Origin of the sequence: Tenacibaculum sp. 190524A05c (assembly GCF_964036595.1) — a bacterium.
Lineage (GTDB): Bacteria > Bacteroidota > Bacteroidia > Flavobacteriales > Flavobacteriaceae > Polaribacter > Polaribacter platacis.
Window position 1 is genome coordinate 2,376,887 of the sequence record NZ_OZ038523.1, and the last position, 115,343, is coordinate 2,492,229.

Here is a 115,343-nt window from a genome sequence, read left to right on the forward strand (position 1 = left end):
TATTCTTAAACGATTCTTTAAAGAGATATAGCGGATTAGGAAATAACTATAATGTTATGTCTATTTGTTACAAAAATTTGCAACAAATTGACTCTGCTTTTATTGCTGTTAATAAAGCCATTGAATATTTCGAATTAGATAACTACGAAGAAGGAAAACAGCAAGCTATTGCAAATAAAGCATCCTTACTTACTCGACAAAAAAACTTTAAAGAGGCTCTTGAAATCTATTTGAACTATTTGGAATATGTAAAAGGCATCAATAAAGAAAGATCAATTGTAAATACCAACACGAATATTGCAAACATATACTTAAAAACAGAGCAATATGATTTAGCATTAAAGTACGTAAACAATGGAATTGAATTGGCCATTTCTCAAGACTCAGAGAAATATCTTTATAAAGGATACCTCATACGGAGTAAAATTTATGAAGCTATGAATAAGCACGACTTAGCTTTTAATGACGTTCTTAAATATAATGCCATAAATCAAAGAATAAACAGTGCAAAAATAGCTAGAGAATTAAGAGAAATTGAGGTACTACATGAAGAAGAAAAGCAACGAATACGAGACAGTATAATTAGAATTGAAGAGAAGAAGAACCAAATCATAGCATCTAACAATAAAAAGCTTCGAAAACAACTCTACGGAAGTATCTTTTTAATTTTTACTTTACTTATAATCATTATCGTTTACTACGGATATCAAAAACAGTTAAAAACCAAAAAACAGCTATTAAAAGAAGAATTAAGCGATACAAATAGGCAAACGAACCAAAGTGTAAAAAGAAACAAAAAACTTCCTCAAAACGAATTGAAATCGCCAAATATCGAAGAAGAATATTCACTAGCTCAAATCATTGCTGAACTTAAAAAAGAATCTATTGAAGAAGATCGAATACAACTTCTAAAAAACAAAATAAAAACAATCAATAAAGACTTCCTCCAGAAACTAAAAAAGGAACATCCAAAACTTACTAAAACAGATATAGAAGTTTGCTCTTTTATAAAAATTGGATTGTCACGCAGAGAAATTTCAAATATTCGTAAAACAAGTTTAGAAGCAATAAAATCTACTCGTTTTAGATTGAAAAAGAAATTGGAATTAAGTAAAGATCAGAAGCTCGATGAATACATCCAAAGTATCTAAATAAACACTATCAAGATACTTTGAATTCATTCACATACTTTAAAAAGAAATATTAATTGTTTTTCCTTCTTTAGCATATTCTCTTTTGACGCCTTCCAGTAAATATTGGCGTTGAATAGTTTTCTTTTTATTTGCTAAGGTTTTTAAACAAGCAAAGTGAATAATATTTACAATGTTTGATCCTGTAATACTGAATTTCTTCGCCAATTCTTCAATACTTAATGACGGCTCTAACTCTATTCCTTTTGGTAAATTATTCTTCCATAACATTGTTCTTTCCTCATAACTTGGAGCTTCAAACTCTACGATATTATGAAAACGACGTGTAAATGCAGCGTCGATATTATTTTTGAAATTAGATGCTAAAATAATTAAGCCCGGATGCGCTTCTATACGTTGTAATAAATAAGAAACTTCTTGATTGGCATACTTATCATGTGCATCTCTAACATTGGTTCTTTTTCCAAAAATTGAATCGGCTTCATCGAAAAACAAAATCCAATCTTTATTAATCGATTTATCAAATAATTTTGATAGGTTTTTTTCGGTTTCTCCTATATATTTCGAGACTACCATAGACAAATCAACTCGATATACATCCTTTCCTGTATACTTACCCAATAAACTTGCAGTTAAAGTTTTTCCCGTTCCAGGAAGTCCACAAAATAAAACTCGATAACCAGGTTTTATTTTAGACTGCATTCCCCAGTCATTTAAAAGAGTTTCATTGTATTCTAGCCAATTTTCAATTTCTCTAACTTCAGTTAACGTTTTTGGATTTAAAACCAAATCTTCCCAATTTAGTTTTGTAGTTAATAAACTTGCTGGAAACTCTTGGCTCAACTGTGGTTTTAGTTCTTTACCAGTTAAAAATAAATGAACATATTCCTGATTCAAGATTATTTTTCCACTCATAAAAGGTTCACCATATGGAACTCTTTCAAGCTCTAAAATTGCTTTTTTAAACAATACACTACGGTGTAACATTCGATCTAAAACTTGAGTTCTTCCTATGGCTTCTTTACCCGCTAAAATGTATAAAAGTGTTTCACCTGTTGGTATTATTCCTCTATGGTTTTTTCCTTTTACACCTCCAAAACCCGGAAACTCTCCACCATTAGGAAAAAAATCAGTAATTATATCGGTAAAAAAATTAGGCAATATACTTGGTACTAATGCTATGAGTAAAACTAAAACCTCGTCATAGTCTAACTTGTGCTTTCTTACAAATTTTGAAAACTCTGAATTATCGCTTGCTATACTACTAAAAATAGGTAGTACAGGTTCTTCATTAGAAAATTCCTTTTTTAATCTGTAATCAATTACTTCTCTTAAGTAAGAGAATTTCTCATCAAAATGAGAAGCATTTGCTATTGTATATTCTTTTGCCTGTTTCATTCTCGTTATACTAAAGGTTCTATTGAGAAAACATCTATTTTAGATTTTAAAAGATTTCTCGTTCTTTTTAAAACAGCTACTCCGTTTCTTGAACCTGCAAGATTTGTGTTTCCTTCGATGGTTTCAATTACATCACCAGAAACAGAAGTAATAATTCCAGTGTGTGTCCAATCGTAAGGTGATTTTTGAATTAAGAAAATATCTCCTGGTTGTATCAAAGAAGAATCATTTCTCAATTTTGTGTATCGAGTTAAAATATTTTTATTCAAACCAGTTGTTCCTACTGTATCACAACTATATGTTAATGGCATTAAGGTTTTGAAGTTTTTTCCTTGTGCGCTTGCCGCCTGATCAATAATTGCTTGTACAAATCCCATACACCAATACCAAGGTGCACCATCCTTTCCATCCATATAAGCTCTTACCCAAGGTCCGCTATTCGCTTCTCCATTAATAATTAACTCGTAAGGATGATTTCTTAAATGATTCTCGGCAGTTTCTAAAACCAAATCTCTAAAATTCATAGAAGTAAGAGGCTTTTCGAAAGCATCTTTTAAATTTCCACAAAGCACATCAAAGGTCTCTTGTGTAACAATTCCGTTTTCGAATAATCCTTTCTCTCTTTGGAAATTTTTTACAGCTCTTTCAGTCGCAGGACCAAAATCACCATCTACGTCAGTAGCTGTTCCACTATTTGGATTTTGAATACTGTATAACGTTAACCAAGATTGGATTTTTCGAATGTCTTTTCTATTATTATGATCCCCATGTCTTTTTTGGGTATTTTTAATCATCAACTCTTTTTGATACCAGTCTTTTTTCATGTTTATAGTAGTTTTATTTGGTTTTTAAATTTAAAGAATAAACTTATAAAACAGTAAGTGAATTTATTGTTATTCTAAGGGTGAAATAACTGAAGAGATTGAAATTAAAATTTATAATTCTATATCAAAATCACTTAAATCTAAGTTAATATGCGGTAACATTTTAGGTAAAAATCGTTTCATTAACTCATAATATTCAGATTTTGTTTTGAACAAATAAATTAATTGCCAATAATGAAAGCCTTTGGCCTTGTAACATAAATTTAAATACTCCTCAATGTTTATTTTCATGTCATAAATTTCATTGGCATTTGTATGCACTAACCAAATATTATTTAATATCTCATTTCCTTCTTTTTTAACACATGCTGTTAAATCCCAGCAAATATCAAGAGGAAAAAAGTCATCTGGATTTTCTTCTCTATTAGATAATGTGTAATAATAACCTTGGTTTTTACAAAAATCGGCATTAAATATTTCCTCAGATTTTGTAATATTAATAAAACCACTTAAATACTCATTAACAACGCCCCAATCATATCCATTATCTAAATATTTTTCTTTTAACCATTTGTCTTCTTTGAATTGATTTACTGAGGATTCTTCTTCATCAACAATATTCCAAAGAATTGAAATATGAGAAATCTGATTATACATTTCACTTAAGCTATTAGGAAATAAAGTGTTCTTGAATAACTCTTTTAATTTTAGCTTTGATTTTCGAACAGACGATTTAGGAGTAGTTATCCTGATTGGACTATCGCCTAACTCTTCAAAAATTAACTTTTCATCAAATAAATCAAAAATATTTATCATAATTTCTAATATTTTATTGTTACTTCTTCAATTAAATCTCTTAGACTACTAAAAGCTGTATCAAATGCATTCTCATCAGAATAAAGCAATTTGACTGTTTTTCTAATATCGTTAGGATTTTTATATGTTATACTTTCTCTACCTTCTACTAGTTTGGTGAAAAACTGTCCTTGTAAACCACTGATATTATTATCTCTTGCCGCTTTTTTAAGAGCTGAAGCAGAAGATTCATTAAAATTTAACTCTTGAATTTCATCCGGTGGAGATTGAGTAAATGTTTTTTCTACTATTGTTTTTGAAGAATCAGGAGCTTGTGCTTCTAAATCATACTCTCCAACTTTCATATGCACCTGAGTAGGTATTTCCTCGAAATCTCCTTCATTTCCATAAGTTAGTGTAACATGATAGTAAATTACTTTACCTTCATCCCAAACTGCTTCTTTTCCTTTACTCTCAACTTGTTTTTCCATATCATCAAGATTCATTTTCCTTGTACCTGGGAATAAATTCCAACGTACTCCTGGCCCATGAAGTCGATGATTTAATAAATGAGCTCTTACCCAAGCTCCGCTAGATCTTAACGCAACTGGAATATCGGTCCATCCTAAAGGATCTTGTGTTGGAGTTGATCCTCTAGTGTTTCCTGGGATTTGTGATATAGGCTCAGCTGTTAATGTTTTTGCTTTACCATCTTCTAAAGTATGATCTACATGGGAAACAGGCATGTCAAAATCGTCAGGTAAAATTCCTACAACTACTAAATCAGCAGCAATATTAGTTAAGTTCGTTTGAATGTTGTCATATGCAGTTTTTACAGGAGTATTTCCATGCCCTTGTTGATAAGCATTATCAACTGCACTGCGATACTCTGATATATTAGATTCTAACAAACTTGTTTCAGATTTCAAACTTTGAATAGAAGTTTTCTTATCTTCAAAGTCAGGATCCAGAGCTCCATTTTCATCTATTTCTGCTTCTTTTTCTCTTATTAATGTAACTAAACTCTTTTTTTCACTATATACATTTTTCTCAACTCTTTGAATCGACCCTTCTAGCTTTAAGTTATGTCCTCCATCTACATTAACAGGAGCTGTCAATCCTATTATATTTTCTAACTCATTTTCAGCTCCTTCTTCAACTATATTTTCTCCATCTCCAGCTTCTAACTTAGAATTACCAGTTTCTGTATCTTGATTTCTATCGCCAAAACTTATAAAATAATCCCAAGTATTTTCTCCTTCTACTATTCTTGCCTCTAAAATAACATCGTGACTATTTTCAACACTGCTTAAAACATCTTCAGCCTGTCCTCTAGTTATTTTTCCTTCTTCATCTGCAGCTCTTCTAGAATTAGATTGTAATTCTTCTTTGGCAGTATCAATTAATCGTTGTTTTTCAGAAGCACTCATTAACGCAATCTCTAATAAATGTCTTCCATTATCTTGATCGGCATGTTGTACAAAAATGGCAACATGTTCTGCTTCTTCGTTTCTAGTTTCTATTTTTCGAATTCCATACCTACGTTTTACAGTACTAATTTTATCTTCTACATCTCCAATTGTTGGTTTTGGATTTGCATTTTCCATTTGAGATAAATCATCTAAAGCACGCATATATTTCTGCTCATCTGGAAGATTACTTAAATCTTCTTCTCTTCTTCCTGGAGGTAGTCCTTCTCCTTCTCCTGTAATCTCTGGATTTTCATTTTGATCTCCTGGAGCATTCTCTCCTTGCCATTCACCAGCTGGATTAGACTCACTATCTCCCATTGATCTTGGTGGTGGATCTGCCATTACATCTGCTGTAAACTTATCAGGATCAAACTCAACTGGTGAGAATGTTAACTCTGGTGGTTCTTCTCCTCCAACTAACCAATCTACATCTGCTCCAATTCCTAAACTATCTCCAATCGGATATTGAACTTCACCTAACGGGTACTCTTCTCTTCCATCAGGTGCTGGTGACCACCAAGGACTATCAAGTTCATAAAATAATGCTCCTGAAAGTTGCAAGAATAATTGCGCAGCAGCCTCAAAATGTCCTTTCAATCTTGATTCTCCAACTTTTCCACCTTCTGGAGCTTGCTCTTCTTTATATTCAAAAGTTGGCGTTGCTTCAGCATAAGCTCTCAACCCAGCAGCTGCGGTAACATTAACTCCCGCTTTAACGTCATGTCCAAGTAACGTAACTCCAACTCCTGCTTCTGCTTCTAATCCAAGAACGGCAAATGCATTAATTCCTAAAGTTCCCGTAATACTGAACTCCTGAAGCACATTCGGATCTGTAGAATATGTCCCTGTGAAACCAACGTTCTTAAGTACTAATGGTCCGAATCCTGCATTCGCAAACATTCCAATACTTGCAAATAAGAAAACTTGTCCAACTAGTGGAATACCATATCCCGCTCTAATTTCAACTTGGAAAATATCAACTTTCTTTCCTCGTTGTTCCATTAATTCTATTTCATCAGGAACAACAATTTCACCTACAATAGTAACATGACCTTCATTATCAATTCCAATTTTAGCTGTACCTTCTAACCAAGGTGTTATTGTAGCTTGTACTTCTCCCCAACCTGCTAATACTTGATTATTTTTTGTTTTTGGAACTGCTGCCTGATCTTGAGGTGGAGCTTCGGCTTCCTGTTCCATTGACTCAACTCCCAAAGCAGCATGCATCATTTGTGTAGAACGAGCAGCATCTGTAACTAAAAGTGTAATTTCTCCTGAGAATTTATCAGAATTCATACGACCCGTTCCTTGAATAGTAACTGCTCCATCATCATATTCAACAGTTAAAGATGCGCTTACGTTAGCAATATCAGCAGCAATTGTTGCTTGTCCACTTAACTTTCCATCTGCTCCACGAGATACATTAAATTCTCCTTCTGCTAAACCAGCAATATCTACAGTAGAATTCAATTCAAAAGTCATTGTTGAATCCGTAATTCCAAGACTTCCGCTAGCTTCAATATATCCATCTACATTAGCTGATAAATTATTAGCCCTAAAGTTTAATCCTCCATTTTCAAATCGATTTTCCAATCCTTCTGCAACTTCAATAGGACTTAATCCAAGGAAGCTCATTGCTTCTAAATTTTCATTAATTCCTTGTATAATTCCTAAAACATTAGGAACTACAGTTTCTCCTGTTCGAATACTTAAAAATCCAGTTGTACTTTGCTCTTCTCCAAAACTATTTAATACAAGAATTGGATGCACACCAGCCTCACGAAGCGGATTTAAAAACTCCATTCCTCGTACATCTAAATGATTATTTCTTCTGGAACTTGACAATTCAAACTTTTGTGTTTCTCCTTCAGCTGGTCGACCTAATTTTCTAATTTTTATGGTTCCTGAAAAACGTTCACCAATTTTAACTGCAACATCAAATTCTCTTGTTCTAGATTCTTGTTCTATATATGCTAACCAATCATCTGATAATTGTAATCCGTTTGTAATATCTTGTGGTTGAGTTGGTGGAACTAATGTTGTATTTTCTGCATCTCCTTCAGATTTTTGAACAGTATTTGATGGTGATGCTCCTTGTTGAACAGTATGGGTAAGTTCGTGTGCTAATAAGTGTTTTCCAGAGTCACTTTCTGGATCATACTTCCCTTCATTAAAGTAAATATCGTTTCCGTTAGTAAATGCTTGCGAACCTAATTCTTGATTCATTTGAACTGCATTATTATCGTTATGCACTCGAACGCCGCTAAAATCTGCTCCAAAGCCAGATTCCATTTCATTTTGAGTATCCTTAGGTAAAGCATTTCCTCCTCCTTTCGAACTATTCAAATCACTTTCTAAAGAAGAGTTATCATCTCCTCCTGACATTTGTACTTGTTGGATCCCATCTTCTTCCTGTTTTTGAATTTCATCATCTTCCTTCTGCTGTACATCTTCTTCTTGTTTTTGAACTGTTGACTCAGGTTTTAATTGAACGCCTGGAGAAATTTTATCGACTAAAGGTTTTTGTTGAATTTCAGAGTCATTTGATTCTTTCTTCTGAACTTCATCCTCATTCTTCTTTTGCACAGTAGGAGCTAAAAATGAACTTGGATTATCTTTTCTTCCAGCAACAATTTGATCGGCAGCTTTATCTGCTTCAACTTCATATTTATCACCAGGTTTCCCAACATTTAATTTTGGTTGAATAAATGAATTTACCGACGAATGATTCGTTGAATTAGGTTTTCTACTTTGTGATTTTGGTGCAAACATTAATTACTGCTTTTGAAGATTTAATTCTGCAGTAATTCCCGCATTAAAATCTTTAATTTTTCCTTCTATTTTTTCTCCATTACTGGTAATTTTACCTGTAAATTTCCCATTAGTACCAACGTAAGTTGTATAGGGAATACTAATACCGGACTGAGTAACCTTTCCTGATCCTGAAGCTGTGGTAATCCACTCTCCATAGACTAACGAATACTCTGTAAAACTTATAGTTCCCGAAGCTTCATGATTTATTTGATATCTCCCATTAGGATTATTAATATCTATCCATTTTCCGGTAAGATTATACTTTTTAACTACCTTTTTAAGCGTTTCAGGTTTAATATTGGTAATAACTTTAACCTCTTTCGTTTTCAAATCTTTAGGAATTTTGGTCTTATCTACCTTCACTTCCTTTTTTGGTTCTTCTTTTTTTTCATTTTTCGCACTGTCTTTATTACCGATAATACCAACATTGTACAGAATTGTAATAACACTACCAATTGCTGTTATTAACCCGGTAATAGCAATTATTGACGTTGAAAATTTTGTTTTTGTTGCATCTGGCATATCTCCTAAGTTTTACAGTTTTAAAAAATCATCGCGTGGCTTGGACATTTATACAGCAATAAGAATTACTGTTTCCAATCACGGCGATAAAAGTTCCTCCAATAGGAGGAATCATTGTCATCATACTTTGAAAACTAGCTGCATAATGGCCAAACATTACTACGGTAGTTCCAAAAGGGGCAATTGAATTATGAGATAAACTACAACCTGCTCCAGGTAAATAATAAAACTTTACAACTGTTCCATTTGGAGCATCAGTTGTACCCATAACTCGGAGTCTCGGAGTAATAACACCTCTTTTTGCTTTTCCGGTACAAGAATAAGTTGGATTTGCTTGTTTTTGTACTTGCTTTTGTACCATTCCTTTTTGTTGAATGGTATGCGTTAACTCATGAGCTAAAAGATGTTTTCCTTCTTTAGAATTTGGGTTGTATTTGCCTTCATTAAAATAAATATCATTACCGTGAGTGAAAGCTTGTGCGCCAATATCATCACTCATTTGTTGTGCCTCAGCATCATTATGAATATTTACTTTTGAAAAATCTGCTCCAAAACCAGACTCCATTTCTTTTTGAGTTTGACGATCTAATTTTTGACCTCCTGATCCACGTCTTAATCTATTTTCGATAGATGGTGCTCCGTTCGTTTTTCCTTTAGTTTCTTTTGCTTGAACCTCTTCCTCCTCTTTTTTTTGTGCTGCTTCTTCACCTTCACAAGCTTCACATTTAGCTTGAACTTCTTCCTCTTCCATCATTTGAACTTCCTCATCTTCTTTACTCTGAACCGCTTCTTCTTCCTCCATCATTTGAACTTCCTCATCCTCTTTACTCTGAACTGCTTCTTCCTCTTCCATCATCTGAACTTCTTCATCTTCTTTACTCTGAACCGCTTCTTCCTCTTCCATCTTTTGAACAGGTTGTTCCTCCTCTGCTCCTTCCATTTTTTGAATTAAAGGACTTACTTCTGAAACCAACGGTTTTTGTTGAACCTCTTCTTCCATTCCTTTACTTTGGACATTAGCATCAGTACCAGAATTATTTACAACCTGATCAGCCATTTTATCGGCCTCAACTTCATATTTATCGCCAGGTTTCCCCATTTTAAGTTTGGGTTGAATAAATGATTTGTTTTGATCTTTATTCTGGTTTCCTTGTTTATGTTTTTTATCTCTTATAAACATGATTTAGGCTGTTTTAGTTGATTTTGCTTCTGCTCTTTTCGATTTTGTAATGTCTTGAATCAGCCCTACAATTTGATGCCAACCATCTGTTCCACCTGCTATTACAACTGCAGTTAATACTGTATCTATAAATTTGAATACTATAGCTTGAATTGAGAAGGTTTCGGAAGGAACTTCCATGAATCTTTCTAAAATTCGAAATCCAGCAATTGCCAAAACAATACCAATGCTAAAGGAAGCCATTGTTGTTTTTTTAATATTTACTTCCTTGGTATCTGACTTCGATACAATGAAAATTTCGTTGAATCGTTCCGTTAATGCTAAAATAATTGGGAACGACATGAAAAGAGTACTCAGCTCAATGTCTTTAATAGGTTTTAAATTGATTAACTCTAGATCGATTTTAAAAAGTATTATTGCCGTAATTGCAATCGGTATTAAGTATGCTAGTTTAGTTTTCATGAGTAAAAGGTTGATTATTATTGATTACTCCAATCATTCTAATTACCAATCTGTAAATAGTAATGTTTTCATCCAAGGAAGTTTACATAAACTGTAATTCCATGGTAACTTGTCTAATAAAATATCTTGTGTTTTTCTTTCTATTGTAATGTGTGGATTGTCTTTCGTAAGATCCAGTTTACCTTGTCTTTGAATAAACTCATTTCGAATCAAATCTGAAGAGGAATTTTTTAATATTTCCCAGTTCTGAACTATGGATTGCAATAGGTTTTCAGCGTTTTCCTTGAGTTCATCAGATAGCGTAATATTTCTTTCAATGGTTTGATGAATTGGAACATTACATAGGAATTTTTCAAAAATCAAATTACTTTCAAGCTGCTTCTCTCTCTTCGTGGCTACATAATTTAATAAATGAACTGCTTCAGTAGGTTTGATGATTTCATTTTTGTCATTCAATAAATTACAAGAGGCAAAGAACTGTTTTAGAAAAGGGTGAATTAAAATCAATCCTGCATTTTTAATGATGTAAGATTTTGGTTTATTAAATCCTTTAAAAAGTTCTTTTATATTTTTCAAGTCTGATAGTTTTTGCTTTTGTAATTTGTCTTGTTCTTCACTTCTCTGTGATCTCTTTACTTCTCTATTATGCTCCTTTTGATACGATTCAAATTGTTTCTTTTTTTGAATTTCATCATCTAAGTTCACGTTCTCACTTTGATAAGAATTTTCGCCTTTCGTATTTTGTACTTCGGAGGTTTGATTACTATTGTTATTCCTATATCCGTCTTTATTCAATTGAACATTTTTTAAATGAGATTCATCGTTTATTTTATTGGGTTCTGACTTACTTGAAACTTCACTTGAAGAATTTCTTTCATCTATATCTAGATTCGTGTTTTCTTTGTTTGAAGTATGATCAACATTGGTAGTTGTTTTCGCTTCGTTAGAAACATCATGAACCGAGTTTTCTACAGATAAGAATTCTTGATATTCTTGATTTTCATCCTGACTATTTGATTCAACGTGATTTGCATTTCGAGCATTTTCTAGATCTAGCAAATGTTTCTCTTCTGAAAGTTTTCCATTGGCTTTACTAGTAAAATCTATTTGAGATTCTTTCGTTTGGATTATCTGATTTTCACCTAAACCTGAGTTAACTTGACCTTGTACATCATGAATTTCATTACTCAGTTTTTGATTCGTTTCATATGTTTCATTTTCATTATTCTCGATGAAACTATGAGATACTAAATCGTCTAATTGTCGTTTGATTTCAAACGATAAGCTATTTAAAACCTCTACTTTATTTGAAGTTATTTCGTGTAAGAACTCTTTCAATATTTTTACTGATGTTGTTTGGCTTTGATTCTCTTTTTCATGAATCATTTGTACAGCCAGTTCGAAGAAGATTGAATCATCTTTTCGTACAATAGCTTCTGAAAAACAATTCCATAATTCTTTCTTTATTTCAGGATTAGTCCCAAATACATTTGTTTTTGAAAGTTCCTGTTGCACCTCACTTAAGACTAAAGATGTATTTGAAATTCCTAGAAATAATAAATGTAATTCTTCATCAAAAAACTGATTAAACAAACGTACTTTTTGACTTGGTGTTTGAAGAACCTTTAAGAACCTAAAACTAAAGTTTGACGTTTCTGTTATTTCAAAAATGTCTCTCTTACTAAAACTGAAATTATTTGATGGATTATTCCACCAAGACAGTGTTCCACTTTCTAAAAATTCGAAAAATGTATCTGCTTTTGTTTTCTCTCTTGATGATTCAAAAACCTCAATATCGTGAACCTCTGGCTGACTCATTATTTCTTTTAATTGATCAGAAATTTTCTTTTTAAAATCTCTTTTAGCAATCTCAGAAGTCAATGAAAAATCTTTAGCGTTTACATCAATATCTAAACTTAGTTTGGGAATTCGTTTGATAATATCATCTGTAGAATTTGATTCAAAAAAGGATTCAAGTAAAGGAAATACTTCCTCTTTTAAAAACGTATCAATTGAATTTTTCAATTCGTTTGCTACCTTCTTAGTATTAGTATTAATGTCTACAACGACCTTATTAATAATATGTTCTTGAATCCTCATTTGAATCGTCCCCCAAATTTTAACGCACTGTATTTGATAGCGTTTTTACTAATTTATTTATAATGTAATCTCTAATTAAAGTAGAGTTGATTTCCGCAGCACATTTCTCTAAAAATGTTCTCAAGTTTTCTTCTGGATTGTCTGGAGATACTTTGACATCAATATTAATTTGCATCTCAGAAAATTCTCTCAAGTCTAATTCAATTGCATCTAAAACTCTTTGTATTTGTAACGCAATTACATTTTCTCCATCTCCTTTAATCTCTAAAGTTTTTGGGTCTTGGCAATGCAGAATTAAGATGTAAATCTTCACCTGTGCTCTGTAATATTTCTTTAAGATTTCGTTATCAGGATCCTGTTTAATTGCTTGTTCAGTATCTCCTAGTAATGCTAAGAATGGTTTTTCAAGTTCTCCGTTTTTACTTCCATTCGTGTAATTTGCTAGATCTTTTAAAACTCCTGCATATAGTTTCTTTGTAGGATTAACTATTTCTTCTAAAATATCTGGTCTATCACTAGCATCTTTATCTCCGAACAATTTTTGTTCTGCTTCCAAGGCATTTTTTACAACCTCTTCACATTTACTAATTACTGTATTTGAAACATCTATAGTTTGCGTAGTTGTATTGGTTCCACAGTGACTAATTACCGTTAATGAAATACGAATTGAATCTCCATCATAATTTGCCAAGTCAACAGGAATAGTTTCTTTAGTAGTTTGTGGCTCGCCTTCTTTTCCATTTATACTCCAAATGTATTCGTTACCAGTTTCAGAAGTATTTGTTAGGGTTAACTCTCTAGTTTCAATATTAAAAGTGTGTGAAAAACTTGCTTTTGATCTTTCCGTTACATTTATTGATGCTGTTACTGAAGTTCCAACTAATTCAACATCTACAGTTCCGGCTGTGGTTAAACCAGCATTAGCAGCTACAAATTCCCAAACACCTCTTTCTTCATTATAGGTAATTCCGTTTCCTTGTAAAATCATTCCTTCTATTTTAGGATCGATTCCTATAACATGAGGCGTTTTATCTTCCAAACAGAAAATTGCATCTGGTACTTCGATATTAAAATCTGGATAAGCAACTACTACATCAATAGTATCTTGAGAAGAACATCCATTTTGATCTTTAACTGTTACGGTTACTTTGAATGTATTAACCGAATCTGGTTCGATTACATATTTAGGAGTAAACATTTCTGTTTCCGATTTTTGACCTTCAGATTCCCAAGCGAAATCTAATAATCTTGAATCTGCTCCATCTGGTAATTTAATAGTGAAATCTCCTTGATAGAATAGTTTTTCATCTTCCCAAACAAAGCCACTTGCTTTTCCTTCTAATATTTCAATTTGTTTGACTTTATGAATAATAATGCTCGCATTTGTTGGTTGCCCATCTTCATCAAATCGAATTAATTCTTCATATGCTGTAAAATCTTCTGAAGTAATTACTAACTCATTACCTTCTATAGCAACTCCGGGAATTGGAATTCCATCTACAGTAATAGTTCCTCCAATATTGGTAAATTCAATTCTTGCAACTTTTTCTGTTTCTACATTTAAACAATATGATGGTTGAATTGCTAATTCAGAAGGTGTTTCCGTTTCAAAAACAATAGTTTGTATAGGAATAATTTTACTACACGGACCTAATGAAACTTCTAACGAAGGTGTTACGGCATTTAAATCGTTAACCGGTAACGTATAAGTGTGTACAAATTGATTGTCAACTGGAGTCCTTTCCTCTTTCACTCCATTTCCTAAGAAGTCAAAATTATAGGTTACTTGACTGATAAAATTTGCTGCAATAAAGCTATCGTTATCCCATTTTAAAGAGAATGTTACATCAGCCTCTAGCGAATCATCTTTATAAACAGGTGGACTCGCTACAATGCTTAACTTAATATCTGGATAAACGATAATCTGACAATCAGTTGGCTCATCGTTCATGGTAAAGTTTATGGTTTTACCAAGATAGTTCTCATCAATTTTGGTAACATCTAACTTTGTTTTATTATCTACAGGATCTACAAATATTCCTGATTCAAAATCTTCTGGAATATCTGATTTTACAATTCCATCAATTGGTAATTTATTAAATACTAAAGGTTCAATTGTTTTGCTACTATCTAAGCATACATAACTAACTGGCAAGCTTAAGAAAACTGGTTCTTTTGGAACAATAAAGTTTACAGGAGCACAATCTGAACAGCATAAATATGGTAAAGAGAAATCTGCAACAACTGTATTTCGTAATGTTTCGTTTTCTCTGATCACTTCGTTTTCATCAAAATACAATCTGTTGGTTGTTCCTAATACATTCGGATTGAAAATTTGGAAATAGAATTGATCTTTTGGAATCAATCGATCCTTAATGGTAATTCTCATTCCTACAGAACCATCTTTGTACATTAATGTTCCTTCGGCAGAAATTACATCTCCTAAACCTGCTCTAGTCCAAGTTCTATTTAAAAATGAAGTAAAATTAACTACAGTATCTCCAAGCGTTTTTCCAACTAAAACTACATCATCATCTAAAAACAATCGTTTTGTAAAATCTGGTGATTTTGCATCTACAAAAGAGAAACTAATTGAGGAACTTTTATCCCAAAGATTAATAACTCCACCGTTTTTAAAACTAAATAAACCTTCTCTTTCCAAAAATTCATTTTTAACAGGAAATGCATTATCTCTAATGGTATCAAAAATAGTATCATGAGGTTTTTCATCACTTGGTTGATTTCTGAAAATTACATCCAAAACAACATCGTTAAATGTGTTAGAATCTGTAGCATTCTCAGTAACATAAACCATTACAAAAGTTCCTCCTGGAATTACTCCGGCTTTATGTTCTAAACCAGGGTGTTGTTTTACAAATTCTGATAATTGGATTTTTTGTAAAATCTTTTCCTTTCTTTTTTCTATTTCTGCTAATAGGGTTTCTAGCTTTTTACCAGAACAACAAACAATCGATAATTGATTGATCATTAACCCTAATATTTGCTTTGTAGAAAGTTCTAAAGTAGTGCCGTTATATTTTGCTTGTAGCTTTTTAACTTGCTGACATAAATTATCAATAGTTAACTTATAACTTACTAAAATAGTATCGTTAATATCTCTAATATTTAATGGAACTTTAGTATCTAAAACATAAGCATGTACTAGAGTTTCTGTAATATCTGTTAGAATAAAATCTGACAATTCTGGTTCTTTTACCCAAGCCTCACTCTCTCTAATTGGAGCTATTTCTTTCTCCAATTCAACAATAATATCACTAGACGATCCTCCTTTATTTCTATCGAAAATGGTTTCAATAATTCCTCCTAAAGCATCTTCCTCTTTCGTTAAGTTTTCTTTTATGATATTTCCTTTGAAAGTTTCATAATAGGCATCTTGGTCTTGAAATAGAAAATCTCCTTTACCAACTACTTCATTTCCTGATGTTGGAAATTCTTTACCGACAATACCTGTTCTTGTAGAAGATTCAGCTCTTAATGATAATTCAGCATCAAAAACAGCAGCATCTGTTGCTGCTCCTTTTACATTTCTATATTTATCTGCTATTATGTTTACTTTCGGGTCAGTTGTTTTAAATGCTGAAAATGTTTTACTCACTTCAGAAAGAATACAGTTTTGTTCTGCCTTCCAAGCGTTCAGTAACATTTTTAAATCTTCAAACTGACACTCATAATCGTTAATATTAATGGTTTGAGTAGTTGCATTTATGGAAAGCGTTTTTATATCAAAACTTAATCCGTAATCTTTCTTTAATTTTTGAATTTTAGCTAAAGCCTCGCCATACATTTTTCCTTGATGACCTTCAATTCGATAAAAATCATTTTTATCGATGCTGTAATCTAAAGGTCTTTGAATTGGTAGTGATTTATCTAAATTATCTTTATGATAACTTAAATTTTCATCTGCTTTGTAATTCACAGTTTTATTATAGCTCCAATTATGTAATAACTCATTCGATACGTTATAATAAAAAGGAACTGCTTTATCACTTAATGTAGTATGAGCCATTGAAGGTGTGATTTCAATGTCATCTGTTTCTGTAGTTCCGATGTAACTATTAGCAATAGAAATTGCTCTTTCTAATAATAGTTTTGCTTTGGCCAGATTTTCATTTTCTGTACTTACAATTGGTGAATTGTAAAAACGATGTCTTAATTCTGGAAATTCAGTTTCAGTAATTTTTCCAAGCATTAAGTGTTTTGGAAACGCTCCAATATCTGGACAACAATTTACATTGATATGTAATAGCAGTTCTTTGATTTCATTGTATGTATCTACTAAATCTTTTAACGCATCATATCGATATTGAAAATCTAAAGGAACACTAAGAGCGCTAAAACTGAATAATGATTTTATTTTTGAAGTGATACTCGATAATCCGAATTTATTAAAGATTACCTCATATCCTAAAATTAAATCGGTAACAATAGATTCATCCTTAATTGCCGAATTATATAATCCTTTAAGCGATGTAAATGTTTCAGTATTATCTTCATTCAGTACAACTCTTCTAGAATCAACAACAGGAAGTGAATCGTTTATTTTATACCAATCGTGCTGAGTAAAAATATCATCCTTTGTAGCAATTGCTTCTAAATCTTCACAACTAATTAATAAAACACGTAGGTTATTGATTTGCTCTATACCTTGATTATCACAATTCAATTTATTACAAAGCGCATCTTCATTAGGATATTGTTCTAAATACAATATCACAGCCATTTTATTGATCTCGGGAAAATCTATTAACTCAGAAAACGTACTATCATTTTCTGGATATACTTCCCAAAGTTTATATTGTTCTTTTTGTGAGTTTAAAAACTTCGGGTATTTACCATCATTATCTTCAAATTTTTTAAAAAACTTAAACTTCTTAGACTTTAAATTTTTCTCAATTAAGTTATGAAACTGAACTAAATCTCCATCTGTAGTAACACCAACACCTTGACTAATTGTTAAACTTTCAATTGCTGTTTTATCGTTAACAAATTCTGGTGTAAGTTGAAATCCGCATGCTATTCCAATTCCGCTTAATCCAATTCTCGACAATCGATCTTGATCATCGAAATATTCGATAAACGCATTGAGTTGTTTTGCCGTTAATACCTGATTAGCATTAAACTTACTATATTCGGTTGTGATGTTTTTAAGCTTCGCTTCTAGTTTAGTTTCCATACCCTATTTGTTTTGGCTGTGTTATGAAACACTATGTTTTGTTGATTCTACTTAGTTGTTATCTGTGTTTTCTTCTTTATCTGCTTCTATAATTCCAATACTTGATTGCCCTAGAATTACTCTTCCGTCTAAGGCCTCATCCTCAGCATCGCAATCTGTTAATCGACCTACTGGATATACCGTATTTAATTCTCGCATTGCAATCATTAAATTTTCAAGTTCATCTTTAGGTTGTTCTTGTTCTAGCTTGGTTTTTTCGAATAAGTATTCTTTATATGCTTTTTCAAATCGGAATAAATCATTGTCTTCTGAAATTCCTTTTCTTGCTCCTACCCAACAAATTTTTGGTAGAATATGTGCTGGTAATTCTTCACGAATTACATCTTCCATGTATCTTCTAAAATCTGGATTTGAAAAACGATATGTGAATCCTGGTAATACAATACTTACTCTATATGAATACGGATCAATAGTCCCACAATCATCACAATTATCTGCACAGATTGTAAAGAATCCTTTATCAGTATCTGTATTTACATCAGGACGTAATAAGATGTGTTCTACTAAGAAAATGCCTTCTTCAGTAAACTCTTTTTTCATAAAACTGATGATTTCCAGAATTCCTTCTTTTAATTCAGCAGCGGTATCGTAGTATTTAAATTGTCTTGCAATTATGTAGTCTACGCTGGTTTCAGGTTCTTCTGGATTAATTACATTGAATGAATATCTAATTGCAGTTTCTGGATCTTCTGGTTCTGTTTCATGAACCGATAAAAATCCTATTTGTAAACCATCTATATCACTTCTTTCAAAGGCTTTCTCTACTTCTTTCTCTGAAGTTTGAACAATTTGTAAAGCGGCAAAATATAATTCCTCAATAGCTTTCGCTGTAGTTGGATAATCGTCTGTAGCGGATAAAATTATATTTCCTTCTGCATCTTTAACTCTCCAACGATATACAGTTTTTCCATCTGATTCTAAATCATAAACCTCAACATTAGAATCGGTAAGATGTCTTCTTTTTTCATTAGTAACTCCCATCAAACGGGCTATTCGTTTTTGAAAGCCAGATATATTTAAAGTGTTCCAAAGATTGTTTTTAGGTTGATTGTAATAATTAAATGCTAATCCTCTATGTGCGCTAATTACTTTATAGTCTTTTAAAAATGCTTCTTTATTTGCAAGAACAATTTCATCAGTTGCTGTTCCATAAAGTGCTTTCATTAAAAATGTATATTCTCCAAATCGTTCTGCAAATCGAGAAATCAAATGATCTAAAATGGAATTTCTTCTTTCAATATTATTATCAAACTGATGTAATAAAAGCTCCGTTAGTTCATCATCATTTGATTGTGGATATTCACTAACTAGATCTTCAAATCCTTTTATATCTTTTATCGCTTGTGTAAAAAATGAACGACTTTCTACTCCAGAAACAGAAAGTAACGTACTTACTTCGGACAAATGCTTGAAATACGTTGCTAATATTTGATCGAAAAATGTCAAATATCCTTTTAATTGTTTTGCCTTTGCTCTTCTTGAATTGGTAACATGAACAGATAATCCTTCTTGGCCAATTCCGTAAGCATCAGGAAAATCATTTTGAATTGTAGTATATTCTTGAGATTCTAAAACAATCCCTTTTGGTAAAGGTAATTTTAAGTCGTCTTTTGTTAATTGTTGTGCAATAATTACATCTTCTTTAAGCTGATTTTTATATTCTTCAACTCTGTCGTAATTCAAATTCAGAGGTAAAAATCCTTTAGTAAAGTTGAATGTGCTTTTATTGCATAACATAGGCTTTTTGTCTGCATCTATGCATACCACCCATTTGTTTTCTTGAGTTAATGTTTCATCGCAAAAGCCAACAGAAATATCTTTAATTAGTTTTACACCTTCAATATTCATGATAATTTTCATGACATCTGAAAGACGAACTTCTCTTCTTAATTCTGCATTTTTTAATTCAGCTACATCGATAAAACCATTATTTAATATTGGACCTTCAAAAATTTCATCTGTAGTATATCCTTTGTTTTGCATCTCTTCCAAAGAATAAAACTGTAATGTAGGTGATAAATAGTTTTCTATTTCAAATAAAATATTGGCGTATACCCATTCTTCATCAACTTCACTAAATACATCTATGTTTGCACAAATAGCAATAGGTTGATCTTCTACTTGTTTGATATCAATTAAATCTTCACATAAGTTTCGATTACTATGATAAGTACTTTTAATTTCCTTTATTACGTTACTTTGATTTGCCTCTTCGTCAAAATCTACCAATAATGAGTACAAACCTTTAAGCTTAAAATCTTTTTGAAATTCCTCTGGTATGTCATTAAACTTAGCGTAAGAAAGTAAACTGTTTTTACAATCTACAAATACTTGTTTCTCGTACTTTCTTAACCAACAATTCTTTACACCAGGTAAATCAATAAATAGTTTTCTATAGTCTAATTCGTTTACTGGTTTTGAAGGAAAAATCTCTGAAGCTTTGTAAAACTGTGTATGTAATGCACGTTTTGGATCTTTTGATGCTAATAAGTTTTCTAATGGAATATCTATTCGCATACCTAAATCAGTAATTGCATAACACAACATTTCTAAGATGGTAATTCCTGGATCGTGAGAATTAAAATCTGTCCATAATTTACCTCCTAATTGTTCTAAATAAGAAATTCCTTCTTTGCGTAAAAAATGAAAATCTAAATCGTTATTAGACGTTACATTTTTAGGAATAGTGATATGTTGATTTATAGTTGACATACGGGTTCAATAGTGGTTTTGGTTCCTTGACATGTAGTTAATACTGTACTTACTGAATGTTCTTTTGCAGAAACTAAAATGGATTTAGGATCGCTTGGAACAATTTGATACAAATCTGCATCTCCATTCATCGTTACATTTTGTAGATAGTCTACGTAAGGAAGTTTTTCTATATAATCTATCAATACACTTTTATGAAGCATTACTCCAAATGTTACTTCTTTGGTATCGTCAAATGCCCAAGGAGATAAGAATTTGGTAATATCAGTTTTCAACTGTTCTTTATAAAAACTCTCATCATATCCTTCATAGAATTTTGCTTCTAATCCTATGGTTACTTCTTCGTAATTTGGATTGATAATTTTGGCATTAACATGTAATGTATTTAGTGCATTAACATGATCTTGTATTTTATTAAGCAAAGCCATACTTACTCGTGGTTGATAAATATCAAATACGTTTTTATTCACAGTATCTGGAACAACAACAATTGTAACATGTCCGGCTGCAGTAAAGCTAGTCTCGGAAGTATGATTTAAACATTTTGCTTTATAAATTTCTGGGAACTCTTGTAGGATTATATTTTCGTAATCCCAAAGTGTAATTGTTCTATTTTTATGACGTAATCGTTCGCTAATTCTTCGGTAAAAGTTTTCATCAGTTTCTTCAGGACTTCCGCCAAATGCATTGTATGGTTGTGTTACCGATTTTACTTGAGGTATCCTGGTAACCATTTTTTTTATGGTTCCTGCAGGTAATCCGTCTTTTAAATAACTAGCTTCGTTATTATTATTTTCAAAACTAGCTAAAACTGCCTGCGCATGAATATCAATAGTTTGACAAACTGCATCAAACGACTTATTCATTTGAGCTTTTATCCAAACAAATCCTTCAGGCAACAATGTATTATCTGCCGTTGTTTCTCTAGGAATTGAAAATTTAATTATTCCAGATTTCAAGAAGTTATCTGTGTCATTTGAAACAATGCTATTCTCTAGACTTTTCCATTTGTTATTACATAATACGGACCAATGGATTTTTTCAGTTTCTTCAAAACTTGGTACTAAAGGATTTTCACTTCCTTCTAATACTTGAAATAAAAGAGAAACGTTTTGCTGATTAACAACATTTTCTAATCCGATATACAAATGTCCTCCTGTGCAATAACGTGGAACTAAAAATGTTTGAATTGTATCTTTATCGAATACATCAATTATATTTTTCTCTTCTTGTAAATATTTCTTGGTTGCATAGTTTTCTTCACTTTGTCCAAATGCATGTTCATGAAATAATTGAATTCTGTTCTCAGTAGTAAAAGCCTCAGACATTACCAACGATTCTTCTGCTACATAATTAACTGAAATACTATCGATAAGCGGAGTGTATGGATCATTCGGTAAATCCAGACTTTTACTTTGAGAACTTACGGACAGGGTGTATAATTTTGGAAATAGTTCGTGTAAAAAAGATTGCTCTAACGATAATTGTAAAGGTCCTGCTTTATTTATATCATAAGCATTTGCATCATTTTCTGTAGTAATTATTGTGCTATAAACTACCTCTTCTTTATCTCCATCTCCTATGGTTTCTCTTCCGAATAGATTAATAATTTCTCCCGCAGTTTCTTTCGAAACTCCTGCTGCGTGTAATAATCTTTTTTCTACTTTAAAATGTTCATATCCAGATACGATTAAGTTACTTTCAATAACAGATGCATCTTTATCTATTAATACTGCATAATCTTCAATTGAATTAAATTGTGAAGACTTTATGTAAGCCGAATACCAACTTTTAAAATCATCTGGTACATTTTTCCAATTTAAATTAACTGTAAACTCAGACCATTTTTTTGAAAAAGCTTCTTGGTAATTCACTAAAAAATTACTCCCTGTAATTGGTCGAGTTGTAAATGGATTGAAAGGTTTATTTGATTTTAATGTACCGTTATCATTCTCGATATCTACAGAACGAACACCTTCAACATTGGTATTTATTACAATTTCATTGAGTGTATTTTCAGCTAAAATTTTATAAAAATCATAACCTGAAGTGTCTGATAGATTAAACTCAAAACGAACTAGTGGATGAGTTGTGTTGTATTTGGTAAGTAAAAACTCTTGATTGTAATTTACTAAAGCATCAGCATCATAATCTAATTGAAATGTAAAACTGATGTTTTTTTTATTTGTATTTAAATTACCAACGCTTACTCCATCAATTAGAGTTAATTCTGGTTGAATCCATTTTTCTTTACCACTAGCATAAATAGAAACGGTTTCTAATAACTCATCGATTTTTAAAGTTTCGCTACTAAAGTTTTCATTAAAGTTGAAAGTTATAGTTACTATCCTTAATCCTTCCTTTAAAGACAACATTGGAGAAGCAACCGAAAAACCAAGATTTGCGTCTGGTAATTCATTTACATTTTTTGCGGTAGCTGGATAACCAAATGGATACCAAAATGGTTTATCTTCAACCAATGGTTCTTCTAATCCGTCTTTAGTTTTAGCATTTGCACTAGCCTTAATTTTTTTAAGATCTTCTGAATTGTTATTGTAAACTGTTTTTATTTGGCTAACAACAGTTTTGTTTGCGATTAACTCTTCTTCAGTTTTATAAACTAACGGATTTCCTAAGGAATCTTTTTTCGCATCTAATGCCGTATCTTCCTTAATTTGTTGATCTGAAACTTTCTTAGCTAGTTCAAAAATCACATGAGCTTGATCTGCAATTGGTTCTCTTTTATCTACTTGTAATATTTCTTTGTAATAAAAGTCTAAATGACGTTTAGTTAGTTGATTAAATCTTTGCTTAGATAATTCTAATAAGTTTAAAAAGCAGATGAATAAAGTTAAGTGTGGTGTTAATTCAGATTTTTTAGAAAATTCCTCTAAATTTTGTGCAACAGATTCTTTTAATTTATCATAGTCTCTAGTTCCTCTATACGGAATAGTATCTGTTGTAAATTGCTTAAAAAAGTTTCTCCAATCTCCAGAAGCTACTTCGTAATTACTTGTTGAGAAGTAGTTTATGTTTTGAGATAAGTTATAGGCAAATAAAATCCAATCTTCAATGGTAAAATCGTGTAATTCGAAATTCTCTGGATCTAAAGCCTGAATAAATCTTTGCTCTTGTCCGGTTCCGTTACGTTTTAATATGTTAGGTATGATTTTACTCATGATTCCTTTTAGTTTATATCTGTTCCTTCACCTTTATAAAAAGGGAAAACAACGTTTGTTCTACTATTTGTAGCTCTAATTCTAAAGTCTATTTTAATGATCAATTGTCCTTCTAATGGATCTGTTTCTGAGATATCTATTTTGATTACATCTATTCTTGGTTCGTGATAAAGAATTGCAGTTTCAATTAATTCTTTAGCGTATGTAATTAAAGTTCTATCTAACTTTTCAAAAAGTAGTTCCTCGAGATTACAACCGTAATTAGGTAGCATTACTCGTTCCCCCAATCGAGTATTCAATAATATCTCAAGGCTACTTTTTATATCTTCTTCTTCAGATATCATGACAACTTCATTCAAATCCTGAGAAAACTCAGGAGGAAATCCCCATCCAATTCCTAAAAAAGCTTTTTTATTTTCCATTTGTTATCCTATTAATACTGTGAATTCTCCTAACACAATTGTTCCTCCGTGAGCCATGCTATCTCCCATTCTAGCCGCGGGCATTCCTCCTATTAAAACAGTTCCTGATCCTGCTACAATACTATCTGGTGGTCCGGTACAAGTAGCCATATCACCAACTCTTGCTGCAGGCATTCCTCCAATTAAAACTGTAGGTTCACCGGCTGGTAAAATTGGTCCGCCAACATGCGGAACAACTCCTGTTACCATCGGACAAACATGCATGTCTCCTACTCTTGCTGCTGGATTTCCCATTTTATGTTTAGTTTTTTGACTTTAATTAATTTGAACTAATGATCCTTTTAATACGGCAATTGCACTTGTAGAAACTTCTGCTCCTGCACTACCTTCAGCTTTAAATTCAGCATTAGCTGCAATACTTACATTGGTTCCTTCAATGTTCACATCTCCAGATGCTTTAATGGCAATATCACCAGCACTTTCCATTGAAATTCCATCACTGTTAATGACTATCACATTGGAGTTATCATCTTCAATCGTAATTGCTCCTTCGTCTTCATCAAGAGAAATAATTTTTCCTGCTGGAGTTTCTATGGTGATAATCTTCTTATCATCATCGAATAACACTTTCATTTCACTTCGTGTGATAATTCCTTTTTCATGATTATCATCTGCGGCAGTTATCGGTGATGGTTTTGCACTACTGTGCAACATTCCTAATACAATAGCATCGTTTGGATCTTGATTGATAAAACCAACGATAACCTCATCGCCAATTTCTGGACGGAAATAAATCCCTCTATTTTCTCCTGCATCTGGTGATGAAACTCTACACCAAATTCCTTCTTCCTCATTATTGATAATCGGAATTTGAACTAGAATTCTATCTTCTCCATCAGGATCTTCTTCTAACTGAGAAACAATTCCTACTTGTAATCCTTGAATAGCTGGTAATAATCCTGAAGCTGGCTTAGATGAGATATCGAATGTTTCTGAAAACCACTCTGTAGATAAACCGAATTGTGCATTGGCAACCCAATTTCCATTTGTAATTACATGCTGAACACCAGTAACATAAATATTACCATTAAAGCGATCTCCAACACCTTCTAATTTTAAAACTGTATTAGGTTTTACTGATGGAATTCCTTGAAATTTAATTCTACCTCTAACTTTTGCTAATTGTTGAAACAACCATTTCGCATCTGCCCAATCTTGAAGTTCAGTATCTGTTACAACTCCTCCGTGACGTAACTCTAAACTTTCTAATCCAATTACATCGGTTAAATCTCCTGAGCTCAAATTTCCGTTTAAACTCACACTTGGATCTTTACCTTCAACTTCGATTAATTCTTGATCGGCATGATTCCATCCGTAGGCAGCAACTTTAGATACTTGATGGCGCGCATCAATTTCAGCATCGAAATCTAAAAGTGAACCTCCAAAGGTTACTGTTTCAATTTCTGATTGACTAATATCTGGTTTTGCGATAGTTATTGTTCCATCATCTACAAAACATAACTTCCCATTTGCTTGAGCTCTAGAAACTAAAAAATCCCAATCTGAAGCATTATATTGAACTAATTCTGGATGCGTGTGATTTGTACTTTCTACATCACTTGAAAGTCCATACTCTCCAATAATTTCTTCAAAAATGTCACTATCAGAACTTTCATAGAAATACTTACTTTTTCTTCCTATGGTCATTTTAACAGCTTCATCTTTACACTCAATAATTAATTGAGCTGAGTTTGCTCGAATTCTTAGGTTATGCTTAATTACAATTCCTTTGAATATTGTTTCTTCATCAGAATGATATCCTGCTGTAATTTCAATTTCCTTACCTGGAATTAGTAAATCCTCATTACTCAATTCAAAATCTCTTGCTGAAGGATCTCCATCAATCAAAATTATTTGCGCCGTAGGTATTTTATTGACTTCTTTCGAAACCGTAATATTTTTTACCTCGTACACTTTTGAAAGTTCTTCTCCTTCAATTAAGATTTTAAAAGTGATTAAATCTGCACTTTTAGAAGTTTGTATGACTCCAGTATTATTCATTTATGCAAACTTTTGTAATGGTGGAAAAAACAATTCCTGACCTGGTTTTAATTTTCTAAACTGTGTGATATTATTAGCTTTAGCTATCTCTAAATAGTACTTTGGATCTCCGTAAATTCGATGACACATTAATGGTAATGTTTCACCTGCTTTTACTTTTCTGTAATGTGTTAAATCTGGCGATTGATTATTCTCTCGAGCAACACGTAAATCATCATCTACGGTTCCTTTAATCTTTAGTTTCGCATTGGCTCTTAATGGAGTTCCATCAGGAGCGAAAAGTCTATACTCAATAGACAAATCAACTAAGGATCCTTTAAAAAGTAATGCTCCCCATTTTACCATTAAGTAATAAGGCTTGTGCTCTTCTCCGTTATAATCAAAAACGATTCTTTTGAAAGCTTCAATTTTATCGATTATTCCATCAGTATGATTAGCCTCGCCATCAATTACTCCAGAACTATCAAACAATAAATCAAGATCTAATTCCTGTGGAGCGATTTTCTTAAACTTTGGTTGCGTACCACTAGTACCTTGTCCTTGTTCCTCCTCATACTCTGGTTTATATGCAACCATGTATTTTTCAGGATTTACAAGTGTAGTAAACTCACCATCGGCAACTTCATCGTTAAACTTGTCGTCTTTGTAAGCTTTTATTACTAGTTTTTTTAATTCTCCTTGGCTCATTATCTCTCTTTTTGTCTCTCAAGAATATCCATTACTTCTTCTACGCAAGCAGCTATAATTTGTGCTTTATTACCACCATTTGAACCGCCTGTTCCTGGTTTTGATCCAGATTTTTCATCAACATTAATTTTGATATGTAGTTCTTTAATTGTTATTGGCATTTTATACGATGTTAAAGTACTGATAGGTTAATTCGATAGTTTCTATGACTAGTTTATTTTCCTCGGCATTAAAGTCTCCAACGCTCCATTTTATAGGATAGGCTTTAACTATATTCCAAGTTTGCAGTGCTTCATGATTTTCATCAAGTAACATTACATTGATATCTACAGGTTCTATTTCAAAATTTTCTAAGGCTTTTTTACACCATTTGATGACTTCAGAATCCATTAACATTCCTCGTTTTAAAACAAGATTTGGAAACTTTGAACGTACCGGAATTTTATGTTTGAACCTGTTTTCTCCACCCTCAGCAATTTCTTCAGTTTCAAGGTCTACTGTTAGACCTGAAACTGATTGAAATGAGATATCTTTATCTTTAGTTGATAGATTTTTAAAATCTACCTTAAAGTGAAAGCCTACTGGTGGATAATAAATTTCCATTAGCTAATCATTGTTAGTTTTTCGTGAACAAACTCTGCAGTTTCGATAGCGATTTCATTACCGTCTGCTTTTAAATCTGTTGGTGTAACCTTAGTGATGTATGCATTTTGGCATTTCCATGTTACTGCTGGATCTCCATTTTCATCTAACAAGCTAATTGTAAGATCTCCTCTAAACTGCTCACCTCCTTCTTGGAAATACACTGTTTTTGCCCACTGATCATAAAACTGTTTGCTTTTATCAACAAAAGTTCCTCTTTTCATGGTAACGTTTGGATATTCAAACATTCCTGGTTGTTTAGACTTGTGGTATTCACTATCTGCTCCTCCACGATACTCAATCATTTTATTCTCAAAGGTTAACCCAGAGACTTCTGTACAGTTAAACTTTGTATCTCCAAAAGTTACTTCGAAAGAAAACTTTGGAAGTGGATATAATTGTGCCATGATTTCTTTTTTTTATGTTTTTAAATTTGACTTGACTTAATTAATTATGCTTCTTGCATTTTGTGAGAAAACTTAAGAATGATAAATTCTGCAGGACGAACTACAGCCATTCCTATTTCAATAATCATATTTCCTTCAAGAATATCTTGAGCAGTCATTGTTTCTCCTAATCCTACGCTCACATAAAATGCCTTATCTGGTGTTGGACCTGCTAAAGCTCCCACTCTCCATTGTTGCGTTAAGAAATTATCGATCATAGCTTTTACACGAACCCAAGTATTTTTATCATTTGGTTCAAAAACAAATTGTTCTGTAGCTTTTTTGATAGACTCTTCAGCCATATTGAAGAAACGTCTTACAGAAACATATCTCCATTCGTTATCATTTCCTGCTAAAGTTCTTGCTCCCCAAACTAGGTTTCCTTTACCAACAAATGTTCTAATTGCATTTATAGATTTACCCGCAACTGCATCAACATTTAAGTCTCTTTGTTCATCACTTGAAATTTGTAATGATGGTTCTAATACGTAATTTGTACCAACATTCGCTGGGGCTTTCCATACTCCTCTATCAGAATCTACTCTTGCATAAATTCCAGCCATTGTACTACTTGGTGGTAATTCAACTGGTAATGCTCCGATTTCAGTTTTGATTTCGTTATAAACTTGACTGTAGATATTTTCGATGCTCTTTAACGTTCTTCCGTTTAATTCTCCGTTATTTACATCTGTGCTGTCCCCTGCTTTTACATTTGAAATTAATGTATCTAATTCACCTTCCGCATCAGTAAATACATCTGTAGATGCATGAACGTAAACTTTATTTAATTCTGTAGAAATAGCATTTACTTGAGTTTCTAATTTAGCTTTTGAATTTGCCTTAGAAATATTATCTAAAGCCAATTGTAAAGCCTCGCTAACTTCATTTACTTTATCTGTTCCGACAAAAAAGTTATTAATTGTTGTAACTTGACCAGTGATATCTGTATAGATAGGATCTGCATCACCTACTTCATCTTTAACTGAATTTGCTGCTGCATTACCCGAATCTTCAATTAAACCAGCCATCGAAGTCAAATTGTTCAACGAGCCAATAACTTTCTCAACAGTTGTAGATAATTCAGATACTCTTGTTTTTAAGGTTGCATAAGTTTCTCCTGTAAAATCTGCTGCATCCAAATCATCTGTGATTTTTTTCTTAGCTACACCGATGTATCCTAAATCTGCATCAGAAGTATCTCTTAATAAATCATTTTCTGCAGCGAAATCTACCTTATATGCCTCTAATTGTGCAGTAGCCTCTGCAATCGCAGATGGTAAATCTGTTGTATGCGTAATTTCTATTGACTCCTCATCGTAACGGTAATCTAAGATTGTTTTTAAATGTGGATAGTAAACTGCACCATATTTTAAATAATCCTTTTCTAAGTTCAGTCTGTTTCTTGCAGCTAAAGCGTCTGCAACAGAATCTGTAGATGTGTGTGTATCGATAATTGCAAAACGATCTTGCATTTCGTTACACTGGATTAAAGCATTGTTGTATAATGTGTAAAAATCTACTTCGCTTAATTTTTTTGCATCTGGAAATACAATCAAAGTTGGTTCGTCTTCTTTTCTTAATTTATCTAAACCATCATTTAAATCATCAAAAGAAATAGAGTTTTCATTTCCTAAATCATTTACATAAGTATCTACGGATACGATATAACATGGTCCACCACCATTAGCAAAATACATTTGCATTGCATAATACATTAAATATGGCTTTGGACTAGTTGGTGCTTCTACTTTTAGTGTACGATCTTGCTCTCCATCAACATGAGTATCTGTAACTGTAACAGTTATTCCTGTTTCTTTTCTTGCAAAACCAAAATACGTTTCATACTCCAGTAAAGAAGAAATACGTGTTGGCTTGTTTGCTAAATCGCCATCAATCTTCTTCTTTGCTTTTTCTGTATACCCAATAAATGCAGGTATCGCTGTTTCTACTTGAGCCACCGATGGTGGAAATTTTACGATTTCCTCAACGTAAACTCCTGGTGTTTTGTAAGCTGACATAATTATTAATTTTAGTTTTTAAATGAATATTTCTGAATAGTAATCTTGCTCTTCTTTAGTGATACTATCTATGGTTGGATTTGGGAAAAAAAGTGTGCCTTGAGGTTGTGGAGTTACGTCCGTTTTTTCAATTTCTACTTTCCCATTTTTTGTAAGAGGATGTTCTTGGTTAGTAACCATTATTTGATTTTCAGACTTTTGTCTATACCTCCAGAATGTTTTCTTGTTTTCTATATAAATCTGAAAATCAATAAGGTTCTTAAGTAGACATTGCTTTTCTAAATCAAAGTTCCCCGTTTGAATATCTTCCGTGTCTACCTGTTCTGTTAAATTGGTTGCATTGTCTCCTGCTACTTTTACTTGGATAACTCCAATTACCCCACTATTTTTTAATTGTTGAACAGAAGTGTTTAAGTAATCAAAAATCTCTGTTTCACTTTCAGTTAAGGTTGTATTGTTTGTTACTTTATCTTCTATATCTTCAATTAAAGATTCTTCAATACTTGAAATCGTTACTAGTTTCGGAGTATTAGTATCAAATTCTTGATCCTTTTCTAAATTGTAAACTAGTTTTCTTGATTCTCTTTCTGTTATTAAAAAATCTTCCCACTTTTCAATGGCTCCGTCGGCATCAAAAATGTTAGTTACTGAAGAAGTGATATTCGATAAATAGTAAAGCTGATTGTTCTTCTTTTCCGTGATATCTGTATAATTCAAGAAGAATCTATCTTTTGCTTTAATGAAAAAAGTAAAGACTATATCATTTGATAATTCGACTAGTGGATTATAACGAGTCACAACATCATTTCCTTCCTCTGAATTCACACTTAATGTGCTTGTTAAAACTCGAATTCCTTTGCTATGATTTCTAATTAAAACCCTATGATTTTTAGCTATACTTCTTGTTCTTTTATTTGGAATTACTTCAATAAAATCAAAAAGATTATATGATCGCAATGCATCTTCTTTTTCGTCATCAGACAGCTCATCATTTGCATTATCTGCATGATATTTTTTATCTCCCTGATCTAGAAAATACGCATGTAATAAGTCGATATTAAAAAGTGGCTTATAGATCATCTTCTGACTAATTATTGATTAATGAATTTCTATTCAATTCTGAAATCACAGAACCTTCTTTAGTAATAGCATCTCTTTCTATTTCTAGTAAAGTGATTTTGTATAAGACAGACGGTTTTTGTTTTCCTCCTAAGGTTCCCCATATAAAATTGAGTTCTTCAAAAGTTGGAGTATAGAGTTCAGTGATAAACTTGAAACTTTTTATATTTTCTATTCCATCAACATTTTCATAATTAGAGTTCGCTTGGGTAAATACTTTTTTACCTTGAAAAAACTCAATGATTTTAGTCAAGCTTTTTAAAGACTCGGTATACGATGATTTGTTAAGACTGAATAGAATAAATAGGTTTAAGTAAACCTTTGGATTTTTGTACGAAACTGTATTACCACTTACATAATCGTTTCGCACATTTTTCAACGCAAATTCTTCTTGTAAATTGATAAGAGATAATGCGATATCTGGAAAATTCCCTGGTGAATTCCCTTCGGAATCTTCGTCAGCAATATTGGCTAACGCAACAGCATTTTCATCGAGATAGTCATTTAACTCTTCTGAAATGATTTGTAGTATTTCATAAATCATTAGTAGTGGTAATTTTATTTGGTTGGTTTGATTGACACTCCAAAGCTACCATCACTCTTAGCAATTTTTCCCAATTAAAAAACTGTTTTAATTATGTTCTTTTCCTATAATTTAATTAGGGTTTTTTCACATAAAAAAGGGGAAAATCACCCTGCTAAAATTGTATTGGAAAATGTAAATTTTTGCACCGCTCTCTTGTCTGCAAATAATAGTAGTTCAATAGTTTTTTTTACCGACCTTTGCCGCTAAATTTCTAAACTTCATTAGCAATGAATACAAGAGTATTAGCTTTAGCAGCAGTATCTATTGTAACAATTATATACGGTGTTACTTTCACAGTAGCAAAAGAGGTAATGCCGCACTACGTAAAACCATTTGGATTTATTTTCATTAGAGTTTCAGCAGCAATGTTAGTTTTTTGGATCGCGAGCTTATTTATAAAAAACGATAAGATTGAAAAGAGTGATTATAAAACAATTGCAATGGCGGCTTTCTTTGGTATTGCATTTAATATGCTTACATTTTTTAAAGGATTAAATTACACCACTCCAATTAATGCCTCTGTAATGATGGTGACTTCGCCAATTTTGGTGCTTATTTTTTCTAGTATTTTAATGAAAGAAAGGCCTACATTAATTAAAATAATTGGAGTAATAATTGGACTTATTGGTGCAGTTGTACTTATTGTTTACAGCGGAAAATCAGGAGCAAATGCTAAAAATATGATGTTAGGTAACTTTTTAGTTTTTGTAAATGCGGCCTCTTATGGTATGTATTTAGTTGTGGCTAAAAAGATTGTAGCAAAATATAAACCTATAACCTTTATTCGATGGTTATATTTATTCGGATTTATTTTCATGTTCCCTTTCGGGATATCTGAATTCACAGAAATTCAATGGGAAATCATTCCAATGTCTGGATATTTACGAATTGGATTTGTTGTGATTTTTGCTTCGTGTATTACCTATTTATTCAATTTATGGGCGCTCTCTAAACTTAAACCAACAACAGTAAGTGTATTTATTTATTTACAACCAGTTGTGGCAAGTATTTATGCTTTAATTGTTGGAAGTGATACTTTAGATACAATTAAAATATTGGCAACTGTTTTAATATTTATAGGAGTTTACTTAGTTTCAAAACAGTCTCCTGCTAGTCTTAGCAAATAGTGTATCTTTACGGCTCATTAAAATCAAGGTATGATTCAATCTATGACGGGATACGGGAAATCCGTATTACAATTACCAACTAAAAAAGTTACTATTGAAGTTAAATCTTTAAATAGTAAAAACTTAGATATCAATACACGAATTCCATCTTTCTATAAAGAGAAGGAATTAACAATTCGTAAAAAATTAGCAAGTACTTTAGTTAGGGGAAAAGTAGATTTTTCAATCTATGTTGAAATGACTGCTGACGAAACTTCTACTTCAATAAATAAAGGAGTAGTTTCTGAATATATTAAGCAATTACGTGATGTAGTTGTCGTTGCTTCTGATGATGATGTAGAGTTATTAAAAATGGCTGTGAGAATGCCAGATGCTTTAAAAACAGAAAGAGAGGAATTGGATGCTAATGAGTGGTCAGAAATTGAGAAGCATATTGCAATAGCTATAAAAGAAATTATTCAATATAGAACTGATGAAGCCGCATCTTTAGAGGTTGATTTTAAAGAACGAATTTCTAATATTAAAGCTTGTTTGGAACAAGTTAAGGAAATGGATGGCGATAGAATTGCAAATGTAAAGCAAAGGTTAGCCAAGGCTTTAGACGAATTAAAAGTTGAAGTTGATGAAAATCGTTTTGAGCAAGAATTGATTTATTACCTAGAAAAACTAGATATCAACGAGGAAAAAGTTCGTTTAGCGAATCATTTGGACTACTTTTTGCAAGCCTTAGATACTAGCGATTCAAATGGAAAAAAGCTTGGATTTATTATTCAAGAAATTGGTAGAGAAATTAATACTACCGGATCTAAAGCGAATTTCGCACCTATGCAAAAGGTGGTAATTCAAATGAAAGACGAATTGGAAAAAATTAAAGAACAGATATTAAACGTATTATAATGGCGAAAGAATTTAAAGGAAAATTATTTGTGTTTTCAGCTCCCTCTGGATCTGGAAAAACTACTATTGTTCGTCATTTACTGGCTCAAGAAAAATTTGGTTTAGAGTTTTCAATTTCTGCTACTTCTCGTGCTCCACGTGGAGAAGAAATTGATGGTTCAGATTACTACTTTATTTCTAGAGATGAATTCATCAAGAAAATTAAAAACGATGAGTTTTTAGAGTGGGAAGAAGTGTATAGAGATAATTTCTACGGAACTTTAAAAACAGAAGTAGAACGTATTTGGTCTCAAGGAAAGCATGTGATTTTTGATATTGATGTTGCAGGAGGACTTCGTATTAAAAAGAAATTCCCAGAAGAAACATTAGCTGTTTTTGTAAAACCACCTAGTGTTGATGAATTAAAAATTCGTTTGAAGAAAAGAAAAACAGAGAGCGAAGACAAAATTAATATGAGAATTGCCAAAGCTTCTGTAGAATTGGCAACTGCTCCACAGTTTGATAAAATTATCAAAAACTACGAATTAGATGTTGCGCTTAAAGAGGCGGAAGAATTAGTAGGTAGTTTTATAGGAGTAAATTAAAAAGTCTAAGAAATAGATGAAAAACATCGGGTTATATTTCGGAACCTTTAATCCTATTCACATAGGACATCTCATTATTGCTAACCATTTGGTGGAAAACTCTGACTTAGATGAAATATGGATGGTTGTAACTCCTCATAATCCTTTTAAGAAAAAAAGTTCTCTTTTGGACAACCATCATCGTTTTGAAATGGTTTATAAAGCCACAGAAGACTACGATAAAATTTCACCATCTGACATAGAGTTTAAATTACCTCAACCGAATTATACGGTGCATACATTAGCGCATATTTCGGAAAAATATCCTTCCTATAATTTTAACTTAATTATGGGAGAAGACAATTTGAAAAGTCTTCATAAATGGAAAAATTATGAAACCATTTTAGAGCATCATAATGTTTATGTTTATCCAAGAATTTCTGAAGGAGTTGTAGAAACTCAGTTCGATAATCATCCTAAAATACATAGAGTTAATGCTCCTATTGTAGAAATTTCTTCCACTATGGTTCGTAATGCGATAAAAGAAGGAAAAAATATAAAACCTTTACTTTCTTCATCAGTTTGGAAATATATTGACGAGATGAACTTCTATAAAAAATAGACGTCCTATTTTTTCGTTGTATATTTGGTAACCCAAACTAAGTATTCGTGGCAAAAAACAAGAAAAAACCTAGTAAGTTAAAACAAAAACTAACGGATAAATACCGTTTAGTAGTTTTAAATGAAGATACGTTTCAGGAGCGTTTTTCATTAAAACTTTCTCGATTAAATGTATTTGTTTTTGGTGGAATTTTCTCAATTCTAATCATTATTCTTACCGTGTTTTTAATTGCATTTACTTCTTTAAAAGAATACATTCCTGGATATTCTTCTACTGAATTAAAGAAAAAAGCAACACGACTAACTTATGAAGCAGATTCATTAAAAATCAAAATTGCAGTACTTGAAAAATTCACTCAAGCCATTAGACCTGTTCTAACTGGTGATATTGAACCTGAGGCAATTGATTCGATAAGAAATGAATCGAAAAAAGCAGTTGTAGATTATGCTAAATTATCTGCAACAGAACAAGATTTACAATTCAGAGAACAAATAGAAAGCAAAGATAGATTTGCATTATCAGCCGGATCTGGGAACAAAGCGAAAATTATATTCTTTGCTCCAATTACGGGAACTGTTTCTCAATCTTTTAATGCTGCAAACAAACATTTCGCGATAGACATTGTTGCTAAAACTGGAACTCCAGTAAAGGCTATTGCTGACGGAACAGTTATTCTTTCTGGATGGACTGCCGAAACTGGATATACCATTACCATACAACATAGTAATAATTTTGTTTCTGTATATAAACACAATGGAGATCTTCTAAAAGAACAAGGAGATTTTGTAAAATCAGGAGAAGTAATAGGTAGTGTAGGTTCAACAGGAGAATTAACAACTGGACCTCATTTACACTTTGAATTGTGGAACAATGGATATCCAACAAATCCAACAAATTACATCGACTTTCAATAAATGCTATTTGTCATTAATCTGAAAATGATACTAACTTCAATTTTTGACTTAAAAAAATAAACATATGTCTTTAAAATCTTTTTTAGCGATTCCATTTGCAAAACGAGCTGTAAAACAAGTTCGAAAATGGGCAAATAAACCACTAGAAACGCAAGAAAAAGTATTTCAATATTTAGTTACAGAAGGATGTAAAACAGCCTTTGGAAAAGATCATGATTTTATATCAATCAATTCTTACGAAGATTTTAAAAATCGCGTACCTGTTAATGATTACGAAGGTTTACGTCCATATGTAGACAGAATGGTTGCTGGAGAAGAAAATATTTTATGGAAAGGAAAACCTATTTACTTTGCTAAAACCTCTGGAACAACCTCTGGAGCAAAGTATATTCCGATTACTAAAGAATCGATGCCAACTCATATTAAATCGGCTCGTAATGCTTTGTTATTCTATATCAATGAAACGAAGGATGCTTCTTTTGTAAATGGAAAAATGATTTTCCTACAAGGAAGTCCTGTTTTAGATGATAAAAATGGTATTAAATTAGGGCGTTTAAGCGGAATTGTTGCGCATTACGTTCCGAATTATTTATTAAAAAATAGATTACCAAGTTGGGAAACCAATTGTATCGAAGATTGGGATACAAAAGTTGATAAAGTGGTTGAAGAAACATTACCTGAAAACATGACTGTAATTAGTGGAATTCCATCATGGGTTCAAATGTATTTCGAGAAATTAATTGATAAAACTGGAAAAACTATTTCGGAGTTATTTCCAAACTTTAACTTTTTCATTTACGGCGGTGTAAATTTTGAGCCTTACAAAAACAAGTTCGAAGCTTTAATAGGAAAGAAGATAGATTACATTGAGTTATATCCTGCATCAGAAGGATTTATTGCTTTTCAAGATTCTCAAAAAGAAAAAGGAATGCTATTACAATTAGATTCTGGAATTTTTTATGAATTTATTCCTGCAACCGAATTCTTTGATGAAAATCCAACTCGTATTTCTTTAAAAGATGTACAATTAGGAGTTAACTATGTGATAATTCTTAATACAACAGCAGGACTTTGGGGATACAATATTGGAGATACTGTTGAATTTACTTCATTAAAACCTTACCGAATAAAAGTAACTGGAAGAATTAAGCATTTTATATCTGCTTTTGGTGAACATGTAATTGGTAAAGAAGTTGAAAAAGCATTGAATGACGCTATCAAAGGAACTGATGTGAACGTTAGCGAGTTTACCGTTGCTCCACAAGTGAATCCAGAAAATGGATTACCATTTCATGAGTGGTTTATTGAGTTTGAAAATGAACCTGAAAACTTAGATGAAATGGCGCAGAAAATGGATGCTTCTATGCAAGAACAAAATATTTACTATCAAGACTTAATTGAAGGAAAAGTATTACGCCCATTGATTATTAGAAAGGTTAAAAAAGGAGGATTTCATGAGTATATGAAATCTATTGGTAAGTTTGGTGGACAAAACAAAATACCTCAACTATCTGATAACAGGAAAATTGCAGATGTGTTGGAGAAGTTTTTAATCTCTTAACTCAATCAAAATACTCCTTAACTCACTAATTGTTTAATTTTACTAAAATAGGATATCAACTATTATTCACTTGCCATATTTTAGCAAGAAAAGTCATGTTGAAAAAAAATATCTTTCTATTAATAGTAGTAATTAATACTAGTCTATCATATTCTCAAGAAAAATACACGTTAAATTTCTATAACTGTAATTACGATGATTTTGCATTTACTCCTTTATCAGAGTTTAATATTTATGATACTAAAACAGGTAAAGAGATAAATTATAAAAAAGGTTGGGTTTCGGGTAAATTTAATTTTTCAACTGATAGTCCTGTTGTTAGAATTAAATATAAGAATATATACAAACAAGCTTTTGACACTATAATAAATCTAAATAATAAAAACACATCTCATGTACTTTGCATTGAAAAGTTCAAAGATTATTCTTTGCAAACTACCTTCGAACAATGTATCAAAAATAAAAAGAAATGGGAACTAAATCTGAATTCAACAGGCTGTTTTCATTGGGATAATGAAAGTTTCAAAATTAAATACAAAAAGAATAAAGTTTACGTAGTATATAAAATTAATAAAGGTAAAAAGCAGTATATATTATTAGACCAAAAAAAAATTGATACTTTTATTTTATTTGAGAAAAAGCTTAGATTAATGAATAGACCAAATGGTGGTTGTACAACCTCTGATTTGTATACATTAAATTCCTTTTATGGAAATCTTGTAATTAATGATGATTCATGCACTTTTAATGATATCTACTCTTTAAAAGAAGTTTTAGGAATTAAAAATGGGAAAGACTAAATCGCTTCTTTTCCAAATATTCTTTTTCTAATCGATTAGTTACTTTTTCTAATGCTATATCTATAAATTCTATTGCTTTTGCAATGTTTCCAATTGCCTTAAAATAATCTGATTTTGCTGCATAAAATAAATAGGCTCGTTGCTCAAGAGCATCAGGATTAATTTTATCAAAATAAAAACTCGACTTTACATAATTATTCATTTGTACACATACCACAGCCATCGTCAATATATGTGATGGCATTGGCTGCAATTCATACAAACACTCATACCAATATAGAATTTTTTCCCAATTAGTAGCTTCAAAATTATCAGCTTTTAAATGCTCTGAAATTATAGCAGCTTCATAATGATAACTCGAAAACTCATTATGTTCAACTGCTTTATTCATCATTGTATTTCCTAATTGAACTAATGGGAAATACCATTTTGAACGATCTTGATTTTTTAAATCTAATACTTCATTTTCAATAGTAACTTTAGCGTCTAGTCTAGCAGAATGAAAACACATTAAAGCAAATAAAGCATAGGCTGCAGAAATTGATGTGTGCCTATTTTTAATTACAAGTTTGCATAAACGCATAGCTTCTCCACAAAGTTCTTTACGAACTAATTGTTCTTTCGTATTTGAATGAAAACCTTCATTAAATATCAAATACAAAACTTCTAAGACACTTTCTATTCTTTTTGGTAATTCCACTCCTTGAGGTATCGAAAATGAAATATTGGATTGTTGTATGACTTTCCTAGCTCTTACTAATCTTTTTTTAACGGTTTCTTCCTTTAGTAACAAAGCTGAAGCAATTTCCTTTCCGCTAAATCCTGATACTGTTTTTAGCGCAAAAGCAATTCTATCTTTAGGATTCAGTTTGGGATGACAAGCCGTGAAAATCATTCGTAACTGAGCATCTTCTATTTCAGAATCTAGAAAAAGTTCATTAATAGCAATTGAATCAATTCCCTTTGAGAACTCTGGTAGATTTTTCTTTTCAACTTGTAGTTTTCTAAAAATATCAACTACACGATTTTTAGAAGCTTTAATTAACCAAGCTTCGGGATTTTCCGGAATTTTAGTTCGCCAGCTAAGCGTAGCTTTTATAAAAGTATCTTGAATTGCATCTTCGATAATGTCAAAATTCGAAAGACCGAAAATACGTGTTAAAACAGAAACCATCTTTCCGCTATGATGGCGAAAAAGATGGTCTATAAGTTGAGTTTCCATTATTCATCGAAAACCATTATTTCTCTAATCTCTACAGTACTTCCTAAATCGTAATCAGGAAAATCTTGAGCAATTACTTCTACAGCATCAAAGTCTTTGGCGGTAACAATATAATAACCTCCAACAAGTTCTTTTACTTCTGCAGAGTTCACATCTGAAACAGTTCGGTTTTTACCAACAATTCTTCTAATGTCAGCTGTTAAAGCATTTCCTCCTTTAACAATTCCTTGCTCTTCCATTTTTTGATTCCAAGCAAACCACTTCCCCATTCTTCCTTGAATTTCTTCTGGTGAAAGTCCTAAATCGCCATAGTCGGCACCGATAAAAATCATCATAAATTCTTTCATAATTTTCTAAGATTTAAAGTTATTTACCTGTAAGACGTTTTAGAAATTAACTAAGGGGACAATATTTTAAAAAAAATTATTTCTTTTCTAGTTCCAACACTTTCAAAATCATTTTATCATCTAAATGATTCATTCGATATAATCCTTGATCATTAAATAATTCTCTTGCGATAGTTGCTTTTAGAAATTTACGTAGCTTTTGTTTTGTTAACCTTGAAGGTCGAAAATCTTTTAGTTTACTAATAAATGCATTAGACACCTTGTTATCATCATCAAAACTTTTTATGAACTCATCTATTTTAACTTCAGATAATTTCGTTCTGTTATTATCAACATATTTGAAAGCAAAGTCGTTCAAGTATGCATAATAATATGGTGAGATGTATGATGAAGTATCTATAGGAACAAATACGTCTGGTACAATTCCTCCACCTCCGTAGACTATTTTTCCTTTAGGTGTAGTGTATTTTAAACTATCAACTATTTTAATGCTATCTCTATTCAATAGTTCGCCATTCTTATAGCGATTTTCTACTTCACTACCATAGTTCACTTGCTGAGAACTAGCATTACCAGATAAACCATTTTCATCCTCTTTTGAAGGTTTCTTGTAAGGTTTTTGAATTGATCTTCCTGTTGGAGTGTAATAACGCGCTGTAGTCAATCTTACTGCAGAACCATCTCCTAAATCCATTTCTTCCTGTACGAGTCCTTTACCAAAAGAGCGTCTTCCAACTATAATTCCTTTGTCATTATCCTGTAATGCTCCAGCTACAATTTCAGAAGCCGATGCAGAATTTTCATCCATAAGAACATATAATCCACCATCTTCAAAATCTCCCCTCTCAGTAGCAAACGACTCATTAATTTCACCTCCATTATTTTTAGTAAAAACGATTAATTTATCGTCTTCTAAAAACTCATCAACAATTTTATTTGCAATATCAATGAATCCACCTCCATTACCTCTTAAATCGAGAACTAAATCCGTCATTCCTAAATCTTTCAGGATGGTCAATGATTCTTTAAATTCTTTATATGTATTTCTAGCAAATCGATCTAACTTAATATAACCGATGCTATCGTTAAGCATGTAAGCAATATCAACACTTTTAATATTTACTTTACCACGCTCTACGGTAACATCAAATAAACTATCGTTAGATTTTCTATATACTTTAAGTTTAACTTCTGTATTCGGAGCTCCTTTTAATGTTTTTAAAACTTGTCCGTTTCCAATTCCTTTTCCGTATAAAGTATCAGAATCTGCAATTAAAATTCTATCTCCTGCTTTAATTCCTTTCTTTATACTTGGCCCACCCTTCATTGGATGAACAACCGTAATACTATCTTCAATTATTCTAAACTGAACTCCAATTCCTACAAAATTACCTTGCATATTCTCGGTAACGGCTTGTAAATTTTCTTTTGGAATATAAACTGAATGCGGATCGAGTTTAGTTAACATTTGTGCGATCGCACCATCTAATAATTCATCTGTATTTACCTCATCAACATAATCTTGTTCGATAAAGTTTATCAGGCGTTTTACTTTTTGCTCGTTTAAAGAACTCTTACTTAACGTAGTAGATTGCCCAGTAAAAAAAGCGCCAATTAAAACTCCAAAAGCCATAGCTATGGCAAAAAATATAGGTAAATTATTCTTGTTCATCCGGTAAATAAATCAGTTCAACTCCTGCCTTTTCTAAAAACTCTAAACCACTTTTATCCTTATACTCATCTGAATATACGACTCTTGTTATTCCTGATTGATGTATTAATTTGCTACAATCTTTACATGGAGATAATGTAATATACAATGTTGCTCCTTTACAAGATTGTGTCGATCCTGCAACTTTTAAAATTGCATTGGCTTCAGCATGTAACACATACCACTTCGTCCAGCCTTCTTCATCTTCACAGGCATTTTCAAACCCAGTTGGTGTTCCATTATATCCATCAGAAATAATCATTCTGTCTTTCACAATAAGTGCTCCAACTTGTTTACGGTTACAATGAGAAAGTTTCCCCCATTGTTTAGCCATATTCAAATATGTTCGAGCATATCGTTCTTCTTTTTTTGTTAAAGTCATAGAGGTATCTAAAATAAATAGAAAATACTGTTAAAGAAGTTAATATTTACCAAAAAACACGATTTACCATCATTTGGATAGCAAATCCGATAACGATTGAAGAAGCCACTAAAATCCAATCTCTTCGATTTACACCAAAAACAGACTGTACTAAACTTCCTACTAATAAAATTAATCCAACAATAATTATTTGCGCAGCTTCAACTCCTAATGCAAATTCTACTAATGGTAAAAACTTATCTTCTGCTCTTCCGATCATCATTTTAAAATAATTGGAAAATCCTAAACCGTGAATTAATCCAAAAAACAGCGCAAAAAATAAATTTTGATTCTCTTTCCCAACGGAAGCTTTCCTTGCAGTTAAAACATTCATTAATCCTGTAATGAAAATGGTTAACGGAATTAAAAACTCAACTAAATCTGCTCTTACTGTAAGTATATTATATGCAGATAAAGCCAATGTAATTGAATGTCCAATAGTAAATAATGTAATTAACCAAATTACTTTTTTCCATTGTTTAAACTGATATACAACAGCTAAAACAATTAAAAATAAAATATGGTCATAGGCTTTTAAATCTAAGACATGAAATAAGCCCATTTTAAAATACAATATGAAATCGTTCATAAGAGGTTTAAATTTTTATTTGTCTGTCTATTTGTTGATCCAAAGATATGAATGTTTCTGTTCTTGAAACTCCTTTTATACTCTGGATATCTTTATTTAACAAATGCATTAAATCCTCATTATTCTTACACATAATTTTAATGAAAATTGCATAGTTACCAGTTGTATAATGACTTTCAACGACTTCGGGGATATCTTTAAGTCTTTTAATAGCTGAAGAATACAAACTTGCTGATTCTAAAAACACTCCAACAAAGGCGGTTGTAGTGTATCCTAATGCTTTCGGGTTTAAAACCATTTTGTAGCCATCTATAAGGCTCGATTCGTCAAGTTTGCGTAGTCTTTGATGTATTGCTGCACCCGAAATCCCAACTTCTCTAGCGATACTTAAAATGGGGGTACGTGCATCTTTTACTAATCTTTTGATGATAATTTTATCAATTCCATCAATTTTTAATTTTTTTGACATAATTTAAAGGGTCGGTATTGGGTTCTATCATTTACAATATCACAATATAGGAAAAAATAGAAGAGATTGGTTAACTTTACGGTAATGTTCACATTCCAATTTCGAAACGCAAAAATTAGTCTTAGTATTGTCGTAAAATGAGTATAAAATTAACAATCTTTAGTCCAAAAAATATTGAAAGTGAGGGTGCTGTTTACATCGACACTGGAATTTCAGCTGGTTTCCCTTCGCCTGCAGATGATTTTAATGAATCAAAAATTTCTTTGGATGAAGAACTCATTCGAAATAAAGACGAAACATTTTTTGCTCGAGTTAGCGGACAATCAATGATTGGAGCGGGATTAGACGATAATGATTTGCTTGTAATTGATCGAAGTATTCCACCAACCAATAATAAAATTGCGGTTTGTTTTTTGGATGGTGAGTTTACGGTAAAGAGACTTCGTGTTGATGGTCCTGAAGTTTGGTTACAACCTGAAAACCCTGATTACCCAATAATCAAAATTACTCCAGAAAATAACTTTCTAATTTGGGGAATTGTAACTAATGTGATTAAGAGAGTTTAATGAATTTTCCTGAAAAACTAAATCAAAAACTGATTCTTAGAAAAGAATCAAATTCTCTACGAAGTTTAAATTCTGAAACGAGTTTAATTGACTTTTATTCCAACGATTATTTAGGATTTGCTCAGTCTGAATCTATTTTTCAGCGAACACATCAGTTATTAACTGATCGAGACTTAAAAATAAATGGAGCTACAGGTTCTCGTTTAATTTCAGGAAATCATAATTTATATCAAGAAACGGAAGAATGTATAGCACAATTTCATAACGTTGAAAAAGCGCTCATTTTTAATTCTGGTTATGATGCCAACGTTGGTTTTTTCTCTGCTGTACCGCAACGTGGAGATATAATTCTATATGATGAAGTAATTCACGCTTCTATTCGAGATGGAATTCAACTTTCTAACGCTAAATCCTATAAGTTCAAACATAATAATACAGATCATCTTAAAGAAATTTTAGATAGAGTTGAATTTGACAATGCGTATGTTGTAACAGAATCTGTATTTTCAATGGATGGAGATTGTCCCGATTTAAATGAGTTTGTTGAAATTGGAAAAAAAGATAATGTCTACTTAATTATTGATGAAGCGCATGCTCTTGGAGTATATGGAGAAAATGGATCAGGCTTGGTTCAAAATTTAAAACTAGAAAAAGAAATTTTCGCTCGAATTATAACCTACGGAAAGGCATTAGGTTGCCATGGTGCAGCCGTTCTTGGGAGTAAGGATTTATATGATTATCTCGTAAATTTTTCTAGAAGTTTTATTTATACCACTGGACTATCTCCTCATTCTGTAGCAACTATAAAAGTTGCTTACGAACATTTAAATAATGAAACTATATTTCTTCTTTCTGAAAGAATAGATCATTTTAAATCAGAACTTAAGCGATTACAACTAAACTCTAAGTTTATTGAAAGTACCTCAGCTATTCATTGTTGTATTATCTCAGGAACAGAGAAAACAAAAAATATAGCTGAACAACTACAACAAAAAAACTTTAATGTAAAGCCTATTTTATCTCCAACTGTTCCTGTAAGACAAGAACGACTTCGTATTTGTTTACACAGCTTTAATTCTAACGAAGAAATTACTGCTATTTTAGAGCATCTTGCTACCTTTGTTTAAAAATTTAAATGAGGGACGATTATACAATTTTAGCAGTTTTTGAATATTCAACAGAAGCACAAGTAATTAAATCCAAACTAGATTCTGAAGGATTTAAAACCATGTTGATGGATGAAAAAACTATTGATACTGATCCTCTTTTAAGTCAAGCAATTGGTGGAGTAAAGCTTTTAGTACATAATGAAGACTTACAAAATGCTTCAAAAGTTTACAATGAAATAAGAACTTATGAAAAGGACGATAACGGAAACGATATTAACTGTCCAAATTGTAATTCCAATAGAATTTTAGTTGCGGAATCTCAACGCAAAAACTTGTTCTTTATGCTTTTCCCATTTTTTGAATCGAGAAAATTAATTTGTAACGATTGTAAAACAATCTTTAAATGAAAAAATATTTTATAACTGGAATATCTACTGAGGTAGGAAAAACAGTTGCTTCAGCAATTATTACTGAAGCTTTAGAAGCGGATTATTGGAAACCTGTACAATCTGGTGACTTAGAATATTCAGATACTCATAAAGTTCAAAATTTAATTAGTAACGCTACATCTGTTTTTCATAAAAATAGTTATGCTTTAAACACGCCAATGAGTCCGCATGCTTCTGCAGAAATAGATGGAATTACTATTGATATTAATGAAATCAAAGAACCATCAACTCAAAACAATCTAGTGATTGAAGGTGCTGGTGGTTTATTAGTTCCTCTAAATAATGAAAGCACGATTTTAGATTTAATTCAACCAGATTACAAAGTAATCGTAGTTTCTCGTCATTATTTAGGAAGTATAAACCATACACTACTTACCTTAAACTTATTAAAAGAAAAAGGGTTTGATATCTCTTTAGTTTTTAGTGGAAATGAACATAAAACTACCGAAGAAATTATTCGAAAAATGAGCGGAGTTCCTGTAATTGGAAGAATTGAGGAAGAACCTTATTTTGATCAGAATGTAATTAAAGAATATGCTGATAAATTTAGAGATAAATTATAATCATGACTTTACAAGAACGCGATAAAAAACATATTTGGCATCCTTTAAAACAGCATCAAACACATCCAAATAGTTTAGGAATTGTAAAAGCAAAAGGATGCATACTAACGGATGAACATGGGAATGAATATATAGATGCAATTTCGTCTTGGTACACTTGTATGTTTGGACATTGTAATGATTTTATTACGAGCCGTGTGTATGAACAAATGCAACAACTGGATCAAATCATGTTTAGTGATTTTACACATCCAGCTGCTGTAGAATTATCTGAGAAATTAATTCATATTTTACCAGAGAATCAAGCCAAAATCTTTTTTAATGATAATGGTTCAACTGCCGTTGAATCTGCTATAAAAATGGCGCTTCAATATTATTTCAATAAAGGAGATCAACGCGCTACTTTTATTGCTTTTGAAAATGGATTTCATGGTGATACTTTTGGAGCAATGTCTGCTTCTGGATTATCAGTTTATAACGGACCTTTTGAAGATTTCTTGATTAACGTTCATAGAATTCCTGTTCCAAATGGAAACAATCACGCTGAAATTTTAGAACAACTAGAAAGCATTATTACCAACAATAAAGTTGCTGCTTTTGTATATGAGCCAATTGTTCAAGGTGCTGCTGGAATGAAAATCCATAACATGAATGGTTTAAACCAAATTATCGGGTTTTGTAAATCTCAAAATGTGTTAACAATTGCTGATGAAGTTATGACTGGTTTTGGTAAAACTGGGAAAAACTTTGCATCAGATCATATAACAAACAAACCAGATATTATTTGTTTAAGCAAAGCATTAACTGGAGGATTAGTTCCAATGGCAATTACTTCTTGTACTCAAGAAATTTATGACGCTTTTTTAAGTAATGACATTGCCAAAGGTTATTTTCATTGTCATACCTACTCTGCTAACCCTATAGGTTGTGCAGCAGCAATTGCTAGTATTGATTTATTGACTTCAGAAGAAATTCAAAATAGTATTCACAGAATTGCTAAAAAACATGAAACATTCAGTGAACAGATTAAAAGTCATTCTAAAGTTAAATCTACAAGAACAATAGGTGTGATTTTCGCTCTAGATTTAGACACAAATATGGAACGCTACGGTACTTTAAGAGATTTATTACTGTCTTCTTTTATGAAAGAAGGAGTCTTTTTAAGACCACTGGGAAATACCATTTACATTCAAGTTCCTTATGTAATCACAAATGAACAATTAGATAAAATATATAGTACGATTGAAAAGGTTTTAGATACTCTCTAAAACCTTTTCTTTTTCTAATAAATTTATACGCTCACTTGTTTCCTTAATTTCAACATATAAATCTTCGTATATCCATTTCTTATCTTTTCGAATTCCTTTAACAACAAGTTCTGCTTCTCCTAATTCCCCTTTAATTGGAATAACAAAATCTACTTCTCCGTCCGAATCAGAAATAGAAATGTTTCCTTGAGGAAATCCGTCTGTCTTAATATCCTCTCCTATTACTGAAGTAACTCGAGCATCTTTTTTAACCAATTCTATAGCTTCTTCAATCGGTGACATTCCGCCTAAGCTGTTCACAACACTTAAAACTGTTGCTCCAAAACCAACAATGATTAAAATGATAAAAATTAAACATCCTGAACAACATCCCACAGGTAAAGCCCAAGGCCAATTTCTAGCAATCCAACTTTTTTGATTTTGATTATCCATATAATTCAAAATTTGTACTTCATTTATTTAATTCAAATATAGGACGTTTAAAACTTCATATTGTTTCACATTTCCCAACAAACTTTTTATTTTTCATTATGATTAAATCACAATGTTTTAGTTTAAAGATTTAACCTTAATTTTGCTGAAATTTTTCAGTTTTGAAACCAATATCAATATCAGCTTTTGCATCTATATCTCCTTTAGGAAAAACTTCAGAAGAAGTTTGGAATAGTTATTTAGATAATGATCACAGAATTTCGAAAAGAGATTTTAAAAACTTTACTGAGTGGACCGCTTCTATTTCTGAAGAAGACAGAAAGGAAATTGAAAATATTCGAAACTCAGATAATAAGTACAAAAGTCTTGATGACACTGTTTTGTTTGCAATTTATGCTTCTAGAAAAGCAGTAATAGATGCGAATTGGAAAACTGGGGATGATTTTGGAATTAATATTGGTTCTTCTCGAGGAGCAACAGCATTGTTTGAAAAATTTCATGAAGAATTTCTTGAAACTGGAACTTCCTCTACCTTAAGTTCCCCAACAACTACATTAGGAAATATTTCATCTTGGATTGCCCATGATTTGAAAAGTTCAGGTCCAGAAATTTCACATTCTATTACCTGTTCTACTGCTTTACATTCTTTATTAAATGGTGTTGCTTGGATTCAAGCAGGAATGTGTGATAAATTTATTGTTGGTGGTAGTGAAGCTCCGTTGACAGATTTTACCATCGCACAAATGAAAGCGTTAAAAGTATATTCCAAAGAAACAGAAGGAAATCCATGTAAAGCTTTTGATTTAGAAAAAACCAAAAACACTATGGTTCTAGGTGAAGGTGCTGCTGTAGTATGTTTAGAAAATGAAATTTCAGATAAAACAATAGCTAAAATAGAAGGTGTTGGATATGCTACTGAAGTTTTAAAACATAATACTTCAGTAACAGCGGATGCTGAATGTTTTCAAAAATCTATGAAGATGGCTTGTAAGCATATCAACTTAGATGAAATTGATGCGATTGTAATGCATGCTCCCGGAACTATAAAAGGTGATTCTTCAGAAGTTAATGCGATTCATAAAGTTTTTTGTAACAAAATTCCTTTTTTAACTACTAATAAATGGAAGATTGGTCACACCTTCGGAGCTTCTGGTTTATTAAATCTAGAATTAGGCCTTTTAATGTTACAACATCAAAAGGTAATTGAAGTTCCTTTTGCTATGAAACAAACACCTCCAAAACATATTAAAAAAGTATTAGTAAATGCTGTTGGATTTGGTGGTAATGCTGTAACCGTCTTATTGAGTTTATAACTGACTTTTGTTCAGTTTGTTTAAAATATATATTTTTACTTACAACTAACTAAATTGCTTAACTATGGAATGGTTCTTAGAACTTTCGTCTATTCAACAAGTGTATTGGATTGTCACTGGTATTTCAACACTTTTTTTTCTATTTATTTTATTCAGCACATTCTTAGGATTTGACACAGATGATATTGGTGATGTTGATGCTGAAATTGACGCTGATACTGGAGCTGGATTTCAATTCTTCACTTTCAAAAATATGGTTGGTTTTTTCACCATTTTTGGATGGAGTGGAATTTCAAGTTTAAATTCTGGAAACTCAACTTTTCTTACAATTATTATATCAACCGTTTGTGGTTTGATAATGATGACCGTAATGGCAGTTCTGTTTTACTATATCAATAAACTTAATGATAGCGGAACTTTAAAAATGGAAAATGCCGTTGGCGCTGTTGGAGAAGTATACTTGACCATTGGAGCTAATCGATCTAGTATAGGAAAAGTTCATGTAAGAGTTCAAAATTCGTTAAGAGAGTTGGAAGCACTTACAGATCATGAAGAAAATTTAACTCAAGGAACTGTAGTTACGGTTACTGAGGTTACCTCAAATGGAATATTAATTGTAAAACTATAAACTAAAAAATGACTATGCAAAAACTAATGTTATTACAAATTGGCGAATCTGGTGCCTTTGCCGGACTAGCAGGAATTGTTATCGCAATTCTCTTTATCTTCATCTTAATTACAACCTTAATCAAACGCTACAAAAGATGTCCATCAGACAGAATTTTAGTCGTTTATGGTAAAGTTGGTGGCGGACAATCTGCAAAATGTATTCATGGTGGTGCTGCCTTTATTTTTCCTGTAATTCAAGATTATGAATTTTTAGATTTAACTCCTATTTCAATAGAAGTGAATTTAGTAAATGCTCTTTCTAAACAAAATATCCGTGTAAATGTACCTTCTCGATTTACCATTGGTGTTTCTACAGAACCTGGTATTATGCAAAATGCTGCAGAACGTTTATTAGGATTAGGGTTACCTGAAATTCAAGAATTAGCAAAAGAAATTATTTTCGGACAATTACGTTTAGTAGTTGCCTCTATGGATATTGAAGAAATTAATGCTGATAGAGATAAATTTTTAGCAAACATTTCTCAAAGTGTTGAATCGGAATTAAAGAAGGTAGGTTTAAAATTAATCAATGTAAACATTACCGATATTGTTGACGAATCTGGTTATATCGAGGCTTTAGGTAAAGAAGCTGCTGCACATGCAATTAACGCTGCTCGTAAATCGGTAGCAGAAAAGAATAGAGATGGATCTATTGGTGAGGCAAATGCTGTTCAAGATCAAAGAACACAAGTTGCTGCAGCAAATGCAAAAGCGGTAGATGGAGAAAATACAGCGAAAATTGAAGTGGCAAACTCGAATGCCCTTCGTCGTCAAAAAGAAGCAGAAGCAGAAAGAGTTGCAATTGCTTCAGAAAAAGTACAGTCTGCAAAAGCTTTAGAAGAAGCATATGCAGCAGAACAAGAAGCTGAAAAAGCAAGAGCAGAAAGAGAAAGAGCTTCTCAGATGGCAGATATTATTGTACCAGCTCAAATCGATAAAAACAAAGTAGAAATTGATGCGGAAGCGGAAGCTGAACAAATCAGAAGAAGAGCAAAAGGTGAAGCTGATGCCATCTTATTTAAGGCACAAGCAGAAGCTCAGGGAGTTTACGAAGTTTTAACGAAACAAGCTGCTGGTTTAGATCAAATTGTAAAGGCCGCTGGAAATGATTCTAAAAATGCTGCTTTACTTTTAATTGCAGATAAATTACCAGAATTAGTAAAACTTCAGGCAGAAGCTATTAAAAATATCAAGATTGATAAAGTTACAGTTTGGGAAGGTGGAAATTCTAAAGATGGAAAAACTTCTACTTCTAATTTTATTTCTGGAATGTATAAAGCTGTTCCTCCATTGCAGGAAATGTTTAATATGGCGGGAATGGAATTACCAGAGTATTTAAAAGGAAAGAATGTTGAAGATATTGTTTCTGATGCAGAAGTAGATTCTAATGATACTTCAGAAGAAGAATAATTATCAATTACATATGTTATAGTTTTAAAAAATGCTACTTCGGTAGCATTTTTCTTTTTTGTAAATATTTTGTTTTTAGAATGTAAATAGTACTTTAGTCAAAAAAACACCCATTACAATGAAATTGAAATTAATACTAGCAACAGTATTGTGTATTTGCTATGAAATTACGTTAGCTCAAGTAGACCCCAATATTTATGATAAATTCACATCAAAAACGGTAAAACTTGGAGATTACAATTATAATCTAGAAGTACTCGGAGAAGGTGATCCAATTTTCTTTTTACCAGGTGGACCAGGAAATTCTCATGACTATATGCAAGGGAATTTTGGACAGTATTATAAAACTAATACTGTTGTGTTTTTCGATTTTTTAGGAAGAGGAAAATCGGACAATGCAAAAGATCTTTCCGAATATTCTGTTGAAAATGATGTTGAACTTATCGAGAAAATAAGAAAACATTTAAAGTTTGATAAAATTTCTATTGTTGGTCATTCTTATGGAACAGTACCAGCACAAGCTTATGCTTTAAAATATAAAAACAAGGTTTCTAAATTAGTTTTAATTAGCGGTTTTCATAGTGGCGCTATGTGGCAAGCCAATTGTGATAGTTATAATCATTATGCAAAAACTCATTTTCCTGAAAAATGGGAAAAACTAATGGCTTTAAGAAAACAAGGTTACATTTCTTCAGATAAAAAACATCAGGAGTTATACGCTACTTTTCCTACAAAGTATATTTATTATCATAATACCACATTACAACAAAATACACCAAAATATGATTACAGAGGTTGGGCTAACGATGTATATGTAGCAATAATTGGTGAAGACGGAGATTTTGATGTGTCCGGAAGCATGATTCATCAGGATTACAGAAAAAAACTCAAAAAAATCAAAGCAAAAACACTTGTGATTGCAGGTAGATATGATGGTGTTTCTACTCCTGAATTCGCTATTCAATACAAAAAATTTATGCCACAGGCACAATTCGAAATGTTTGAAAATAGTAGCCATAATCCTTACTTAGAGGAACCTGAAAAGTTCTATACAATTTTCGAAAAATTCATAAGATCAAAATAAAGAGTAATAAAATTCCGCTTTCGATGCGGAATTTTTTATTTTTGAGCTTGCAAACAATGACTATATGAGTGAGACTAGACATAACTGGACTAAAGAAGAGATTTTAGCTATTTATAATAAACCGATGATGGAGCTGTTATATGAAGCGGCAACAACACATCGTAAACATCACGACCCAAATACGGTTCAAGTATCAACTTTACTTTCTATAAAAACAGGAGGATGTCCTGAAGATTGTGGGTATTGTCCGCAAGCCGCAAGATATCATACAGATGTTGAAGGAAACGATTTAATGAGTGTTCGTCAAGTTAAAGCACAAGCGTTACGTGCTAAAGCTTCTGGAAGCTCTAGAGTTTGTATGGGTGCAGCTTGGAGAAATGTTAAGGATGGACCTGAGTTTGATCAAGTTTTAGAAATGGTACGTACAATTAACAAACTAGATATGGAGGTTTGTTGCACATTAGGAATGATTACAGAAAACCAAGCTCATCGTTTAGCTGAAGCTGGTTTATATGCATACAATCACAATTTAGATTCTTCTGAAGAATACTATAAAGAAGTAATTTCAACAAGAGGATTTGAAGATCGTTTAGAAACGATTGACAATGTTCGTAAAACAAATGTAACTGTTTGTTCAGGAGGAATTATTGGTATGGGAGAAGCAATTGAAGATAGAGCTGGTATGTTAGTTGCTTTATCAACACTAAATCCACAACCAGAATCTGTGCCTATTAATGCTTTAGTAGCTGTTGATGGTACTCCTTTAGAAGATCAAAAACCTGTTTCTATCTGGGAGATGGTAAGAATGGTAGCAACTACAAGAATTGTAATGCCAGAAACTCAAGTACGTTTATCTGCAGGTAGAACACAAATGAGCCAAGAAGGACAAACAATGTGTTTCTTTGCTGGTGCAAATTCTATTTTTGCGGGAGATAAATTATTAACTACACCAAATCCTGATGTAAATGAGGACATGAAGTTATTCGAGTTATTAGGTTTAAATCCTCAAAAGCCATTTATCAAAAAAATGCAGCCTAAAACTGTAGAAGCAGAAGATTCTCAATTCGCAGACTTAGGTGAAAAGCCAAAATGGACTAGACCAGGTCATAAAATTGAAAGAAACGAACAAAAAAAGCAAGAAGCTAAAGAGGTTAAAGCTTAAGCATAGATTAATTAAATCGATAAATTAAATTTATCAATTTCGTTTAAAAAAGATTTCGTAACGTTTTCTTAACTTTGCGTATATCAAATATTAATTCATGGGGTTACAGTTGGAACAAATAGATAGAGTTGAAACTATTACTAAAGAAGACTTTATCAAAAATTACTTTAAGCCACAAAAACCAGTGGTAATCGAACGTTTTATAGAAGATTGGCCTGCTTATAATAAGTGGTCCTTGGAATATATGAAAGAAGTTGCTGGAGATAAAACTGTTCCTCTTTATGATGATAGACCTGTAGATTATAAAGATGGTTTTAATGAACCACATGCCACTATGAAAATGAGTGAGTATGTTGATTTATTAAAAAGAGAACCTACAAAATTTAGAATCTTTTTGTGGAATGTTTTAAAGGAAGTACCTATACTTCAAAAAGATTTTAAATTTCCTGATTTTGGTTTACGCTTAATGAAAGGTTTACCAATGTTATTTTTTGGAGGTAGAGATTCGTATACTTTTATGCATTATGATATTGATTTAGCAAATATTTTCCATTTCCATTTTGAAGGAAAAAAGAAATGTATTCTATTCGATCAAAAGCAAAATAAGTTTTTATATAAAATACCTCACTCTCTTATTACAAGAGAGGATATAGATTTTAATAATCCTGACTTTGATAAATGGCCAGCACTTAAAAAGGCAAAAGGACATGTAGCAGAGTTAGAGCATGGAAATGTGTTATACATGCCAGAAGGTTATTGGCACTATATGCGCTATATAACACCAGGTTTTTCGATGAGTCTTCGTGCTATAGCCAGAAACCCTAAAAACCTTGGAAAAGCTATCTATAACGTCTTTATCATGCGAACTATTGATAATGTAATGCGAAGAATTAAAGGTCAAAAATGGATTGACTGGAAAAATGAGCAAGCCATTACAAGAACAAACAAAGCAAACAGTATTTCTTAACGATAAGATAAAATAAGGGGATTTTTCCCCTTATTTTTTTAACATTAAAAAACTTTCTAATCTTTAATTTAGTCGGTCTAACCGAAAAGAAAAGAAAGATGAAAACATGTCCACACTGCGGCTCTACTCATAGAGTTCGCAGAAAAAGAAAGGGCTTTGTAAAATACATTAGTTTTATGCGTTTTTACAATTGCCTCGATTGCAGAAAAAATTATTACTGGGTAGATTTATTCAATTTCCCTCTAAAAGTAAAAGCTACTTCCTAAACGAAGTAGCTTTTACTTTTATATGTATTTTAATTGTTTGGTTTATTACTACATAGCATTGTATCTAATCTTTAACCATATTCACTTCTTATCTTTCATTGATATAAGGTTAATATGCATTATCATCTCATCGTTTGACTATAAAAAGTTTTTAGAGTCTTCGTATTAACAATAAAAACAACACCAAAATACTCAACGGCAAGAATATAACCCAGTTAATAAATATTAAAATGCCTCCGGACTCAAAAATTAAATCTTCTATAGCATCCGTAAAATTCTTAGCCTTTCTATATTGATTGATTTCCCATATAATCCATAAAGCACCAATACTAATAGGAGCATATAAATCTCCAATTAACAAGCTTAAATATAAAGTTAAAACAAAGCTTAAGGATAAATGACCAACTTGATTAGTTAACCATCCATACGGGTCATCTTTGAAGTCATTAGGTTCTGAAAACAGCGCAATTAATTTAGTAATAAAATTCATATCAAATAAGTTAGACCGCCCTTATCATCTTATTGATAATAAGGCACATCCAAAATAATGAATTTTTATTTACCTAAGAACAACAAAAAAGTATTGTGACTATTTAACAGTACTTACTTAAATAATTTCACAACATCATTACCATTTGCGAAAATAAGTAGTGCTAATAATAAAACGAATCCTACTACTTGTGCATATTCTAAAAACTTATCACTTGGCTTTTTTCCAGTAATCATTTCCCACAAAGTAAACACTACGTGTCCACCATCCAAAGCTGGAATTGGTAATAAGTTCATAAATCCTAACATGATAGAAAGAAAAGCAGTGATATTCCAAAAGCTATATGCGCTCCATTCTGAAGGGAATATGCTACCTATAGAAATAAATCCTCCTAATCCTTTATAAGCTCCAGTACTAGGATTAAAAATCTTCTTCAATTGTTTTACATAGTTAGTTAATGTTGTCCATGACTTTTCTAATCCAGCTGGAATAGACTCCATGAATGTATATGATTTATCAGCAAGTGTGTAGTAGCCTAATTTTTCTAAATCACTTAATGAAAGCATTCCTAAACCAACACCTAATTTTCCGTCATCATTAACAGTTACAGGAAATGTTTTTGTCTCCTCTCCACGTTTTACCGTAACAGTTGTCTTTTGATTCTTATACTTATCTAAAACCACTTTAGCTTCGTCAAAATATTTGATGTTTTCTCCTCCAATTGCAGTAACAATATCTTTAGATTGTAGTTCAGAAGATTTGTTTGGAGAATCATCAGAAACTCCTGCAATTACAAATGGATAACGCGGTAAAATAAAGCTTCCTTGATCTTTATCTCTGTCTACTAACTTAGAAATAAAGTCTACAGGAATTTCTTTCTCAATTCGTTGTCCGTTTCTTTCAATAACAAAATTACTTCCGTTAATAAATTCTACTTGAATCTGACTAAACTTCTTAATATTATTTCCATCAACAGAAATCACTTTATCACCAGTTTCTAAACCTAATGCTTGTGCTAATTCATCTTGCGCCCAAATACCATCTTTCAAATTTTCATTAGGTAAATACTTTTCACCGTATCCCCACATTAAAAAAATGTAGATCATAATACCTAAAATGAAGTTCACAATTACACCACCAAGCATAATGATTAATCTTTGCCAAGCCGGCTTAGAACGGAATTCCCATGGCTTTGGTTCTTCCTTCATTTGCTCCGTATCCATACTCTCATCAATCATTCCTGCAATCTTCACATATCCTCCTAAAGGAATCCATCCAATTCCATAAACCGTTTCTCCTATTTTCTTTTTTACTAATGAAAACTTATAATCGAAGAATAAGTAGAATTTTTCAACCTTAGTTTTAAACAATTTAGCCGGAATAAAATGACCTAATTCGTGTAAAACAATTAGTAATGATAAACTTAAAATGAATTGTGATGCCTTTATTAAAATTTCCATAAATGGTTTTTAGAATCTTTTTTGAATTCAGCAAATGTACGTTTTTATGAAGAGTTGTAAAAATGGAGTATTCAGAGTTATTTCTGTTTTAACAAAGATTTTAGGAAACTGCCTTTTTAAGCCGTATTTTTGCAGTACAATTTTGCTGAAATGAACATACAATTTTTCAAGAAATCAAAGTATACTTTTCTATTTCTAATTCTATTTACTCTTATTGCATTGCCTGCTTATTACTTTTTAGTAAAAGTAGATCAAAAACTACCCATTTATAATCCAGCAGATGTAAATCCTAAATTAGTAGACAATTCTATTCGAATGTTTACTAAAAACCACACTGTTTCAGATTTTGAACTGATTAATCAAAATGGTACAAAAATTACTCAAGAGGATTACAAAGGAAAAATTTATGTTGCAGATTTCTTCTTTGTTACTTGCAAAGGAATTTGCATTCCTATGTCGAATAACATGTTAAAGCTTCAAGAAGCATTTAAGGATGACGACGACATTATGTTTTTATCACATACTGTTACACCGGAATTAGATAGTGTTCCTGTTTTAAAAGCGTACACTGAGCGCAAAGGAATTGACGATAAAAAATGGAACGTTACTACAGGAGAAAAAAAGCATATTTACGAACTAGCTAGAAAGAGTTATTTCGCTGTTCTTGATGAAGGTGATGGTGGAGTACAAGATTTTATACATACCGAAAACTTTGTCCTAATTGATAAGGACAAGCGAATTCGAGGAATGTATGATGGTACAAAGTATGAGAATATGCAAAAGGTTATTGATGATATTCTTTTACTAAAAGAGGAGTATAAATAAAAATTACTTCTTCTTTCTCTTCCCTTCTTTATCGAAATTTTTATTCAGTTCTTGTTCTGTATTAATCACACAAACAGCAAGAGTAATTACCATAATAGCAATTGGTTGCCAACTCGTTTTTGCTGCAATAAATGATAATGCTAAAGCAGCTACAAAAGAGATTCCAGAATATTGTAAAAACAGTTTATTAAACATTGAATTTGCAAAATCCCAAACATCTTGATTTGCCATTGATCTGGGAGTTCTGTAACCATACAATCCATTAATTTTCTTTGGTGGATAGAAGTAAAAAATTACACTGAATAAAAAAAGCAATCCGTTTACGGAAAGCACATAATATATAGGACTCATAATTATTTCTTTTTGTGTGGTCTCATTAATCCTTCTTGTGCAACAGAAGCAACTAATTTTCCATCTCTTGTATAAATATTTCCGCAAGCAAAACCTCTTGCTCCATATGTATTTGGACTTTCTACTGAAAATAACATCCAATCTGAAAAGTCAAAATCTCTGTAGAACCACATGGAATGATCTAAACTCGCCATTTGAGTATTTCCAAAGTTGGCTTCACTAGCATTTGGATATAGACAAGCCGTTAAAATATTGTAGTCCGAAATATAAGTCAAGATTTGCTGTTTCATTTGTAAATTCAGATCAGTGCTATCTCCTTTTAACTTGAACCAAACATCAATAATTGGAGGTAAATCTTTCTGATCAAAAGGATTAACAACTTGTACAGGTTTAAAACTAATTGGTCTTTCAATACTCAAAAACGCCTTCATTTTCTTAGGAAGAAAATCACCAAATTGATCTCTCATATCTTCCCAACTCAATAAATCTTCTGGCTGTTTTATATCTTTTTTTATTGGCATTTGATGCTCATAACCCTCTTCTTTTCTATGGAATGAACACGCCAAAATAAATATCGTTTTATCGTTTTGGTGGGCAGTAACTCTTCTTGTTGAAAAACTTCCTCCATCTCTGATCGTTTGCACGTTGTAAATTATAGGCAACTCTAAATTTCCTGCTTCTAAAAAGTAGGAATGTAAGGAATGTAAAATTCGTTCTTCAGGAACCGTTCTATATGCTGCATTTAAAGATTGCGCCAGTACTTGTCCTCCAAAAACATTTGGACTTCCAATATCTTTACTAACACCGGAAAAATTATTGTTTCCTTCATCGCTAAGTGTTAGAATATCTAGTAAGTCTTTCGTATCTCTCATTGATTCTTGTTTACAAATTAAAAGTAGTCTTTTTAATTTTGAGCAACAAGAGTTTTAACCTTAAAAGGGAACTTTTGGTTAAATGGGGTAGGTTGAATTTTATTAATGAAAAAGCTTAATATTTTATTCGGAATATGATTCTTATGCCTAAAATAAATAGTTAGATTCTGAGGTTCAGCTCCTACCGAACTTTTTATCTCACTTGCCGTTCTTCCAAAATTTATTTGCTGTAATCTATTTTCAATTGCGATTTGAATATAATCGTAGAGCATTCTTTGATATACAGCATATTCTCTATTATACTCATAGTTAATTCCCACAAAATGTGCGTCTAAGTTATTCTGACAAATCATCGCTGATAAAAACCCAATTAGCTTCCCATTTAAAAGGTAACCTTTAATCACATAATTATCACCTAAATTCCGTTTTAAATCCTTATAAGTTTCAAGATTAAATGATCCTAAATTGAAACCTGCTTTTGAGGAAACATTTTTATATAACTCTTTCATTTCAGCAGCATATTCATCCAGATTATACTGATCTATTTGAATCGTTTCAAGTGGGAAACTGCGTTCCATTGCTTTTTTAGCTTTCACTCGAAACTTCGTTTTCATTGCACCTAAATAATCTGTAAAATCAAGCCAATCTTCATCTACTTGCATTAACATATTTGGCTCTACATTAAAAGAATGATAATTATACTCTAGCAATTCATCAGAAATGAATAACGATTCATGTATAAAATCCTTCAACATGAATCCACTTATTTTGTAATTAAACTGCTTTTCATCGTTTACCAATTGAACAACAGACTTTGCAAGCTCTTTAATTACCTTCTGCTTATTTTGATCGCTTTTTATGAAAATTCCATGTTCACCACTTACAAATGTATTTCCACAGGTAAGGATTTTAAATGGTTTTTGAGGAGAAATTAAACCTAAGCTTCTTCCTATTTTTTTAATCTGACTAACAATTCCTTTTAACTCGTTTTGAACACTTTCTAGATAAAAATCAACAACTTGAATTGTTGCGAAAGCGATAGGTTTCTTTTCATCGTTTAATAGAACTACATACCAGAAGTCTATTTCAGGATGATTATTGGCAATTGACGATAAGTAATTAGGATTGAAATATAAATTATTGGTACAACCTAAGTCGTTCCAAATATGATCTGGAACATCTTCTATTGCGACATAATAGTCTGCATTATGTACTTTTTTACAGAAGTTCAATAAGGGCTTAATTAATTATTATAATGTAAATTACTAAAAACTTTATGAATCTTTAGTTATCTTTTTCTTAATCTTTCGAATTGTAGGAGAACTCAAATAAAACAAGTAGAAACCTGAAAAAATGGTTGCCAACCCTAGAACCGAAAATATTCGTAAGGTCCAATTGGTAATGTGATCTCGAGTTTCAAAATCCATAACATGTAACATCCAAAGGAAATCAAAACGACGCCAATTGTCATTTCTTACTGAAGTAATCTTTGCTAGTTCAGGATGAACATAAACTTTTGTATTTGTAGGATGATTTAGCGTAACTGCATAAACCGGCAATGGTTTTTCTCGATACTCATGACTTTTAGAGATATTTTCCTTTGTGAGATAATTCACTTCCTTAATTTCAATTTTCTCCTTTAATCTACTTTCTACAAAAGTGCGAACCTGACTTTCAGTTAAGCTTTCTTTTACTGAATATTGATTGATATTTAGTTTTAAAAGATAGTTTTTAGAAGAAGTGGCAACGCGTAATAAACTGTCTTTATGAACAACAATAGCCTCAACACTTTTAATTGGTTCTTGAATAACGGTGAATAATTTTCGAACTGGCTCATTATACTCAAAAGCAAAGTCATATTCAGCTTTATCAACTAATGTTTTACCATGAACATCCTTCATGTTATTCCAACTAAAATACAAACCACCCAAGGTCCAGAATAAGAATTGAATTCCAATACTTATACCCAAATAGCGATGTATTCTTCGTGTTCTAAGACTAAGTTTTCTAGACATTATTTGTATTTTAACTTCATTACAATAAGAGCTAACGCCGAAATTCCTGTTATGGTATTCGCTAAAATAATAGGCATACTATTGAGATAAATTCCATAAATCAACCAACAAACAATTCCTGTAAAGAATACTAAATACATTGTTAGTGATAATCCTTCTGTGGATTTTGTTTTCCAAGTTTTATATACCTGAGGTAAAAAAGAAGCCGTTGTAAAAAACGCCGCTAAATACCCTAAAATTTCATGAAACTCCATTTCTCTTATCTTAATTAAATTATACTACTCCATTGTTCCAAACGGGAACTTTTAACACTTTGCTTATTTTTACCATATCGCTTAACAAATATGTTTTATCTCCATGGTTTAGCAAATTATAGCGATGACCTTCCTTTGTTACTAAATTCACTTCATAACAATAATATCCACCAGTTTTATTTCCTTGAACAAACTTTTGTAATACTTGTAATGCATATACGTCTTTAAAATCTAACATCAGTCCATCAACGATAATCTTTCGCTTTCTTATATAAATATGAGCTTTTGCACTAGTTAGCAAAAATAGAAACACTCCAACAATTATAAAAACTCCTCCTGAGGTGAAGAACGTTTTACCAATTTCCATAATTCCCATAGACTCTTTTGTCAGATTAAAATGCTCAACGAGCGTCCAAACTAATTGATTAACTCCAATCAAAAAGAAACTCCATGAAAGAAACTTCATATAATTACTAGAAGTGATTTTATAGCCGGTGTTTGTTTTCTTAAGATGCTCACTTAAAAAATTACTTCCTGAACCACTTACGGCATCCCAGGAAATATGTTGACCTATTGCATCGACTGAAGGATCTTCAAAAGTAAATTGAATTTGCCTATTTTTTGAAGATGATTTTTTTCGCTTCATCAAATAACTAGAGCCAAACATACCCAGAAACATAAAGACTAAAACAACCAACATACCACCAATTTTATAATTTGTGTAGCGTTGTTTTTCAATTGCTGCTCCATGCACTTTTACTTCAATTTCTAACCTAGCAATCCTATTTTTATTCTTTGTTGTAGGATTTGGCAACTGTTTTAACGAATCTAATTGTTGAACTTTCTGTTGATGCTCAAAATCCTTTTTTTGAAATTGCTCATACGTATTTTGTAATTGAGGTAAAACCACAAATATTATCATTCCAATAGGAATTAAAAACAATAACCAAGAGCTTTTGAGGGAGAATTTATTCATTGTAAGAGCAATTTTATAACAATTTATTTGACGAGTGAAAGTATAAAAAAACCCTTAATCAGAAAAACTGATTAAGGATTCTATTTTATAAATATCTGGTACTTTTTTATCCTACAATATTGATAATCTTACCAGGGACAATAATTACTTTCTTTGGCTCTCTACCTTGTAATTGTTGTTGCGTTCTTTCATGAGCCATAACTACCTTCTCAATTTCCTCTTTACTCATGTCTAATGGTAAATTTAGTTTGAAACGCATTTTACCATTAAAAGAAACTGGATATTCTTTCTCTGACTCTACTAAATACTTCTCCTCAAACTTAGGGAAAGGCGAAGTTGAGATAGATTCTGAATTTCCTAATGTACTCCACAATTCTTCTGTAATGTGCGGAGCATATGGAGAAATTAAAATTAATAACTGCTCTAAAATTGCTTTGTTATTACACTTTTGAGCTGTTAATTCGTTCACGGCAATCATAAATGTAGAAACCGATGTATTAAACGAGAAGTTCTCGATATCCTCTTCTACTTTCTTAATTGTTTTGTGTAATGTTTTTAAATTATCCTTAGTTGGCTCTCCTTCCGTAACTTCAAATGTTTCTCCATTATAGAATAACTTCCATAATTTCTTTAAGAAAGAATACACACCAGAAATACCCGAGGTTTTCCAAGGTTTAAATTGCTCTAATGGACCTAAGAACATTTCAAATAAACGTAAACTATCTGCTCCAAATTCTGCACAAATATTATCCGGGTTTACAACGTTGAATTTAGATTTAGACATTTTTTCAACTTCGCGTCCAACTACATATTTTCCATCTTCTAAAACAAACTCAGCTGTTTTAAACTCTTCTCTCCAATTTTTAAATGCTTCCACATCTAACTCATCAGAAGAATTTACAAAAGAAACATCTGCATGAATTGGTTGAACTTTTTTACCTTCAATCAATCCTTTTGATAAAAATGTATTTGTTCCTTCCTCTCTGTACACAAAAGCTGAAGTTCCTAAAATCATTCCTTGGTTGATTAACTTCTTTGCGAATTCATCAACTGGTAAAAATCCTCTATCGAATAAGAATTTTTGCCAAAAACGTGCATATAATAAGTGTCCTGTTGCATGCTCAGAACCACCAATATATAAATCAACTTCTTTCCAATATTCAACCGCTTCCTTACTAACGAATTCTCCATTATTTGAAGCATCCATATAACGATTAAAATACCAAGAACTTCCTGCCCAACCTGGCATTGTGTTTAGTTCTAATGGGAAAATAGTTTCATTATCAATTTTATCGTTTGCAACTACAGTATTCGTTGTTGTGTCCCAAGCCCAAACGTCAGCATTTCCTAATGGTGGTTTTCCATCCTCTGTTGGTAAATACTTCTCTACTTCTGGTAACACAATTGGTAGATGTTCTGAAGCAATCATTTGCGGCATTCCGTCCTTGTAATATACTGGGAATGGTTCTCCCCAATAACGTTGACGACTGAATACTGCGTCACGTAAACGATAGTTTATTTTTCCGTAACCAAAACCACGTTGTTCCATTTCATAAATAACAGTTTTCATCGCTTTTTTGTACGATAAACCGTTTAAGAAATCAGAATTTGCAATTACTGTTTTTTCTTTATCAGCAAAAGCTTCTTCAGAAATATCAACACCTTCAAAAATATTTGGAATTTCTAATCCGAAATGATTTGCGAAATCATAATCACGTTGATCTCCACAAGGAACGGCCATAACAGCTCCAGTTCCGTAGCTAGCTAACACATAATCACCAATCCAAATTGGAACTTGTTTTCCAGAAAAAGGGTGAATTGCATAAGCTCCTGTAAAAACACCTGAAATTGTTTTTACATCGGCCATTCTATCACGTTCTGAACGTTTTGCTGTAGCTTCAACATAAGCTTCTACAGCTTCTTTTTGATCAGCCGTTGTAATTTTTTCTACTAACTCATGTTCTGGAGCTAATGTCATAAAACTTACTCCGTAAATAGTATCAGGACGCGTTGTGAAAACATCAATCTTTGCATCATGTCCATCAACATTAAAAGAAACCATTGCTCCCTGAGATCTTCCAATCCAGTTTGTTTGAATATCTTTTAAAGGCTGTGGCCAATCAATTCCATTTAATCCATCCAATAATCGCTGTGCATATGCAGAAATTCGCATAGACCATTGTGTCATTTTTTTACGAACAACAGGATGACCTCCACGTTCTGAAACTCCGTTTACAATTTCATCATTCGCTAAAACTGTTCCTAAAGCTGGACACCAGTTTACCTCCGTATCTGATAAAAAAGTTAAACGATACTGTAATAAAATTTCTTGTTGTTTTGTAGTTGAGAAACCCTTCCAATCTTCAGCAGTAAAAGAAGTTACATCTTCATCGCAAACTGCATTTACATTTGCATTTCCTTCTGCTTCAAATTTTTCAACTAAAGTGCTAACATCTTCAGCTTTATCCGTGTCTTTATTATACCATGAGTTGAACAGTTGAATAAAAATCCATTGTGTCCATTTATAATACTCAGGATTTGAAGTACGAACTTCACGAGACCAATCAAATGAAAAACCAATTTGATCTAATTGTCTACGATATGTTGTAATATTTGTTTCTGTAGTAATCGCAGGATGTTGACCAGTTTGAATTGCATATTGTTCTGCTGGTAATCCAAAACTATCATATCCTTGAGGGTGCAATACATTAAATCCTTTATGACGTTTGTAACGAGCGTAAATATCACTAGCAATATAACCTAATGGGTGACCAACGTGTAATCCTGCTCCAGATGGATAAGGAAACATATCTAACACATAATACTTCGGTTTATCTGAATTGTTACTAGCTTTAAAAGTTTGGTTCTTTGCCCAATACTCTTGCCATTTCTTTTCTATTTCTTGATGATTGTATTGCATCTTTTATAATTATTCTTGCTATTACGTGTAATAGCATGCGATTAAAGGCGCAAATTTACAACTCTCATTGGTAAGTGAAAAGTAATTTTATCTTTTGTAAAAATGATAAACATTTTATACACAAATTGAGTGGTTTTCCTATTCAAAATTCAACAGTAAATTTCTAATTTTCTCCTAATAAATTAAAAACCTCATCATTATGAAAAATCAAATTTCAAACTTAGGAAAAGTACTTTCTAAAAACGATCAAAAAGAAATCAATGGTGGTTTCTTTGGTTGCCAACCTCAATTACTTCAATGTGATTCAAATAGTGATTGCCCTCCTTGTAGCAGTGGTTGTGGAATTACAATTAACAATAACGGAACTCCGATTTTTATCTCTGGAGTTTGTGCTTTTTAGTGATACATAAAATGAATAACAAACTGTCTACATTGTAGGTAGTTTGTTTTTATTTCTTCTTCAAAAATAAAAAAGGATGATACCGAGCAAAAGTATCATCCCTTTAGAGCAAAAAATTGTTTACTTGGTTCAATTTAAACAATCCTTATAATTAGAATCTTTTCTGTACAGTGTATTTTGGATTTCGTTATCACTATACATTTCTATGATATTATTATTGCAACTTACTCTTAGTTCGTATGTTTTTGTATTACCAAAATTATAATCAATCATTAATTTTGAATCCACTATTGTATATGCATTTTTTCCTGGAATTGGTTCTGTGAATTTGCCTTCAGTACCATAAAAAGTTAATCGCTCTCCATTTACAAAAGTGTGCATAACACTATCTTCAAAATCTTTTAAAAGCCACTCTCCATTTTCTAAAAGAGTTACCTTTTCTTGAATTGATAATTCCTGAGGTAAATTATCTTCAGACTCGCTACAACTTACAACAAACACAAGCGCAAGAATTGCAAGACTATTTAAAATTTGTTTTTTTAAGTTTTTCATATTCATGGGTTTTTAATAACACTTCAAACATCTGAATAACCAAATAGATTTGCAGTAATAAATTGTGTGAAGTGTGCAAAAAAAGGGTTAAAGCGGAAAAAATCCGCTTGAAATTCTAACGCTGTTTGGCATAACTAGCCGCTTTTGCGCAATCTAATAGTAATAAATAGGTGTTTTTTACCAAACGTCTTAATCGATGTAAAAGTTCTTTTGTCATTGTTTTCAAGTTTTATATTATAGAAATTATTCGATAAATCTCTTTATCACTACAAATAACTATAACACACAAGGTTTATGAATTATAAACCTATATGAAACCATCAAACCAATGGTTAAAGAGGAAAAAATAACTTTAAAAAAACTAGAGAATAAAGCTAAACTTCTACATATTAAGCCACTGCTTAAATTCAGCAGCTTTGTTTTTACTGATGATAATTTCTTCGCTGACTTTAGAATTCAATACAATTTTAAGCTGACTCTTTCCGTATTTAATGATCTTATCAATTGCAGAAATACTTATGATGAATTGTCGATTTGCTCTAAAGAATAACGTTGGATCGAAGTTCGAATACATATCATCTAAACTAGCATTAGAAGTAGATTTTTTTCCATCGAAATTTACTACATAAGTAATTGTATTCTCAGTGTACACATAAGCAATTTCACTTATTAAAACAGGAACCAACTCATTACGCATATAGGTTAGTATTCTTTTTCTATTAAACTCAGAAGTTTCTGGTAGTTTTTCAACAACTTCCTCTTGCTTAGGTTCTTCTACTTTTGGTTCAACCTTTTCTTCGACTTTCGCTTCTGCTAATTTTCGCAGTTCTTCTTCCGCTTTAATTCTTTCTTCAATAAGTTGTTTTTCTTTCTTCTCTCTATAATGTACTAAATCGGTATTCAGCTTTGATAAATTAATTACCTCTGATTCTAATGAAGTATACTTTAACTCTAAATGTTTTTCATATCTACTACCAATTATACGAACTGCTAATGATGACAACACAATTACTAAAACTCCCATTATTAAGAATATTAGGTAGAAGTTTCTTTTTAGTTGACTAAGTTGTTTGTTGATACTACTCACATTTACATTTGCAGCAATTAATAAATCTGTACTTTTTACTGCTGCCGTATGAATTACCTCAGCTTCATTTTCATCTTTAGTTCTAGATTTATTTCCTACTAAAATATCATATAAGTCTTCTGAATTATTTTTCTCTTTTAAAGACTCTAATAAATCTGCATTTGAACTTTCTATTTCACCCAATTTAGTCTTGTCTGGGTGACATATTTTTTTTCCTGACCAATCCAGCACAGAAATGAACCAAGTGTTTGTATTTGTTCCAGAAATAGTTTCTTGAAGGTTTTGTAAAGCACTTTCTTTATCTACTTCTTTAGATAATTGAAAGTTGATAATACTTGCAATTTCGTTTGCCTCTCTTTTACTAGTTTCAACTTGCACTTCAATTAATTGATTTGCACTAGCTTTAATAAAGTATTTTGCTCCGATTATAGAAATAACCAGAAAAACTAAAGTAATAGATAAAACAGTAAATAAGTATAATGTATCTTTTCTCATAGGATAAAACTACAAATTATTAACCCAGTTTTTTTTCCTTTTCACCGTTTTATTTTCCTTTTCACAAAAAAATATACTACAATTATAAAAATAAATAGTTTACTTTGATTCAAGGTAAATATAACACTATGATTAAAAATTATCGATTTTTATTGAAGTGTATGTTTGTTTTTTCTTTGGTTTGTTTTAGCTTTTTTATTCAAGCTTGTTCGAATCAAAATAACATTAAAGAAGTAGCGCCAAGATTCGCTATTTCGTCAAACGATCTTTTACTTGAGTTTGCTGCAAATGAAAATGAAGCGAGTGATAAATATGTTGATCAGGTGATTGAGGTACATGGTACCATTAAAGAAATAACATCTTTAAATAATAGAAAAACTATTATCTTAAATACCTCTTCTAGCTCAGGAATTATTTGCGATATAAATGATAGTGAACAAGAAATATTGAACGATTTAAAGAAAAACCAACTCATACATATAAAAGGAATTTGTAAAGGTTATTTAAAAGATGTTATACTTTTAAATTGCTTTATAGATATAAAGAATACAGATGAATAAACTACCAATTTTACTCCTCTTATTGTTTTTAAATTTAGGAACAATATTTGGCCAGCAATTTATTGCCAGACAAGGACAAGTAACTTTCTTCTCCTATGCCACAGTTGAAGATATTGAAGCAAAAAATAATCAAGTTTTAAGTATTCTTGATTTTGATAAAAAAGAAATAGCTGCAACAATGTTAATGCGTGCTTTTGTTTTTAAGAAAGACTTAATGCACGAACATTTTAATGAAAGTTATATCGAATCTGATATTTATCCTAAAGCTACTTTTGAAGGAATCTTATTAGAAGGATTAGAAAATGCTGGTCCGCAAACTCAATTGATTAATGGTAAGATTACCATTCATGGAATTACAAAAGAAATTGAGATTAAAACTACGATTCAAAAATCAGAAAACAGTTATACAATATCTGGTGAATTTAATTTAACTGTAAAAGATTTTAATATTAAAATACCTCCAATTTTATCAAACAATATTGCTAAAGTTGTACTTGTAAAATTTAATTTCCAATATGAGCCTTATGAGAATGAATAAAATAGTATATACCATCGCAGTTATCGCTTTTCTTCCGTTAACAAGTAAAGCTCAAGGATTGTTAGATAAACTTGATAAAGAATATCCAAACAAACCGATTTATGAAATGGCTACTTTTAAAACAACCAGAATTGGATTAGGACATTCTGTAGAAACTAGAAAGAAAGGAGCTTTAGAAATTTCATGGTATAATAGATATTGGAATAGACCTAATGGAGAAACTCAATTTTTCTTAGCAGATGAAGTAAATATGAGATTCGGATTGGATTATGCCGTATCTGATAATTTCGCGCTTGGAGTTGGTTACAGCACTTGGGATGAAATTACCGATGGATACGCAAAATATAAGTTTATAAAACAAGCCAAGAAAGGTACTGGTAGTCCATTTAGTATGGTTGCATTGCAAACCGTTTCTGTAACGAGCAATCAAATGAGTCAGAATTTATACGGTGGATCTTCAGGTTCTAGTAATTATAGTTTTGCTACTCAATTATTAATTGGAAGAAAATTTAATCCGAAATTATCAGCACAAATAAGTCCTTTTTTCATTTCAAGGAGTAATAACACAATGAATAGTGCTGACCCTAAAAGCCAATACGGAATTGGTTTTGGAGCACGATATAAAGTAGGCGGACATGTTTCAATTGTATCAGAATATTATTCTGTTTTCAATCCGTTAAACTCCATTAAAACTTATAATCCTTTTATGGTTGGTGTAAATTGGGAATTAAGTCATTTAATGTTACAATTTCACATGACCAACGCAAGAACATTTGCTGAAGATGCATTTATTACTCAAACCACAAATAACTTTAATTTCCACGATGGAAATTTCCACTTTGGGTTTAATGCAACATTTGTATTACATACCAGCAAGAATAAATTGTAATTAACCAAATTAGTTAGTTTATATATAAAGAAAAGCCTGAGCAAATGCTCAGGCTTTTCATATAGTTCTAATATGGATTATCCCTTCACAGGAACAGAAACTACTAAGTTCCCCCATCCCATATATAATTTTGCATCGTTGTCCTTACCATCAAAAGCCATAGTAAACGCTTCTAAAGTTTTCTTACCTTTTGAAACCTCACCTTTAACTCTTACAACATCTTCACTTTCATTATAGAAATAAGCTCCCCAAACATTCTTGGCTGTACTTAAAATAACAGTCCACTCGCTATCTCCAGGAATAGTAAATAAAGTATAAGTTCCAGCTTTTACTGGTTTACCTCCAAAAGTAACATCCTTGTAAAAAGTAATTTCAACAGCTTCATTAGCTCCAGTCCTCCATACTTTTCCTTTAGGTGCTAACTTCTCTAAATCTCTTCCTTTTAATTGAGGACGACTATAGATTACTTTAGCTAACTTATCTGAAACTCTATAACTCGCAGGATACGTAGCTGCATCCATTGGACTCTTATCTAAATCTTTAAAGTCTTGAGCAAATGCGTTGTTAGAACTTACTAAAGCAACTGCAAATACTACAATTGATAAAATTGATTTTCTCATGATTGATTGTTTTTAATTATAATTTTAAGGAATTGGTCTCTAAAATTAACTAACCTTACTCTTAAATATTATTAAATTTTTGTGAAAATTGATAGTTGGAAATATACTTCTCAATCTTTTATACCTTTTATAGTTACACCTAAGAATAAATAAATCTCTTTCATGACGATTTATTAAATCAAAGCGTATTTCCATTATAATTTTAATGTACTAATCTGAAGATTATATAAGTAAAAACAGAATAGAAAATTAAAATTAAAATTTATGTCATTTTTATGCCCTTTTATCGTAATTAATGGAAGTAGCACTACCACTATTACAGATGTCAAAGTTCGCTCTAAAGATAGCGGAAAAATTGTTACTGTTAATGAATTGAAACCTGGTGAAGCAACACCTCCTAATAATATATACCAAAATGGCAATCAACATTGGTATATAGATTTTAAGATTAATGGCAAGTCCATATCCAGACATGGAAAAGAATGTGGATTTAGAGATAATGATAATAATCATATTGCAATGATTATTCTGTATCCAGAAAACTTTTCTGTAATCACACCTCAATCAAACGGTTGTACTAATAACCATTATTAAACTCTAATTAATCTTAAAATTAAAATAACATGATAAAAAATACTTCTTTCGTTGTTGTTAATGGTATGGCAGACGTAACATTAACAAACATATCCATAATTCATGAAGGTGACTTTATTGAATTTAATACTGAGAGCCTTAGTCCAGGAGAAGCTTCCAAACCTATACCATTTGAAAGCAATGGGAATAATGATTATTGGGATATTTCTTTTTACATTGAAGATAAAAGATATGTGAGGTATCAAAAAGAATGTGGACTTAGAGATAAAGATGAAAATCAAATTACTGTAATTTCACTTTATAAAGAAAACTTCTCCGTTGTGACACCTCAATCCGGAGGTTGCTATAACAATGATTATGATACTATGAAAATGCATACTTCTGCAAATATCAGTATTACAAATCAAACAAAATTTCCTTTACGTTCTGAGGTTAAATCAAAAACAGATATTACAAGTTCTATAAATTATTTTAATAACAGAGAAGTTCCTGCTAATTCCTCTTCAACTATTATAGGAATACAAACTGAAGGCGTTTTGGGACAATCAAAATTTAAAATTGGATTAAACTCAAACAAAGAAGGTGAAGTTAGTTTTAATTTAGGTTCAAAAATAAGCGCAAGTAATACAAAAGTTACGTCAATAAATGGCTCACCTAATTTTGCCGGTTTTGTTTCTGCTAAAGCTCCTTTTGGATTTGGTGTGGCTTATGATCTTTACTTATATGCCGGTCAAAGTCAAGCCGCTAAATTAATAAACAGTTTTTTTGAGGCAAACTTAAAAGCAGTTCAAAGCTTTATAAACAAAAATGGTTACACTATTGATTTTAAAGATAAATTTAACATTCAACTTACCAAATTATCCGGTCTGGAAAATTCTGAAAGTATATACACTACTTTAAAACCTTGTACTAATGTTTCAGAAAAAAATAGTAAAAAATTTAAATTTACTAGTATTCTAAATAATGAAGGTAAAGTTAATTTAAATACTAGTTTCATTTCTAAAGAAAAAAAGGTGGATTTGAATGATGCATACATTAAAGATTTACAAATTTTACTCGAAGGAAATCTGAGTTTAAACTTATCTAAAAAATCATTGTCTGTTGATTTAACAACATTTAAGGTTTATTGTGAAGATTATTCGCTTGATTTAAGTGTTTTGGATAACTTATTCCCAATTGTTGCAAAAATTAACTAGATTAATTGGAGATAATACTATTACACCAGCCAACCTATGCGGTATTATTAATTCGAACAAAGTTTTAGGCTTATCTACCAATTTGAACAATACCATAATAAGTCTTTTAAATAGTCTTTTGAAAAAAGATAATATTTCTGAAAGTGAATTTATTAATCAAATAATTACTTTATAAAAAATGGCATCAACTATAAATAAAAGTGTATGGATGCGTGATGTCCAAGAAAAGCGTTTTAAAGACATTGCTATCCCAGGAACACATGATAGTGGAACCTATGATTTATCACATGAACTATCCGACATAAAATACTCTAACATAGCTTTTTTATGGAAATTAAGTTCAAAACATGCCCCAGTAAATGGTAAACTTCCTTTTGATGATAAAATATATCTTGGTAAATATGCATATGATTGGATTATGAATTTTGTAACTTCAGTTAGTAAAGCTCAAAATCAATCTATATTCGAACAACTCAAGGGTGGAATTCGTTATTTTGATCTAAGAATTTACTTTGATCACAAAAAACAAGCAATATATTTACAACATGGTTTACGAAGTGTAAGCTTAGAAAATGTGCTTATAGATGTAGCAAAATATTTAAATACGTATCAAGAGGGTAAAGAGCTGATTTTCTTAAAATTTTCTCACTCAAATTTCTCAAATGACATTGCACCTCAAGGAAAAAAGATTCTTGTTGATCTTGTTTCTAAACATTTAGGAAGTGAGTTCATACACACCTTAGGTATAACTAATTTCAGTGAAAAAATTGATTTAAATGAGGTTCTTGCTGAAACTAAATTAAAAGAAATCACAGGTAATGGTTCTAAAGTTGTTTTACTTAATACTCAAACAAGTATTTCTTATCCAAACTATCTTTTAAAAACTGACGGTTTTAAATCTTCGGATAGATCAGCTAGCGGAGTTAACACTATTGAGGACTTAATTAAAGGGGAACAAAATCCGCTAAGAGCAAATAAAGGAGTAAATAGAAAACTCTATTCGATCAGTTGGACATTTACCGTTAAGGATGAGGATGTAGTGAATGGAGCTATTAACGCACTTACAGAGACAAATTCCGATAAAACTATTCTTCAAAGTTTAGCTGAAAAGGCCAACAGTGGATTGCAAAAATTTATCGATAATAATCAAAATTGTAACTTTAATTTGATTACAGTAGATTGGTTTGAAACCTCACCGGTTGTGGAGCTTTGTATTAATCATAGTTTAAAAAATAACAACTGATAAAACAAGCCACATTAAATGGTGGCTTGTTTTTATTTTATAATTTTTAGTCTTAGCTTTTCTGATAACCAAATTAAAACTGCACTTATTCCAAAAAGAGGAAAAACAACACCTAATGTAATTAACACCAAAACAAAACCATTGCTCATTTTAAAATTCTTAGGTTGTTTTGGTATGCCCAGTTTTCCTTTTGGTTTTCTCCATAAATAGGAAAAGATGGCTGCGGAACTCATTACTGTTAACAATATCGCTACTAGAAATACTAAGTACCAATTCCATCCTCCAAATTCTCCTTGATGAAAAGCCATTAACCACATTCTTCCTCTCATTAACGATCCAACATCACTCCAATCGTGAGATTTAATTAATTCTCCAGAATATTGATCAAAATGTATCATTTTCTGATCTGACAATGGGAAGGTTTTATTAGAAACTGAAAAAGTACTCTTTGGAGATTTTGGTAATCCTAAAGTAATTGTTCCTGGCAAATTCTCCTTGTTAGCAATTGTGATCATTTCATCCAGGGTAATTCTCTTTTCTTTTACAGTTGATGTTAAGCCAATTCCTCTCCATGTTTTTGAATATCCAGTATTTGTCCATTTTTGTACCTTCTTAAAGTTTCCTCCAAAAACATCTGTCCAAGGTAAACCTCCAGCAAGAATTAAGAGTAGTAAAATTGAAATCCAAAAACCTGTAACCGCATGAATATCTCTTGCAAGTATTCTTTTACCTTCATTAAATCGTATGGTAAAAACACCTTTTATTCCTTTTGAGAAAGGAAACCAGATGTATATACCAGAAATAATTAAGATAATCATCCAACAGGCAATTAACTCAACTATCTTAGTTCCTATTGTTCCACCAAGTAATTCCCCATGAAGTTTCCTTACCTTGTACATCCAGGTATCTTTTGCTTGAAAAGTTCCAGAAACTTCTCCTGAATATGGATGAATAAAAATGGATTTCTTTCCTCCGAATCTTCCAGAAATAAATTCAGTACTCTGCTCCTTATTGCTAATAATAACCGAATTTAATTTCCTTTTTGAGTTCTTTTGAGCTATTTCCCATTGCTGATCATAGGTAAGTTTTTCTCCTTGGTTTTGTGAATCAATTTTCTGAATATTTTCAATAATTGGATTTTCTACCTTAGGTTTAAACAAATAGATTGCTCCGGTAATTGACAATACTAACACAAATGGTAATGAGATAATTCCTGCTATAAAGTGCCATTTCCAAAACCATTGATTAAGTTTTCTATTCTTCATAAAAAATAAAAAGTGTGCAACCAGAACAATTGCACACTATGATTTAAAAATTATACTTTATTCCGAAATGAAGTGCACGTGGATTTCCAATAGAATAACTATTCTCTCCTCTCCAAACATTATAACTCGCTCTTACAGCATACAACTCGTCAAAAATATTTAACACTTGACCCCAAAGTTCAAAATCTCTGAAAGTATAACTCCCTGTGAAATTGAATACGTGATGACCATCATAAGTTGATGTTCCGAAAATGTCATTTCCTGTACCATCAGTTCCCACAACCACTTGATTTTCGAAACTTGTATTATAACTTCCTATTTGCTCATGCTCTAAAATAAGTGTTAAATCTGAAATAGGTTTGTACTTGATGTTAGACATTGCTATGTAATTTGGAGCAGTTTGCATATCGGTATTAGAATAATCAACACCATTATCGAAAAATGATAAGTATTTATGAGTTGCATAACTACCATTATAACTCACAGACAAATTATCTAATATTTGATAGTTTACTCCTAGCTCAACTCCTTCTGATCTTGTTTCTCCTGCATTTAATTGTTGAAAATTTCCAGAAGTGTCTCTAATTGAAATTAATCGATCTGTTCCGTTTAATCGATACAATGCTACATCCACTTTCAATTGAGAAGGAATTGAAAAATACCCACCAACTTCATAGTTATCAAATTTCGCTGGATTTAAATCGAAAATCGTTGCTCCAGTTCCACTATTTCTACTATTTCTGAATAATGTTGATGTTTGTGGTGGCGTAAATCCTTTAGCGTAATTTCCATAAAACCCTGCATTTTCATTTACGTTGTAGTTAAACCCAAACTTTGGAGCTACACTATTGTAACTAACTTTAGTGTCAACAACTCCCGCTTGATTTTCAATCAAATTATTATAATCATAATCAAACTGATCCACACGAACAGCTGCAGTTAACTTTAAAGCTTCTATCGGAGAAATTTCAAACTGGGCATAACCTGCATAGTTCAAAATGTCGGCTTCATAGTTCAAAATATAATCACCAGAATTTAACGTGTAACCAATATTTTTTCTAGAAGCAACATCTACAATTACATCGATTGTTTCGGCGACATAATCTTGCGGAGAAAAATCAGCAGTAGCTCCAACAACCAAAGACGCATCAGCAAAATCAAAATTTACTTTATGTTGAATTAAACCCACATAACTTCTAAACTCATTTGAGTTGATTTCCCCAGAACCCGTTCCTGTTAATACTCCTCCAACTCTATTCTGACGAATTCTATACGAAGGAATTTGGTTCATAATATTGTTACGATAGATAAAATTGAATGATGTTTTATTCTTCTCATTCCATGTTTTTTCTAGAGTCGACCTAAATCTTAATGCTTTCGCTTCTCTTTCCGTAAAAGTTTGATCGCTCTCATAATTTCCATCTTGAAAATTTTGCTCAGAAATTGATCCAGACATATCTGACCTATAATCAATATAACTAACACTATTGATCCACTTTAATGTTTCAGAAAAATCATTTACATTTTTAAACGTAATGGCAAATTTTTCATAATCTGAATGACCAACGGGTCCGTTACTTCTTTCGATATAATGACCTCCAACATAGAATCCGTATTTTTCATTAGCAGTTGTTGAACCTTCAATTTCGTATCGAGAAATACCTAAATCATTCGCTTGAATATTTAAAGACCCTCCAAAATCTTTTCTTGGATTTTTCGTAATAAAGTTAAAACTACCACCAATTGCTTCACTACCATAAATACTAGAAGCAGGACCTTTTAAAACCTCAACTTTCTCAAAAGTTGTATTGTTCATCTCCAATAATGCATTGTGATTAAAAACAGCAACTGGTCTAATTGGAATTCCGTCTTCTACATACAAAAACAAAGATTTTGTAGAAATCGGAGAACGCACAGCCATAAAGTGTTGCTCGTTACTTGATGCTTTTGACGAACTCATAAAAACACCTGGAACTTGATTCACCAATTGTTCTATTCCTAAAGCTTTTGTATCCTGAATTTGTTTCGCTGTTAATACTCCGATTGAGGCAGGAACTTCTCTTCGTTGCTGAATTTCTCTACTTGCTGAAATAATTACTTCATCTAAATTCTCAATAGACTCTAATAGTGTAATAACATTTTCATTCTTGTTTAAGCTAATTTGTTTGGATTGAAACCCCATCATGGAAACAGAAACTCTATTCCCTTTTAATTTGATTGAGAATTTTCCTTCCATATCCGTTGAAACTCCATTTTGTTTGTTTTCTAAAGAAATAATAGTAGCACCAACTATTGGGTTTTGATTTTGATCAATTACCTTTCCTTTATATATATCTTGTGCTGAAATTTTTAAGACTAACATTATTAGTCCTATCATTATCAGTTTTTTCATTTTGTTTGTATTAAATACTAATTGTTGTGAATTACTTTTAAGCTGTCAATAACTGGTGTAAGCATTACACCATACATCAATTCCATCATTTGACGAACCTCTTTTTTTGTTTTTTCTGGGCTTCCGCCTGAAATTGGTGGTTTAGAATCATACTCCATATCTAGCATTACACCTTGTGCATAATTTTCACCCCAATTATCTGCAAGGATGGCAAGTGACATATCCATTCCTGCGGTTACTCCAGCTGATGTCCAATATTTCCCGTCCTGGGTGTATCGCTCATTTGCCGGGATTGCTCCAAATTTTCGAAGCATTTCTTCCTCTTTGTACCAGTTAGTAGATGCTTTTTTACCTTTCAATAAACCTGTAGCACCTAAAACCCAACCACCTGTACAAACAGATGTTGTATATGTTGAATTAGAATCAATTTCTCTAATCCAATTCAATAGTTTTTTATTTTGAGCTGCTTTTATTGTAGCAATAGTTCCACCTGGAATTACTAAAATATCTAGTTGCTTGACAGAATCGATAACAGTATTTACAGTGAATTCTAATCCATTTGCAGATTTTACTGTACCCGATTTTAAACCAATTAATTGTGGTTTGATTCCACTATTTCCTAATACATATCTTGGACCGATAAAATCCATAGAATTTACTCCATCATAAACCAAAATCCCAATTGACTTTATAGTATGTTTTGGTGTGCCAAATATCTCTTTCATCATGCGAGCATGATTCTCGATAGTTATGTCCTTATCCGTTTCTTCTTTTTGAGACGTATTGCAGGCGCACAAAGCTAAACCTAGCAATACTGTAAAGAACCTTTTCATTACAAAATGTGTTACAGCGAATACTGTAAACCAAAAGTTAGTGTTTCTCTTCTCTCCAACTGAATACCATTCGGTTCTTGATACAATGGCTGCGCATATTCAAATCCGAAACGAACATTCTTAAACGATCCTTTAGGAACGTAAACATTAAATCCTAATCCTCCATTTATATATTTTCCTCCTGAATTTGCCGTGTCAGCAGTTGTAACCATCATTGGATTTAAATTTGGATTTGCACCATTTATTCTTTCTTCCGCTAAAACTTCTCCTCTAGCTGAAAAGCTAATCCAATCATTTACTTTATACGCAAACCAAGAATTTAAACTATATCTGTTTCCTAAAGAATAGTCAAATTCGTTTCTATCAAAACGGTACGTTCCTTTTAATTGTGAACCCCAAGAGTAATTATCTGTTTGACCTAAATAATTTAATCCTAAGTCTAAATCATAAGTTCCGCTACCTATTTGCATTGGATAAGGCAATTGAATTTTATTTGGAGCAGACATTGGAGTAACATCTTCTGCTTCCAATGTTCCAGTAGGAATAGAAAGATTCACGATTGCATGTATTGATTGACGTTTTGCATTCACAAACTTGTATAACATTCCTAATTTTACATCTCCAAAACCTGAAGAAGAAGTTGAGAATTGAGTTGTCATTCCAGACATCATTCTCATTTGTAAATCCATTTCATTTTGAGTGTACATTGCCATGGCAACTATAGTGATCTTATCAGTTAATCCATACATTACACCCAGCATATGCATATCCATTGGCATGTTTAATGGAGTAACCATATAACCACTATCGTGCCCTTGAGCATTTGTAATATCAGAAGATCCTCGCAATAAACCTTCCATGTTCATTCTCATATATCTGTAAGAAAACATTACGTCTCCTTTTCCATGATAATGATCTCCCATAACAGAGATTGGAGCATGTCCATCTGGTCTTCCAGCTGACCATAATTCTGCGTTCTTTTGTGCGTATGTAGTTTGTACCATTGCAAATAAAGCAACAGCTATTTTTACGATGTTTTTCATCTGTTTGTTTTTTATTTCTGAACGTTTGAAATTCTTTAAACACGTTCATATACTACAATGGACTTTACTCATTGAAATTTTGAATTCCGAATAAAAAACCTTGTAGTTTTATTATTAATTTTTAAGCATAATTCGACTGAATAACTGAGAAGTTATTCTAAATAGTCACGAAAGTTTGTGCTTAAACAGTTGGAGGATGAAAAACGTTATGTTGAAATAGATAGTTATAATCTATATCGTAATGAAAATTGTTTTTTGAGTTTGAAGTAATTGTAGATTCTTTCTTGATTTTCAAAATTTCAACAAAACCAATGGGATACTCTTCCATATGAATTCGTAATGAATTGAAATCATCTTCCTCTTGTTGTTTTAGTTTCTTCATCAATTGACATTTACCATTACAGCTAAGTTCTGGTTTGTCTTTGTTGATACATAACACTTTTGCAATATAATCGTAATTAATAGCATACTCCACGAAAGGTGCTATTGGACGTAACATTGCAATTACATACAGGAAAACAAATAGATATGTAGTGATTTTAGTTTTCAAAAACGAATCTACTTTTCGATTTGCAAAGATAAATTTCTTTTGACTTATTTAATATATAATCCCAGGATTTTACTCAGGTATTCCGGTTGTTAAATCCAAATTATATTAACCATTTTTTACTCTAAAAATTTAAATTTTAACAATTCTATTAGAGCTTTATAAAAAACTTAAAATTACACTGAAAAGCACGATAACAGGAAGAGAAATTAGCAACGCTTTCGTTGATTTAAAAACTCCAGAAATTAAATTCCAACAGTACAAATAAATAAACAGTGGAATCATGAATCCTAATATTGGAAAATCATTTTCAATTGTTATATCAACACTTAACAAAAACCAAAATAGTCTTAACAAAAACATTAGAGTTCCAAATAAAATCCATATAGAATTAACCCGTGTTTTTCTATGTTTTAAAGTTCTTTTACTATTTTTTAAAAAGAGCTTACCCATCCATAAATTCGTGGTAAAACAAAATGCAAAACAAACAGAAGAAAAACCAATTAATAAGTAATAATAAGAGCTAATCTCATAGTTTAAGCTCCAATTATTAATATCCATCCCTAAATTACATGTTCTAAGAGTTAACCTTAAGAGATAATTTAACGTAAAAGCGTAGCCTAGCCCAACTAAGATTCCACTGTAAAATTGGAATCTTCCAATTTCACGTGCTCCGAAATCCAATTTATACTTTTTCAACGCTTAAAAAATATCTAACTAAAATCAGGACTATAGGTCTCTAAGGTTAAATCGAAATGTTCTTCCAAGAATGAAACGGTTTCATTGGCTAAGTTTTCATCGTCTAATGAAACTAATAGAGTCTTTTGAGTATGTTTATCGTTTAATAAAGTGATATCATTTTTATGATATGAAATTCCTTGATCTGGATTAGCGATATTAAACCAAGCCATTTTTTGATTTTTCGTTAATTTTAAAATAGCCAGTTTGGTTTTATTTCCTAAATCTACCTTCTCATTAAATAAAAGTTTACCGAAAATGTATGTTCCCAAGTATAGCTGATTATTCTTCTTTAAGACACCTGTTTTTAAGAAAGAAAGCATCACAATAACAAAAAAAACAAGAATTAACGCGGCTATTTTCATATAATTATTAGGGGCATCAGTAATACCATCATAGTTACCAGTAATACCATCGTCACCAAATTCCATACTCAGGAATTTAATAATTACCACTAATATTGGTAAACCCAAAATTATTGAAACGTGCGTTTTTTGATGCGCAGTAAACTTACTTTCTAGTATAATTTCTTTTTTCATAGTTAATTTTTGACACCATATAAGTGCTCAAAACACTGAAATTGTTACGATTACTTTTTTTATTTTAATTTATTCTAAATAAATAATTATATTTGCACAGATTTTTTTGAAGCATGATTGTATTTTATACACCTAAAAAAGAAACTATTACAAAATTGCACACTTTAAATACGTGTGATAAAGCTTGTGCATCTTCTTGTTTAAAACCAAAAAGTAAGTGTTGTAATAAGTATAAGAAAAAAGGCATCAACTGTAAGCGATGCCCTCTTGTATTGGATGTGAAAATTGCTTCTTAAGCTATTTCAAACTATTCTACTTTTAATAAAAAATAGTTTCTTCTACCTCTCTGAAGAATTACATATTTATCCGCAATTAAATCACTAGAATCAATCTTGTAATCTTCTTTTACCTTTTCTTTATTTACAGAAATAGAATTTTCTTTTAATGCTCTACGTGCATCTCCGTTAGATTTTAAAAACTGAGTTTTCGCAGATAACGCAGCAATCATATCTAAACCAGCTTCAAATTCTGCTTTTTCAACTACAGCCTGAGGCACACCATCAAACACATCTAAAAATGTAGCTTCATCAAGTCCTTTTAAATCTTCAGATGTAGATTTTCCAAATAAAATATTAGAAGCAGCAATTGCCTTATCTAATTCTTCCTTAGAATGTACAAATGTAGTAACCTCTTCCGCTAACTTCTTTTGTAAAACTCTAGCATGAGGAGCTTCTCTATGCTCTTCGATTAAAGCATCAATAGTTTCCTTATCTAAGAATGTGAAAATCTTTATATACTTTTCTGCATCTTCATCTGTGGTATTTAACCAGAACTGGTAGAATTTATATACCGATGTTTTATCAGCATCTAACCAAACGTTCCCTCCTTCTGATTTTCCGAATTTAGATCCGTCTGCTTTTGTAATTAATGGACAAGTCATTGCAAAAGCTTTCGCTTCTCCACCTGGATTCATTCTACGCACTAATTCTGTTCCCGTAGTAATATTTCCCCACTGATCAGAACCTCCCATTTGTAACATACAATTATGAGATTTATGTAAATGGTAAAAATCGTACCCTTGAATTAATTGGTAGGTAAACTCAGTAAAAGACATTCCACTTCCAGATTCTCCAGAGATTCTTTTCTTCACAGAATCTTTGGCCATCATATAGTTTACAGTAATTCTCTTCCCAACGTCTCTAGCAAATTCAATGAATGAAAAATCTTTCATCCAATCGTAGTTATTTACTAAAACAGGGGCGTTTTTTTCAGCACTTTCAAAATTTAAAAAACGAGCAAGTGTGTCTTTAATTCCATTTACATTTTTCGCTAATGCTTCTTCATTAAGTAAATTTCTTTCATCAGACTTTCCAGAAGGATCACCAATCATTCCGGTAGCACCACCAACTAAAGCTATTGGTTTATGACCAGATTTTTCTAAGTGAACCAATAAAATAATTGGTACTAAACTTCCAATGTGTAATGAATCTGAAGTAGGATCAAAACCGATATAAGCACTTGTCATTTCTTTTTCTAATTGCTCTTCGGTTCCAGGCATAATATCATGAACCATTCCTCTCCATCTTAGCTCTTCTACTAAATTTTTAGCCATTTTAAATTTACTTAATGTGAATCGCAAATATACTATTTAGAAAATTTTAAAATTAAGCTTCAATTATAATTTTTTGGATGAATCTGAAATAAATGACATTGTTAAAAATCTGGTTTTGAATTGAAGTCACGATTTATTTATAACTATTTTTGTTATATGATTTTAGTAACAGGTGGAACCGGATTAGTTGGATCGCATTTATTGTATCATCTAACATTTGAAAATGATGATATCATTGCAATATATAGAACTGAAGAAAAACTAACTTTAGTTAAAAAAGTATTCTCTTATTACACAGAAAAGAGCGATGATTATTTTTCAAAAATTCAGTGGATTAAAGCTGATTTAACTGATATTCCTTCTCTGCAAATTGTTTTTGAAAATCCTATTTCTAAAATATACCATTGTGCTGCATTAGTATCTTTTGACCCGAAAGATTACTATAAAATGAGACACACCAATATTGAAGGAACAGCAAATCTTGTCAACTTAGCTATCGCAAATAATATTGAAAGATTCTGTTTTGTAAGTTCTATAGCTGCTATTGGTGATTCTATTGATAACAAAGAAATAAATGAAGAAAACGAATGGGTTGATAATGGCGACAAACATGGTTATGCAATTACCAAATATGGAGCAGAAATGGAAGTTTGGAGAGGAAGTCAAGAAGGACTTGATGTTGTAATTGTAAATCCTGGAGTGATTTTAGGAAGTGGATTTTTTAATGAAGGTTCGGGTAAAATGTTTACACAAGTTTATAACGGATTTAAGTTTTATACAGAAGGAGTTACTGGATTTGTTTCTGTAAAAGATGTGGTGAAAGCAATGATCCAATTAACAGAATCCGATATTCGAAATGAACGATTTATACTAGTAGCAGAGAACATCTCATTCAAAGATATTTTATTTAGTATTGCTAAATATTTCAATGTGAAACAGCCAAGTATTAAAGCCTCTCCGTTAATGACTTCTATTTTTTGGAGAATAGATTGGTTTTTAACATTGATAACGGGCAAAACCCCATTAATGACTAAAAACTCTGCTAGATCTTCACATAACAAGGAAGCTTACGATACCAGTAAAATTATAGATATATTAAACTTTAAGTTTCAAAAGATTGATGACGTAATACAAGAAGTGTGTTCAGAATTTAATATGTAATTATTCTTCCTCTTCTTGAGTTTCATTAGGTTTTTTTAATCTCTTTTCGTGAACTTTCTTAATTAAAGAATCAATTTCCAACTTAACGTCCTTCTTATCTGTTTTTTCAATTTTATTAATTGAATCTTTAGCAAGAATCTCTTTCTGGATAACAACACCTTGATCTTGTAAGTTTTGTTTTACGTCATTCAGTAACTTCTCGTAGTTATCAATTATAGAAGTATAATATTTATTGCTATTATCAAATCTAGTACTATCTATATTGTATTTTTCGTGAACAAAGTGCATATAAATCACACCTTTTTTATTGAACTTGTTCTTAGTTCCTCTGGCAGAAGCTGCTATGTGCATGTCGGTTAATAACATTACCATAGTATCTCTAGGAATAAGATTATCAGGCGCTTTGTAAATTGTATTTCCCGTACAAGAAACAAAAAGAACAAGTATAGGTATGATATATTTTAACTTTTTCATTATCTATCGAATAACAAACGTTTTCCTTTTACCTCTTCGTTGAAAGTTCCGTTATCATACATTAGTACTCCGTTTACAAATGTATGCGTGATTTTTGAAGAAAACTCTTCTCCTTCAAATGGAGACCATCCACACTTGTATAAAACATTATCTTTAGCAACTTCCCAAGAAGAAGATGGATCAACTAATACAATATCTGCGAAATACCCTTCTTTAATGAATCCTCTTTTTGAAACTTGGAATAATTTTGCTGGGTTATGACTCATTTTCTCAACAACCTTTTCTACTGAAATCACTCCCTCTTTTACTTTTTCAAAAAGAGCAATAACTGCATGTTGAACCAATGGACCTCCACTAGGAGCTTTAGTATACACATTTGCTTTTTCCTCTAAAGTATGAGGCGCATGATCCGTTGCGATTACATCAATTCTATCATCTAATAAAGCTTCCCATAATGCTTTTCTATCGTTAGCTGTTTTTACAGCAGGATTCCATTTGATATGTGTTCCTTTCTTATCGTAATCTGCATCTGTAAACCATAAATGGTGAATACAAACTTCAGCAGTAATTTTCTTCTCTTCTAATGGAATATCATTCCTAAATAATTCCATTTCTTTTGCAGTAGACAAGTGAAAAACATGTAAACGAGCTCCCGTTTTTTTCGCCAATTCAATTGCCTTTGAAGAAGATAAATAACATGCTTCTTCACTTCTAATAACTGGGTGGTATTTTACTGGAATATCATCTCCGTACTCAGCTTTAAACTTCGCCGTATTATTTCTAATCGTTTGTTCATCTTCACAATGAACAGAGATAATCATATCTGTTGAAGAAAATATCTTTTCTAAAACCTCTTCGTTATCTACTAGCATATTTCCAGTTGAAGATCCAAGAAATAACTTGATTCCTGCAACATTCTTAGGATTCGTTTTTAAAAGCTCCTCCAAATTATCGTTTGTTCCACCAAACATGAATGAATAATTCGCATAAGATGTTTTACTTGCAATCTCAAACTTATCCTCTAATAATTCTTGTGTTGTAGCTTGTGGAACTGTATTTGGCATTTCAATAAAAGAAGTAATCCCTCCAGCAATCGCCGCCTTACTTTCTGTTCCAATATTTGCTTTGTGAGTTAATCCTGGTTCTCTAAAATGCACTTGATCATCTATCATTCCAGGAATTAAATACTTTCCTTCAGCATCAATTACGGTAACATCGTTAGTTGGAGTAATTGCTGTAGCTATTTTAGCTATTATTTCTCCTTCGATTAATACATCTCCGTTAAAAACGGTATTCTCATTTACAATCTTTGCGTTCTTTATTAAGTACGATGCTGCCATAATTTATTTTGGTAATCCTTTTAATCTCATTTTTATAACTCCAAATAAAGCTTCTGATACAATTCCTCCACTCATTTTAGATTCTCCTAAAGTTCTATCTGTAAAAATTACAGAAACTTCTTTTATTGAAAATCCATGCTTCCAAGCTTTGTATTTCATTTCTATTTGAAAAGCATATCCAACAAATCTAATTTTGTCAAGTTTTATGGTTTGTAAAACTTTTCTACTCCAACATACAAACCCAGCTGTAGTATCATTTACAGGAATTCCTGTTATAAATCGAACATATTTTGATGCGAAATAAGAAAGTAATACACGATGCATTGGCCAATTCACAACATTTACACCTACTGAATAACGTGATCCTACAGAAACATTTGCTCCTTCAATTGCACAAGCATTATACAATCGAATTAAATCATTAGGATTGTGAGAAAAATCTGCATCCATTTCTATGATATACTCGTAATCTCTATCAAGTGCCCACTTAAATCCGTGGATATAAGCCGTACCTAAACCGTTTTTACCAGTTCGTTTTTCAAGATGAAGTTGATTTGGAAATTCTGCTTGTAAATTTTCAACTATACTAGCCGTGCCATCAGGCGAATTATCATCAACAATTAAAATATCAAAAGCCTTTTCTTGATCGAACGTAGCTCTTATAATTGCCTCGATATTTTCTTTTTCATTGTAAGTTGGAATGATGACTAGTGTGTCAGACATTAATTTGAATTTCGTTAAAAATATGGACAAAGATAAACTAATTTATTGCTAATTTTGTGTTAATTGAATTATTCTCTCAGCACTACACTTTGATGGAAGTTATTAGTAGGAATTTAGTATCAAATGATTGGATTACCTTAGTTTTCATGCTAGCTTTGGTATTAATTGCATTGATGAAATTATACAAACCTCAGTTGCTCTTAGGATACTCTATTGCTCTTTTTTCTCAAGGTTTTATCGAAAACAGAGCCGAGAAAAACCCATCTACTTTCTCAACATTTCATGTACTGATTTTTCTTTTTACAACTCTTATTTTTTCACTGACACTATACTTTGTTGCATCAAATATTTTAGTTGAAAAATTCTATAATTATCTTTTTGTACTTGCTGGAATGACAGCTTACATGATTTTAAAATTTCTGTTCATAAGGATAATTGCTCATTCCCTTGATATTGAAGAACAAACAAGATATTTCATTTTCTCTAAGTCCGGATACCTATACAACATCAGTTTGTGGTTATTTCCGATTCTTATCTTATTCCATTACGGGTATTCAAATATTACTTTTTTACTCGTTTTCATATGTTTATTGTTGATTTTTAGAGGTTTTTTAATACTTAGAAATAACAAAAAGCTGATTTTTAATAACTTCTTCTATTTTATTTTGTACTTTTGCACCCTCGAATTAGCTCCTTTGCTAATCATATATAAAACAACAACGACGTAAAGAGAAAGTTTTATGAAAGTGAAAACCATTTTAGTGTCGCAACCAGCACCAAAAACAGAAACTTCACCATACTTTGACTTAGCTGAAAAGCAAAAGGTAAAAGTTGATTTTAGATCATTTATTCATGTTGAAGGAATTCCAACTAAAGAAGTAAGAGCCCAAAAAATTGATTTAAACAATTTCTCGGCAATTATTTTAACTAGTAGAAATGCTGTAGATCATTTTTTTAGAATTGCTCAAGAAATGCGTTTTACTGTTCCTGATGACATGAAATACTTCTGTCAATCTGAAGCAGTTGCTTACTACCTTCAAAAATATGTAGTTTATCGTAAACGTAAAATTTATGTAGGTACTCGTACTTTTCCTGAGTTAACAAAACTTATCAAAAAACATAAAGACGAGAAGTTTATGCTTCCTTGTTCTGATAAGTTAAAGCCACTTATTCCAGACGAATTAAACAAGTTAGGAGTAGATTGGAAAAGAGCAGATTTATACCGCACAGTAGTTAGCGATTTATCTGATTTAGAAAATGTATTTTATGATGTATTAGTTTTCTTTAGTCCTTCTGGAATAGAAAGTTTATTTGAAAACTTCCCTGATTTTAAACAAAATAACACAAGAATTGCTGTTTTCGGTAATTCTACGATAAAAGCCGTAGAAGCAAGAGGATTACGTGTAGATATTGCTGCGCCAACTCCTGAAACACCTTCTATGACAATGGCTTTAGAAAAATATATTAAAGAAGTGAATAAGAAATAATTCACCTTTTCAATTAAAATAAAAACCTCGCTCAACAGCGAGGTTTTTGTTTTTTATAGTTTTTATCTAAATTAGCTTACCAACTTTATAGATTCTAAATACATCTTAATCTTAATATGGCTGACGAGGGGAACAACAAAGAAAAGAAATGGCAAACAGTATTAAAATTCTTAGCTGCTTACCTAGTTGCTGCCTGGACTTTTTTACAATTTGTAGATTGGGCTTTACTGCGATATAAGATTTCTCCTTATTGGGTAGACATGTTACTCTGGGTTTTTATTGGTATTATTCCTTCTCTTGCGATTTATCTTTACAATAAAGACCGTATTAATCAGAAAGTTTTAAAACTTCGTGAAAAAATCATATTTCCCTTAAACGGACTTGTTGTTGCCTTAGTTTTATTTTTTGGTTTTGGAAATAGTGATTTAGGATCTACCACAAAGGAAGTTTCATTTACAAATGACTTAGGTGAAATTCAAACTGAAACCATTACAAAACAAGAATTTAGAGTTGGAGTTCCTATATTCAACTTTCAACAATCAACCAAAGATAGCACAAGCCTTTGGTTAGGAAATACTATAAACAAACTCTTAGAAATAGATTTAAAACAGGATAAAAATATTTCTCCTGAGGTTTCATATGCGGAAAATACCATCGACAAAATTCAGGCAAGTTCTGTTTTCAATAAGTTTTTTGTTGATGGCGAGTACACTGTCGATAATGGAATTTACACGATCACGCCTACCGTACACAATAGTAAAAACGGAAAAGAAATTGCGAAGAAAACATTTACAGGGCCAGACTTTTTTGCGCTGATTGATGAAATTAGTATTTACATCAAAAACAACGTAGGAATTGTTCAAGAAATGCAAGATCGTTATATCGATTTAAGTATTAAAGAAATGACTACAGGTTCTATGAAAGCACTTGAAGCGTGGGCAAAAAGAGATTATGACGAAGCTGTAAAAATTGATAGCTCGTTTACATTGGCATACTTCTATAATGCTGTTCGAAGAAATAGATATAGTCATGGGGAATTGGAGGAAAAATATCTAATTGACAAAGCCTACGATTTGAAAAATAATTTACCGATTCAAAGTCAGTTTGAGATTTTGATGTACAAACACATTATTTACAATCGTTGGGAAGATGCAGAAAAATTAATCGGTTATCAATTAGAAATTGAACCCAATAATGAAGATTATAATCGTCTTTTAGACATTGTTTATAGTGAAACTAAAAACATTGATGGTCATTATCAACATGCTTTAGAACGATTCAATCAAAACAAAAATGAAGAAAATGCGAGGAGTTATTATACATCATTAATTTTTAGTGGAAAATTTGATGATGCTATAAACCTTATAAAAGCATACGAGTTATTATCTCCAGATACCGAAGAAATTCAGCGTATCAAAGCATACACATATTTATCAGCAAATAAAATAGAAGAAGCAGAAAAGACATACGCTACAATGAAGTTGAAATGGCCAGAAGAGACGATTTACCAAAAAACTATTGATGAATATATTGCCAAGATTAAAACATCTCTACCAAACTTCGACTACGACGCATACAAAGGAATTTATAGAACAATTAATTCTGAGCAACAAATTGAATATTTCCAAAAAGACAATTCATACTTCATTCATTATAAGAATCAGCTAATGAATAGAGCGTTTCCTTTAAACTCAGATGTTCTGCTTTCTTTAGATCCAGGATGGGTTTCTGGAACAAAGCATAATTTTCAAAAAGACAGCTTAGGAAATGTATATGGAGTTATCGTAAATCAATTCAATAGAAACAAAACATATGATTTCTATTATTACAAAGAAACTGCGGAAATTACAAATGCCTATAATTTATTGAAGTCGCACCAGTTCGATAATCTTGAACAAACATTTGAGGATTTAGTTACCAAATACCCAAATCATTGGTTCTTAAAAGACGCGTTAACGTATGTACAATACAGAAAGAAAAAAGGAGACAAAGCTCTTTTGAAACAATATGAAAAAATAGCTGGAACCTACGGTACAAGAACATTTTGGGTGGAAAAAGGAAAATTATTTTATAAGCGCGATAACTTACCAAAAGTTGAAATTTTCCCAATAGATGAGAATCGATATATTAGCTTATCTAAGTTTGAAACTCACTACGGTTTCGAAGAAAATAAAGACAAAAAAACAGCATCTTTCACGTGGTCTTACCATGTTGCAAACAAAGAATGGATCAAAGCAGAAAACAACACCAACTACATTCTAAAAAACTAGACCATTAACTAATTGTTTTTCAATACTGAATAATGCATTCTTGCATAGTTTCGTTATATTTAAATTAAACTTTTCTCTTCTGAATAAGTCTTAATAATATGAAAAACAAGCATATTCTTCATTTATATAATAGAATTGGGTTTGGAATTCTTCCTAACGAAGTTGAGAAACTCAACTCTAAAACTCCTACTGAAGTTGTCAATATTCTTTTTGAATCTTCAGAAACCATAACTCCGTTGTATATCGACACAAGCTTCTTGAATTCTGTTTCGTTAAAAGCATTGAAAAATAAATCTAAGCGACAAGAGCTAATGAAAATGAGCAGGAAAAAAGTTCGTGAGTTAAACTTAGTTTGGATGGATAGACTCGCAAATCCCAAGGAAGTTTTACGAGAAAAAATGACCTTGTTTTGGGCGAATCATTTTGTTTGTGAAGACAAAAATGTATTACATATTTTACAATACAACAATACGCTAAGAAAACACGCATTGGGAAACTTTGGAGATTTTGTAAAAGCTATTTCCAAAGAAGCGGCAATGCTAAAATATTTAAACAATAAACAGAATAGAAAAAACAGTCCGAACGAAAATTTTGCTCGTGAACTCTTAGAACTTTTCACACTCGGACAAGGAAATTATTCCGAAAAAGATATACAAGAAAGCGCAAGAGCCTTTACAGGTTATAATCACAGATTCAATGGAGATTTTATTCTTAGAAGAAGACAGCATGATTATGGAGAAAAAGAGTTTTTCGATCAAGTAGGTAGTTTTGATGGAGATGATATAATAGACATCATTCTTCAACAAAAACAATGTGCTCGTTTTATTTGCCAAAAGATGTATAAATACTTCGTAAATGACAAAATAAAACCCAATAGAATTGAAGAAATGACTTCCATTTTCTATAAAGATTATAACATTGAAAAACTGATGAAATATGTATTGACCTCAGATTGGTTTTACGATGAAGAAAATATTGGAGCTAAAATAAAGTCTCCGATTGAACTTTTAGCAACTATTCATAAAACAGTTCCTTTTAGTTTTCAAAAACCAAAACAGCAATTACTTATTCAAAAATTACTAGGTCAAATTTTACTTTTCCCTCCAAATGTTGCCGGCTGGAAAACCGGTAAAGGTTGGATTGACAGCAATACTATGGTTACAAGATTAAGATTAGCTTCTGTTCTTTTAAACAATGCGGAGATTAGTTACTCAGAAAAAGACGATTTTAAAGCTGTTGTTAATTCAATTAAAAAAGAAAAAAGAAGAAAAAGAGCCTTTATAAAAACGGAAACAAATTGGCAGAAATTCAATGAAAACTATGAGTCAATTTCAAATGAAGAACTCTTCGAAAATTTAATTCTCTGTCCAATTACTAGTGGAACAAAAGAAATCATGAATCAATATAAAGATTTACCCAAAAAGGATTTCTGCATTCAACTGATGTCTTTACCTGAATACCAACTTTGTTAATTTGAAAAAAATGAAAAGAAGAAATTTTATAAAAAGAACATCTTTAGCGACAGGAGGAATGTTTTTTGTTCCTCAGTTTTTAAAAGCTTTTGAACATGGTTTACCTGAACTTAATAATTACAAAAAACTTGTTATTATTCAATTAAAAGGAGGAAATGATGGATTGAATACTATTGTTCCTTTTAGAAATGATATTTACTATCAAAATCGTCAAAGAATTGGGATTCAAAAAAGCGAATTACTAAACCTTAACAGTGAACTGGGTTTTCATAAAAGTTTATTACCTCTAAAACGATTATTTGATAATGGTTATGTGAGTATTATTAATAATGTTGGTTATCCTAATCCGAATCGTTCACATTTTAGATCAACAGATATCTGGCAGACTGCAAGTGATAGCAATCAATATTTACAATCAGGTTGGGTTGGTCGATTTTTAGATGAAACAAACGCTAAACCCTACAGAGCAATTGAAGTAGATGAAAGTTTATCATTAATACTTAAAGGGAATAATCAAAATGGATTGGCAATTACAAATCCAAAACTATTTCATCGTTTGTTAAATCAGCCGTTTTTCGATAATGTGTTTAACAAATATTCGAACGATTCACATTTAAGTGAACACAATCTTGGTTACTTATACAATACCATGATCGATGCGAAATCATCAGCAGCTTATATTTACGAGAAAACGAAAACAAGTTCATCTAGTGTAGACTATCCAAAAAACGCTTTTGGAAAGCAATTAAAAACCATTTCTGAATTTATTTCTTCAGGAATTGATACACAAATTTATTACGCTGGATTAACTGGTTTTGACACACATGCCAATCAAACAAACAGGCAATCAAGATTATTAAAAGTTTATGCTGAAAGTATAGAGGCATTTGTAAAAGATTTAGAGAAAAACAATCAATTTAAAGACACTTTAATTCTCACCTTTTCTGAATTTGGAAGGCGTGTAAAACAAAATGGTTCCAACGGAACAGATCATGGAACAGCTAATAATGTATTCGTTATTGGTAAAGATTTAAAGAAAAATGGAATATATAATGCACTACCTAATCTTGATGACTTAGATAATAACGGAGATTTAAAATTTTCTATAGATTTTAGAGAAGTTTATGCGACACTACTTGATAAGTGGTTAGGTATAGATAATAATAAGATTCTAAATAAAAAGTTCTCTAATCTTGATTTTATTTAAGCAAATAAAGTTGCAAAAGCTTCTTCTATTTTACCAACTAAAATTAGCTTAATAGAATGATTTTTTGAGGTAATTTTATTGTATTTAGATGTTACAAAAGTTTTATATCCCAGTTTTTCAGCTTCTACAATTCGTTGATCAATCTTTGGAACCGGACGAATTTCTCCTGCTAAACCAACTTCAGCCGCAAAACAAACATCAGGATTTATAGCAATATCCTGATTAGAAGATAAAATTGCCGCTACAACTGCTAAATCAATAGCCGGATCGTCAATATAAATTCCACCAGTTACATTTAAAAATACATCTTTAGCACCTAGTTTAAAACCTGCTCGTTTTTCCAAAACAGCTAAAATCATGTGCAATCGCTTTAGATTATAACCTGTTGTAGAACGTTGTGGCGTTCCGTATACCGCAGTGCTTACTAACGCTTGTATTTCTATCATTAACGGACGAACTCCTTCTAAAGTTGACGCAATTGCAGTTCCACTTAGATCAGTGTCTTTTTTAGAAATTAGAATTTCAGATGGATTGGTAACTTCTCGTAAACCATCAGATAACATTTCATAAATTCCTAATTCTGCCGTTGAACCAAATCTGTTTTTTTGAGATCTTAATATTCGATAGGTATGATTTCTATCTCCTTCAAATTGAAGAACTACATCCACCATGTGTTCTAAGATTTTTGGCCCGGCAATGTTTCCTTCCTTATTTATATGCCCAATTAATAAAACTGGTGTATTGGTTTCTTTGGCAAATTTTATAAGTTCTGCGGACGTTTCTTTAATCTGGGAAATGCTTCCAGGAGAAGCTTCAATATTGTTTGTATATAATGTTTGAATGGAATCAATAACCAAAACATCTGGTTCCACCTCTTCAACATTTCTAAAAATTTGTTGCGTATTTGTTTCTGTAAGAACTAAGCAATTTGAATTTTGATTTGCCAAACGTTCTGCTCTCATTTTAATTTGAGATTGACTCTCCTCACCTGAAACGTATAATACTTTCTCAGTAATCTGTAATGCAATCTGAAGTAACAGTGTAGACTTACCAATTCCTGGTTCACCTCCTAATAACACAACTGATCCTTTTACCAATCCACCTCCTAAAACAGTATCAAGTTCATTGTTTCTAGTATGAATTCTCTCCTCTGTATTCAATTCAATTTCTTGAATCTTCAGCGGTTTACTCACTATTTTTTGAGAATTAGATGGTGATTTCCAGTTTCGTTTTTCTTCTTTTTGAACTACTTCTTCAACAACTGTATTCCATTCTTTACAATTCGGACATTGTCCAACCCATTTAGCATGTTGTGCTCCACAATTTTGACAGAAATACGTTGTTTTTGTTTTAGCCATTTAGAAGAGATTTATATTGATACAAAGAAAAGAAATTTATAAGTATCGACCCTCTAAAACTTCCCACTTATACATTTCAGCAAACTCCGAAAGTTTCTTCAAACCATTCTTTAGTTCAATAGTATATATTTCTTTTTCATCTTTTTCCGAAGCACTTGAAATATTTCCTTTAGTTATAGTCAAAGATTTTTTCTTAAAATCATAAAACATACCTTCTGTGTCCCCAGATGAACTATGAACATCATGACTTTGAGCTTTAATCAAGCACAAGTTGTTCTTAACCATTTTAAACGTGTAACTCTGGTTTCCTCTTGTATATTGATAATATATTATTAACTCATCTTTATCAATAGAAATTTCTGGTTTTAAATTAAGAAGCATTCCTCCTTCGTCTCCTCGAGCTATAAAAGTGTTATTTTGAACGATTATCTTATCGTCTAAAAACACTACTAATATTCTTGGTAAATTTTTTCTAGCCCTCTCACCTATTCGTTGCTCTATTAAACTATCTTTTGATTCCAACACAAGTACAACATCCTTTTGTTTATTCTTATTTAAAGAACCCTCTACTTTAATTAAAACTTTCCAATTTTCCTCTTTTACAACCTTATTTAAGCTGTGTTTAGTGAAATCTGGATAAATCGAATTAGTTTGAGAATAGGTAACTATTCCACTTAAAATAAATGTAATCTGAAGTAATATTTTCTTTATCATAGTTTTCATTAATTTTATAATAATTTACTCAAAAAAACTTTTCAATAATTCTGACTTTAGAGCTGTACTATCTTTAATTGTTTCTTTTGGAGATTGCTGCATGAATAAATTATTCTTCTTGTACACGCCAACATAAACTTTATAAGGTTCATTTTTTAAAACATTCTTGACACAGTACTCAATATTAGTATACAATTGTTTCTTTTGATCTTCTGAATACTGATTGTAATCTCCGACTTCTATAAGAATTAATATCCTGTCTTCGATTATCTTAGTCGTGTAACTCATACTATATTCCTCCGCAAATGTAGTTTTGGGTTCCAGACAATTTTTTATGTTATGAGCAACTGGATCTTCTAAAATACTAGGTTCGATTACAGAATAATCCATAAGATTATTTAGCTCTTTTCTCCATTTTGCAACTTTTTTAGGTTTCTTTTGATAATACTCCTTATCTAAATTTATTGTTTCTTGAACTTCATTCTCGTTATTAAAATCAGTCTTTGAATTAAATGTATTATAGATTAATGCATAAATAGCTAAAAGAAAAGTCAAAAGAAAAACAAAACCAATAATCAAACAACCGAATGAATGCCATTTAGACGACTTCATTGTTTTTGCTCGTAGAATAGTATCAACAGCCGGTTTTAAATTATTTGGTATTTCTTTTTCACTATACGTTTTTTTACAATGCAAACAAGTAACTTCTACACTTCTTCCAAATGATATAATTGGAATCCAAAAAACATGAAAATAAGACCCGTAAACCGTTACTCGTAAATTATTATCGACATTACAATAATCACATGAAACATTTTGCTTAATAAGAACTGATCCTATCATAGGAGTTCTAACCCCGAAGAATATTAACATAACAAATTTTTTAGAGCAAATATAACCATAAATATGACTCTAAATTATTGTAAAATCAATAGTCTTTAGCTTATGATTTACGTCTATTATAAACTGGTAGAAATAAAAACGATAATCCTCCGAAAATAATAATCATCGCAGTTTGAGCTGTCCACATAATCCAACCAAAAGCATTCGCTGGCTCTTCTGGAATATTAAATAAAGCGAATGCACCTGCTACAGCAACAGGATACAACCCAATTCCTCCATTGGTTGCAGCAATACTAAATCCTCCTGCTATGAAACCAACCAAAACAGCTCCAAAAGGCACATTAAAACTTTCTATTGCTGGTATTGTTGCCCAAAACATGGCAACATACATCAGCCAAATAAAAACGGTATGAAATATGAACGCCCATTTGTTCTTCATTTTGAAGATGCTCATGGCTCCCTCAACTAGTCCAGTAACGAAGTTTTTTATTTTTAAACCCAAACCGCTAGATGCTTTTTTAACAAATCTTACAAAAATTAAGATTCCTAAAACTAACCCACCTAACAATATAAGAATTTTAGAAGGAGAAAAATTCTTCATAAGCAATTCGTAAATGAAATCGAACTGTACAAAAAGGGTAACGCAGATGATTAATAACATCATTATTAAATCCGCAATTCGTTCTGCAACAATTGTCCCGAAGCCTTTCTCAAAAGGAATCTCCTCATAAGTTGTCATTACAGTAGCTCTGAAAACTTCTCCAGCTCTTGGAATCGTTAAATTCACAAGATAAGCAACAAGCACTGCCATTGTACTATTTCCGAAATCTGGTTTATAACCTAGAGGCTCCAATAAAAACTTCCAGCGATAAGCACGTGACAAATGACTTAAAACACCAAAGAATAAACCTAAAGCTATCCACCAATAATTAGCATTCTTAAAATATTGTACTAAGGTTTCAATCGAAACTTTTGACAGAGAATACCAAACTAAAAAACCTCCCAAAGCGAGAGGTAATACTGTTTTTATAATTTTTTTTAACGACAACTTGAAGTAATTTTATTCTAGTAAATTAGTTTCTTCATTTGGAAAAACTAATTGAGGTTTAAACTTTCTTGCTTCTTCGATATCCAAAAATCCATAAACGATTAAAATTAATACGTCACCTTTTTGAACTCTTCTTGCCGCTGCTCCGTTTAATGTTATTTCTCCACTTTTTCTTGGTCCAGGAATCGCGTAAGTTTCTAAACGCTCTCCATTGTTATTGTTTACAATTTGAACTCTTTCTCCCTCAATAATTCCGGCCGCATCCATTAAATCTTCATCAATGGTAATACTTCCAATATAATTTAAATCTGCACCAGTAACTTTTACTCGGTGAATTTTTGATTTTACTACTTGTACTAACATGCTACAAAAATACTGTTTTTAAAGAATCTATCTTTTATTATTTGTTAATTGTTTTTGAATCGGACATTGTCAATCAAACGAATTTTACCTGCAAAAACTGCTATGAAAGCTCTATATCTCTTCTTAGGCTCGAACTTTTCTGCAGATATTAAAGTTTTTTCTTCTGCTATGGTGAAGTATTCTAACTCTAAAAGCGGATTTTGTTTAAATTGATTTTCTACCCATTCTATAATTTCTTTAGCATTTTTTGTGCCAGTTTTTTTTCTTGCTTTCTTAAGAATTTTATGGATAAACGGTGCTGCTTCTCTGTGTTCTTTTGTTAGCCTAGCATTCCTAGAACTCATTGCTAAACCATCTTTTTCCCTAAAAATTGGCATTCCTTTTATTTTAACAGGAATATTATATTTCTCAACCAATTTTTTAATGATCTGTAATTGCTGAAAATCTTTCTTTCCAAAATAGGCAACATCTGGTTCTACAATTTCAAACAAAGCTTTTACAATTGTTCCCACACCATCAAAATGTCCATCTCTAAACTTTCCTTCCATTTGATGCTCTAAACCATCAAAATCAAACTTTTCTGCGATTACATTCTCATCGTAAATTTCATCAACTGAAGGATAAAACAACACATCACAATTCACACTTTCTAATAAAGCAACATCGTTCTCAAACGTTTTCGGATATTTATCTAAATCTTCCTTATTATCGAACTGTGTAGGGTTTACAAAAATGCTGACAACTGTAGTATCTGTCTTACGTATAGCTTTCTCTACCAAAGAAATATGTCCCTCATGCAAAGCACCCATCGTAGGTACAAATCCGATTCTATTTCCTTTCTTTTTTTCTTCCGCTAAATAGATTTTTAAATCGGATTTTGACTTGAATATTTTCATTAAATGTATGTTACGATATGGGCAAAATTAGCAATTTAACAGGATTTTAGCATAAAATTTCGTAGTTTTGCGCCTTTAAAAGAGTTAGATTTAATGAAGGATAAGAGAATATTGTACGTTTCTTCGGAAGTTATTCCTTACTTACCAGAAACAGAATTATCATCTACCGCATTCAATGTTGCAAAATTTGCACATTCTAAAGGAGTTCAAACCAGAATCTTTATGCCACGTTTCGGCGTGATTAATGAAAGAAGACATCAGTTACATGAAGTAATTAGATTGTCTGGAATGAATTTGATTATCAACGACATGGATATGCCATTAATTATTAAAGTAGCTTCTATTCCAAAAGAAAGAATGCAAGTTTACTTTATTGATAATGATGAGTATTTCAAAAGAAAAGCGATATACACGGACGAAGACGATAAACTATTCAATGACAACGATGAAAGAATGATTTTCTTTGCAAAAGGAGTTGTTGAAACAGTAAAAAAATTAAACTGGGCACCAGATATTATTCATGTTCATGGATGGATGGCTTCTTTACTTCCTTTATATTTAAAAGAATACTACAAAGAAGAGCCTTTATTTACTGACAGTAAAATTGTTACTTCGTTATACAGCAATGAATTCCAAGGTGAATTAAATAGCGAATTAATCAACAAGGTTAAATTTGATAAAATTGATAATAGCAGTATTGCTCATTTAGAAACACCAACTCAAGAAAACATTTTGAGAAATGCGGTTTTAAATTCTGATGCTGTTATTAAAGGAAGTAACGAATATTCTCCAGAATTTGAACAATTCATTAATGATAGTGGCGTTATGGTACTAGACTACCAATCTGAAGAGTATTTAACTGAAGCATATTTAGACTTCTACAAAGAGAATGTTCTTGAGCTTCAAGATTCTTAAATTTTTCAAATTAAAATATGACTAAAAAAATTGTTTATTTAAGTGTAGCTGTAATCTCACTTTTATTTGTGATTTCTTGCGAAAAAGACTTTCGTGAAATTGGAGGTAATGTTATTAGCAACAATCAGTTCGATACAAAACAAATTACACTTGAAGTTGTAATGACTGATAGTATCGTTGACGCTGTTAGAGCTGATAATGTAGGTATTGGTAGTTTAGGAGAATATCTCTTAGGGATTTATAACAATCCTGACTATGAAAAGATAGAAGCTTCAATTATCAGTCAACTTGCACTAATTACAAATCCTAGAACTGCAGAAGTTACTTCAAATGATGGAGATGATGATGTTGATTCAATTTATGTTTTCAATCAAGCGGTTTTAGAAATTCCTTACACTTCAACGGCATTAGATGATGAAGCAGATGGAAAACCTAAATTTAGATTAGATTCTTTATTAGGAAATTCTACTATTCCTATGACTTTAGAAGTTCATAGAAATGGAACTTTCTTAAATACTTTAGATCCTAACAATCCCTCAGATCAAAATAGCTATATGTCTGATGCGGATTATATTGAAACGGAATTATTAAATGATGATCCAGGCTTCACTTTCACACCTGACCCTACCGATACATTATACGTTTTAGATAGAGAATTAAGTACTGGAGCTACTTTTAAAGATACTATTAAATTAACCAATAGTATTCCTTTCTTAACAGTTCCGTTGAACAAAACTAGAATGCAGGAATTATTTTGGGACAAATTCGGCGATGCTGAATTTACTACTCAAAATGATTTTAATAACTATTTCAGAGGATTAATTTTAAAAACAGAAGGAGCGGACGGATCTATGGTTCCATTATCATTGGGAACAAATGCACCACGTGTTAAGTTTTACTATACAATAACTACTTTAGATGAAGGTGTCGTCAAAGATACGATTGTTGGTAATTATTCTTTCAACTTTGCTGGGGTTACTAACAGTAAATACAAAATGACTGCACCTCAAAACCCAGTACCTTCGAATAGTATTGCAATTCAAGGAACTGCTGGTAGTATGGCAAAACTTCAAATTTTAAACGGAACAGAATTACAGGACTTAAGATCCCAAAACATCTTAATTACTGATGCTTCCTTAGTTTTTAACATTGATGCTTCTAGAGACACCACAAAAGTTCCTTTAAGATTATTATTATTTAAAAATAATAAAGGGAATGCAGAACAAATTGAAGATAGCTACACAGAGCCTTTATTCTACGGAGGAGGTTTAACTGATGATGATGAAGGAAAACCTAAAGAATATACTATCAGGATTACGGATTATATATCGAACTTGGTAACTGGACAATCTGATGATAATTTACCACTTGTTCTTAAGGTTTATAATAATCCTACTGATGCCTCTATTATAAATAACTTTATACAAACAGAGGTAAATACTTATAACTGGAACCCAAGAGGAGTTACTTTGTATAATCACGAAGCAACGAATGGTGAAAATAGAATTAAGTTAGTAATATCATACTCAGAAGAAAAAGATAATTAGAAATAAAACAACAACTTAAAAAATTATTATGTGTGGAATCACAGGTTATATTGGTGATAGAGATGCGTATCCTATTGTAATAAACGGTCTTAAAAGATTAGAATACAGAGGATATGATAGCGCTGGTATTATGATGTATGACGGAGAATCTATGAATCTTTCCAAAACAAAAGGAAAGGTATCTGATTTAGAAGTTATCACTAACAATCAAGAAACAAGAAAGAAAGGAAAAATAGGAATTGGACATACAAGGTGGGCTACACATGGTGTTCCTAACGATGTAAACTCTCATCCTCATTTCTCTGAATCAGGAGATTTAGTAATTGTACATAATGGAATCATTGAGAATTATGATACCATTAAAAAAGAATTAATTTCTCGTGGTTACAAATTCCAGAGTGATACAGATACTGAGGTTTTAGTGAACTTAATAGAAGAAGTTAAAAAAACTGAAGGATGTAAATTAGGTAAAGCTGTTCAATTAGCATTAACTAATGTTATTGGAGCTTATGCTATCGCTGTTTTTGACAAAACAAAACCAAATGAACTTGTTGTAGCAAGATTAGGAAGTCCTATTGCAATTGGTGTTGGAAAAGACAACGAAGAGTTTTTTGTTGCTTCTGATGCATCTCCTTTTATCGAATTTACAAAAGATGCTTTATACCTTGAGGATGGAGAATTAGCTATCATCAAAAAAGGTAGAAAAGTAAAAGTTAGAAAAATTGATAACGACAAACCTGTTGATCCAGATATTCAAGAACTTAAATTAAGTTTAGATCAAATTGAAAAAGGTGGATACGACCACTTTATGTTAAAAGAGATTTACGAACAACCAAAAGCTATAATTGATACATACAGAGGGCGTATGTTAGCCAATGAAGGTATTATTAGAATGGCTGGAGTTGATGATAACATTAGTAAATTCCTAAATGCTGATCGAATCATTATTATTGCTTGTGGTACTTCTTGGCATGCAGGTTTAGTAGGTGAATACTTAATTGAGGATATGGCGCGTATTCCAGTTGAAGTTGAATATGCATCGGAATTCAGATATAGAAACCCAATTATTACTCCAAAAGACGTAGTAATCGCTATCTCTCAATCTGGAGAAACAGCTGATACTTTAGCTGCTATTAAATTAGCTAAATCAAAAGGAGCTTTTGTATTTGGAGTTTGTAATGTAGTAGGATCTTCTATAGCAAGAGAAACACACGCTGGTGCGTATACTCATGCTGGACCAGAAATTGGTGTTGCTTCTACAAAAGCATTTACTACCCAAATTACAGTATTAACTTTACTATCTTTAAAATTAGCTCAAGCGAAAGGAACATTATCTAAAACTGCTGTAAATACTTATTTACAAACTATGCAGCAAGTTCCTAATCAGGTTGAAAAATTATTAAAAATAGACCCTATTGTAAAGGAAATTGCATATCACTATAAAGACGCTACTAACTGTCTTTATCTTGGTAGAGGATTTAATTTCCCTGTAGCTTTAGAAGGAGCTTTAAAACTTAAGGAGATTTCATATATTCATGCTGAGGGTTATCCTGCTGCAGAGATGAAGCACGGACCAATTGCATTAATTGATGAAAATATGCCGGTTTTTGTTATTGCAACGAGAAAAGGACATTATGAAAAAGTAGTTAGTAACATTCAGGAAATCAAATCGAGAAGTGGAAAAATTATAGCGATCGTTACTGAGGGTGACGAAACTGTAAAAGAAATCGCAGACCACGTTATTGAGATTCCTGAAACTGAAGAAGCATTGACTCCTTTATTAACTACAATTCCTTTACAGCTACTATCATACCATATAGCAGTTATGTTAGGAAAGAATGTAGATCAACCAAGAAACTTGGCCAAATCTGTAACAGTAGAATAATTTTATTTTATATAGACAAAAAAACCAGCTTTTAAAGCTGGTTTTTTTATTTCTTAAGGAAAGTTGCATAAATAGGAAAATGGTCAGAGAAACCGCCTTTATACCACGGCCCAATATAAGTTCTAAATGGACTACCTTTAAATTTTCCTTTATGTGTTTTCAACCATCTCTTATTAAATATTCTGACATCTAAGAACTCATGTTCAGTTTCCTTTTTCTTGAAGTTTTTCGATAAAATAATTTGATCAAATAAATACCACTCCTTTCTAAAGGATAACGTACCCAATCCCTGTTTTTGAAGCCCTAACATTGGATTATAGAAATCTTCTGTTACTAAATGTTGTTCTATACTTTCAGAATCAGGATTATCATTAAAATCGCCCATAATAATAATCTTTGCCTCAGAATCCTTACTTCTTATCTCTTCAACAGCCTTCTGTACAACTTTTGCTGCCTGTATGCGTTTAGGTCTAGTTTCCTCTTCTCCTTCTCTTCTCGATGGCCAATGGTTGACTATTATATGAACCAATTCTTCGTTCAAAAATCCAGACACTAATAATACATCTCTCGTGTGATCTTTTGTACCATCTTCATCAAGAAAATTAAATTGAAACTTTTTACTGGAAACTGGCTCAAAGAATTGTGCCCTGTAAAGTAAAGCAGTATCAATTCCTCGTTCATCTTTTGAATCAAAATGAACATATCTATATCCGTGATTTCTCAGATCTTTTTGAGCCACTAAATCTTCTAAAACTCTTGTGTTTTCAACCTCAACTAAACCTACAATAACCGGTGTTTCCTTGGACACCTTCTTCCCTATTTGGGAAATAACATAGCTAATTTTCTTAAGTTTTCTTCGGTATCTCTTGTGTGTCCATTTGCGTTCCCCTTTCGCAGTATATTTATCATCATTTGTAAAAGGATCGTCAATTGTATCGAAAAGATTCTCTACATTATAAAACGCAATGGTTAGAAGTTGTTCTCTACTATATTTCATACGTTAACAAATATAGTAACTAAAAACGCAACCCGAAGGTTGCGCTATTCTTATATTGTTTCTCCTAATTCTTTCAGTTTAGAAGTATTTTCTGCTAACATCAATTCATCAATGATTTTCTGAATATCTCCATTTACAATATTTTGTAAATCGTATAATGTTAAACCAATTCTATGATCTGTAACACGACCTTGAGGATAATTATACGTTCTAATTTTAGCAGAACGATCTCCCGATGTTACCATTGAACCTCTTTTCGCTGCATCTTCGGCTTGTTTCTTAGCCAACTCTAAATCATATAATCTAGAACGTAATACTTTAAAGGCTTTCTCTTTATTCTTATGCTGTGATTTCTGATCCTGACATTGTGCAACTAATCCTGTTGGTATATGTGTTAAACGAACCGCAGAATATGTCGTATTCACCGATTGTCCTCCAGGTCCAGACGAACAGAAAAAGTCAATACGTACATCTTTAGGATTAATTTCAACATCGAATTCTTCAGCCTCTGGAAAAACCATACATGTTGCTGCCGAAGTATGAACACGTCCTTGAGTTTCTGTCTGTGGAACACGTTGTACACGATGTACCCCAGCCTCAAATTTCAAAGTTCCGTATACATCTTCACCAGAAACTTCAAACTGTATTTCTTTAAATCCACCGTTTGTACCTTCACTATAATCAACTACAGAAACTTTCCAACCTCTTCCTTCACAATATTTAGTATACATTCTAAATAAATCTCCAGCGAAAATACTAGCTTCGTCACCACCTGTTCCTGCCCTTAATTCTACAACAGCATTTTTTCCATCTTCAGGATCTTTAGGAATTAACAAGAATTTTATCTCTTCCTCTAAAACTGGAATTCTTTCTTTAGCTTCATCCATTTCCATTTTTGCCATCTCTACCATTTCGGCATCACTTCCGTCAGCAATTATTTCTTTGGCTTCATTAATGTTGTTTAAAAGCGTTTCATATTCATTCGCTTTTTTCACAACTTTACCTAAATCTTTGTATTCCTTATTTAGTTGTACATAACGCTTTTGATCAGAAATAATATCCGGTTGGATAATTAAATCTGAAACCTCATCGTAGCGTTGTTTTACTATCTGTAATTTATCTAGCATTATTCTCTTGGTTGGAGTGCGAATTTACGACTTTTCTTTAAATTTGTGGAACTGAAAATCAGTGATTGATCTAAAACCTTACTTCTATGCGTTATCTAATTTTTCTTTTTGCAATTTCTATTTGTTTCTCTTGTAAAACTGAACCTAAAAATCCTAAGTTTTTAATTGGCAAATGGAAGAGAATCAATGAAGATTCCACAAAAACAACGTATGAAATTTGGAACCAAGATTTTTCTGGAATGGGGTACACTTTAAAAGATAATGATACGGTATTCAAAGAAATTCTTAATATCACTGATATAAAAGGTAATCAGTATTTTCAAGTTACAGGCGTCAACCAACAACCTACTCTATTTGCAGTAACTGAACTTACGGACAAATCAATCATATGTAAAAATGATCAGAACGAATTCCCAAAAGAGATTTCGTATTGGATGGAAGAAGGTAAATTGAAAGCAAAAGTTGCCAATGAGGACTTTGCAATAGATTTCGTTTTTGAAAAGATTGACTAACCCAGTCTAATTCTTAATAAGCAGCACCACACCTGATATAAAGAGCAAGCAAAGTACAATATTTTTTAATACATCTTCATTTAACTTGCTATACAAAGATTTTCCTAAAAATGTTGCCAATAGAAACGACGGTACTATAAACAATGAATTGTAAAAATGGTTATGAGTTAGAATATTTTGTGCATACAAAATTGGTACTCTAGTAATTGTTATCAAACCCAAAACTCCAATCATTGTAGCTCTAAAAGTTCTCATATCAACAACCGTATTTTTTACCACCATCACATACAACGGTCCACCAGTTGAAAACAATCCTGAGAAGAAACCTCCAGCTAAGCCAAATACGAAGCTAAATCGAGTTTTCCTTTCATTGGTAGCTTTAACAAAAAACATTGTATAAATAACGTATAGTAAAATAAATGCTCCTAACATTTTTTTCAGAACTAAAGGTTTTCCATACTGTAATATCCAAATTCCCAAAGTTACTCCAATAATAGTCGCTATAGTTAGTTTTAGCAATACTGGTTTATCGATATTCTTCCATTCCTTAACAACTAAAATTGCACTCGAATACAGATAGAATAATGCTAAATAAGCAATGGCATCTTGTAAATTCATGACTATTAATAAAATAGGCAACGCAACTAATGCTCCGGCAAAACCAACAACAGTTTGAATAAAAAAGCCAAGAAATACGGCCAGTACTAACACTAAAAAAACACTTAGAGCCATTATATAAAGTTTAATAAATTCTTGACACAAAATTAAAATCCTATTACTTTAGTAGGAAATTAATTCAACGGTGATGACTATCAATATGAGTTGAATTGAGTTTTGTAAAATCTAAAAACCAATGAATCGATGGTAGACCAAATAGATCAATTAATTCTAAATGCTTTGAATTACAATTCTAGAATATCTTTTGCCGACATTGGCAGAAAAATTAACCTATCACCTTCTGCCGTAAGAGAGAGAATACAGAAACTTGAAGATCATGAAATCATAAAGAATTATACCGCAGAAATAGATTATTCCAAAGTTGGTTACGGAATTGAGGCTTTTATAATACTGAAGTTGCATAGTGGAAAACTGAAACTCTTTTTAAACGAATCAAAAAAATATAAGGAAATAAAAAAAGCTTATCGCATCACAGGTTCTCAGAATATCCACATGAAAGTTGTACTTAAAAATCAATTACACTTACAAGAGTTTATAGATCAACTTATTGATTATGGAGACACCACAACTCACTTAATTTTATCAGAGATAAAAAGCAACTAAAAAAAGGATTTTCACACTTCTTTTACATTGATTTGACACTTTTGACGAAGTGCTAAAATAGTTTTACTCAGAATTTAAAAATTAAATCAGATGAGGAAAATTATTATGCTATTCGTTTATTTCTTGAGTTTATCAACACTAACTTTTGCACAAGAAAAACTAAATATCAATATCGAAAAGAGTACTATTAAATGGATAGGTGAATACACGTTTCATTTTGGTGGTCATGACGGTTTTATCAACTTTAAAGATGGCTTTTTTATAAAAACAAAAGATGTTATTACTGGTGGTGAATTTATAATTGACATGAATTCCATAACCAATACAGACATTAAAAATGCCGAAGCAAATAAAGGATTGGTCAATCATTTAAAAGATCCGGATTTTTTTGACGTTCCTAAATATCCCATTGCAAAATTGGAAATTACCTCTGTTGAGTATTTCGAAAACAACAAAGGGAGGATTCACGCGAACATGACTATTAAAGGAATTACTAAACCTATTAAATTCAATACAGAATTCAATTACGAAAAGCAGGAAATGTTTGCTCGTTTTAAAATAGATCGTCGAGATTGGAATGTTAGCTATAAAAGTAAGTTCAAAGATGGTGCTATTTCAGACGCAATAGGTTTTGAAGTCACTTTAAAACTGTAATTGTCATGAAAAGATTAGTCTTAATTTTACCATTGCTCATTCAAACTTTAACTGTATACCCACAAAAGGAATCTTCTTTACAAATTTTTGAAAACACGAAAAAATGGAATAGAGAAGTGATTCAATTTCCTATAGAATGGGCTCCGAAATTTAAATTGACTGGATTTGAAGAACTACTCTTTACACCTAACTGGAACAAACCTAAAAATCAAGACTATTGGTCTTTACTAATTGGATGGAAAATTAATACAGAACAATTAATTTCATTAGCTGAAATAGAATCAAATTTTCAAGGTTATTTTGATGGTTTAATGAAACCTAATCATTGGGCTAAAGAATTTCCAGATCCCAAAGTTAGTTTTCGTAAAGACAAAAATGACTTTTTAGGAACAATGACTTTCTTCGACGGATTTCATACTGGAAAAGTGATCACAGTGAATATTCGAGGCAATCAAAAATTTGAAAAATCACTCAAAAAATCCATAATCAAATTTCAAATATCGCCTCAAGAGTTTGATCATCAAATATGGGATAAATTAAACGTAATTAAAGTAACAGAAACATCTACGTCCATTTTTAATCTTGATTCTTCATGGGGCAAAGAAAGGTTTCCTTTTCCTATAAATTTTGCTCCAGAAATTAATTTTAACGGAATTGCTGAAGTAAGATTTCCTCCAAAAGGATGGAGAGATCCTAATCACGAAAACTTTTGGTCTTACACCTATGCTTGGAAAATAAATCTAGACAAACCAATTACTGCCGCGGAGTTAGCTACTAATTTAGAACTGTATTTTGATGGTTTAAATAATCTAAAACACAATAAGGATTTAAGCAAGTATAAAGCCATTGTGAATATCATTAAAATTAAATCTTTACATAACAACGACTTATTTATTGGTAGAATCAAAACTTATGATCGTTTTGCAACTAACAATGAATTGGAATTAAACGTATTAATTGAAGCTTTCAATTATCCAACAGAAAAACAAAGTATACTTCACTTTAAATTTTCACCAAAACATTTTAGTCATAAAACGTGGGAAATGCTATCAAAAATTCAGCTTAACAAAAACAAATAACACAAAAAAGCCTCGGATTTACCGAGGCTTTCTTATTTATATTTTAAACTATCTAGTATTCGAAAGTACCGTATTCACTCTTTATTGTAAGCTTTTTACTTTCTGAAGCCTCTACTCGACCAATAATCTTAGCATCAACATTGAATGACTTTGAAATTGTAATAATTTCTTCCGCAACTTCTGGAGAAACATATAATTCCATTCTATGCCCACAATTAAACACTTGATACATTTCTTTCCAATCTGTTTTAGATTGTTCTTGAATCAATTTAAATAATGGTGGAATTTCGAACATGTTATCTTTAACTACATGTACATTATCAACAAAGTGTAAAATCTTTGTTTGCGCACCTCCTGAACAGTGTACCATTCCGTGTACTTTATCTGCATTAAATTTCGATAAAATTGCCTTAATTATTGGTGCGTATGTTCTTGTTGGAGATAATACTAATTTACCAGCGTCTATTGGAGAGTTTTCAACCTCATCAGTTAACTTCACATTTCCAGAATATACCAATTCAGATGGCACAGCCGCATCAAAACTTTCAGGATATTTATCAGCTAAATATTTATTAAATACATCATGGCGAGCAGAAGTTAAACCATTACTTCCCATTCCTCCATTGTATTCTTTTTCGTACGTAGCTTGACCAAAAGATTCTAATCCTACGATTACATCTCCAGCTTTGATATTGGCATTGTCAATTACATCTGATCTTTTCATTCTAGCCGTTACTGTCGAATCAACAATAATTGTTCTTACTAAATCTCCCACATCGGCAGTTTCACCTCCTGTAGAATGAATGGTAACGCCAAAACCTTTTAGCTCTTCAATTAATTCTTCAGTACCGTTAATAATTGCAGAAATTACTTCACCAGGAATTAAGTTTTTATTTCTTCCTATAGTTGAAGAAAGCATAATATTGTCTGTCGCTCCTACACATAATAAATCATCTATATTCATTATCAGTGCATCTTGAGCTATTCCTTTCCACACAGAAACATCTCCAGTTTCTTTCCAATACATGTAGGCTAATGATGATTTTGTTCCCGCACCATCAGCATGCATAATTAAACAATGCTCGTCATCATTTGTTAAGTAATCTGGAACAATTTTACAGAAGGCTTTTGGAAATAAACCTTTATCAATATTTTTAATTGCATTATGCACATCTTCTTTTGATGCTGAAACACCTCTTTGTGCATATCGTTTAGAAACTTCTTGACTCATTTTGTTGTGTTGTTGTTGGCCACAAAATTACTTTAAAAGGTAAGACTACCAAAGTAATTTACTGTTATTTACTTCTTCGTTCATATATTACTGTATCTCTCCAAACTCCATTGAGCTCAGCAATTCTTTCTCTAAAGCCCACTTTTCTAAATCCAAACTTCTCATGAAGTCGAACACTTCCAATATTTTCAGGAAACATACTAGAATATAATGTCCAAATTCCATTCTCTTCAGAAGATTCTATTAGCTTTTCCATGAGAGAAGCACCAATTCCTTTTCCTACAGCATTTAGCTTTATATAAACACTCACCTCTGCAACTCCTCGATATTCAAATCGTTTAGAAACTGGAGCCAATGTACACCACCCTAAAACTTCTTCTTCCTGAACCATTATAAATCTGCTGTGCTTATGACAATTAGAATCCCATGCTTTCCAGTCTGGAACTTGTGTTCTAAAGGTCGCATTACCAGTTAAAATTCCTTCTTTGTAAATCTCAGCAACTTGCGGCCAATGTTCCTTTTTAAGTGGTAGTATTGTCAAAACATCCTATTTTGTAAATAACAGCTCTCTGTATTTTGTTAATGGCCATAAATTATCATCCACTAACAATTCAAGTTTATCCACATGATATCGTATATCCTCTAAGTAAGGTTTTACTTTATTACAATACGCATCTGCGTTCTTTTGTCCACTGAATTTATTTGCTTTTTTTCGCTCATCGGTCATTTGCTCAATCTTTGAATTGATTTCTGCAATATGATTTGAAATACGCTTAATTAAATCGATTTGTTCTGATGCATATTGATTGAAATCTTTTCCAAAAATCTCCTTCAATCCTTTTACGTTTTCAATTAACGTATTTTGATATTGAATTACTGTTGGAATTACATGATTTCTAGAAATATCTCCTAAAACTCTACTTTCAATTTGAATTCTTTTTGCGTACTCTTCAAGTTCTATTTCGTGTCGAGCTTCAACTTCAATCTTATTCATTACACCCATTTCCTCAAAAAGCTGAATATTCTTCTTTGATATCTTTGCTTTTAAAGCTTCAGGTGTAGCTTTATTATTACTTAATCCACGTTTCTTTGCTTCTTTCTCCCAAGCTTCACCATAACCATCTCCCTCAAATCGGATTTTTTTAGAAGCTTTTATGTATTCTCTTAATACATTGAAAACAGCTTCATCCTTTTTTAACTCTTTACTCTCAATTAAAGAATCAACTTCCTTTTTAAAATCTTTTAGCTGTTTGGCAATTATGGTATTTAAAACAGTCATTGGTCCTGCACAATTAGACCATGAACCCACAGCTCTTAATTCAAATTTATTTCCTGTGAATGCAAAAGGAGAAGTTCTATTTCTATCTGTATTGTCTAATAAGATTTCTGGAATTTTACCCACAATATTTAACTTTAAGTCTGTTTTTTCTTGTGGAGATAATTTTCCTTTCGTTACATTTTCTAACTCATCTAAAACCTCAGAAAGTTGTGAACCAATAAATACAGAAATAATTGCTGGTGGAGCTTCATTTGCTCCTAATCTATGATCATTACTTGCACTTGCAATAGAAGCTCTAATTAATTCTTCATAATCATGAACAGCTTTAATTGTATTCACAAAAAATGTCAAGAATTGTAGATTTTTCATTGGAGTTTTCCCAGGACTTAATAAGTTAACTCCTGTATTTGTGCTTAGACTCCAGTTATTATGTTTTCCAGATCCGTTAATTCCTTTGAAAGGTTTCTCATGAAATAAAACTTTAAAATTATGTCGTTGCGAAACCTTCTCCATTAAATCCATTAATAAAGAATTATGATCAACGGCTAAATTAGCTTCTTCAAATATAGGTGCAACTTCGAATTGATTTGGAGCAACTTCGTTATGTCTAGTTTTAACAGGAATTCCTAACAGCATACACTCTTGTTCAAGATCTCTCATGAAGTTCATAATACGAGTTGGAATAGATCCAAAATAATGATCTTCTAATTGCTGTCCCTTAGCTGATGAATGTCCTAAAAGCGTTCTTCCAGTCATCATGATGTCTGGCCTTGATGCTGCAAGCGCTTTATCAATTAAAAAATATTCTTGTTCCCATCCTAAGGTTGCATTTACCTTTGAAACATTCTTATCAAAATATTTACAAACTGCAGTTGCAGATTCATCAATTGCTTGTAAAGCTCTTAGTAAAGGCGCTTTATTATCTAAAGCTTCTCCTGTATATGCAACAAAAACAGTTGGTATACATAAGGTTGTTTCATATATAAATGCATTTGAAGTAGGATCCCAAGCTGTATAACCTCGAGCTTCAAAAGTATTTCGAATACCTCCATTAGGAAAAGACGAAGCATCTGGTTCTTGTTGAACCAATTTTCCACCATCAAACAATTCCATCGCCTCGCCATCATTTATAGTTTCAAAAAAAGCATCGTGCTTCTCTGCAGTTGCTCCTGTTAAAGGTTGAAACCAGTGCGTATAATGAGTAGCGCCTTTTGATAGTGCCCAACTTTTCATACTCACAGCAATTTGATCTGCAATCTTTCTATCTATTTTATATCCAAATTCAATTGCATCTTTAACTCCTTTATATGCCTCTTTGGTCATATACTGGAGCATTGCTTTATCATTAAAAACGTGCTGAGCAAACAATTCAGATCGTTTCTTATTCTCCTCTATCTTAATTACTTTTCTATTTAATGTTTCTTGAAGTGCATTAAATCTAATTGTAGCCATTTTCTGAAATTTGACACAAAAATACTATTAATACCCTAAAATTTTAGGGGGTAAATTATTTTTTTATCAAAATAAAGAGTTTTACCCCTAAAAATTTGGGGGTAATTAAAAAAATAATCATTTTTGCAGTATAAACTAATTAACGATAGAAAAAAATCATGGCTAAGTCAAAATTAGAGTACATTTGGTTAGATGGGTATTATCCAACTCAAAACATGCGTAGTAAAACTAAAGTTGTAGAAGATTTTAGTGGAAAATTAGAGGATTGTCCAATTTGGTCTTTTGATGGATCTTCAACAAAACAAGCTGAAGGTGGAGACTCAGATTGTTTATTAAAGCCAGTAGCTATTTATCCAGATCCAGCACGTGATAATGGGTTTTTAGTAATGACTGAAGTTTTAAATGCTGATGGAACTGCTCACGAATCTAACGCAAGAGCTACTATTGATGATGATGATAACGATTTCTGGTTCGGATTTGAGCAAGAGTACTTTATTATGGATACTCACACTCAATTACCTTTAGGTTTCCCTATTGGTGGTTACCCTGGACCTCAAGGAATGTACTACTGTTCTGTTGGTGGAAAAAACACTCACGGTCGTGATTTCGTTGAAGAGCATGCTGATTTATGTATCGCAGCTGGTTTAAACTTTGAAGGAATTAACCAAGAGGTTGCTTCTGGACAATGGGAATTCCAATTATTCGCTAAAGGTGCGAAAAAAGCTGGTGATGAAATTTGGGTAGCTCGTTACTTATTAGATAGATTAACTGAAAAGTATGGATACTATATTGAATACCACCCAAAACCAGTAAAAGGAGATTGGAATGGATCGGGTATGCATGCTAACTTCTCAAACACATTATTAAGAACTTGTGGAAGTCAAGAAACTTATGAAAAAGTTTGTGAAGCTTTTAGACCTGTAACTAAAGAACATATTGACGTTTACGGAGAGTATAACGATCAACGTTTAACAGGTTTACACGAAACTGCATCTATTAACGATTTTAGTTATGGTGTATCAGATAGAGGAGCTTCTATTAGAATTCCTATTATCACAGTTGAGAAAGGTTGGAAAGGATGGTTAGAAGATCGTCGTCCAGCTTCAAATGCTGATCCATACAAAGTTGCAGGAAGAATTGTAGAAACAGTAAAAAATGCAAAAATTTAAATCTTAGGATTTATTTAATTTAACATTGTTTTATAGAAGCTCGCTTTTTAAGCGGGCTTTTCTTTTATACAAATGAAACTAGATAAATGAATGTTCCGTAAGCTAGAAACAAAATAAGACCTTTAATTCTACTTAGAATAAATTTCTTTGGAACAAATACTAGCGGAAGAATAACAAATGCAAATGCAAGCATCCAAAAGATGTCTCTGGACAATATTTGAGGTTCAGTAATCGGAATTTCTTTTACTAAAGATGTTAATCCTAAAACAGAAGCAATATTAAAGATATTTGAACCGATTAAATTCCCAAGAGAAATAGCCTTTTCTCCTTTAACGGCTGCAATAACTGATGCGGCTAATTCTGGAACACTTGTTCCGATAGCAATCATTGTAATTGAAATTACCCCTTCGCTAACTCCAACACTTTTAGCTAAAGTCTTCGCTCCATCTACCAAAAATTCCGAACCAAAATAAAGCGCGACTCCACCAATAGCCAACCAACCTAATATCTTTCCATATCCTACGGTTGCTAATTTATCATCCACTTCATCATTTTCGACTTCACCTTCATCCTTTGCAGATTTTATCAAAACAATTAAAAAGATGATTAATCCTAAAAACAGAGTTAATCCTTCCGTCCTAGTTAACACTTCATCATTCTTTAAGAAATAGTACAGTAATAAAGAAAAAACCATCATTACAGGCCAGTTCAACTTGTAAAAATCTTTACTTACGACTATTGGGCCAATAATTGCTGTAATCCCTAAAACCAAACCGATATTGGCAATATTAGAACCAATTACATTATTAATTGCAATTGCAGGAGAACCATCCATTGCAGCTTGTAGACTAACCAATAATTCCGGAGCTGAAGTTGCAAAAGAAACAACCGTCATACCAATAACCATTTTAGAAATATTCAGTTTAAAGGAAAGACCCACAGAAGATCTTACCAAAAACTCTCCCCCTAATACCAACAACAATAATCCTAAAATGATATAAGCAATACTCATGAATTAATTTTTTACGAATATAGGAATATTATACCTGTGAAAAACCATCATTTTTTAACAGAAAAAGTACCAAAAAATGGCTCTTTTTTCTCGGTCCAAATTTTGACAAAATTGAAAGTTGAAAAAATCAAAACATCAAAAAACACCTCCTTAAGACATGAAGTTTCCTTTGCTTTTAAAAAACAGTCAAAAAAAGCCCTTTATTTCATTACAGTATTTAATATTAAGTTGTTTTTATAGTTAATATTTACAACTTTAAACAAGACAAAAAACTTTCATTTTATAACAATATTAACTTTTTTGACTTCATATGTAAATTCAATTTAATTAAATCGTTTCAAAAAGTTTGGAAGTACAATTTCATTCCCCATATATTGGATAAACAATTTCGAAATTGAACTAATTACTAACGTCAAAAACAACTATATAAAATGATCGTATTTCTATTGAAACTAACTGTTGCCTTAACTGAATTTTTATCAAGTTTAATACAGACATTATTTTAATATCAACTTTAAAAACTAATATTATATGCTAACATTTTTTGGAATATTATTAATCCTTCTCGGATTCGTATCTATCGTAATCAAGCCTTTTATGGACAAATCAAAAAATCTTGATTGGCTTACTACTCAAAGAAGCATTACCGCAATAATTGTGGGAGCCTTGATGAGTATTACATCTGGGATGTTCTTTTACGCAGAACCAGGTACGGCATATGCAGTTCAATATCCTTGGGGTGGACAAAAAGCGGTTTTCCAACAAGGATTGAAAACTAAAATGTGGGGAAGGTTAATTCCGATTCAATTCGAAATCCCAGTTAAATATGTTATCCCAAATAAAAAGGGACAATTAGGTGATCAAAGTCAATATGCCTATGTTGATAAGTCTCGCCAATGGGAATTTAACGATGCAGTAAAAGGTAAGATTGCAACATCTATAGTAATCAGTATAGATATTTCAGATGAAAAACAATTTTTATCAGTTGCTGACAGGAATAAAACAGAAAAGAACCTTATTAGATCTAGGATTATTCCGAATATAGATCAATCTATAAAAAACACTTGTAAACTAATGGCTGCGCAAGATTATATATCTGGACAGGCTGCAGACTTTGATAGATACTTTCAGGATCAATTAGAAAATGGAATGTATGTTTTAGAAGAGTATGTAGAAAATCAAAAACCAGAAATTATTGGAGACAGCACTGTGACAAGAACAATACCTAATAAAGAGTCGCGTCAGAAACGATTCAGAATAAAAATGGAAGATGGTGAGCCTGTTCGAGTAAAAGGGAATTCCCTTAAATCATATGGATTAACAGTTGTACAAGCTGTTGTAACTGAAATTGATTGGGAAGAAACTTTTGACAACAGATTACAATTACAAAAAGAAGAAGTTGCACAAACACAATTAGAAAAACAACAAGCTGAAAGAGAATTTTATCGTGCACAAAAAGAAAAAGCAAAAGGAGAAGCTGAAAAAGCAAAAGAAAGAGCTAGGTTAGAAAAAGCCCAAATACAACAAACAATTGCTGCTGAAACTGAAGCTAAAGTTGCTGAGTTCAACTTAACAAAGGAAAAGAAACAATATGAAGTTGAACAGTACAAAGCGAAAAGTAAAAAATTAGCTGCGGACGCGCAGGCCTATGAAAATCAAAAATTAGTAAGTGCAGGACTTACGCCACAGGAAAAAGCAGAATGGGAGTATAAAACCGCAGTGGGAGTTGCTAAAGAGTTAAAGGATTTAAAACTTCCTACGACATATATCGAAGGAAGTACAGGAAATAAGAACAGTGGGAATTTGCTACAATCATTAATTGGTGCTGAATTAGCCAAGAAAATGATTGAAAAGAAAAAGTAGAAAAGAATAATAGAAAAAGAAACTATAAAGTGGTGAGCTGCTATCTCACCACTTTTACTCAATTTTCATTATATTTGATTATACCGACTTATAATGAAAAAACTAATATTTAAGGCATTAGCCAAGATCAATAAAACTGTTTTTCCATCGTTTACGAAAAAACAGTTGGATATTTCTAAAGCCTCTAAAATGCAATTAGCAATAATTGGGTGGAGAGCTTTTGTAACAATGAATTCTTTAGATTAATTTAATTTTAACGTATTATGAGTGGATATATCAAACTATTTTCTGGAACATCTATTTTAGTAAATAGATTAGCGTATATTTTAGATG

Annotated in this window: 107 protein-coding genes (2 of these 107 running past the window's edge); 44 read left to right on the forward strand and 63 right to left on the reverse strand. The window is 31.7% G+C overall.

Annotated elements, in window-relative coordinates; translation table 11 throughout:
• Positions 1-1,151 carry the 3' portion of a hypothetical protein gene (locus ABNT61_RS10270; RefSeq protein ID WP_348743134.1) on the forward strand. Its footprint begins 454 nt before the window's first position, so 1,151 of the gene's 1,605 nt are visible here — the last part of the coding sequence; its start codon lies beyond the left edge, outside the window; it ends in the stop codon at positions 1,149-1,151.
• 39 nt (positions 1,152-1,190) lie between these two features.
• Here ABNT61_RS10270 and ABNT61_RS10275 read toward each other — a convergent pair whose 3' ends face one another.
• From ABNT61_RS10275 to ABNT61_RS10375, 21 genes are all read right to left on the reverse strand, one after another.
• Positions 1,191-2,549 carry an ATP-binding protein gene (locus ABNT61_RS10275; protein ID WP_348743135.1) on the reverse strand — a complete coding sequence of 453 codons (1,359 nt, stop codon included), beginning with the start codon at positions 2,547-2,549 and terminating at the stop codon, positions 1,191-1,193.
• Between the two features lie 5 nt (positions 2,550-2,554).
• Complete coding sequence (locus ABNT61_RS10280; RefSeq protein WP_348743136.1) at positions 2,555-3,373, reverse strand: peptidoglycan-binding protein; 819 nt, start codon at positions 3,371-3,373, stop codon at positions 2,555-2,557.
• 111 nt (positions 3,374-3,484) lie between these two features.
• Entirely contained in the window at positions 3,485-4,189 is a 705-nt protein-coding gene (locus ABNT61_RS10285) for a hypothetical protein (RefSeq protein ID WP_348711249.1), read from the reverse strand.
• Positions 4,190-4,194: 5 nt separating this feature from the next.
• A complete protein-coding gene (locus ABNT61_RS10290) occupies positions 4,195-8,412 on the reverse strand; it encodes a DUF4157 domain-containing protein (protein WP_348743137.1) in 4,218 nt (1,405 codons plus the stop codon).
• Between the two features lie 3 nt (positions 8,413-8,415).
• The gene (locus ABNT61_RS10295; protein WP_348743138.1) at positions 8,416-8,976 is read right to left on the reverse strand and encodes a hypothetical protein; all 561 of its coding nucleotides are present in this window, start codon (positions 8,974-8,976) and stop codon (positions 8,416-8,418) included.
• A 28-nt stretch (positions 8,977-9,004) separates the two neighbouring features.
• Positions 9,005-10,156 (reverse strand): DUF4157 domain-containing protein, encoded by a 1,152-nt coding sequence (locus ABNT61_RS10300; RefSeq protein WP_348743139.1) that lies wholly within the window; start codon positions 10,154-10,156, stop codon positions 9,005-9,007.
• 3 nt (positions 10,157-10,159) lie between these two features.
• Entirely contained in the window at positions 10,160-10,618 is a 459-nt protein-coding gene (locus tag ABNT61_RS10305; protein WP_348743140.1) for a hypothetical protein, read from the reverse strand.
• Positions 10,619-10,660: 42 nt separating this feature from the next.
• Positions 10,661-12,718, reverse strand: a complete 2,058-nt coding sequence (locus ABNT61_RS10310) for a contractile injection system tape measure protein (RefSeq protein ID WP_348743141.1) — start codon at positions 12,716-12,718, stop codon at positions 10,661-10,663.
• Between the two features lie 19 nt (positions 12,719-12,737).
• On the reverse strand, positions 12,738-17,912 hold the full coding sequence (locus tag ABNT61_RS10315) for a hypothetical protein (protein ID WP_348743142.1): 5,175 nt from the start codon (positions 17,910-17,912) through the stop codon (positions 12,738-12,740).
• Between the two features lie 51 nt (positions 17,913-17,963).
• A complete protein-coding gene (locus ABNT61_RS10320) occupies positions 17,964-20,684 on the reverse strand; it encodes a hypothetical protein (protein WP_348743143.1) in 2,721 nt (906 codons plus the stop codon).
• Positions 20,672-23,863, reverse strand: a complete 3,192-nt coding sequence (locus ABNT61_RS10325; protein ID WP_348743144.1) for a baseplate J/gp47 family protein — start codon at positions 23,861-23,863, stop codon at positions 20,672-20,674. Before ABNT61_RS10325 ends, ABNT61_RS10320 begins: the two co-directional genes overlap by 13 nt.
• A gap of 8 nt (positions 23,864-23,871) precedes the next feature.
• The gene (locus tag ABNT61_RS10330) at positions 23,872-24,285 is read right to left on the reverse strand and encodes a GPW/gp25 family protein (RefSeq protein WP_348711240.1); all 414 of its coding nucleotides are present in this window, start codon (positions 24,283-24,285) and stop codon (positions 23,872-23,874) included.
• Positions 24,286-24,288: 3 nt separating this feature from the next.
• Complete coding sequence (locus ABNT61_RS10335) at positions 24,289-24,579, reverse strand: PAAR domain-containing protein (RefSeq protein ID WP_348743145.1); 291 nt, start codon at positions 24,577-24,579, stop codon at positions 24,289-24,291.
• Positions 24,580-24,600: 21 nt separating this feature from the next.
• Positions 24,601-26,346, reverse strand: coding sequence for a type VI secretion system tip protein VgrG (vgrG, locus tag ABNT61_RS10340; protein ID WP_348743146.1), 1,746 nt, complete (start codon positions 26,344-26,346; stop codon positions 24,601-24,603).
• On the reverse strand, positions 26,347-27,033 hold the full coding sequence (locus ABNT61_RS10345; protein WP_348711237.1) for a LysM peptidoglycan-binding domain-containing protein: 687 nt from the start codon (positions 27,031-27,033) through the stop codon (positions 26,347-26,349).
• Positions 27,033-27,194 (reverse strand): DUF5908 family protein, encoded by a 162-nt coding sequence (locus ABNT61_RS10350; RefSeq protein WP_348711235.1) that lies wholly within the window; start codon positions 27,192-27,194, stop codon positions 27,033-27,035. Before ABNT61_RS10350 ends, ABNT61_RS10345 begins: the two co-directional genes overlap by 1 nt.
• Before the next feature lies 1 nt (position 27,195).
• Positions 27,196-27,636, reverse strand: a complete 441-nt coding sequence (locus ABNT61_RS10355; protein ID WP_348711234.1) for a phage tail protein — start codon at positions 27,634-27,636, stop codon at positions 27,196-27,198.
• Positions 27,636-28,082, reverse strand: coding sequence for a phage tail protein (locus ABNT61_RS10360; RefSeq protein ID WP_348711233.1), 447 nt, complete (start codon positions 28,080-28,082; stop codon positions 27,636-27,638). Before ABNT61_RS10360 ends, ABNT61_RS10355 begins: the two co-directional genes overlap by 1 nt.
• 44 nt (positions 28,083-28,126) lie before the next feature.
• Positions 28,127-30,139: a phage tail sheath C-terminal domain-containing protein gene (locus ABNT61_RS10365; RefSeq protein ID WP_348743147.1), complete on the reverse strand. Its 2,013-nt coding sequence runs from the start codon at positions 30,137-30,139 to the stop codon at positions 28,127-28,129.
• Between the two features lie 18 nt (positions 30,140-30,157).
• Complete coding sequence (locus tag ABNT61_RS10370; protein WP_348743148.1) at positions 30,158-31,219, reverse strand: hypothetical protein; 1,062 nt, start codon at positions 31,217-31,219, stop codon at positions 30,158-30,160.
• A gap of 7 nt (positions 31,220-31,226) precedes the next feature.
• Complete coding sequence (locus tag ABNT61_RS10375; RefSeq protein WP_348711228.1) at positions 31,227-31,802, reverse strand: DUF4255 domain-containing protein; 576 nt, start codon at positions 31,800-31,802, stop codon at positions 31,227-31,229.
• A 269-nt stretch (positions 31,803-32,071) separates the two neighbouring features.
• Here ABNT61_RS10375 and ABNT61_RS10380 point away from each other — a divergent pair, with 269 nt between their 5' ends.
• The 7 genes from ABNT61_RS10380 (at position 32,072) to ABNT61_RS10410 (ending at position 38,328) form a co-directional block, all read left to right on the forward strand.
• The gene (locus ABNT61_RS10380; RefSeq protein WP_348743149.1) at positions 32,072-32,971 is read left to right on the forward strand and encodes a DMT family transporter; all 900 of its coding nucleotides are present in this window, start codon (positions 32,072-32,074) and stop codon (positions 32,969-32,971) included.
• Positions 32,972-33,001: 30 nt separating this feature from the next.
• Positions 33,002-33,868, forward strand: coding sequence for a YicC family protein (locus ABNT61_RS10385; RefSeq protein ID WP_348743150.1), 867 nt, complete (start codon positions 33,002-33,004; stop codon positions 33,866-33,868).
• The gene (gene gmk / locus ABNT61_RS10390) at positions 33,868-34,452 is read left to right on the forward strand and encodes a guanylate kinase (RefSeq protein ID WP_348711224.1); all 585 of its coding nucleotides are present in this window, start codon (positions 33,868-33,870) and stop codon (positions 34,450-34,452) included. The genes ABNT61_RS10385 and gmk overlap by 1 nt, the downstream gene beginning before the upstream one ends.
• Positions 34,453-34,468: 16 nt before the next feature.
• Positions 34,469-35,053 (forward strand): nicotinate (nicotinamide) nucleotide adenylyltransferase, encoded by a 585-nt coding sequence (gene nadD, locus ABNT61_RS10395; RefSeq protein WP_348743151.1) that lies wholly within the window; start codon positions 34,469-34,471, stop codon positions 35,051-35,053.
• Positions 35,054-35,100: 47 nt separating this feature from the next.
• Positions 35,101-35,967 (forward strand): M23 family metallopeptidase, encoded by an 867-nt coding sequence (locus ABNT61_RS10400; protein WP_348711221.1) that lies wholly within the window; start codon positions 35,101-35,103, stop codon positions 35,965-35,967.
• Positions 35,968-36,031: 64 nt separating this feature from the next.
• Complete coding sequence (locus ABNT61_RS10405; RefSeq protein ID WP_348743152.1) at positions 36,032-37,528, forward strand: GH3 auxin-responsive promoter family protein; 1,497 nt, start codon at positions 36,032-36,034, stop codon at positions 37,526-37,528.
• Between the two features lie 98 nt (positions 37,529-37,626).
• Positions 37,627-38,328 (forward strand): hypothetical protein, encoded by a 702-nt coding sequence (locus ABNT61_RS10410; protein WP_348743153.1) that lies wholly within the window; start codon positions 37,627-37,629, stop codon positions 38,326-38,328.
• Here the strand turns inward: ABNT61_RS10410 and ABNT61_RS10415 are convergent.
• The 6 genes from ABNT61_RS10415 to ABNT61_RS10440 form a co-directional block, all read right to left on the reverse strand.
• Positions 38,309-39,550 carry an RNA polymerase sigma factor gene (locus ABNT61_RS10415; RefSeq protein WP_348743154.1) on the reverse strand — a complete coding sequence of 414 codons (1,242 nt, stop codon included), beginning with the start codon at positions 39,548-39,550 and terminating at the stop codon, positions 38,309-38,311. The genes ABNT61_RS10410 and ABNT61_RS10415 overlap by 20 nt on opposite strands.
• The gene (locus ABNT61_RS10420) at positions 39,550-39,897 is read right to left on the reverse strand and encodes a YciI family protein (RefSeq protein ID WP_348724965.1); all 348 of its coding nucleotides are present in this window, start codon (positions 39,895-39,897) and stop codon (positions 39,550-39,552) included. Before ABNT61_RS10420 ends, ABNT61_RS10415 begins: the two co-directional genes overlap by 1 nt.
• 76 nt (positions 39,898-39,973) lie before the next feature.
• A complete protein-coding gene (locus ABNT61_RS10425; protein WP_348743155.1) occupies positions 39,974-41,569 on the reverse strand; it encodes a S41 family peptidase in 1,596 nt (531 codons plus the stop codon).
• Positions 41,556-41,990 (reverse strand): dCMP deaminase family protein, encoded by a 435-nt coding sequence (locus tag ABNT61_RS10430; protein WP_348711211.1) that lies wholly within the window; start codon positions 41,988-41,990, stop codon positions 41,556-41,558. The genes ABNT61_RS10425 and ABNT61_RS10430 overlap by 14 nt, the downstream gene beginning before the upstream one ends.
• Before the next feature lie 46 nt (positions 41,991-42,036).
• Positions 42,037-42,618, reverse strand: coding sequence for a HupE/UreJ family protein (locus ABNT61_RS10435; RefSeq protein WP_348724960.1), 582 nt, complete (start codon positions 42,616-42,618; stop codon positions 42,037-42,039).
• A 7-nt stretch (positions 42,619-42,625) separates the two neighbouring features.
• Complete coding sequence (locus ABNT61_RS10440) at positions 42,626-43,087, reverse strand: Lrp/AsnC ligand binding domain-containing protein (protein ID WP_348711209.1); 462 nt, start codon at positions 43,085-43,087, stop codon at positions 42,626-42,628.
• Positions 43,088-43,224: 137 nt separating this feature from the next.
• Between ABNT61_RS10440 and ABNT61_RS10445 the strand changes: the two genes are divergently transcribed.
• From ABNT61_RS10445 to bioA, 5 genes are read left to right on the forward strand one after another with little or no spacing between them, the layout of a single operon-like run.
• Positions 43,225-43,653, forward strand: coding sequence for a translesion error-prone DNA polymerase V autoproteolytic subunit (locus ABNT61_RS10445; protein WP_348711207.1), 429 nt, complete (start codon positions 43,225-43,227; stop codon positions 43,651-43,653).
• On the forward strand, positions 43,653-44,780 hold the full coding sequence (locus ABNT61_RS10450; protein ID WP_348743156.1) for a pyridoxal phosphate-dependent aminotransferase family protein: 1,128 nt from the start codon (positions 43,653-43,655) through the stop codon (positions 44,778-44,780). Before ABNT61_RS10445 ends, ABNT61_RS10450 begins: the two co-directional genes overlap by 1 nt.
• Before the next feature lie 8 nt (positions 44,781-44,788).
• Positions 44,789-45,169, forward strand: coding sequence for a DUF2007 domain-containing protein (locus tag ABNT61_RS10455; RefSeq protein ID WP_348724956.1), 381 nt, complete (start codon positions 44,789-44,791; stop codon positions 45,167-45,169).
• The gene (gene bioD / locus ABNT61_RS10460; protein WP_348743157.1) at positions 45,166-45,774 is read left to right on the forward strand and encodes a dethiobiotin synthase; all 609 of its coding nucleotides are present in this window, start codon (positions 45,166-45,168) and stop codon (positions 45,772-45,774) included. Before ABNT61_RS10455 ends, bioD begins: the two co-directional genes overlap by 4 nt.
• A 2-nt stretch (positions 45,775-45,776) precedes the next feature.
• Positions 45,777-47,042, forward strand: a complete 1,266-nt coding sequence (gene bioA / locus ABNT61_RS10465) for an adenosylmethionine--8-amino-7-oxononanoate transaminase (RefSeq protein ID WP_348743158.1) — start codon at positions 45,777-45,779, stop codon at positions 47,040-47,042.
• Here the strand turns inward: bioA and ABNT61_RS10470 are convergent.
• Positions 47,028-47,474: a cytochrome c oxidase assembly factor Coa1 family protein gene (locus ABNT61_RS10470; protein ID WP_348743159.1), complete on the reverse strand. Its 447-nt coding sequence runs from the start codon at positions 47,472-47,474 to the stop codon at positions 47,028-47,030. The two genes, bioA and ABNT61_RS10470, sit on opposite strands and share 15 nt — an antisense overlap.
• A gap of 161 nt (positions 47,475-47,635) precedes the next feature.
• Between ABNT61_RS10470 and ABNT61_RS10475 the strand changes: the two genes are divergently transcribed.
• From ABNT61_RS10475 to ABNT61_RS10500, 6 genes are all read left to right on the forward strand, one after another.
• On the forward strand, positions 47,636-48,787 hold the full coding sequence (locus ABNT61_RS10475; protein ID WP_348743160.1) for a beta-ketoacyl synthase N-terminal-like domain-containing protein: 1,152 nt from the start codon (positions 47,636-47,638) through the stop codon (positions 48,785-48,787).
• Positions 48,788-48,851: 64 nt separating this feature from the next.
• Positions 48,852-49,415 (forward strand): hypothetical protein, encoded by a 564-nt coding sequence (locus tag ABNT61_RS10480; RefSeq protein WP_348743161.1) that lies wholly within the window; start codon positions 48,852-48,854, stop codon positions 49,413-49,415.
• A gap of 14 nt (positions 49,416-49,429) precedes the next feature.
• Complete coding sequence (locus tag ABNT61_RS10485) at positions 49,430-50,866, forward strand: flotillin family protein (RefSeq protein WP_348743162.1); 1,437 nt, start codon at positions 49,430-49,432, stop codon at positions 50,864-50,866.
• A gap of 118 nt (positions 50,867-50,984) precedes the next feature.
• The gene (locus ABNT61_RS10490; RefSeq protein WP_348743163.1) at positions 50,985-51,950 is read left to right on the forward strand and encodes an alpha/beta hydrolase; all 966 of its coding nucleotides are present in this window, start codon (positions 50,985-50,987) and stop codon (positions 51,948-51,950) included.
• Positions 51,951-52,014: 64 nt separating this feature from the next.
• The gene (gene bioB / locus ABNT61_RS10495; protein WP_348743164.1) at positions 52,015-53,112 is read left to right on the forward strand and encodes a biotin synthase BioB; all 1,098 of its coding nucleotides are present in this window, start codon (positions 52,015-52,017) and stop codon (positions 53,110-53,112) included.
• Positions 53,113-53,209: 97 nt separating this feature from the next.
• The gene (locus ABNT61_RS10500; RefSeq protein ID WP_348711190.1) at positions 53,210-54,079 is read left to right on the forward strand and encodes a cupin-like domain-containing protein; all 870 of its coding nucleotides are present in this window, start codon (positions 53,210-53,212) and stop codon (positions 54,077-54,079) included.
• A gap of 417 nt (positions 54,080-54,496) precedes the next feature.
• Here the strand turns inward: ABNT61_RS10500 and ABNT61_RS10505 are convergent, their stop codons facing one another.
• Positions 54,497-54,835: a hypothetical protein gene (locus ABNT61_RS10505; RefSeq protein WP_348743165.1), complete on the reverse strand. Its 339-nt coding sequence runs from the start codon at positions 54,833-54,835 to the stop codon at positions 54,497-54,499.
• A gap of 113 nt (positions 54,836-54,948) precedes the next feature.
• Positions 54,949-56,295: an RIP metalloprotease RseP gene (gene rseP, locus ABNT61_RS10510; RefSeq protein ID WP_348743166.1), complete on the reverse strand. Its 1,347-nt coding sequence runs from the start codon at positions 56,293-56,295 to the stop codon at positions 54,949-54,951.
• A gap of 150 nt (positions 56,296-56,445) precedes the next feature.
• Between rseP and ABNT61_RS10515 the strand changes: the two genes are divergently transcribed.
• The gene (locus tag ABNT61_RS10515) at positions 56,446-57,120 is read left to right on the forward strand and encodes an SCO family protein (RefSeq protein WP_348743167.1); all 675 of its coding nucleotides are present in this window, start codon (positions 56,446-56,448) and stop codon (positions 57,118-57,120) included.
• A gap of 3 nt (positions 57,121-57,123) precedes the next feature.
• Here the strand turns inward: ABNT61_RS10515 and ABNT61_RS10520 are convergent, their stop codons facing one another.
• The 7 genes from ABNT61_RS10520 to leuS all read right to left on the reverse strand — a co-directional run bounded on the left by ABNT61_RS10520 (position 57,124) and on the right by leuS (position 64,508).
• Positions 57,124-57,471, reverse strand: a complete 348-nt coding sequence (locus ABNT61_RS10520) for an SdpI family protein (protein ID WP_348743168.1) — start codon at positions 57,469-57,471, stop codon at positions 57,124-57,126.
• A 2-nt stretch (positions 57,472-57,473) separates the two neighbouring features.
• Positions 57,474-58,343, reverse strand: coding sequence for an acyl-CoA thioesterase II (locus ABNT61_RS10525; protein ID WP_348724937.1), 870 nt, complete (start codon positions 58,341-58,343; stop codon positions 57,474-57,476).
• A gap of 32 nt (positions 58,344-58,375) precedes the next feature.
• Entirely contained in the window at positions 58,376-59,575 is a 1,200-nt protein-coding gene (locus ABNT61_RS10530) for a GNAT family N-acetyltransferase (RefSeq protein WP_348743169.1), read from the reverse strand.
• A gap of 42 nt (positions 59,576-59,617) precedes the next feature.
• Positions 59,618-60,358 (reverse strand): hypothetical protein, encoded by a 741-nt coding sequence (locus ABNT61_RS10535; RefSeq protein ID WP_348743170.1) that lies wholly within the window; start codon positions 60,356-60,358, stop codon positions 59,618-59,620.
• Complete coding sequence (locus ABNT61_RS10540; RefSeq protein ID WP_348711180.1) at positions 60,358-60,612, reverse strand: SemiSWEET transporter; 255 nt, start codon at positions 60,610-60,612, stop codon at positions 60,358-60,360. Before ABNT61_RS10540 ends, ABNT61_RS10535 begins: the two co-directional genes overlap by 1 nt.
• A 19-nt stretch (positions 60,613-60,631) precedes the next feature.
• Complete coding sequence (locus tag ABNT61_RS10545) at positions 60,632-61,588, reverse strand: hypothetical protein (protein WP_348743171.1); 957 nt, start codon at positions 61,586-61,588, stop codon at positions 60,632-60,634.
• 106 nt (positions 61,589-61,694) lie between these two features.
• Complete coding sequence (gene leuS / locus ABNT61_RS10550) at positions 61,695-64,508, reverse strand: leucine--tRNA ligase (RefSeq protein WP_348743172.1); 2,814 nt, start codon at positions 64,506-64,508, stop codon at positions 61,695-61,697.
• Positions 64,509-64,707: 199 nt separating this feature from the next.
• On the opposite strand from leuS, the gene ABNT61_RS10555 reads away from it, so the two are divergent.
• Positions 64,708-64,908 (forward strand): hypothetical protein, encoded by a 201-nt coding sequence (locus ABNT61_RS10555; protein WP_348711176.1) that lies wholly within the window; start codon positions 64,708-64,710, stop codon positions 64,906-64,908.
• A gap of 129 nt (positions 64,909-65,037) precedes the next feature.
• Here the strand turns inward: ABNT61_RS10555 and ABNT61_RS10560 are convergent, their stop codons facing one another.
• Both ABNT61_RS10560 and ABNT61_RS10565 read right to left on the reverse strand, forming a co-directional pair.
• Positions 65,038-65,460 (reverse strand): hypothetical protein, encoded by a 423-nt coding sequence (locus ABNT61_RS10560; RefSeq protein WP_348743173.1) that lies wholly within the window; start codon positions 65,458-65,460, stop codon positions 65,038-65,040.
• A gap of 382 nt (positions 65,461-65,842) precedes the next feature.
• On the reverse strand, positions 65,843-67,042 hold the full coding sequence (locus ABNT61_RS10565; RefSeq protein WP_348743174.1) for a LytTR family DNA-binding domain-containing protein: 1,200 nt from the start codon (positions 67,040-67,042) through the stop codon (positions 65,843-65,845).
• 128 nt (positions 67,043-67,170) lie between these two features.
• Here ABNT61_RS10565 and ABNT61_RS10570 point away from each other — a divergent pair, with 128 nt between their 5' ends.
• From ABNT61_RS10570 to ABNT61_RS10580, 3 genes are read left to right on the forward strand one after another with little or no spacing between them, the layout of a single operon-like run.
• Positions 67,171-67,602: an OB-fold protein gene (locus ABNT61_RS10570; protein ID WP_348743175.1), complete on the forward strand. Its 432-nt coding sequence runs from the start codon at positions 67,171-67,173 to the stop codon at positions 67,600-67,602.
• Positions 67,595-68,140, forward strand: coding sequence for a YceI family protein (locus ABNT61_RS10575; protein ID WP_348743176.1), 546 nt, complete (start codon positions 67,595-67,597; stop codon positions 68,138-68,140). The genes ABNT61_RS10570 and ABNT61_RS10575 overlap by 8 nt, the downstream gene beginning before the upstream one ends.
• On the forward strand, positions 68,133-69,029 hold the full coding sequence (locus ABNT61_RS10580) for a DUF5777 family beta-barrel protein (RefSeq protein WP_348743177.1): 897 nt from the start codon (positions 68,133-68,135) through the stop codon (positions 69,027-69,029). Before ABNT61_RS10575 ends, ABNT61_RS10580 begins: the two co-directional genes overlap by 8 nt.
• Positions 69,030-69,106: 77 nt before the next feature.
• On the opposite strand, the gene ABNT61_RS10585 is transcribed toward ABNT61_RS10580, so the two are convergent.
• Positions 69,107-69,649, reverse strand: a complete 543-nt coding sequence (locus ABNT61_RS10585) for a DUF2911 domain-containing protein (RefSeq protein WP_348724921.1) — start codon at positions 69,647-69,649, stop codon at positions 69,107-69,109.
• A 264-nt stretch (positions 69,650-69,913) separates the two neighbouring features.
• On the opposite strand from ABNT61_RS10585, the gene ABNT61_RS10590 reads away from it, so the two are divergent.
• The 3 genes from ABNT61_RS10590 to ABNT61_RS10600 all read left to right on the forward strand — a co-directional run bounded on the left by ABNT61_RS10590 (position 69,914) and on the right by ABNT61_RS10600 (position 72,682).
• Positions 69,914-70,243 carry a hypothetical protein gene (locus tag ABNT61_RS10590; RefSeq protein WP_348743178.1) on the forward strand — a complete coding sequence of 110 codons (330 nt, stop codon included), beginning with the start codon at positions 69,914-69,916 and terminating at the stop codon, positions 70,241-70,243.
• 29 nt (positions 70,244-70,272) lie between these two features.
• On the forward strand, positions 70,273-71,439 hold the full coding sequence (locus ABNT61_RS10595) for a hypothetical protein (protein WP_348743179.1): 1,167 nt from the start codon (positions 70,273-70,275) through the stop codon (positions 71,437-71,439).
• 178 nt (positions 71,440-71,617) lie between these two features.
• Positions 71,618-72,682, forward strand: coding sequence for a hypothetical protein (locus tag ABNT61_RS10600; protein ID WP_348743180.1), 1,065 nt, complete (start codon positions 71,618-71,620; stop codon positions 72,680-72,682).
• Positions 72,683-72,714: 32 nt separating this feature from the next.
• On the opposite strand, the gene ABNT61_RS10605 is transcribed toward ABNT61_RS10600, so the two are convergent.
• The 7 genes from ABNT61_RS10605 to tyrS form a co-directional block, all read right to left on the reverse strand.
• Positions 72,715-73,947 carry a PepSY domain-containing protein gene (locus tag ABNT61_RS10605; protein WP_348743181.1) on the reverse strand — a complete coding sequence of 411 codons (1,233 nt, stop codon included), beginning with the start codon at positions 73,945-73,947 and terminating at the stop codon, positions 72,715-72,717.
• A gap of 43 nt (positions 73,948-73,990) precedes the next feature.
• Entirely contained in the window at positions 73,991-76,339 is a 2,349-nt protein-coding gene (locus tag ABNT61_RS10610; RefSeq protein WP_348743182.1) for a TonB-dependent receptor, read from the reverse strand.
• Positions 76,340-76,356: 17 nt separating this feature from the next.
• On the reverse strand, positions 76,357-77,172 hold the full coding sequence (locus ABNT61_RS10615) for a DJ-1/PfpI family protein (RefSeq protein ID WP_348743183.1): 816 nt from the start codon (positions 77,170-77,172) through the stop codon (positions 76,357-76,359).
• Between the two features lie 11 nt (positions 77,173-77,183).
• On the reverse strand, positions 77,184-78,215 hold the full coding sequence (locus ABNT61_RS10620; protein ID WP_348743184.1) for a transporter: 1,032 nt from the start codon (positions 78,213-78,215) through the stop codon (positions 77,184-77,186).
• A 181-nt stretch (positions 78,216-78,396) separates the two neighbouring features.
• A complete protein-coding gene (locus tag ABNT61_RS10625) occupies positions 78,397-78,765 on the reverse strand; it encodes a hypothetical protein (protein ID WP_348743185.1) in 369 nt (122 codons plus the stop codon).
• 710 nt (positions 78,766-79,475) lie between these two features.
• Complete coding sequence (locus tag ABNT61_RS10630; protein ID WP_348743186.1) at positions 79,476-80,039, reverse strand: hypothetical protein; 564 nt, start codon at positions 80,037-80,039, stop codon at positions 79,476-79,478.
• Positions 80,040-80,346: 307 nt separating this feature from the next.
• Positions 80,347-81,651: a tyrosine--tRNA ligase gene (gene tyrS, locus ABNT61_RS10635; protein ID WP_348743187.1), complete on the reverse strand. Its 1,305-nt coding sequence runs from the start codon at positions 81,649-81,651 to the stop codon at positions 80,347-80,349.
• A 156-nt stretch (positions 81,652-81,807) separates the two neighbouring features.
• On the opposite strand from tyrS, the gene ABNT61_RS10640 reads away from it, so the two are divergent.
• Complete coding sequence (locus tag ABNT61_RS10640) at positions 81,808-82,812, forward strand: NAD-dependent epimerase/dehydratase family protein (protein ID WP_348743188.1); 1,005 nt, start codon at positions 81,808-81,810, stop codon at positions 82,810-82,812.
• Here ABNT61_RS10640 and ABNT61_RS10645 read toward each other — a convergent pair whose 3' ends face one another.
• The 3 genes from ABNT61_RS10645 to ABNT61_RS10655 are packed head-to-tail and all read right to left on the reverse strand — an operon-like array spanning position 82,813 to position 85,349.
• Complete coding sequence (locus ABNT61_RS10645) at positions 82,813-83,286, reverse strand: DUF4296 domain-containing protein (RefSeq protein WP_348743189.1); 474 nt, start codon at positions 83,284-83,286, stop codon at positions 82,813-82,815.
• Positions 83,286-84,626 carry a dihydroorotase gene (locus tag ABNT61_RS10650; RefSeq protein WP_348743190.1) on the reverse strand — a complete coding sequence of 447 codons (1,341 nt, stop codon included), beginning with the start codon at positions 84,624-84,626 and terminating at the stop codon, positions 83,286-83,288. The genes ABNT61_RS10645 and ABNT61_RS10650 overlap by 1 nt, the downstream gene beginning before the upstream one ends.
• A gap of 3 nt (positions 84,627-84,629) precedes the next feature.
• On the reverse strand, positions 84,630-85,349 hold the full coding sequence (locus tag ABNT61_RS10655; RefSeq protein WP_348711147.1) for a polyprenol monophosphomannose synthase: 720 nt from the start codon (positions 85,347-85,349) through the stop codon (positions 84,630-84,632).
• A gap of 92 nt (positions 85,350-85,441) precedes the next feature.
• On the opposite strand from ABNT61_RS10655, the gene ABNT61_RS18575 reads away from it, so the two are divergent.
• The 5 genes from ABNT61_RS18575 (at position 85,442) to ABNT61_RS10675 (ending at position 91,785) form a co-directional block, all read left to right on the forward strand.
• Positions 85,442-86,077 (forward strand): DUF4271 domain-containing protein, encoded by a 636-nt coding sequence (locus ABNT61_RS18575; RefSeq protein ID WP_412766942.1) that lies wholly within the window; start codon positions 85,442-85,444, stop codon positions 86,075-86,077.
• 12 nt (positions 86,078-86,089) lie between these two features.
• A complete protein-coding gene (locus tag ABNT61_RS10660; RefSeq protein WP_348711145.1) occupies positions 86,090-86,836 on the forward strand; it encodes a uroporphyrinogen-III synthase in 747 nt (248 codons plus the stop codon).
• 116 nt (positions 86,837-86,952) lie between these two features.
• Positions 86,953-89,106: a tetratricopeptide repeat protein gene (locus ABNT61_RS10665; protein ID WP_348743191.1), complete on the forward strand. Its 2,154-nt coding sequence runs from the start codon at positions 86,953-86,955 to the stop codon at positions 89,104-89,106.
• A gap of 98 nt (positions 89,107-89,204) precedes the next feature.
• A complete protein-coding gene (locus ABNT61_RS10670) occupies positions 89,205-90,578 on the forward strand; it encodes a DUF1800 domain-containing protein (RefSeq protein ID WP_348743192.1) in 1,374 nt (457 codons plus the stop codon).
• Between the two features lie 10 nt (positions 90,579-90,588).
• A complete protein-coding gene (locus tag ABNT61_RS10675) occupies positions 90,589-91,785 on the forward strand; it encodes a DUF1501 domain-containing protein (RefSeq protein WP_348743193.1) in 1,197 nt (398 codons plus the stop codon).
• Here the strand turns inward: ABNT61_RS10675 and radA are convergent.
• The 6 genes from radA to panC form a co-directional block, all read right to left on the reverse strand.
• The gene (radA, locus tag ABNT61_RS10680) at positions 91,782-93,143 is read right to left on the reverse strand and encodes a DNA repair protein RadA (protein ID WP_348743194.1); all 1,362 of its coding nucleotides are present in this window, start codon (positions 93,141-93,143) and stop codon (positions 91,782-91,784) included. The genes ABNT61_RS10675 and radA overlap by 4 nt on opposite strands.
• 36 nt (positions 93,144-93,179) lie before the next feature.
• Positions 93,180-93,857, reverse strand: coding sequence for a hypothetical protein (locus ABNT61_RS10685; protein ID WP_348743195.1), 678 nt, complete (start codon positions 93,855-93,857; stop codon positions 93,180-93,182).
• A 24-nt stretch (positions 93,858-93,881) separates the two neighbouring features.
• Complete coding sequence (locus ABNT61_RS10690) at positions 93,882-94,730, reverse strand: hypothetical protein (RefSeq protein WP_348743196.1); 849 nt, start codon at positions 94,728-94,730, stop codon at positions 93,882-93,884.
• Between the two features lie 70 nt (positions 94,731-94,800).
• The gene (locus ABNT61_RS10695; RefSeq protein ID WP_348743197.1) at positions 94,801-95,748 is read right to left on the reverse strand and encodes a lysylphosphatidylglycerol synthase transmembrane domain-containing protein; all 948 of its coding nucleotides are present in this window, start codon (positions 95,746-95,748) and stop codon (positions 94,801-94,803) included.
• A gap of 12 nt (positions 95,749-95,760) precedes the next feature.
• Positions 95,761-96,111 carry an aspartate 1-decarboxylase gene (gene panD, locus ABNT61_RS10700; RefSeq protein ID WP_132795224.1) on the reverse strand — a complete coding sequence of 117 codons (351 nt, stop codon included), beginning with the start codon at positions 96,109-96,111 and terminating at the stop codon, positions 95,761-95,763.
• Between the two features lie 44 nt (positions 96,112-96,155).
• A complete protein-coding gene (panC, locus tag ABNT61_RS10705) occupies positions 96,156-97,007 on the reverse strand; it encodes a pantoate--beta-alanine ligase (protein ID WP_348743198.1) in 852 nt (283 codons plus the stop codon).
• Between the two features lie 93 nt (positions 97,008-97,100).
• On the opposite strand from panC, the gene ABNT61_RS10710 reads away from it, so the two are divergent.
• The 3 genes from ABNT61_RS10710 to glmS are packed head-to-tail and all read left to right on the forward strand — an operon-like array spanning position 97,101 to position 101,354.
• Positions 97,101-97,922 carry a glycogen/starch synthase gene (locus tag ABNT61_RS10710; protein ID WP_348743199.1) on the forward strand — a complete coding sequence of 274 codons (822 nt, stop codon included), beginning with the start codon at positions 97,101-97,103 and terminating at the stop codon, positions 97,920-97,922.
• A gap of 17 nt (positions 97,923-97,939) precedes the next feature.
• A complete protein-coding gene (locus ABNT61_RS10715) occupies positions 97,940-99,469 on the forward strand; it encodes a DUF4270 domain-containing protein (RefSeq protein ID WP_348743200.1) in 1,530 nt (509 codons plus the stop codon).
• Positions 99,470-99,497: 28 nt separating this feature from the next.
• Positions 99,498-101,354, forward strand: a complete 1,857-nt coding sequence (gene glmS / locus ABNT61_RS10720; protein ID WP_348743201.1) for a glutamine--fructose-6-phosphate transaminase (isomerizing) — start codon at positions 99,498-99,500, stop codon at positions 101,352-101,354.
• A gap of 46 nt (positions 101,355-101,400) precedes the next feature.
• Here the strand turns inward: glmS and ABNT61_RS10725 are convergent, their stop codons facing one another.
• Positions 101,401-102,351, reverse strand: a complete 951-nt coding sequence (locus ABNT61_RS10725; protein WP_348743202.1) for an endonuclease/exonuclease/phosphatase family protein — start codon at positions 102,349-102,351, stop codon at positions 101,401-101,403.
• Positions 102,352-102,401: 50 nt separating this feature from the next.
• Complete coding sequence (prfA, locus tag ABNT61_RS10730) at positions 102,402-103,478, reverse strand: peptide chain release factor 1 (RefSeq protein ID WP_348711131.1); 1,077 nt, start codon at positions 103,476-103,478, stop codon at positions 102,402-102,404.
• A gap of 86 nt (positions 103,479-103,564) precedes the next feature.
• On the opposite strand from prfA, the gene ABNT61_RS10735 reads away from it, so the two are divergent.
• On the forward strand, positions 103,565-103,990 hold the full coding sequence (locus ABNT61_RS10735; RefSeq protein ID WP_348743203.1) for a hypothetical protein: 426 nt from the start codon (positions 103,565-103,567) through the stop codon (positions 103,988-103,990).
• 6 nt (positions 103,991-103,996) lie between these two features.
• On the opposite strand, the gene ABNT61_RS10740 is transcribed toward ABNT61_RS10735, so the two are convergent.
• Positions 103,997-104,722 carry a sulfite exporter TauE/SafE family protein gene (locus ABNT61_RS10740; protein ID WP_348743204.1) on the reverse strand — a complete coding sequence of 242 codons (726 nt, stop codon included), beginning with the start codon at positions 104,720-104,722 and terminating at the stop codon, positions 103,997-103,999.
• Between the two features lie 129 nt (positions 104,723-104,851).
• On the opposite strand from ABNT61_RS10740, the gene ABNT61_RS10745 reads away from it, so the two are divergent.
• From ABNT61_RS10745 to ABNT61_RS10755, 3 genes are all read left to right on the forward strand, one after another.
• Positions 104,852-105,271, forward strand: coding sequence for an Lrp/AsnC family transcriptional regulator (locus ABNT61_RS10745; protein ID WP_348743205.1), 420 nt, complete (start codon positions 104,852-104,854; stop codon positions 105,269-105,271).
• 90 nt (positions 105,272-105,361) lie between these two features.
• Positions 105,362-105,925, forward strand: a complete 564-nt coding sequence (locus tag ABNT61_RS10750; RefSeq protein ID WP_348741420.1) for a YceI family protein — start codon at positions 105,362-105,364, stop codon at positions 105,923-105,925.
• 5 nt (positions 105,926-105,930) lie between these two features.
• Positions 105,931-107,004 carry a hypothetical protein gene (locus tag ABNT61_RS10755; protein ID WP_348743206.1) on the forward strand — a complete coding sequence of 358 codons (1,074 nt, stop codon included), beginning with the start codon at positions 105,931-105,933 and terminating at the stop codon, positions 107,002-107,004.
• 52 nt (positions 107,005-107,056) lie between these two features.
• On the opposite strand, the gene ABNT61_RS10760 is transcribed toward ABNT61_RS10755, so the two are convergent.
• The 3 genes from ABNT61_RS10760 to ABNT61_RS10770 form a co-directional block, all read right to left on the reverse strand.
• Positions 107,057-108,235, reverse strand: coding sequence for an AIR synthase related protein (locus ABNT61_RS10760; RefSeq protein WP_348743207.1), 1,179 nt, complete (start codon positions 108,233-108,235; stop codon positions 107,057-107,059).
• A gap of 64 nt (positions 108,236-108,299) precedes the next feature.
• A complete protein-coding gene (locus tag ABNT61_RS10765; protein WP_348743208.1) occupies positions 108,300-108,776 on the reverse strand; it encodes an N-acetyltransferase family protein in 477 nt (158 codons plus the stop codon).
• A gap of 6 nt (positions 108,777-108,782) precedes the next feature.
• Positions 108,783-110,966, reverse strand: a complete 2,184-nt coding sequence (locus ABNT61_RS10770; RefSeq protein ID WP_348741416.1) for a glutamine synthetase III — start codon at positions 110,964-110,966, stop codon at positions 108,783-108,785.
• A gap of 158 nt (positions 110,967-111,124) precedes the next feature.
• Here ABNT61_RS10770 and ABNT61_RS10775 point away from each other — a divergent pair, with 158 nt between their 5' ends.
• A complete protein-coding gene (locus ABNT61_RS10775; RefSeq protein ID WP_348711117.1) occupies positions 111,125-112,135 on the forward strand; it encodes a glutamine synthetase beta-grasp domain-containing protein in 1,011 nt (336 codons plus the stop codon).
• 64 nt (positions 112,136-112,199) lie between these two features.
• Here ABNT61_RS10775 and ABNT61_RS10780 read toward each other — a convergent pair whose 3' ends face one another.
• On the reverse strand, positions 112,200-113,147 hold the full coding sequence (locus ABNT61_RS10780; protein ID WP_348743209.1) for a calcium/sodium antiporter: 948 nt from the start codon (positions 113,145-113,147) through the stop codon (positions 112,200-112,202).
• A gap of 597 nt (positions 113,148-113,744) precedes the next feature.
• On the opposite strand from ABNT61_RS10780, the gene ABNT61_RS10785 reads away from it, so the two are divergent.
• From ABNT61_RS10785 to ABNT61_RS10795, 3 genes are all read left to right on the forward strand, one after another.
• Positions 113,745-115,010, forward strand: coding sequence for a hypothetical protein (locus ABNT61_RS10785; protein WP_348724864.1), 1,266 nt, complete (start codon positions 113,745-113,747; stop codon positions 115,008-115,010).
• Positions 115,011-115,103: 93 nt separating this feature from the next.
• A complete protein-coding gene (locus ABNT61_RS10790; protein ID WP_348743210.1) occupies positions 115,104-115,256 on the forward strand; it encodes an SsrA-binding protein in 153 nt (50 codons plus the stop codon).
• Between the two features lie 17 nt (positions 115,257-115,273).
• A protein-coding gene (locus ABNT61_RS10795; RefSeq protein ID WP_348711112.1) for a putative signal transducing protein crosses the window boundary here: on the forward strand, positions 115,274-115,343 show its start. Its footprint extends 158 nt past the window's final position; the window shows 70 of its 228 coding nt (coding positions 1-70); it begins with the start codon at positions 115,274-115,276; its stop codon lies beyond the right edge, outside the window.

Bases quoted from the DNA above. Each gene is read 5' to 3' on its own strand.
- ABNT61_RS10275 (WP_348743135.1), bottom strand. From the start codon at position 2,549: ATGAAACAGGCAAAAGAATATACAATAGCAAATGCTTCTCATTTTGAT.
- ABNT61_RS10280 (WP_348743136.1), bottom strand. From the start codon at position 3,373: ATGAAAAAAGACTGGTATCAAAAAGAGTTGATGATTAAAAATACCCAA.
- ABNT61_RS10285 (WP_348711249.1), bottom strand. From the start codon at position 4,189: ATGATAAATATTTTTGATTTATTTGATGAAAAGTTAATTTTTGAAGAG.
- ABNT61_RS10290 (WP_348743137.1), bottom strand. From the start codon at position 8,412: ATGTTTGCACCAAAATCACAAAGTAGAAAACCTAATTCAACGAATCAT.
- ABNT61_RS10295 (WP_348743138.1), bottom strand. From the start codon at position 8,976: ATGCCAGATGCAACAAAAACAAAATTTTCAACGTCAATAATTGCTATT.
- ABNT61_RS10300 (WP_348743139.1), bottom strand. From the start codon at position 10,156: ATGTTTATAAGAGATAAAAAACATAAACAAGGAAACCAGAATAAAGAT.
- ABNT61_RS10305 (WP_348743140.1), bottom strand. From the start codon at position 10,618: ATGAAAACTAAACTAGCATACTTAATACCGATTGCAATTACGGCAATA.
- ABNT61_RS10310 (WP_348743141.1), bottom strand. From the start codon at position 12,718: ATGAGGATTCAAGAACATATTATTAATAAGGTCGTTGTAGACATTAAT.
- ABNT61_RS10315 (WP_348743142.1), bottom strand. From the start codon at position 17,912: ATGGAAACTAAACTAGAAGCGAAGCTTAAAAACATCACAACCGAATAT.
- ABNT61_RS10320 (WP_348743143.1), bottom strand. From the start codon at position 20,684: ATGTCAACTATAAATCAACATATCACTATTCCTAAAAATGTAACGTCT.
- ABNT61_RS10325 (WP_348743144.1), bottom strand. From the start codon at position 23,863: ATGAGTAAAATCATACCTAACATATTAAAACGTAACGGAACCGGACAA.
- ABNT61_RS10330 (WP_348711240.1), bottom strand. From the start codon at position 24,285: ATGGAAAATAAAAAAGCTTTTTTAGGAATTGGATGGGGATTTCCTCCT.
- ABNT61_RS10335 (WP_348743145.1), bottom strand. From the start codon at position 24,579: ATGGGAAATCCAGCAGCAAGAGTAGGAGACATGCATGTTTGTCCGATG.
- vgrG (WP_348743146.1), bottom strand. From the start codon at position 26,346: ATGAATAATACTGGAGTCATACAAACTTCTAAAAGTGCAGATTTAATC.
- ABNT61_RS10345 (WP_348711237.1), bottom strand. From the start codon at position 27,033: ATGAGCCAAGGAGAATTAAAAAAACTAGTAATAAAAGCTTACAAAGAC.
- ABNT61_RS10350 (WP_348711235.1), bottom strand. From the start codon at position 27,194: ATGCCAATAACAATTAAAGAACTACATATCAAAATTAATGTTGATGAA.
- ABNT61_RS10355 (WP_348711234.1), bottom strand. From the start codon at position 27,636: ATGGAAATTTATTATCCACCAGTAGGCTTTCACTTTAAGGTAGATTTT.
- ABNT61_RS10360 (WP_348711233.1), bottom strand. From the start codon at position 28,082: ATGGCACAATTATATCCACTTCCAAAGTTTTCTTTCGAAGTAACTTTT.
- ABNT61_RS10365 (WP_348743147.1), bottom strand. From the start codon at position 30,139: ATGTCAGCTTACAAAACACCAGGAGTTTACGTTGAGGAAATCGTAAAA.
- ABNT61_RS10370 (WP_348743148.1), bottom strand. From the start codon at position 31,219: ATGATCTATAAGCCACTTTTTAATATCGACTTATTACATGCGTATTTT.
- ABNT61_RS10375 (WP_348711228.1), bottom strand. From the start codon at position 31,802: ATGATTTATGAAATACTACAAATCATTTCAGAAGAGTTAAATGACTAT.
- ABNT61_RS10380 (WP_348743149.1), top strand. From the start codon at position 32,072: ATGAATACAAGAGTATTAGCTTTAGCAGCAGTATCTATTGTAACAATT.
- ABNT61_RS10385 (WP_348743150.1), top strand. From the start codon at position 33,002: ATGATTCAATCTATGACGGGATACGGGAAATCCGTATTACAATTACCA.
- gmk (WP_348711224.1), top strand. From the start codon at position 33,868: ATGGCGAAAGAATTTAAAGGAAAATTATTTGTGTTTTCAGCTCCCTCT.
- nadD (WP_348743151.1), top strand. From the start codon at position 34,469: ATGAAAAACATCGGGTTATATTTCGGAACCTTTAATCCTATTCACATA.
- ABNT61_RS10405 (WP_348743152.1), top strand. From the start codon at position 36,032: ATGTCTTTAAAATCTTTTTTAGCGATTCCATTTGCAAAACGAGCTGTA.
- ABNT61_RS10415 (WP_348743154.1), bottom strand. From the start codon at position 39,550: ATGGAAACTCAACTTATAGACCATCTTTTTCGCCATCATAGCGGAAAG.
- ABNT61_RS10420 (WP_348724965.1), bottom strand. From the start codon at position 39,897: ATGAAAGAATTTATGATGATTTTTATCGGTGCCGACTATGGCGATTTA.
- ABNT61_RS10425 (WP_348743155.1), bottom strand. From the start codon at position 41,569: ATGAACAAGAATAATTTACCTATATTTTTTGCCATAGCTATGGCTTTT.
- ABNT61_RS10430 (WP_348711211.1), bottom strand. From the start codon at position 41,990: ATGACTTTAACAAAAAAAGAAGAACGATATGCTCGAACATATTTGAAT.
- ABNT61_RS10435 (WP_348724960.1), bottom strand. From the start codon at position 42,618: ATGAACGATTTCATATTGTATTTTAAAATGGGCTTATTTCATGTCTTA.
- ABNT61_RS10440 (WP_348711209.1), bottom strand. From the start codon at position 43,087: ATGTCAAAAAAATTAAAAATTGATGGAATTGATAAAATTATCATCAAA.
- ABNT61_RS10445 (WP_348711207.1), top strand. From the start codon at position 43,225: ATGAGTATAAAATTAACAATCTTTAGTCCAAAAAATATTGAAAGTGAG.
- ABNT61_RS10450 (WP_348743156.1), top strand. From the start codon at position 43,653: ATGAATTTTCCTGAAAAACTAAATCAAAAACTGATTCTTAGAAAAGAA.
- ABNT61_RS10455 (WP_348724956.1), top strand. From the start codon at position 44,789: ATGAGGGACGATTATACAATTTTAGCAGTTTTTGAATATTCAACAGAA.
- bioD (WP_348743157.1), top strand. From the start codon at position 45,166: ATGAAAAAATATTTTATAACTGGAATATCTACTGAGGTAGGAAAAACA.
- bioA (WP_348743158.1), top strand. From the start codon at position 45,777: ATGACTTTACAAGAACGCGATAAAAAACATATTTGGCATCCTTTAAAA.
- ABNT61_RS10470 (WP_348743159.1), bottom strand. From the start codon at position 47,474: ATGGATAATCAAAATCAAAAAAGTTGGATTGCTAGAAATTGGCCTTGG.
- ABNT61_RS10480 (WP_348743161.1), top strand. From the start codon at position 48,852: ATGGAATGGTTCTTAGAACTTTCGTCTATTCAACAAGTGTATTGGATT.
- ABNT61_RS10485 (WP_348743162.1), top strand. From the start codon at position 49,430: ATGCAAAAACTAATGTTATTACAAATTGGCGAATCTGGTGCCTTTGCC.
- ABNT61_RS10490 (WP_348743163.1), top strand. From the start codon at position 50,985: ATGAAATTGAAATTAATACTAGCAACAGTATTGTGTATTTGCTATGAA.
- bioB (WP_348743164.1), top strand. From the start codon at position 52,015: ATGAGTGAGACTAGACATAACTGGACTAAAGAAGAGATTTTAGCTATT.
- ABNT61_RS10500 (WP_348711190.1), top strand. From the start codon at position 53,210: ATGGGGTTACAGTTGGAACAAATAGATAGAGTTGAAACTATTACTAAA.
- ABNT61_RS10505 (WP_348743165.1), bottom strand. From the start codon at position 54,835: ATGAATTTTATTACTAAATTAATTGCGCTGTTTTCAGAACCTAATGAC.
- rseP (WP_348743166.1), bottom strand. From the start codon at position 56,295: ATGGAAATTTTAATAAAGGCATCACAATTCATTTTAAGTTTATCATTA.
- ABNT61_RS10515 (WP_348743167.1), top strand. From the start codon at position 56,446: ATGAACATACAATTTTTCAAGAAATCAAAGTATACTTTTCTATTTCTA.
- ABNT61_RS10520 (WP_348743168.1), bottom strand. From the start codon at position 57,471: ATGAGTCCTATATATTATGTGCTTTCCGTAAACGGATTGCTTTTTTTA.
- ABNT61_RS10525 (WP_348724937.1), bottom strand. From the start codon at position 58,343: ATGAGAGATACGAAAGACTTACTAGATATTCTAACACTTAGCGATGAA.
- ABNT61_RS10535 (WP_348743170.1), bottom strand. From the start codon at position 60,358: ATGTCTAGAAAACTTAGTCTTAGAACACGAAGAATACATCGCTATTTG.
- ABNT61_RS10540 (WP_348711180.1), bottom strand. From the start codon at position 60,612: ATGGAGTTTCATGAAATTTTAGGGTATTTAGCGGCGTTTTTTACAACG.
- ABNT61_RS10545 (WP_348743171.1), bottom strand. From the start codon at position 61,588: ATGAATAAATTCTCCCTCAAAAGCTCTTGGTTATTGTTTTTAATTCCT.
- leuS (WP_348743172.1), bottom strand. From the start codon at position 64,508: ATGCAATACAATCATCAAGAAATAGAAAAGAAATGGCAAGAGTATTGG.
- ABNT61_RS10555 (WP_348711176.1), top strand. From the start codon at position 64,708: ATGAAAAATCAAATTTCAAACTTAGGAAAAGTACTTTCTAAAAACGAT.
- ABNT61_RS10560 (WP_348743173.1), bottom strand. From the start codon at position 65,460: ATGAAAAACTTAAAAAAACAAATTTTAAATAGTCTTGCAATTCTTGCG.
- ABNT61_RS10565 (WP_348743174.1), bottom strand. From the start codon at position 67,042: ATGAGAAAAGATACATTATACTTATTTACTGTTTTATCTATTACTTTA.
- ABNT61_RS10570 (WP_348743175.1), top strand. From the start codon at position 67,171: ATGATTAAAAATTATCGATTTTTATTGAAGTGTATGTTTGTTTTTTCT.
- ABNT61_RS10575 (WP_348743176.1), top strand. From the start codon at position 67,595: ATGAATAAACTACCAATTTTACTCCTCTTATTGTTTTTAAATTTAGGA.
- ABNT61_RS10580 (WP_348743177.1), top strand. From the start codon at position 68,133: ATGAATAAAATAGTATATACCATCGCAGTTATCGCTTTTCTTCCGTTA.
- ABNT61_RS10585 (WP_348724921.1), bottom strand. From the start codon at position 69,649: ATGAGAAAATCAATTTTATCAATTGTAGTATTTGCAGTTGCTTTAGTA.
- ABNT61_RS10590 (WP_348743178.1), top strand. From the start codon at position 69,914: ATGTCATTTTTATGCCCTTTTATCGTAATTAATGGAAGTAGCACTACC.
- ABNT61_RS10595 (WP_348743179.1), top strand. From the start codon at position 70,273: ATGATAAAAAATACTTCTTTCGTTGTTGTTAATGGTATGGCAGACGTA.
- ABNT61_RS10600 (WP_348743180.1), top strand. From the start codon at position 71,618: ATGGCATCAACTATAAATAAAAGTGTATGGATGCGTGATGTCCAAGAA.
- ABNT61_RS10605 (WP_348743181.1), bottom strand. From the start codon at position 73,947: ATGAAGAATAGAAAACTTAATCAATGGTTTTGGAAATGGCACTTTATA.
- ABNT61_RS10610 (WP_348743182.1), bottom strand. From the start codon at position 76,339: ATGAAAAAACTGATAATGATAGGACTAATAATGTTAGTCTTAAAAATT.
- ABNT61_RS10615 (WP_348743183.1), bottom strand. From the start codon at position 77,172: ATGAAAAGGTTCTTTACAGTATTGCTAGGTTTAGCTTTGTGCGCCTGC.
- ABNT61_RS10620 (WP_348743184.1), bottom strand. From the start codon at position 78,215: ATGAAAAACATCGTAAAAATAGCTGTTGCTTTATTTGCAATGGTACAA.
- ABNT61_RS10630 (WP_348743186.1), bottom strand. From the start codon at position 80,039: ATGAAAAAAGAAATTATACTAGAAAGTAAGTTTACTGCGCATCAAAAA.
- tyrS (WP_348743187.1), bottom strand. From the start codon at position 81,651: ATGGCTAAAAATTTAGTAGAAGAGCTAAGATGGAGAGGAATGGTTCAT.
- ABNT61_RS10640 (WP_348743188.1), top strand. From the start codon at position 81,808: ATGATTTTAGTAACAGGTGGAACCGGATTAGTTGGATCGCATTTATTG.
- ABNT61_RS10645 (WP_348743189.1), bottom strand. From the start codon at position 83,286: ATGAAAAAGTTAAAATATATCATACCTATACTTGTTCTTTTTGTTTCT.
- ABNT61_RS10650 (WP_348743190.1), bottom strand. From the start codon at position 84,626: ATGGCAGCATCGTACTTAATAAAGAACGCAAAGATTGTAAATGAGAAT.
- ABNT61_RS10655 (WP_348711147.1), bottom strand. From the start codon at position 85,349: ATGTCTGACACACTAGTCATCATTCCAACTTACAATGAAAAAGAAAAT.
- ABNT61_RS18575 (WP_412766942.1), top strand. From the start codon at position 85,442: ATGGAAGTTATTAGTAGGAATTTAGTATCAAATGATTGGATTACCTTA.
- ABNT61_RS10660 (WP_348711145.1), top strand. From the start codon at position 86,090: ATGAAAGTGAAAACCATTTTAGTGTCGCAACCAGCACCAAAAACAGAA.
- ABNT61_RS10665 (WP_348743191.1), top strand. From the start codon at position 86,953: ATGGCTGACGAGGGGAACAACAAAGAAAAGAAATGGCAAACAGTATTA.
- ABNT61_RS10670 (WP_348743192.1), top strand. From the start codon at position 89,205: ATGAAAAACAAGCATATTCTTCATTTATATAATAGAATTGGGTTTGGA.
- ABNT61_RS10675 (WP_348743193.1), top strand. From the start codon at position 90,589: ATGAAAAGAAGAAATTTTATAAAAAGAACATCTTTAGCGACAGGAGGA.
- radA (WP_348743194.1), bottom strand. From the start codon at position 93,143: ATGGCTAAAACAAAAACAACGTATTTCTGTCAAAATTGTGGAGCACAA.
- ABNT61_RS10685 (WP_348743195.1), bottom strand. From the start codon at position 93,857: ATGATAAAGAAAATATTACTTCAGATTACATTTATTTTAAGTGGAATA.
- ABNT61_RS10690 (WP_348743196.1), bottom strand. From the start codon at position 94,730: ATGTTAATATTCTTCGGGGTTAGAACTCCTATGATAGGATCAGTTCTT.
- panD (WP_132795224.1), bottom strand. From the start codon at position 96,111: ATGTTAGTACAAGTAGTAAAATCAAAAATTCACCGAGTAAAAGTTACT.
- panC (WP_348743198.1), bottom strand. From the start codon at position 97,007: ATGAAAATATTCAAGTCAAAATCCGATTTAAAAATCTATTTAGCGGAA.
- ABNT61_RS10710 (WP_348743199.1), top strand. From the start codon at position 97,101: ATGAAGGATAAGAGAATATTGTACGTTTCTTCGGAAGTTATTCCTTAC.
- ABNT61_RS10715 (WP_348743200.1), top strand. From the start codon at position 97,940: ATGACTAAAAAAATTGTTTATTTAAGTGTAGCTGTAATCTCACTTTTA.
- glmS (WP_348743201.1), top strand. From the start codon at position 99,498: ATGTGTGGAATCACAGGTTATATTGGTGATAGAGATGCGTATCCTATT.
- ABNT61_RS10725 (WP_348743202.1), bottom strand. From the start codon at position 102,351: ATGAAATATAGTAGAGAACAACTTCTAACCATTGCGTTTTATAATGTA.
- prfA (WP_348711131.1), bottom strand. From the start codon at position 103,478: ATGCTAGATAAATTACAGATAGTAAAACAACGCTACGATGAGGTTTCA.
- ABNT61_RS10735 (WP_348743203.1), top strand. From the start codon at position 103,565: ATGCGTTATCTAATTTTTCTTTTTGCAATTTCTATTTGTTTCTCTTGT.
- ABNT61_RS10740 (WP_348743204.1), bottom strand. From the start codon at position 104,722: ATGGCTCTAAGTGTTTTTTTAGTGTTAGTACTGGCCGTATTTCTTGGC.
- ABNT61_RS10745 (WP_348743205.1), top strand. From the start codon at position 104,852: ATGGTAGACCAAATAGATCAATTAATTCTAAATGCTTTGAATTACAAT.
- ABNT61_RS10750 (WP_348741420.1), top strand. From the start codon at position 105,362: ATGAGGAAAATTATTATGCTATTCGTTTATTTCTTGAGTTTATCAACA.
- ABNT61_RS10755 (WP_348743206.1), top strand. From the start codon at position 105,931: ATGAAAAGATTAGTCTTAATTTTACCATTGCTCATTCAAACTTTAACT.
- ABNT61_RS10760 (WP_348743207.1), bottom strand. From the start codon at position 108,235: ATGAGTCAAGAAGTTTCTAAACGATATGCACAAAGAGGTGTTTCAGCA.
- ABNT61_RS10770 (WP_348741416.1), bottom strand. From the start codon at position 110,966: ATGGCTACAATTAGATTTAATGCACTTCAAGAAACATTAAATAGAAAA.
- ABNT61_RS10775 (WP_348711117.1), top strand. From the start codon at position 111,125: ATGGCTAAGTCAAAATTAGAGTACATTTGGTTAGATGGGTATTATCCA.
- ABNT61_RS10780 (WP_348743209.1), bottom strand. From the start codon at position 113,147: ATGAGTATTGCTTATATCATTTTAGGATTATTGTTGTTGGTATTAGGG.
- ABNT61_RS10785 (WP_348724864.1), top strand. From the start codon at position 113,745: ATGGACAAATCAAAAAATCTTGATTGGCTTACTACTCAAAGAAGCATT.
- ABNT61_RS10790 (WP_348743210.1), top strand. From the start codon at position 115,104: ATGAAAAAACTAATATTTAAGGCATTAGCCAAGATCAATAAAACTGTT.